Genomic DNA, 115,343 nt, shown 5'->3' with positions numbered 1-115,343 from the left:
CCTTTAGCAATAATGACCCACGCTATTTCAAAAGCATTAAGGTTCGCTTCGCTAAAAGTGTCTACCCAGGCGAAACATTAATTACCAAAATGTGGCGAGAGTCAGACACTCGTATCGTGTTTGAAACCTCGGTTAAAGAACGCAATGAAGTTGTTATTAAAAACGCTGTCATAGAGCTATATACCGAAATTCCAGCACCTAAAAAAGCAGCACACACATCAGATGCAGCATCTGTAGAAGCAGTAAATTCTGTGATTGTGGATGATTACTTCGCCGCTATTGCAGACTTTGTTGCCAGCAAACCCGAGCTTGTAGCTGAAGTGAAAACTACGTTCCAATTTACCTTCCATAATCCTGAATCGAGTTGGTTTATCGATCTGAAAAATGGCCAGGGTGAAGTCGGAGCGGGTGAAATCGCTAAACCCGATGTCACCATTGAGCTGGATAATGAACACGTCAACACGCTGTTTGGCGGCGACCAAGGAGAGGTACAAAAACTCTACTTCGGTGGCAAGATGAAAGTGCATGGCAATGTTATGGCATCAAATAAACTATCGGCGCTAGCTGGCATGGACCCGGCCGCTATAGATGCCGCAAAAACAGCGCGAGTTAGCGCAGAAGTCACAACGCCTGCTGCTGCCGTCGTCGAAGCAGAAAATGCTTTTGTCTTAGCCGATGTATTTGCAGGCATTAAAGCTTTTGTTTCCTCGAAACCACAACTCTCAGAGCAAGTGAAAACTAGCTTCCAATTTAGCTTTCATGCCCCTGAATCAAATTGGTTCTTGGACTTGAAAAGTGCCAAGCCAATTGCTGGTGAAGGGGTGCTACCTAAGCCAGATGTCACTATTGAGATGGATGCAGAATATGCGCCAGTCTTATTTTCTGGCGATCAAGCAGAAGTTCAAAAGTTATTCTTCGGTGGCAAAATGAAAGTTCATGGCAATGTCATGGCGTCAAATAAGTTGTCTGTACTATCGGAGATGGATCCTGCTCTGATCACACAAGCCAAAGCTGATCGTTTAGCTAAAAATACAACAGGCGCTAATCCAGCAGCATCCGCACCAGCAACTAAATCATCAGAAGCTCCCGCTATTTTTGAGCAAATCGCCGCGCACTTAAGTGCCAAGCCTGCGACTGCAGCAAAAGGAGTTGTCCAGTTTTCGCTCAGTGATATAGACAGCACATGGTGCATCGATTTCAGTGCCAGTCCTGCACAAGTAACAGTTGGCTCTGCTGCGCATCCTGATGCTGAAATCACATTATCCGATGCGACGCTACAAGCGCTCTGCTCTGGCGAGCAAGGCTTACAAGACGCGTATCAGCGCGGGGACGTTCGCGTCGATGGCGATGCACTCTTGGCTCGCGAAATGAAATTCTTAAACGCTTTAGGAGCATAAGTTATGAAACAACGAGTCAATGTCATCGGAGTTGGTATGACCCAATTTACCAAGCCCGGCTCTAGCCCTGAATATTATGAAATGGCCGCCGAAGCAGGCAGAAAAGCCCTAGCCGACGCCGGCATTCCCTATGAGTCTGTAGAACAAGCCTTCGTTGGCTATGTCTATGGCGACTCTACTTGCGGTCAGCGCTCGGTGTATGAGCTAGGCCTCACCGGCATTCCTGTGGTGAACGTGAATAACAACTGCTCTACCGGCTCAAGCGCACTGTATTTAGCACGCCAAGCTATCGAGGGTGGTTTAGCCGAATGCGTGTTGGCTCTAGGTTTTGAGAAAATGAGCAAAGGCGCTTTAGGCACCATGTTTAACGATCGCGAAAACCCTATGGGATTGCATGTTCCAGTCATGCTTGACCTGCAAGGGTTTAGCTCGGCACCACCCGCCGCGCAGATGTTTGGCGGTGCCGGTCGTGAATATCGCTGGCAGCACGGCACGAAAAAAGAGACTTTCGGCAAGATCGCTGAAAAGGCACGTAAACACGCAAGCAACAACCCTTATGCACTATTTGGACAAGTACTCTCTCTAGAAGAGATTATGGCTTCACCTGAAGTCTTCGATCCGTTAACCCGCTTTCAATGTTGCCCACCCACATGTGGTGCTGGTGCCGCAATTCTTTGCAGTGAGGCTTTTGCCAAAAAGCATGGCATCAAAAATCCGGTCTACATTGCCGCACAGTCGATGACAACTGACTATGCCTCCAGCTTTGAGCCGCGTTCGATGATCAAAATGGTCGGATACGACATGACTCAAGCTGCTGCTAAACAGGTCTATGAGGAGTCAGGCATTGGCCCAGATGATATCGACGTTGTGGAGCTACATGACTGCTTCACGGCGAATGAACTACTAACTTATGAGGCGCTTGGGCTCTGCCCAGAAGGTGGTGCAGAAAAGTTTATTTGGGACGAAGACAACACCTATGGCGGCAAAGTAGTGACGAATCCATCAGGCGGCTTACTTTCAAAAGGTCATCCACTCGGTGCAACCGGCTTAGCGCAATGTACAGAGCTAGTTTGGCAGTTGCGTGGCACGGCAGAAAAGCGTCAGGTCAGTGGCGCGCAAGTTGCCCTGCAACACAACCTTGGCTTGGGTGGTGCCTGTGTCGTCACCATGTATCGACGTGATTAAAAATTAATTTTTATGATGAATGCTTATGACGATACTAACAAGTAACTTGTCAGCTCTGAGCTCGTGCCACTTTCAGTCAATTAGTCAAACTAAGCGGTACTGATATGTTAACTTCTAGACTCAGCAATAGTTAAACCTTTCACCTCTACGCACCTAACGCCCTCCAAGTTTAGAGCGCGGCTGTCCTAGTAAGTCAATAATGACTTGCTGGGACAAGGTGTCTTCCAAGGTTGAGAAAGTTTGAGACTGCCGCATCGTTCGTTAGGAATAGTTGTACCTGACTCGGGAACTTAAACCGCCCATTCCCCGCTCCCTGAATCGCGTCGACTCATGCAACTGCTCGGCTCTATTGTTCACGTGCTTGGCTGTATTGTGATGAACTTTTGGCATTAGCTCGCGTTGAGCAACCCTATAACTTGCCAACTTATCAGTGACTATCGTTCTTGGTTGGTCGTCGTGGTTACGTAACAAGCGCTTAAAGAACTGCCTAGCCGCAGCACTCTTACGGCGACTCTCAACATAGACATCGACCACTTCGCCGTCCTGATCAACTGCTCGCCACAAGTAGAGTTGTTTTACGTTTTATCTTGATAAATACCCCATCAAGATAAAACATATCGCCTAATCTGCCATGATTTTGCTTCAGCTTGGGAGAATAGGCAGGTCCGAATTTGATACGCCATAAGCGGATCGATTCTTAACTGACAGAGATGCCACTCTCTGCCAGCAAGTCTTCGGTATCACGAGAGCTCAAATTGAAGCGATAGTAGATCCATACTGCATAGCTAATGATACTGGGGTGAAAACGATGTCGTGAGTGGGTACACATCAGCGAGTTAACTTGTCAGTGCTAGGATTCGAACCAACCTTACTAAACTTATAGTTATTCATGGACAAATGCTTGGCCCGCCAAAGCATCTCGACTGATGTGGAAGGCCTTAGCATTGGCGCATCCCCATGTTTATCAAAGTAATAGCTATTGGACAAAGAACAGTTGTGATTTAGGAACACCGTGCTTTGTTGGCGTCGCTGAATATCTGCAAAGTAGCGGTCATGCACATCCTGACGCACTTCCACACAGGTTGCTTGTCTCTTGAGCCCTTCTTTGATGCAGCGTACTGCATGTATTGCATTGCCTTCCGCCATCTTAAAATAAGAAGTACCGATCAGCGCATAGGGACCAAGCATGACATAAAAATTGGGGAACCCAGGCACAGTCAGCCCTTCATAAGCTTGATAGCGATTACTCTCCCAAAAGGCTCCAATCTCTTGGCTCTTGCGACCGACAACATCATACGAGGGAAGGTTTCCTTTTTCGAATACGCGGTAGCCGGTTGCCAGAATCAGCACATCAATTTTCCGCTCGACCCCGTCGCGGGTTTTTATGCCTTTCTCGGTAATTCGCTCAATAGACGTTGTGATGAGGTCAGTATTATCGCGTGCAAAAATACGAAAATACTCATTCGAGAAAGATGGGCGCTTGCAGCCGAAACCATATTTCGGCGTCAGCTTCTCCCAAAGGTCCGGCCTGCTCGGCAACTGCTCTTTCATGTTGCGAATGCCAGCCTCTTCGCATTTGCGTACCAGCCAAGGGGCCTGCCGATAATAAATCGTAGAAATAACCATCAACGACTCGCTTATAACATCAGTACCTACACGCACGAGGCGTTGCGCGGCCGGCAACAGCCGGAACGAGCTTTTCAGCCAGCCAGGAAGCGCGTGGTCTGGTTTTTTCAACAGCCATATCGGTGTGCGTTGATAGACATCAAGCCGCTTCACCAGCGGAGCAATTTCAGGCAACAACTGTACGGCCGTAGCCCCCGTGCCAATCACCGCAACACGTTTGCCCTTGAGGTCTATACTGTCATCCCAGTGCCCTGTATGGATGATCTTGCCCTTGAAGTCATTGATACCTTCGATATCCGGCATCTTCGGCGAAATCAGGCCACCGGTTGCAGACACCAGATGACGGGCTGTGATGGTATCACCACCATCTACTTCAATGCGCCAGTAGTGACGCTCTTCATCGAACTCGGCACGGCTAACACTGGTCTTGAACTGGATGTGTGGATAGAGGAAGTACTTGGCAGCTACCCGTTCGGTGTAATGCTGCAACTCTTTACCCGGTGCGAACACTCTCGACCAGTTCGGGTTCTGCTCAAAAGAGTACGAATAGGTGAACGAAGTAATGTCGACAGCGATACCCGGATAGCGATTGTCTCTCCAAGTGCCGCCGACACGGTCGGCACGCTCAAGAATGATGAAAGACTCAATGCCCTGCTCTTTCAGGCGAATGGCAATGCCAAGACCAGAAATACCCGCGCCAACAATGACAACTTCGTGATCGGGACTTATTGCTCGCGTTCGTTGCACACTTACCTGTTCAGGTTTTGTGATGGCAATATTCATTGCTAATTTCTCCAAATTTATACTGTACGTGTATTTTTACAGTCAATTTAATGCACTAACCTGCTAAGGCCTTGCTTGCACTTTCGTGCTCAGAAGACAACTGAAATTCCGCACTGCTCCGAACCAGACTTTCTCCCACATGCTTTTCAATAAACCGGATCAATACATGCATGTCTTGCCTGGCTTCAGGAAGCAAAAAATGAAAAATAGGCCACACATGCGGCATATCCAGACGCGACAGCAGCTCCACCGTCACCCCGGCCTGACGCGCGTTATGGACAACACGGTAAGCATCATCACGCAGGCACTCCTCTTCGCTCACCGTCACCAGCAAAGGCGGCAAACCAGAGAAGTTCCCCCGACAGGGAGAGGCATCGGGATGCGTGGAGTCCGCCCCGGCCAGATAAATATCGATCGCCCTATCTATCATTGACTTTGACAGCATGGAATCACTGGCACTGTTGGCCGTCAGCGCTGGCAGTGTGCCTGTTGCATCCGTACCAGGCGACAGGGTCAGCGCACACACTGGCATGGGCAGATTTTCAAGCTTGGCGCGCAATAGCGTGACCAGGGTCAGGTTACCGCCCGCAGAATCACCCGCAATCACCAGGGGCTCAGTTCCCTGCAACTCCGCCGACAATTGCCGATAGACCTGAAATGCATCGTCCGTTGCCGCCGGATAGGGATGCTCCGGAGCGAGGCGGTAATCTGCCATGAAAACCTTGGCATTCAAACGTCTGGCAACCTCGCCGCAAAACGTGTGATAGGTCGCCAGCTTGCCGCCAATAAAGGCACCACCGTGCAAATACAGGATGGTCATGCACGGCTTAGCCACCTCCAGCCACTCACCAAGAACCCCGGCAACGCTTGCCTGCCGGACCGTAATTCCAGAGGGCACAGGGCTGGGGAAGAGCTTGGTGTCCATGGCACTGCGCAAATGACGAACAAGTGCGGCATTTGATGTCAGCTCACGCTTTACCCGCATGCGCAGGAAGAGTTTCAGTAGCTTGGCCTGGCTAGATGCCATATCGATAATTCCGTCAGTGAAGTGTGGGGGTATATGCTGTGCTTGAAGATGGCTGCTACCACATCATCAAGACGGCGCAACAAGCCGGTAGGCCTCACCCAGGCTACGCGCATACAAACGTGGGGCGGCGCGCTTAAACATCCACGCAATGCGTCCGTCAATTTGCGGTAGCATGTACATCTGCCCTTTGTCGAGCGCGTCCAGCGCCTTGCGTACCACCGCGTCGCTGTCGGTCAGGGCAAACTTTGTCATCGCCGTTTTGGCAAACTCGGAGCGATAAGCAGGCAGATGACCATCGTTGACAATATTGGTTGGTACCACCGTCGGACACAGCACTGTCACTTTCACCCCCGTTCCCGTCAGCTCAGCCGACAAGGTCTCTGACAAGGCCATCACGCCCGCCTTGGTCACGTTGTAAGCACTCATTTCTGGTGCTGCGGCAAACCCTGCAGCCGACGCCACATTGATGATCCCGCCATAGCCCAGCGCCTTCAGTTTTGGCGCAAAAAAATGACAGCCGTGAATCACGCCCCAGAGGTTGACGTTGACGCACCAATGCCATTTTTCCAGCGATACTTCACCAATCTGGCCACCGAGGCCAACCCCCGCATTATTCACAACCAGAGTTACAGGGCGACCAAGCAAGCCCTCCGCCTCGTCTGCCAGCACTGCCATCTGTTCAGCATTGCCCACGTCACATGCATAGGCTACCGCGTGCGTATTCAGGCTGCGCAGCATGGCCGCTGTTTCTTCGGCACGTTCAATACGAATGTCTACACACACAACGGCACCACCTCGACGCCCAATTTCATAGGCAAAGCTGCGACCAATACCACTGCCAGCTCCAGTCACAATCGCCGCCGCACACTGTGACAACTTTTGGGCTTTCTTACTCATGAGACATTCCTTTAAAAAGAGCCGGGTGGCTCGAAAAAATACCGCTCTTTATTTACCACCCGCTAAAACCACGGCACCCGCATAGTCCCCCACGGCGTCAGCTAATGATCAACTCGTCCTGATCGATTAACGAAACGGCATTGTCGCAACAAATGACAACAATGCCGTGATGACCGGGAAACGTCACACTTAGACCGAAGGCATCAGCGGAAATCAGTGCGCTTTACTGGCTGCTCAGGCCGCCTGTACAACAGCCTTCAGCTTCAGCTTGCCTGGCGCATTCTTTTTCAGCTTCCAATCCAGTAAAGCTTGATAGGCCTTATGCGGGTCGCCGGTTTTTTCGTAACTGCGCTTCCAGACATGGATGACTTCACGATTGTCATCATCCCAGGGATGAAAATCAGGCATGAAGTAAGGCAGATAATGGGATTGGAAAATGCGCGCAAGAATGCCGGGATTGCCGAACAGGATATTGCTCATCCTCATGGCTGAGCGCCAGTTGGTCAGCTGCTTGTCCTTGTGCAGCAGATAGGCCTGGTTGCCGACCATGAGCGGCAGACCAAGTACCGTCCCCATCGCCATTCCCCCGACGCGCCTCAGGTAGCCCTTGATGCCGCCACCACTGGCAGCGACATACACATCAAAGCTGACACCCTTGTGCTCCGTTTCTTCAACAAAATGCCAGTACAGCATTGCCCTGAGCTCAGGATCAGACTCGTTGAAAAGCTCAGGGTTCTCCAGCATGACCGAAGAGATGACAGCGGTAAAATGCTCGAATGCTGCTGCCATGGAGCTCTGCATATCAAGACTCAGCCGCTCCTGCATGGTGACCCTGATTTTGGTAAAAACCGCCTCCACTTTGTCAATCGGCACGCCTTGAGCAACGCATGCCTTGTTCATTTCATCATGCTCACGTGCATGAATGCGCTCCTGGCGACAAAAATCGATCGCAGCCTTACGCACTTCAGGGTCGATCAATTTGTCGAGTTGTGCTCTGGCTGAATTCATTACCCAGCGTTCGCCATCAGGAACCGCCGCCAGAATGGAGTTCATCCAGTGCGTGGTCCATGGATCACCGTTGAACCAGTGGCGCGCCACCGTGTCCGTATTCATCTTGAAGTGAATGTCACGGGGAACAACTTCTTCATATCCAATTTCTTTGCTGATTACGCTCATGTCATTACTCCCAGCATCCTCGTAAGGGCACACTATCTAAGCCACATAACTTATTCATGATTTTGGTTGTCCAACCAACCAATAATGTATAAATTGATATATCAGCCGTGTCAACAAGTTTTGTATAACAGGTGGCAGTCTCAAGCTCCAAGTGCAAACACATTACAAGTGTAATCCCCCCGTCCATCCCTAACGGTTATTCGTAGAAGATTCCCTTACACTGAGGCAAAGGAGTTTTCTATGCGTACATCACGCTACACAGACAGCCAAATCTTGGCAATTTTGAAGCAGAACGAGAACGGCATAGCCGTTCCAGAGCTATGTCGTGAACACGGTATGAGCACCGCTATGTTTTACAAGTGGCGAGCCAAATTTGGCGGCATGGATGCGTCCATGATGAAGCGCTTGAAAGAGCTGGAAGACGAAAATCGGCGACTGAAGAAAATGTATGCCGAAGAGCGACTCAAAGCCGAGATTCGGCAGGAGGCGCTTGAGGGAAAGCTTTAACGCCATCTCAGCGTCGCGAGATGGCTGTTAGCGCAAAGCAGCGTTACGGCATCAGCGTGAGGATGGCTTGCCATTGTTTGGACATCAGCGTGTCGAGCTATTACTACCAGCCTCAGCTGTCTTCGGACAATCAGCTGATAGCAGACTGGCTATTGCGGCTCACCACGGCCAACCGGCGATGGGGTTTTGGGCTATGCTATTTGTATCTGCGCAATGTGAAGGGCTATGCCTGGAATCACAAGCGCGTGTACCGAATTTACCGTGAGCTGGAGCTGAACTTACGGATTAAACCTAGGCGACGCATCAAGCGCGATAAGCCGGATGCGCTGTCTGTGCCTATGGCACCCAACCAAGTGTGGTCGATTGATTTTATGAGCGACTCGTTGGTGGATGGCCGGACATTGCGCACGTTCAACGTGCTGGACGACTACAACCGAGAAGGGCTTGGGATCGAGGTGGATCTGTCATTGCCAAGCCTGCGCGTTATTCGCAGTCTGGAACAGGTGATTGAGTGGCGTGGTAAGCCGAATGCGATACGTTTGGATAACGGGCCAGAATACATAGCGCAAGCGCTCATAGACTGGGCTAACAGTCAGCGCATTACGTTGATGTATATTCAACCGGGAAAGCCGACACAGAATGCGTATATCGAGCGCTTTAACCGAACGGTGCGACACGAGTGGCTGGATTTACATCTGTTTGAGTCGGTGGAGCAGGCACAAGAACTTGCCACTCAGTGGCTATGGCTGTACAACAATGAGCGGCCCAACACGGCCATAGGAGGCATTCCACCAAGGCAACTACTGAAAGCAGCTTAAGTTCTACGAATAGCTGTTTCGGAGAATGGGGGGATTACAATACCACCAGCCCTAGCAAAACTCGAAAATATTACGACTATATAACAACTACATATCAACAGGAGTCTCATGTTAACTCTCTTTTTAATATTTTGGTTGGTCACTCAACCAAAATATTAGCCTGCACTCTGTATGTCAATAGACAAATGCATTCTTACAAGAAAAACCTCCTATCTAGCAGAAACTCATTTACTTCTTGCCAACAACTTAGACTGATTGGCTGTCAAAGTTCTGCAAAACTGTACTGCGCAACCATCTCAAACCTGTCGACTCTACAAATCATCGATGTTTAATTGGGACTTCGCCCAAGCCAAGCGTATTGATTAATCACAAGTCCGGTGACTACTTGTGCTCCGCACAAATGCTGCATGTAAAGCCACACAAACACATAAGCAAAGAAGCGTGCCATCAGCCATTAGGTCGCCAGCTGTAGCAAATCATATGTGGCTCATGAATGGCTTTTTTATCTCATAACCGAGGTCGGGGTCATAAAAGCCTCACCTCGTTGATAATGCAACAAATGCAGCCTTACCATACAGGAGAGGTAGGTCGGTGCTCAGCTACTCACTTGAGTCCTTGATCTCATATCGCCACAACGCGGCCATCGCTGAGATATCGGCAAGTCGCTGATCTAAGAGCTTGAACGAGGCGTCAAGTTGCTTCTTGTCGTGCTAAAGAACCCTAATCAGAATGCCTATATTAAGCAATTAAATGGGCGCTTCCGGAATGAGCATTGATTAACGACCGTGACCCACGTCCAAGGTCCAAGGTCCAAGGTCCAAGGTCGCTATCGAAGCTTGGCAGCGGGAACACAACGCTAAGCAACCTAAGAAAACACTAGCGGCATATCGCCTTAGCATATGCCTCGGACCTGAAGAAAGCTTGCCTATTCAATTCGGACTATGAAGCAGGGGTTACTGTGCACGAAGAGAAGTCGGCGTAGCGATAATATTATAACAACAGCCCGACTACATCGAACACTATACTGACTATTTTCAGGCAGCTATGAGTTTATTTTTTAGTTATTGCGCCTGAGAAAGGACTTTTAAAAAATCACTGCACTTTAACTACCAGTAAGCATCAGGCACAATAACTTACTCAAAATATTATTAATGCAAATACCACCCAAGGTGGCGTATGATTAAATCAGCAAGATGGAGATATGACGCTTATTGCCAGAAAGTACTTTGATTTCAGTCGACTAGTGGGGAAGCACAGCCCAGTCAATATGCCGCATGACAGACATCGTAAAGTATAAACATGTGGCATCGTGCTCGAGAAACGAGGCCAACCCACAAACGGAATGGATGCCAACGTAACGTACATGATAATAATAAAAGCCATGACATTTTCTGACCTAATGCTTTTACGAGCCTTAGTTCCGCTAACGCTAGTATAGAATCATCGCAAAGACACCGCCTCTAGGTACGCTAGCGCATTACACTCCCAGCCTGCTCCGTTGCGAATGGCGACGAAAACAAGCTATCCTGAAAAAATCACTACTTATCTACTTTAACAGCGTGATAGAAGCTTATTGGTCAAAGTTACTATATCAAGAAGAAGGGGCAAACGCTAAGCTAGCACAGCGGCGAATTGAGCAACCCCTTAATTGATAGGTAAAGTTAAACAATGGAACGCCTGCAACAGTGCAGAGCCTCTTTGCTCATACGAACGAGTTAATTATATTATATAGATTTAGAGCACTCATTTTATACTAGTTTCGCTTGGCACCACGAACGCACTATTAATAACCAGCCAGACAAAGTCACCGATATCCTCTAACGAATAACGTCCATTTTCATTAAACCAAGTGGCAACCCAATTTAATGCACCAAGGCCAATGAGACGCAATAAGTTCAAGTCTACATCTTTGCGAATAGCGCCGTGCTGTGCTAGTAACGATAACATTGCAGCCCAAAGGGCCTCGTAACGATCGCGCAACTCAATCATTTCTTTACGTGCATCTCCTCGAAGCGCGCGCCATTCAAAAAGCAGCACATAAACCATATCGGAACCAGTGACCAACATTTTCAGATGAGCATTGATACCTCTGCGCAATTGCTCTACAGGATCACTAACGTTTACACAAGCCTCTGTTACTGCCAGGGCAGCACGCTCTAAACCCAAGCGCATAAGGTCGACTAAAATAGCTTCTTTTGTATGATAGCGGTAATGCAAACTACCTGGAAGCATATTACAAGCCTTCGCAACCTCTTTAACAGTCGTTCGCTCATATCCTTGATCTCTGAAAAGACGAGCAGCAGAGGTTAGCACTGCCTCTCGGCCTAACTGATCAATAATTTTAGTAGGTCGCCTTTTATTCACGTAATCCCCTTATTTTAGCTTTTTGAACTTTATCAGATATCTATCAAGCAAGGATAGTCACTCACCATAACCCTTGCCTCAACTGACATCTTTTTCCTCAGTCGGCGCACATTATGACAGAGGCTTTCACGAATAAACTAAGCCGAAATCACTGCAAGCCCTCAGTGGGCAGTCATACAGTGACCAAAATGTCGATAGCTGCAACTGCCTATATAACCTTATATAAATATTTCACGGAAAAGTCTCCGCCTTTACAGGCGCCGGACCGAGTATCGATCTGTAGTGGTCAACTAATCTCGGACACAGTTTTAAGTTTTCTTCCGCCACTGCCGGTGCCAAACCAGCATTAAACTGGTGCGGCCTGACCCAGTTGTAACGCTCCATCAAGCAACTCACATCTTGCATCGCTTCTCGCCGAGTCATGTAGCCAACACTCGGCACTCATTCAGTTTTCAAACTTCTAAACAGCCGCTCCATTGGCGCATTATCCCAGCAATTTCCACGACGACCCATGCTTTGCTGAATTTGATAGCGCCATAGGCGCTGACGGAACCGGCGACTGCAATATTGGCTGCCTTGATCCGAGTGAAGCATCACACCCTCACTGCTCAACGGCCATGTCCAGCGCCTTAATCAATAAGTCAGCATCGGGGTGCTCAGAGAGCGCACAGCCAACAACGCGGCGAGTATATAAGTCCAATACAACAGCCAAATAGCACCTGCGACCCTGAGCCCACAAGTAAGTGATGTCGCCGCACCAGACTTAGTTCGGCGACAAGACGGCGAACTCACGATTCAGCATATTCGGTATATCTGATCGCTTAATCGTTGCCTGTATCTTAATCGTTGCCTGTATATAGGCATGCTTGCCAGGCTGTTTACTAATTATGTAATTCCCCCAGAAATTAATCAGATTCAGAAGTAGAATTTCTCCCAATGCTTTGAGGAAGTTCTACATGCGCACATCTCGATACTCCGATAGCCAAATCATGGCGATTTTGAAGCAAGCTGAGGCCGGCACGCCGGTTCCGGACTTATGCCGTGAACATGGCATGAGCTCTGCGTCGTTTTATAAGTGGCGCGCTAAGTTTGGCGGCATGGATGCGTCGCTGATGTCTCGACTCAATGAGCTTGAGGATGAAAATAGACGACTCAAAAAGATGTATGCCGATGTGCAGCTGCAAGCGGATGTTCTTAAGGAAGCCATCACAAAAAATAGTGAGGCCGTCTCGCAGACGCGAGATGGCCCAACGTGCGGCGGCGACCAAAGGCTTGAGTATCCGGCAGGCCTGCGCTGCCTTTGCCATCAGCCAGGCCTGCTACCGCTACCAACCGCTGTGCCGACCAGTCTCAACGACATGTGGTCTATGGATTTCATGCATGATCAGCTGAGCGATAAGCGAACCGCAAGGCATGAATGGCTGGGCCAATACATGCTTACTGATTTAGCAGAAATGCAGGATCACGCAACGCGCTAGCTCTGGACATATAACCATGATCACCAGAATATGGGCCTGGGTGGCATCACCCCGAAAGTTGGTCCAAATGGCCTAGCCTCTGCTTCTGAGTCCCGTTAAAAATGGGGGGATTACCTCATCACAGGATACTGCCATCAAACGCAAGCGACAATTCATTTTCTTAGGAGTTTCGATTCAAGAGCAAAGCTTGTGAAAACTGGTCGCCAATACTCTTTATTCGACCGAATTACCTAAGCTAGCATAGCACCCCAAACGTAGCAGCAATGCTGAAGCAGTACGTCCGGCCCGCAATAGCAATCCTTACATCAACATGGATAGCTACCTAAAGAAACTCCAAATATACCACCTTAGGCAATAGTGCAAATCGAGATGATCTGGAGTCAATTTGGTTGAATGACCAAATATTGGTATAGTATGGTCGAACCCTTAGTGCTGTATGCGGAGGAGGACTCGCTCTGTCCCCTCACAATCTGATCACGTGGCACAAATCATGACTACATACGACTTCATAATTGTTGGCGTAGGTTCGGCAGGTTGCGTACTCGCCAATCGACGTAACAAAAGTGCCGCGTACAAGGTACGCCTTATTGGGGCAGGGTCGCCCGATAAGAGCATGCTCATCCTCTTTTACCATTCAGAAGCCAATCATGAATTTATTTACCCCATCAGATAGCGACTCCTATCAAATCCTGCCCTCTGCTATCAAAGCAGCGAAACAATTCTCAGATAACGTACCCCACAACCGTGATCTCGGCATGTTGGTAGAGTCACTGGGAGACTCATCTGCCATCATGCGACTTCCCTACCGTGACTTGCTGATTGGGGATTCTGAAAGAGGTTGGGTTTACAGTAGCGTTCTCTACAGCCTGGCAGATGCCACATCCGGCATGGCTGTGTTTTGCGCACTGAATGAACTCACATCAATTGCGACACTGGATTTGCGCATCGACTATCTGCGCCCAACACTGGCTGGGCACGACCTAATTGCCCATGCCATTTGCTATCGCTTAGCTCGCCAGGTCGCCTTCACCCGTTGCACATTACGACTAGAAGGTAGCAATGAGGTCTGCGCCATTGCTACCGGCACTTTTTATTGCGGTAAACGCACCGGCACCCACACTATCAGCACAATCGAGGATTAATCATGCAGGAAAAGCATATCACAGCGATGATTGAGGCCGTTATTGCCGGTCAGTATCAGTCCTTGCTGGACTCTATTCCCTATATCAACCATCTTGGCATCCGCGTGGAAAGTCCCACAGATAATACATCCGCGCCCCTGCACTTTCACCTGCCCTTTCGCGCGGAAATCATCGGCAACCCCATGCTGCCTGCTCTGCATGGCGGTGTTGTAGGCGCCCTTATGGAAACAGCTGGACTCATTCAAGTTATTGTATCCGAGCGTCAGCCACGCCTCCCTAAGGTTATTGACTTTTCAGTGGACTACTTGCGCTCAGCACGGACAAAGGATTGCTGGGCTACTTGTGATGTAGCTCGCATGGGCAGCCGCGTCGCCGCCATCAGTGTGCGTTGCTGGCAGGAGAGTGAATCCCGCCCGATTGCAACCGCACGCGCGCACTTACTACTGGTTGATGATAAGACGGCATGAGCGCGCAGTTAAGTGGCCGCTCAGTGCTGCCATGGACCGTGCGCGAATCAACAAAGAAGACCTGCACGCCCGCGTACCTAGTGAGCGCGACATGAAACTCATCTCTTTACCTCCAGTCACAAGTCAGTGTAATGCGGGCTCCCTTATACGATTAACCACTTTCATCAATGCCGCTGGCAGAAGACATGTAAGTCAATATAAGGTAGTGCATGTTGCGCTCCAGCAGCACCACAGATGATTTGTTGCCTGCACCTTTAATCAGACAGCATCCTAATGAACCGGCACTAAACGACTCTATACTCTCGATGGGCGCTCGTGAATCATCAGCATGTTGAGGATTTGTCACGCCAATCTTCGCCTGCTAAGCGCAGCTTATAGCCCATGATCTCACGCAGTAATTCGCCCTTGGGCATGGTGTAGCCGCAGAATAAATGACGTCGTGGATACTGTCTGATCAGGATACAACGCCCTAAGCTTGCTATTGATTTGCTATGACGATCAGCGAAGTAGCAACATCTTCTCACCTATGCCACAGAATTAGGAGTAGAGAGCGAGCTTACGCTCTCGTCGTCATTCGTACTTGCTTACCCGCCTGAATCACCTCGTAGCAAAACTAAGCATTGCGGGCAATCTCACAAATAATCGTACTGAGCAAGTGGCTTAGAAATAATACAACGTGTGTCAGGTATGGTGCCGAGCATGATGAAGGCATGTCCTTCAGATAAACATCATTAACAAGCTACTGCGTCGCCACCATCAAATATTCATTTGCTGCAAATGTCGTGATCAAGCTCCATGAGCTCCTAGAACGGGACTTATCACACTCGCTAATTTCTCAATTCGGCAAAACCTTTAACAAGATGCGCTCGATCGCCGTGTGTCAGAGACCCGTGTGTAATTAGCCGGAAGTAGTGGCCGACATCAAGCTCCTCGGTAACACCAATGCCGCCGTGAATCTGAATCGCCTGTTGCGCGATACGTACTGCCTTATCTGCATAATAGGCCTTAGCCGCAAGGCTAGCGCGTTGACGCTGAAAATCATCAGTAGACTCTGCCTTAATAGCCACCATCAGCAGCATCGACTCGAGCTGCTGAAGATCGATGAACATATCCACCAGATAGTGTTGAATAACTTGAAAGCTACCTATCGTTACGCCAAACTGCTTACGTATTTTGGCATACTCCAATGTGCGCTGATACAGAGCGCTGGCAGCGCCATACATGCGAGCGCAATCCAGCGCTCTCAAATAGGCCAGCAAACGGCCGAGTGCCTCTTCAACCACTTCACCACGGGCAATTATCATCTCATCCGTGATGACGACGTCTTCGAACAATACGTTGACCATGCGACTACCATCCAGCGCCCGATACCGCTGCGTCTCGCAAAGTTTGAGCGGCACAGCACATAATACCAGTTCACTTCCATTTAGTGCCGTCACCAGCAAGATGTCGGCATGTCCTCCATCAGGAACAAAGTGCTTCTGCCCTGACAGCCGCACGCCGTTGAAGTTCAGCGAAGGCGTCAGCACTTGATAACCGGCTTGGAAATCATATAGCGCGCAGGCAAGCCTCGCCTGCCCGTTAATCAGCTGTGTCAGCATGGTTGATGCAGCATCGGAGCCGATGAATTCAAGCAATTTACCGGGCGCGACTACCACATCGACATAGGGGTCGAGGCAGAGTGCTGCACCCAACTCCCTCACAATCATTGCCACATCCAACAAATCACCACCGTAGCCACCGGAAGACTCAGCAAAAGGCAAACCGAACCAGCCAAGCTCTTGCATCAGCGACCAGCGTGGGCTCTGAAGGTGGTCAGCCTGTTCGAGTTGTTGTCTGTAGGCATCAAAACTGTAGTTATTCTTAAGATACCGACGGGCAGTATCCGCGATAAGGGTCGTATTTTCCGGAAGAGTAAATTCCATCGTCGTGCCTCAAAGACCAAGTAACATTTTTGCCAGCACATTCTTCTGAATCTCGTTAGATCCTCCGTAAATTGTACAGGCTCGCAGAAAGTTGTAACGACGCGTGGCGCGATTGAAAATATCGCTGCCCACTGTTTTCTGGTTATCCCAAGTAAGTGACATCATGCCACCCAGCTCGACCATCGCCTGCGACACCTTCTGTTGAAACTCGGTGCCTTTGATTTTCAAGCCCGAAGACTCTGGGCCAAAGGGTTGACCTTCGTCGGTCGCTGCAACGGTACGAAAATTGGTGTACTCCAGTGCCATCAATTCGATTTCCAACTCGGCGATACGTTGCCATGCTTGACTTTTATCATAGCTGCATGGCGATTCGGCAACAGCCCTCTTCAATCGTGCAATTTCGTGACGGCTGTCCGCTACACCGGCGATGGTTGTACGCTCGTGGGTAAGCAAGTACTTGGCGATGGTCCAACCCATCCCTTCCTGCCCTACTAGATTATTAAGCGGCACCCGAACGTCTGTGAAATAGACTTCGTTAAGGTGGTGATGGCCATCGATCGAGTAGATCGGTCTTACTTCGATGCCGGGAGTTTTCATATCAATCAGCAGAAATGAAATTCCTTGCTGCTGTTTGACTGCCGGATCGGTTCTGACCAAACAGAACATCATGTCCGCCCAGTGCGCCTGAGTAGTCCAAACTTTCTGGCCATTGACCAAATAATGATCGTCTTTGCGTTCGGCGCGAGTCTTCAGGGAGGCCAGATCCGAGCCGGCATTGGGCTCGGAGTAGCCCTGGCACCATAGGAGCTCCCCACTGACAATACCGGGCAACCAGCGATCCTTCTGTTCCTGAGAGCCGAAGGTATACAACACAGGCCCCACCATCGCTACGCCAAACGGACTGGTTGGAGGAGCGCCAACCATGGCTCGCTCTAGATCAAAAATATACCTTTGTGTCGCCGTCCAACCTGGCCCGCCATACTGTTTTGGCCAAGTCAGTGCCAGCCAGCCTTGTTTGCCGAGCAGCTGCTCCCACTTTTGCTGCTGCTCCTTGGCAGGCATTTCACCAAGCGCGGAACATCGTCTGATGTCTTCCGTGACATGGGCACCCATCCAGTCACGAATGGATTGCTGAAACTCCAACTCTTCCCGAGTAAATTCAAGATTCACGGTATACCCCCCACCGATTATTCATTTTCACGGTGTACAATCGCTCAGTTGACTGCACGATCCCTACCTTCCCAGTAGGGCTGCCGCAGTTCGTTTTTGAGAATTTTGCCCGCGCCGCTCACCGGCAAAGGTTCTGCGCGAAACTCGATGCTGCGCGGCAGTTTGTATCCGGCAATCCGAGCTCGGCAATGAGCGACTAGTTCTTCCTCATTGAGCGAATACCCTTGCTTCAAAAGGATAATCGCATGAACCAGCTCACCCCATTCATGATGAGGAATGCCGACTACAGCGCACTCCTGAACCGCTGGGTGGCTGTAGATAGCACCTTCGACTTCCACCGAAAAAATATTCTCTCCTCCACTAATGATCATGTCTTTGGCACGGTCGACAATGAAGACAAAACCATCGTCATCCATGTAGCCGAGATCACCTGTATGCAACCAGCCATTACGAAGCGTTTCCTCGGTCTCCCGTATCATGCCCCAATAACCCAGCATGACATTTTGCCCCCTAGCACAGACCTCTCCGACTTCACCACGTAGCAACTCCACATCATCCTTGTCCATCACCGCAACCTCGACGCCTAAAGCCGCCCTGCCAGCACTACGCAGTTTATCCCCACCCAGCACGTGGTATTCGGGCGGTAAGGCGGTGATAATCGGCGACGCCTCGGTCTGCCCGTAACCCTGAGCAAAAGAGGCACCGGGCATCTGCGCCATGGCAGCGTCAAGTACAGCACCGGGCATCGGCGACGCACCGTAGAGCATGCGCCTGAGGCTGCTGACATCGAAAGCCTTTATGCGACCGGACGATACCAAAAGATTGATCATTGTCGGCACCAGCAGGGTATGAGTAACTTTCTCCTGCTGGATGAAACCCAGAACCTGCTCGACATCGAAGCGAGGAACAATCCCATGGGTACCCGCGGCCAGCGTCACGGCAAAGGTACTAGCCATATCGGCGAGGTGAAACATGGGGGCTGCATGCATATAGATGGAGTCTTGCGTATAGCCCAACTCCGGCACTACGTTCAGTGCATTGAATACAAGGTTATCATGACTAAGCATCACGCCTTTTGACCGTCCGGTCGTACCGCCGGTATAGAAAAGGCCTGCCAGTTGCGCGCCGCCCTTGCTCACATCCGCTATGGGCTGATGCCGCTCCATCAGAGTTTCATAGGCGATGCAACCTTGCGGCAACTGCCCTTCCCCCATGAACACCACATGCCTCACGCTTTCAAGCAACGTGCGAAGACTAGGTAGCATTGTGCTGAACACATCATCGATGAACAGAACTGACGACCCTGAGTCATTTAGGGTATAGGCAATCTCCGGCAACGCGAGGCGGTGATTGACCGGGTTCAGCACTGCCCCCGCCCAGGGGACTGCGTAAAAATACTCCAGATAGCGGTCAGAATTGAGCGAAAGGATAGCGACACGATCGCCCTCAACAACACCTAATGAACAAACGCCTGCTGCCAAACGCGCCACCCTATTCTCAAATTCGCGCCAAGTCTGCCTCCTGCACGCGTAAATCGTGGCCACACCGTTCGGATTCAGCTGAACCGCCCGACGTAATGTCTGGGTAATAAACATAAAGACGTCCTTATTAATCTACAAATAGTTAATATTTAGCGCGTACAGTAAACAATCCAGTCGAGACATATATTTCATATAGGAAAACACCAACAGAGGCCGCAATAAGGAGCTACACACTAATTAAGCTAGGCACAATTCGCCGCAATGGATTACCTTTTCCTGGTGACTTCTACAGTAAAATCCGAACTAAAATCTGCTTATTACCTGATGCACATACTGCGTTTCATGCAACTTGACGCGAATAATTGCAGCCTCAATTTCTCGAATTGGAAATACATCCGACTCCGACGCCATTTTCAGCAACGCTGCAAGCTCAGACCACGCCGTTGCAGAGCACTGCATCAGCCCCACAAGATTCGCAGTATGCACTGCCGGCAGCATCACGCCGGCCTCTAGTAGAAAATCAACATACATAGCCCTGAAGCCAGCGCCGCCGGTGCCACGCTTCTCAATAACCTGATAGGCAAAGCGCAATAGCCAGCGCCAATTTTCCTCCGCTCGCCAGCGAGGCAACAACTCAATCCAAGTATCTAGTGCCGAAAGACCACTATTGCGGTTACCCTCAGCGAGCGCGCGAGCATTGGCGATAATAGCTGCCCTCACCTGCTCAGCACTGACTGTCACCTTCAACGAACGCGGAGCAAACAGGTTGCCATAATGAACGAATGGTGGAGACGTTGAAAAACGAGCATCGGCAAGACTGGCTGCTGGAACAGATATTAACTCGGGGCGCTCGGTATCACTGACCAGCACTTCATCGCGCGCCTCATTCAGCTGCCAAGCAACTATGGCATGGCCTGGGAAATGAGTGCTGCTCCCGAAGTAAGGCAAGTGGTAAATGTCAGTGAGCAGCAGCGCCGGCACCCCATCACGCAGAGCCTCATGCAGGTCTGCGGTGGCCGCCTGCTTGTCCGTATAGCTCGACCAAGCAAATGGCACTCCCAGAGTGCTAAAGACACTTTCCTCAAAACCCATTGAGCGCACATGGACAATGAAGGGCGTGGCCGAGTCCGGAATCTCCACATAGGTAATGCCCAAGCCGGCACCCAGCCCGAAGCAGAAGGCCTCTGTGAGATCAAGACCATGAAACTCCAGCAGGTCACGAATTGCCGAGCTGCCACAGTGCCAACCCGGTCTGTGGCAGTGTTGTATCTGGCGGGTAGAACCGGTAGCGCCCAACATTTCCCCCGCTCCGACAAACTGCATCAGGCCACCCGCTCCAAGTACGCAGTCTCGTAAACTGCAGCCGATGCCTGCATGGGATCACCATGACGAGCATACTCCCCCAGCCAAGCAGCAACTTTCTCGGGCATACCGGAGTCCCAAGGATGAAAACCGGGTCGGAACCAGGCCATAAACTCCGGCAACATGCGGGTAAGAATACCTTGGCGACCGTACAGGCGATTCAGTCCACGCAAAATCACCATAGGCTGACGGGTTACACCATCCAGCTTGAGCATATTCCAGAATACTGGAGCCACCACAAGATGAACCATCAGGGTCGCGACCACCAAAGCCGATGCTCGGGTTACATAACCACCGCCTGCCGCAACCTGATAAAGATCGTAAGCTACAGCTTTGTGCTCAACTTCCTCAACACCATGCCAGAGAAACAGGGCTCGCATTACTGGATCCGCCTCCCGAAACATATCGGTCTCCTCCTTGAGCATGGCTTCACCTAAGGTCGCAGTGAAATGCTCAAACGCGGCTGTCATGGCCAGCTGGTATTTCTTTGGCAGATACTTTTGCGTGACTTTAATAAAGCGTCGCAAATTAACCGTGACCTCCTGTACATCTACTCCTTGCCCAGCCATGACCTGATTGAAACGATCATGGACGATACCATGCTGGCCCTCCTGCCGGATAAAATGGCGAATATCCTCGCGCAAGCGCTCACTGCCAGCCTGATCCTGAAAGTGGCGAACTGACTCAATAAAAAATCGCTCCCCCTCAGGAAAGTGCACGGATAGCGCATCAAAAAAACGTGTCAGAACTGGGTCTCCGCCATTCCAGTGTCGGGGCACGTTAGTTACATCAAAGACAACTTTCCGCGGCTGAATAGTTATCGCACTCATGTGACTCTCCATAACAAGCTTGAGAAGGCGGCAGAACCTCAAGTCGCCCGTATTCTCATATAGTATTGGTCGACCAACCAAATGTCAATTTTTTAGATCACGCTTATATCGCAATCTTTATAACAGGGTATTTTCGTACCTAACTTCATATAGATCCTATCTGCTAGGTACTAACAAGTTAACTTTTAGACTCAGCAATAGTTTTCCTTCAAACCTCTGCGCGACTACAGCTCTACAAGTTGCGCTGTAGTCCTAGTCGATAATAATCTACTGGGATCAGATGCCTTCCAAGCTTCAATAAGCTCGATACTGCAGCATGAGTTTATATAAATTGCTGAGCCTGACTCAGCGACTTGAATCGCTGCATGCCTCACATCCGAAATCGAGTCGATTCATGTGATCGCTCAGCTCTATTGTTCACATACTTAGTCGTGCCGTGATGAAAAATGGGCATTAACTTTTGTGGGGCAACCTTATAGCCGGCCAACTTATCAGTAACTATAATTAGTGGTGAGCAAGCATAACTACTTAACAGACGCTTGAAGAATTGCTTAGCAGCTGCACCATTGCGCCTACCCTGAACATAGACACTATCTACTACTCCGTCCTAATCAACGGCTCGCCACAATTAGTACTGCTCGCCTTTTGTCTTGATAAATACCTCATCAAGACAAAAGGCATCGCCGAACCCACAGCGCCTTCGCTCGGGTTACGGGTGAAGGCGGGTTTGAATTTTATGCACCACAAACGATAGCCTCGTAACTGGCAGAGGCTCCCTTCTTTGCCAGCAAGTCGTCAATATCACGAAAGCTCAAATTAAAGCGGTAGTAGACTCAGACTACATAGTTGATGAATAGACGAAAGCGATGCCGCTTTTAGGTGCTCACCCACAAGCTATCTCAACCGGTGAGTAAGCTTGTCACTAGCAGTAGCTTAACAGCGGTCAATGACCCGCACATGCCACTCAGCCGCCAGTATTTTTGGCATCTTCGAGAATCATGACCGCTCCCTTCTCACCGATCATCGTGGCAGGTTGATTGGTGTTGCCCCCAACCAAGGTTGGCATGATGGAAGCGTCGACCACTCGCAAGCCCTGTAGTCCATGGACTCGCAAACGCGGGTCTACCACCGCCATTGCATCCACCCCCATCTTGCAAGTACCCACAGGGTGATAGGCCGACTCACCGCTAGTCCTCACCCATTCAGCCAGATCATCATCACTCCTCAACGCAGACCCAGGCGAAATCTCGACATCATGGTGCGACTCGAGCGCTTGCTGAGCTAAGATCTTGCGCACCAGATGAACGCCACGAACCAACTGCTCAACGTCGGCAGTCTCAGCCATATAGTTAGGGTCGATCAGCGGTGCCTGGAGCGGGTCTGCGCTGTGTAAACCAACGCGACCACGCGATAATGGCCTAAGCCCGTAAATCATGACGATATAGCCATAACCACTCATCGCCGTCTTAAAGTCCCGGCCATGATCAGCGTACAACATAGGGCCGAAGTGCAATTGCAGGTCGGGTATGGACTCCTCAGGGCGAGAGCGGATAAACCCGCCGGCCTCGGCACCGTTGCTTGTCAGTACACCGCGCCGCCCGGTCAAATATTGCAGTAGCGCCCGCATTCCCTTGAGCCAGTAGCTGGGATGCATGGAGATACCAAGGCGGCTGAGGGCTCTAACACGCATGAATACATCAATATGATCTTGCAGGTTCTGTCCAACACCCTCTAGCGCATGCCGTATTTCGATGCCGTGCCGAGACAACTCGTCGCGCGGGCCGATTCCAGATAGCATAAGTAGTTGCGGAGAGTTAAAGGCACCTCCGCAAAGAATCACCTCGCGGCCGGCACGAACCTGTACCATCCCTGTCGAACACTGATACTCAACACCGGCTGCTCGGGAACACTCAAGCAACACACGCGTAACATGCGCCTCACTACGAATAGTTAAATTACTACGAGCTGCGGCAGGCTCGAGATAAGCTCGCGCATTACTGCATCGCTCGCCATCCTTCTGATAGGTATAGTAAAAGCCTACGCCCTCCTGCTCTCTGCCGTTGAAATCCTCATTATGCCGATACCCCGCCTGCTTCGCAGCCTCAACAAACACCCTACTAAGCGGGTTTGTATAGCGACGCTCTGCAACATTAAGCGGACCAGCTCTACCATGATATGCAACATTGCTCGAGTTCGACTTCGGCTCGAAATGCTCAGATCTGCGAAAATATGGCAGTACATCAGCATACGACCATCCATCGCATCCTAGCCTAGCCCACTCATCATAGTCCCATGCATGTCCGCGAATATAAACCTGAGCATTGATAGCACTGGAACCTCCGAGCATCTTACCTCGAGGTTGAAACAACGCTCGGCCATACATGTGTCTCTGCGGCTCAGTGTTAAACTGCCAATTGAAACGACGACTGAACATTAGCTGCAGAAAGCCCAGCGGCATGCTTACAAAAGGATTTTTTCTGCTCTCGGGTCCAGCCTCCAGTAATAACACTGAATAACGACCACACTCAGAGAGTCGATTAGCAAGGACGCACCCAGCTGAGCCAGCGCCTACAACCACATAGTCGAATTGTTCAGGCGTCATCTTGATCTGACTGATCATTAACTTTTTGCCGTCAGTTTAACCATCAACGTGGAGTAGCCGCGCACAAAGTTAGACTGCACACGCTCCGGCTCACCGACAACCTCAATATTATCAAAACGCTTGAGCAGCTCCTCCCACAGAATACGCAGCTGCAATTCGGCTAGACGGTTACCCATGCAACGATGAATACCGTAACCAAAAGAAATATGATTGCGCGCGTCCTTTCGATCAATAATAAGTTGTTCAGGATTTTCAAATTTACGTTCGTCCCGATTCCCTGATGCATACCACATCACCACGCGATCGCCCTTCTTGATAGTTTGACCACGCAGCTCCACATCCTTCGTAGCAACCCGGCGCATATTTGCAAGTGGAGTTTGCCAGCGAATTATTTCAGAGACCATATTTGGTATCAGCTCTGGATTCGCCTTTAATTTAGCGAACTCTTCAGGGAACTGATTTAAGGCCAGCACACCGCCACTCATGGAATTACGAGTAGTGTCATTACCACCAACAATAAGTAAGGCTAAATTCCCAATAAACTCCATTGGACGATTAATTAAATCCTTTGTTTCTTCGTTACTCTGCAGCATGCTAATTAAATCAAAGCTGGGTTTTTCGCCGGCAGCACGGCGCACTTCTTTGTCGCGCCAAAGCCTAGAAAAAGACCACGCCATTTCAGCAGCAGCATCAAACATGTTATCTTCATCGGTATATTCACCACCGGTCGCCGATGATGCGCCAGACAATCGATCCGACCAGTCTACTAACTTGTGACGCTCCTCATAAGGGAAGTCAAGCAGCGTAGCAAGCATACGCCCCGTCAGCTCTTTCGATACGGTAGGAACCCAATTGAAAGGCTCGCCTAGAGGCAAACTGTCGAGCACCTCGCCGGCGCGACTGCGGATCAACCCTTCCATTTCCTTCAAGTTCTGCGGCGCTACCACACCTTGAACTACCCGACGTTGCACATCATGCTTGGGCGGATCCATGGCGATAAACATTTCTACCGATAGCCCTTCTGGGGGATCACCCAAAACAATTTGTGGCTCGGAAGAAAAAAGCTCGTAACTTTTGTCTACGAACAAAATATCTTCATAGCGCGTCACCGACCAAAATGGACCGAACTGACTATTTTTCTGATAGTGCACTGGAGCTTCATCACGAAGTCGCTTGAAATAAGCATCCGACTGACCTTGTCGATACAAGAAAGGGTTGCTGGTGTCGATGTCCTCGATCGCCAAGCTGTCAACGTCAGGCAAAGTCGCTTCGACAAAATTTACTTGAGGGCGCGACGAACCTAGGGCCTTCTTCTTAACCTTCATTAATATCTTCAGAGCCTTAATCTGCAGATGCATAGGCACTAATTTGGATGTGACATTTATCACTTTTGTTTGAATTGCATCTTGTGTACTTGAGTTCGATGACATGGTGACCTCCGCGCTCACATTTGAAATTCTGGCAACTTAATAATTAAACCGTCCATATCCTCAGAGGTTTTGACCTGGCAACCCAGCCGCGATGTCCTAGCTCGCTCTGGAGTCATCGAAAGCATCTGCTCCTCAGCATCGTTGACAGCCCCTGTCTTTCCGAACCACTCATCTGCAATAACCATGTGACAGGTACCGCAAGCGCACTCCCCACCACAATCTCCATCAATACCGGGAACAGCATTATCTAAGGCAATTTGCATCAGCGTTGTTCCAGCCTCAAACTCTGCGACATGTCTGGTGTTGTCACGCTCAATAAAGATTATTTTGCTCACTGCTACTCTCTTAACCATATGTTGTTTGAGGCTTAGCTTGTCGGTAACCCGATGTGCAAGCGAGGACATTTCTTGACATAACAGGGACATTTCAAGACAATTTAGGGAATTTTCTGAGAAGAGCTTATGGCTATAAAGCCACCGCAGAGAGGAAATCAAACCTCCGAAGCCGACATTCAATCAAGTTACTCGCGACTGATCGCTCGTGAACTTGGCTTATCAGCACGGCAATTGCCAAAGCTGCTATGCGGAACAGGTCTCAACGTTAAACAGTTTCTAATTGAGGACAGCCTCCTCTCCGTACATCAGCAGATCCTAATTCTACGAAATGCACTAACGCTATCTGAAAGATCTGGATTTGGACTCCGACTTGGTTCGCGACTAACCCCTGCAACGCACGGTGTAGTCGGCGTGGTCGCTTACAGCAGCCCAGACCTTCTCTCCGCACTACAAGCGTTTCAAGCATTCCTTCCCACGCGAGCAAGCTTTATTGAATTACACTTACATCAGATTGACGATCGTCTTGAGTGCATAGCTAGCTTTCAGGTACAGCTTGATGAAGATATTGAAAGGTGCCTAGCGGAGGCAGTCATCAAATCATTTTTCGAAATTGGCGAGTTCATCGTAGGTAGCCCTTTATATGAGACAGATGTCTATTTTCGCCATCCCCCACCCCCGTATCAGGATTTCTACTCGGACTATTTGCCGGGATCGATTCATTTTGGTTGCGCTCAATTAAAGCTTACTTTCCCAATGGCATTGTGCAGAGTAGCAAACGCCTCAGCCAATAATGAAAACTATCGCCTAGCATTTAAGCAGTGCGAGCTCATGCTTGCGCGACTTCAAAACCATAAACCGAACTATCAGACACTAGTCAAAAAATTAATGCTTTCACACCCTACTGGAGCTCTATGCGAAGAAGAAGCCGCTGCAGCCTTATTCATGGGAAAACGCACTCTTTCGCGTAAACTTAAAGAGGAAAATAGTAGTTTTCGGCAAGTACGAGACGAAATTTTATCCCGACGGGCAGCTACCTATTTACGTGATACTCAACTGTCCGTAGAGGCTATCGCTTTGCTGCTTGGCTATCACGATACTGCAAGTTTCAGACGAGCCTTCAAACGCTGGTTTGTTATGCCTCCCGTCCAATACAGAAAATGCAACGGTACTGACAAGTTAACTTCTTAGCTCAGCAATAGTTGACCTTTACGCCTTTAAGCAACCACTGCTCTCCACACTGCGAACGTAGCTGTGCTACTGCGTCGATAATGACTAGCTGAAGTTAGGTGTCTTCCAAGATTGAATAGGTTAGATACTGCAGCATGATTCGTTAAAAATGGGGGGATTACCGCATCAGTTCTATCAATGTTGAAAAGCCATAGCGAGCTTTGAGACTCTTTATTTCCTCAGGCACAGTTTTGTTCAGAAAATTTGCTGCTTTACCCAGTTTTAGCCACCCAACTTGTCCTGCCTCTGTTGTGGAGAAACCTATTAGTTGTTGTACTAAGGGACTAGACAGTATCCATGATTGCTCAAATGCATAACGAAAAGCATCACTCGCTAAAGTCTCAGCGACTGCACTCCTAGTTTCAAATAAATGGCGAGCGTTTATCTTCAAATCATTTAGCTCAACGACGAGCAACTCGCGCTGAGCATCTAGCTGGCACCCTAACGCAAGACAACTATCCATTGATTCTAAGTCAACCTGATCAATCAAGTGATGAGTTAGTGCATTACGATCAGCTACCATCTGCGTCAATGTGCTTTCCTTGCGCATAAATGTATTTGAGTCGACCTTTATTTCAAACTGTACGGAAAACTTGTCTGGCGAATTATTTTCGGGATATTTATAGCCAGGATCGATTAAGCATAAGTACTGGGTAGCTAGTCCTCCCATAGTCTGCAAGGCAAACCGATCCAGCTGCCGCTGCTGAGGATCACCGGCTTCACTCATAGAGCCACAAATACTGCTATGAGACAGATAGGCTTTTAACATCATTTCAACTTGCTGAATGATGTATAGGTTTCTGCCAACCTTTCTGAACATCTCATCAACAGCTGTTTTTAACTCCATGAGACCAAACTCCAGAGTCCTTCCTCAGAACAAGCTTCTAGACCACGTTGAAACGCCAGCAATCGGTAAGAGCGATGATATCGGCTTTGATAGTGGCTAATCCTCGTTGAATAGTTACAAATTTGTAACGACTACCATTCTGGCACTCGATAATTGCCAGTCTCAACTATCTCATACGCTCATGTTTGCCAAGTCTCCTGCATCAACTGCAGGAGCTTAATCAAACAAACTACGAGCAAAGTCGGCCAACGAACCCTCTTATTACCGAATGTTTGAGTACCTCCTATACACACTAGGAGATACTCATGGACAAACTAGAGGCGGAATTACTGAATTGGCTAGAGCATGAGGTTGAGCGACCACGCTGTGCTGAGCGGTGCCAGCAGATCAAACAATCTGTCACGGACCTTAGGCAAAGTCAGTTGAGCGCTAGGCTCGACTTGCAGACAGAGCATTGTGAGATCCGTTTGCAGCAAGATTTCTGGAACCTTACGATTATCCTCAAGGTCAACGGAAAGCTGCTCACGCTGTCAGAGCAGTCTTTAAAGGATTTAAAGACTGCTCTGCAACAGGACTACCAAGTACATTGGATACTGTAGCGAAGCCTCTAGACCGCTAGCGGTCTAGAGGCTTATTTTTCGTTGAATATAGATCCTCAATGCGATGGTGACCCAAGTAATCCCACGATGCGGAAATCTGCTATCACCTCGCCGGAGCGATAGACGATAGCGAGCGCCATCGACTGGGACTACCTGATGCGCATTACTAGTTTCAATTTCATACTCTGTGACAAATTTCTTCCCTTGCTTCTTCTCTGCAATTACGCGGAAGCGTATGGGGTATTGATCGAACAACGCCTCAAGCAGATGAATACCGCGCTGTAGCTGTAAATGCTCTTCGAATCTATATGTGACATAAGGTGCGCATCGGTGCTCGGCCAGCCAACACAACTCTTCGGATAAATGCAGTAAATCCTGTTGAGAAGCTGACGCCAAGGAAGCAAGCAGTGCTTGCTGGCAGGAAATAGCGCCTTCGTCACTCAGTCGTGCGTAAGGCTTTGGCAAGTCTTTGGCCATTGAGCCTGTTTGAAAAACGCGCTCAACCCAATCCATTGCCTCAATAATTGATTGTTCAATTTGGGCATCGATGCTTGATGGTACAGCTGGCTGAGTAGACCGTTGTTGACTAATCTTTTGCGCCAGCTCCATACCCTCTTCAAATGCCTTCAAAAGCCCAAATGACTGCTCAAATTGTTCAACAGTGGCTGCGACTGCACTCGCCTGCTTTTCAGGCAAAGCATGACTAGCGCTTGCTAAGCGTCTCGAGATTGTCTCTGCCGCATTGGCTATTTTGGCTCCTCGTCCACGACTATTTTGCTTTAAACCAGCAGCGCCGCACCTAGCCTGAAGCGATAAATGAATAGATGCTTCTGGCCTTGAAAACCCAGCGAATCGAATGAGATCCAACCAATGAAAATAATGAAGTAGTGTTGTCGATTCAGAGAGATGTCCCATCATGCAGCGAACAGTTGATAGCTCAAATCGCCCGACAGTACCTGATCCTAAAGCCACTCCTTGAATAGTCGGCAGCAGGTCTTCAACTGTCTCGAAAAATGGGAACTGTGCCTTGAGTGCCTGCAGGTTTGATTGCTTGTAGAGAAGAGCCAACAACAGCAAGCCACAAAACGAGTGCCTTAGGCTGTGATATTTAACTTTCTTCTCACCACAGACTTCTTGGAGCGCCTTGGTAATCTCATTGAACAACGTATCGCCAAGCGTCAAACATTGATGGCCATGCTGATTAAAGATCAATGACTCTGAGGAGCCTGCAGAGTCCATTAGTTCCTGTATGTGGCCGATAAGCCCCTCACTTAGTGAGTCTGCTATCTCAAGCGGAATAATGCGTTTAGCGTTGGTAGTTTTTAATAAGCGCAGCAAATGCTTAATCACGCGAATGACTGGAACGTTGCCAAGCTCTAAATCTTGCACTCTTAATCCATCGGCTTCTGAGCGTCGAAGCCCAGCGCCATAACCTAGGTCTGTCAAAGCGCGCGCTACTTTAAATAGCGCAGGATCTAAGCGTCGCTCCAGCAACACAAGCGCTGATTTCAACTCATCAGATGTGACGAATTGCGCGTTAATACCCGAGTGCGCAGTTCTACCGGCTGACTCAAATTCTTCGCAGAATGTTTTTGATAAGTAACTCGCAAATGAGGACATGACTGATAACGCTTTATCTCGCTGCTCGAGAGAGCCCGTAACTTCCTCAACAAGGGCTGACCATTGATCAGGATCATCAATTTGCTGAAAGTCAGGAACAACGGGCAGAAGGCGCGCATGCAAATGATCAAGTGACAGCTTTACAGTGCGAGGCGCATTTTTTTGAAGACGATCCTGCGCCCACTCAAGTATTTGCTCAATTAAGGGGGGCTGCTCATTCATCAATGCGCTGCTGATAAAGGCCTGGGCTTGCTTTTTGGCATCAGCGCTAGAGCTCGACAGTATTTTGGACAACTCCGTCAGTGGCGGTTTGCCAGAGCGTTCGCTAGCACTTAAGCCCTGCTTCTTTTCAAGCGAATCTTGGGGAGGATCAAAGCGCTTATCGTCAAAAAGGTGCTCACCCGTCGAGGATCCTTCCTGGGAGCTGTCGATAGGCAAACTTGATCGCCCTAGAATTCTCGCCAGAGACTTTTCATCAAGTGAGCTGGAGCTAATCTCTCCGCGCATATACTCAATAGCAAATGCTGGAAGCTTGGCCAACATAAAGCCTCGGGCTAAGCCTGAGCCAAATAGTGCCCTTTGATTGAGTCGACTGAATGACTGAGTTAACTTTTTCAAACTAATTAACGCGTCACGAATTGCTTGAAAATTCACTGATAAATCACATCGAGAATCAGCCCAGTCAATACTTTGCGCCAGGAGCACCGTATCCTCTGTTAGCCATTGACGTCGCCGCTCTCCTCGGCGCTTCTCATAACACCCAGACGTCCAATACAAACTTTGATAAGTGCGCACACGTTTAGCCGCTAGCTCTCTCAGCGTAATAACCACCTCACCCTTACTGCTGATTCCACAAGCTAGTGTCAGCCAAAGGCACAGCAAACCTAAGCGATGTTGGTTATCAAGAGAGATGCCGCCTGAGTAAGCGCTTCTCAGAAGACACTCAGATTCCGCTATCCAAACATCAGACAGACCAATTGATGCAGAAAACTCCGCCAGATTGAGCTGCTTCGCCGACTTTTGTTTGACCAGGGGAAACTGATCAACATCATCTCTGCCCAGAAGCTCAAGAACATCCCTAATCCGCTCATATTGACCTTCTAAGGCTTCTTGATCATGGGGAGACTGAATGAGCTTAAAGCACGCACTGACCAACTGCCCGGTGTCGTAGTTATGCGCGTCGAACCATACGGAGCCCTTCTTAAATACAGCCGCTAAAATGGCACTCAGCAAGTCTGCAGTCGGCCTCTCAAAACTAAAAACCGCATTATCAATAGCTTTCTTATCAACTCCAAAAATATCGGCTAGAGCAGAACTAGCCTCTATGTGATGAGCTGAGTTGCTAATCACAGTCATGACAGAACTCGCCAGCCAGTCGCTTCAAGAACACGATCCATTTCATCAGCAGCTGCTATAAATGAATCAAAGTTGGTAGAGCTAAACGTCGTTAGCGGCTCTCGCCCCATGACACCATGCCCGCCGTAAAAGTCTGTTTGAATGCCCCTCACACCTTCATTGAACAATGCAGAAAACATCCATCGCCGCATTGAGTTCAGCTCAAGCTCGAATTCAAGCCCATACGCCTTTAACTCTTTAGAAAACCCACCTGGTTTAAACGGTCGTACCAAGCACTTGGGGCTAATCAAGAAAAAGCTGAGCTTGTTGCCCACTACTTTGGGGGCACCATGGGCAATCGGTGTTATGCGCATTTCCCTATAAACAGCCAACTGCTTCTGGACCAACTTTGGCAAAACTAACTGCCTTAACGCGTCTTTTTCTTGATAGCTTAATATCATCCTATCTCGAAACGGATGCAGCTCAATTTTCGGTGAAATGGCATGGCGAAAGCCGAACCCTGCAGTCATTACCATGAGTGTGTATAAGGTCAATAAGTTGGCATGCTGCACAATGTCATATCGGTCTAAGAGCGCATTTTCAAACTGATCAATTAGCACCTTAAGCTTCTTAGCAGAGATACAGTTTGGCGAACCAACAAAATACTTTTGCGCAGGTAGATGCTTTTCACATACCCAGTATTTAGTGTCGTAATGAAGCAAGGCATCCATACTAGCCCTGTAGCGGCTCGCCAACTTTTGAGCCTCAACGCAGTGATAATGAAGATCCACCACGCTATTCGATGTTTGCCAGTCGGTCAGTAAGGCCATGGCTGTATTCATGCCCGACTCACTTTGCAAAAGTCTAGGCAGCGTTTGCCAAAGCCGCGTAGCAGAAACGCCATACGTTTTCAGTGAAAGCCCCACACGCATTGCAGCACTCACAATATGATCTTTTTTCACGTTAACTAGCAGCTCAGGCTCTATATCTTGGCCAGCAAGCTGACTCAACATTAGCTGCGAAACACTCAGATAGTCGGGAACCAACACAAACTCAGACCGAGGAATAACACCATTCCAATCTCTCACTTTGACCACATTTGGCTGGTTTACTCGAAGCGCTAAGCAGCCCATCGCAGGCAGCAACACAACGTTTATTTTTGATGGATCATCACTTAGAGCACTCAGGGATGACTCATCAAACTTTGTCGCGCTTGGATCGATCCAGATCGCACCTGGCAAGTTCACAAGTGAGCGACCAGTCACCAGACTCACTAATAAAAATGATGATGCTATGCCTAGATCATTTTTAACTGCAGACATCTTAATGAGCAGCTCTAAGCAGCCTTGAATTTGATGATGCGTTAAATTAACCACGTCCCACCGCAGTAACTCATTTCTATTTGCTAGTTGCTTGGCCTGATACCGGCCCACTGCAATTGAAGAATGACGTGAATGGTCCTGCGGAATTTTTGGCGAGATAATCGCTTGCTCAGTCATGAGCTCTAAAGGAGAGCAATCATTTTCCTGCGCTTTCTTTGAGATTTTAGGGGGTATAGCAACATGAATAAACTCAACCTGCTCCTCAACATGCAGATCCTGACGCATCACCTGTATCTGTGCTGGTGCCGATAAATTCAGCAAGGACTTCGAGTCTCGGTGTGGTGTTTTTTTTGACTGCCCCTTTCGTTTCGAGCCAGAGGTAGCTTTCCTACCGATTCTCGTTTTCTCAGGATTTTTAATGAAGCTCTTAGCCTGCCTATTGAATTGCTCACAAAGTGGCAAAACCTCATCAATAGGCCGCCCCTGAGAAGCCGCATCAACAAAAGTACGTAGCGCTAAACACACCTTGATCAACGCATCAGATGACGGTTGTCTTTGCTCATCCTCAAGCCGCGCACCCATTAGCTGCATACGGGTTGCCTTAGCTAGCGTCTCTGAGTACTCATCTAACGTTTTAGACAGATTTAATTTAACCGTTTGCGTCAGTAACTTTGCCGTTAACTCATCACAGTCAACTTTCAATGGATGATTATTCGGCAACGATGTCAGTAAAATCACATACCCCGCGTGCTGCTGCCTATATCCATGAAATGGGTGCGTATTCGTCGTTTCATCTAAAAGCGGAGCATTAATCACCGCTAGCTCAGGTGAGCGGCTGGGATTGTTCAACGCCTCCGCTTGAATAAGCTGAGAAAATTCAGATAGCTCTGCCTTGGAAATACCAATTTCTATTGCTAACTCGGGAGTGACGGTGACCAAGTCATGAAGCCGACTTATCGCAACAGATAAATAGTGTTTATCTGCTGGAGCCCACAGTGCGTGGGCTACTCGTGTAGAGATAACGTCAAAGCTATTCATCTAAGGAGTTATCCGTCGATGCTGAGCTTTTAGACAACGCTTTAGAAATACTAGATCGATCTTTTCCAGTCAGCTTGGCTAACTTAACTTGTGACAACTCGACTCCCGAAAGCATCATCACCAAGTCATTAATTACTGATATTTGATCTATGAGATCGATCGAAGGGAAAAGCACATGCAGAGGTAGACGAACTTGAGAAAATGGATTGCTCGCATCTATATAGCGAACAGCAACCTCTGTCGCTGGATCAAGCTCTGATAAAAGAGCGCAAAAAATCTCAGTCTGGCCAATAAGCGCTCGCTCATCACCATTAATGCAGACACAAGGAATAAAGATCTCTAATAGGTAAGCTGCGGCCTCAGGGCTTAATGCAATTGGGAGTTTTGAATCAGCATATGAGCCCGCATACGTTAATAATATTTTGGCGGGGAGCCTTTCAATCTGTGCAGTGGAGTGCTTGACGCTATGAACTCTCAAAGACTCAGGTATATAGGCAGATTGCTTCTTGGTGGAGCGCCTTCGCTGCTTGAGGCTCAATGGCAATGTATTTTGGTCAGGCGCCCCGCTCTTGAGCCTTCGTGATGCCATCTGTCTTCCTCACAAAAAGTAGGTAGGGGTCACTTATAGCCTGCTGATTATTCACATAACCAACTGTGCATAATGACCATCTTGCCAAACATAAAGCACCAAAATGACACCAAAAGCCACATGCCAATTACAGCAAAAATACCAGTAAATGACTGTAAATCAAGCTTTATATGGTGCTTTATGTACCTTATCGTGCTTTAGCACAACTCGTGGGAAAACTTTGACATGGTCTGCTAGTGTCTACCACATATCGAAACCCGCGAAGCCTTGTGCCTAGCGGGTTTTGTCGTTTTAGAGCTCGATAATTTGAGCCGCTAGAGCCCCCACTGAAAAAATTACCAAACACTAGTTTTTTCATCCGCCAAGCTATGGTGAACTGCGTATTCGCTATTACCCATGAGCCATCCATGAGCATGCTCGACCCCATCATCTTGTTTTTCCTGCTCGGCCTGATCTCGGGGCTGCTGCGCGCTGAGCTGCGTTTGCCGGCGGCGATTTATGAGTTCGTCAGCATTCTGCTGCTCTTGGCGATTGGCCTCAAAGGCGGCGTGGAGCTGGCCAAGCAACCACTGACTAACCTGCTGCCCGATATGCTGGCGGTGATTGTCATGGGCGTGGCACTTGCCCTGCTGGCTTTTCCGGTATTGCGCCTGCTCGGGCGTTTCTCGCGCGCCGATGCCGCCGCCATTGCCGCGCACTATGGCTCGGTGAGTGTTGGTACCTATGCGGTGGCGGTGGCGTATTTGGGCTCACGCCAGATCGCCTTTGAAGAGCATATGCCGTTGCTGCTGGTGCTGCTTGAGGTGCCGGCTATTTTGGTGGGCATTGTGCTGGCGCGCGGCATTTCCCGGCAAACGCGCTGGGGCGACGTGGCACATGAGGTGTTTTTGGGCAAAAGCATTGTGCTGTTGGTCGGCGGCTTGCTCATTGGCTGGGCGGCTGGTCCCGAGGGATTAATTGGCATCAAGCCGTTATTTTTCGACTTATTTAAGGGCATGCTCGCGCTATTTTTACTCGAAATGGGCTTAATCACCGCCACACAAGTGGGCAGCCTGCGCCAATACGGCCTATTTATTGTGGTCTTTGGTGTGGCGATGCCGCTGCTGTCATCGGTGATTGGTACGGGCTTGGCGCTCGCACTTGGCCTGTCGATTGGCGGCACGGCCATGCTCGCCACACTCGCCGCCAGCGCCTCCTACATCGCCGTACCGGCGGTCATGCGCATCTCGGTACCGGAGGCCAATCCCACCCTGTCATTGACTGCCTCGCTGGGCGTGACATTCCCCTTCAATGTCATCTTCGGTATTCCACTGTATTACGCGATGGCCGAATGGGCCCACGCCACTTGGGGAGGCTTAACGCCATGACACAGGCAACCCGCACACTGCTCACGGTGATTACCGAGGCGGCATTAGAAACCGTGCTGATTCGCGAGATTGAGCGCTTGGGCGCCAACGGCTACACCATCACCGATGCGCGCGGCAAAGGTGGCCGCGGTGTGCGCCATGCCGGCTGGGAGGCCAATGGCAATATCCGCATTGAGGTGGTGTGCAATGCCGCCACAGCAGAGGCTATTAGCGCGTACTTGCAAGCCCACTACTACGATAATTACGCGATGATTTTGTTCACGCATGATATTGCGGTTTTGCGCCCAGAGAAGTTTTAGCCACGCCAAAATAGTTAGCATTAGGCGGCAATCAGCGCACACGGTTGGCACAGCGCTTATGCTAATATCTTGCGCGAAATTAATGTAGCCCGCACCGTTCACCCTCGCGGGCTTCATGGTTTCACTGGCGCCTCGCCAACACTTTCTGTTTATAAAACGAGATCATTATGCGCAACACCTCACTCCTTTGCTTGTCCTTAGGTGCGTTAGTTTTATCTGGTTGTGCCACCACACCAGAACCCACATTTGCCGATATTTTGGGTACCCGCGTGAGCGAATACGCCGCGGTGAAGAAAGACTGGCAGGCCGGTGCGATCTTAAAAGCCGAGGGCGAAAAAGAAATGGCTCGCGGCCAAGCCGATATTGAGAAAGGCGAAAAGCTGATTAATCGTGGTAAAGAGCAGCTCGAACGTGGTCAGGTTAACGTCGACAAAGGCGCTGAGCAAATCAGCAAAGCCGAAACCGACTACCGCGATTTAGTGGCCAATCCGGCGGCATTACCCACGCCCGCCCAGTAAGGCGTCGATGTGCTATGCCGATGCGATTTACGCGCGGCATGGCACGCAAGGTAATTGTCAGACAATTTCTGCTTGCCGAATACGCAATGACACGGTAGCGTGACTTTCCGGTCAACCTAGCCTGAGAGTTACGTGTCATGTCTGCCATTGTTAATCGTTTGAAATCATTACCAAAACTGAGCGCACTGCGCCTCATCATCACTATTTTACCGATGCCACGGCCACTGGTGCTGCTTGGCGAGGGCTCGGCACAACGACTGTGCCGCAGCATGGCCGATCAAGGCCTACGCCGCGTCATGGTCATCACCGATGATGTATTAGCAAAGCTTGGCACCATTGACCCGCTGATTACTGAGCTACACAGCCACGGCGTTGAGACCACACTCTTTACCGGTGTGCGCCCTGACCCTACATTCGATATTGTCGAGGCTGGCTTAGCCGCTTGCCAGGCCGCACGTGCCGATGCCATTTTGGTGGTCGGCGGTGGCTCGGCGATTGATGCGGGCAAGGTGATTGCTCTCTCAGCCGCTACCGGTAAAACGCCTCAACAACTCGTCGGCGTACTCAAAGGTCGCCAACCCGCACTGCCCTTTTTTGTCGTCACCTCGACCTCAGGCACTGGATCAGAGGCCAGCGTCGCGGCCGTCATTTCCGATAGCGCCACGCACATCAAAGCGCTGATCGTTGATCCCGCCATGGTGCCGCAAGCGACGGCACTTGATCCGCTCATTACTCAGGGCATGCCCGCTTCAGTGACCGCGGAGACCGGTATCGATGCCCTCACCCACGCGCTAGAGGGCTGGGTCAGTGGCTTTGCCAATGTCGAGACTGACAACTACAATCGCACGGCCATTCGCATGATATTCAAGCACCTTGAAACCGCCTGCACGGAGCCGAAAAATCTCGCGGCGCGCGAGGCCATGGCGTTGGCATCGCACTATGCCGGCATTTGTTTGAATACCACGGCGGTGGGTTATGTGCATGCGATTGCGCACCAGCTCGGTGCCAATTATGGCGTGCCGCATGGCCGCGCCAATGCCATGGTACTGCCCCATGTGCTGCGCTTTAATGCCAGCAGCTGCCGGAAAAAATTTGCCCAACTCGCCCGTGAGCTCGATGTCGCCAGCACACACGATAGCGACTCGGTCGCCACCTCGGCCTTGTTAAACGCTGTCGATGACCTGCTCGCGCGCCTGCCGTTGAAGCATCAAGGCGACTTAATCAAGCGCACTGATTATCAGCGCATTGCCCATGATGCCCTCACCGAGGCGCACGGGATGTACCATGTACCGCGCTACATGGTCGCGACTGACGTACATCAGGTGCTCGATGGCGTGGTGGCGGCGGCCTAAGCACCGCTGGATATAAAAGCACCGCTAGATACAAAAACGCCGCCTCATCTGGGCGGCGTTTTGCTTTACGGGTGATGCTTATTGCGCGTTTGTTTGCTGAAGCGATCAAAGCGTTGCAAGCCGCGCACCACCAGCAAGGCCGCGACCGGTCCGGCGAGCGGATAAACAATGCCGGTGAGCACGGGCGATAGCAAAATCAAATTGCGCAGGCCACGGCCATACAGCACGCCAGCGCGGCGCACATACAAACCACCCGTGGCCGACCAGCGCTCACGCGAGGCCGAACCCACGGGCATGGCGCCAATAAAGCCAGCATGCGTGTAATAGCGCACCGCCATGGCCGAGGAAATCAGCGATGACAAGAGCAGCACCAAGAGCACCAGCTCCAACGCTAAGCGCGGCGTGAACAATGGCATGCTGCCGTCCATGAGGCTCTCGCGAAATAACGGCGCCGATAGCGTCACCGCGCCCATCAGGCCGAGCACTGCGGTGGAAGCCGTGACACTGGCGGACATTAAGGAGTTGCGCAGGGTTTGCACGGCTAAGACTTCGGTGCCTGGTGTGGTGCTGACGGTCGCGAACCATTCCTCGCGTAATGTTTCGTGGGCTTGGCGCGCCACGCGCTCCGTGGGTCGGCGCGAGCGAATGGCAAAACGAAACTCATAGAGCGTGAGTAAGGCAATCGTTGCCGCCACGGCCAACCAGCTCAGCGCTTCCAACATGGCTAACGACATGAACGACTCTCCTGCATGCGGGGCTAGCCAGAAGTCGTACTAGCCGAAAATGATGCATCGAGTGTAGCCTGAGTTGCATTCGTAGTGGAGGTGATGGCGATGTTACTGAGCGCAAAAACCAGTGTGGTGGTGGCTGTTGATTTGCAGGGTCGCCTCGTGCCGGCCATCTATGATGGCGCCGCGGTTTTAGCACAGGCGCAGCGCTTACTGCGCATGGCCGAACTGCTCGATGTGCCACGCTTGAGCACCGTGCATCGTCCCGAAAAACTCGGCCCGACCGATGCCACCGTGCGCGCACTGGTGACCGGCGAAATTGAGAAAGTTCATTTCGATGCCTGTCACGCAGGCCTACTCGATGCCCTACCCGCCGGCGCCACACAGGTGGTGATGTTTGGCTGCGAGGCGCATGTCTGCCTGCTACAAACGGCACTCGGCGTGCTGATGAGCGGGCGCGAGGTCTGGGTGGTGGCTGAGGCTTGTGGCTCACGCCACGCCAGCGATAAAGCCGCGGCCATGGCGCGCTTGCGGGATGCCGGCGCGCGCATCATTAGCGTAGAAATGGCTGGCTTTGAATGGATTCACGATAGCCTAGACCCGCGCTTTCGCGCGTTCCAGGCCTTGGTCAAAAGCGTTTAGTCGCTGGTCATGCGCTGATTGATCCAGCGACTCATCCACGCTGGCGATAACTTCACCGCCAAACTCAGCACCTTGGTTTGCAAACCCACGGGGTAATGCACGGGGCTGGTTGCGCCACGATCATTGGCGGCATACCAGACGGCGCGCGCGACATCATCGGAATTGAGCTTAATGCCCAATGACTTCACGCTCGGCATATTGCCTAAGCCGGTGACCATATTGGTTTGCACAAATAGCGGCCAAATGCTTTTCACGCGAATGCCTTGCACCGCCCATTCGCTGTCGAGTGCTTCAGTCAATCCACGCACAGCAAATTTGCTGGTCGAGTAGCTCGCCAAGCCGGGCTGGCCATAAATCGCCGAAGCCGAGGCCATGTTAATGACCACGGACTTTGGCGTTTTCACCAAATAAGGATAGGCCGCGTGGCAGCCCGCCAACACGCCATTGACGTTGATGTCGATGATCTGCTGGTGGCGCGTCAAGGGGATCTCATGGAATGCACCGGCGCTCAGAATACCGGCGTTATTGACCAATACATCGAGGCGGCCGCCGGAGACTTTAGTGAATGCGGCCAAGGCCTTATTCCACTGTTTGGCATCAGTGACATTGAGTGCTGTGGTGAAGCAGCGCGCCTCGCCAATCTCGGCTTTTAGCGAGGCCAAGCCCACTTCATCGAGATCGCCAGCACCAACAAACCAACCCTGATGGGCAAACTCAAGCGCCACAGCGCGACCAATGCCGGCAGCGGCACCCGTAATAAACACAGCTGAAGTCATGGCAGCAATCTCATCCTTAGAGGCAATAATTTTAGCTCATGCGCCGGCGTCTCGCTAGCCAGAGCCCAAGACAGGCCATGACCAAAACGCCTAGCGCCTGCAATCCCAATACCGCATCCCGCGTGCCTTTACCTAAAAAATCCAGCCACGTGGCTTTGTGCAAATAGGCAAAGCTGAAGCCCTCGGCACGCGATAAATCGTTGACCACCGAGCTCACCACGGCATCGATGGGGTCAATATAAATCGTCGTGTGATCAGGTGTATCGAGGCTCAATTGGTAGACCGGCAAGCGCTTTTGCACAAAGCCATACTCCGGCATAAAGCGCGTAATCGCCTGTGTACTGATGATGCGCGCACCGGGGTATTGCGCCAACACATCGGCGGCCAGTTCGCCGAGATAGCGCTCCAGTGTTAACGCTTGTGCGGTATCGGCGCGCTGCACCTGCATCAATAACTCGGCCTTGGCATGACCACTAGCGTGCTCGGCATGCTCGGCGGCGACAGTCGAGGCTACTGCTACGGCAGGCAATTTGGCATAGCTTAACCACAGTGGCCCATCGTTGCTGGCAACCACTAGCCTGCGCTCGCCGATCAGGCCCAACGCTGGCGGCACGGTGCGCACTTGTGCGGCGCTAAAAGCCACTCGGGCAGGTTGCGCGGTAAAGCCCGGCTGAGACTTATTGATCGCTAGGACATGGAAAACGCCACTGCTCATGGAGGCAATAGCACCAAGCGCGACAAGCCAAGCGAGTCGACGATGCCAGCGCCGCGAGGTTGGCATGGCATGCAGACGACGCGCGGGCAATGAGCCACGCAGTAGGCGCACAAGACCAGTGAGCACGACCATCAAGCCCACACTCAACACCAGCGCCATCGCGATATCTCGCGAGGGCTCATGCGGCCAAAATCGCCAGTTGTGCAGCTGCGAAAATAGCCCACTAAAACACGTTTTCCAGGAGTCGCTCAATGCCGCCAAGCGCAGACCACGGGGCTCGATAAACGCCACCGTATCGTGACCCGAAAACGCCACGCGCCAGACCGGCAGGTAGCGATTCACAAACGGGTATTCATCGCTAAATGTGTTGACCAGCGTAAGCCTTGGCTCGCCCGAACTGATGCCTGTGAAGTGCCGTGCTAAGGCCGTCATCAGCGTTGGCTCGATGGCACTGGGCTGGCCATCACGGGCACGGAAATAGCGGCGTTGGTCATCGGCGGTGAGCGCGGCCCAATAGGCCTCACCCTGCCAAGTCAGTGGCCGCAGCTCGTGCAAGGCCAGTGCGGCAGGCAAGACCTGCGCTGGAGCCGGCACGCCCTGCCAGCTTACCGTTGAGATGATCTCGCTCGGTGGCATCATGGCCGCCGCTGAGGGCTGCCAGCGCGCCATGATCGGGTGCAATAGCCCGGTCAGCGACCAGGCCATCAATGGCACAACCACCAACAGCGCCAACAAGCGATGCCAGCGCATGAGCGCCGCCATTAGTAAGCCTTGCTCACGCCAACATACACCGCACGGCCATCGCCGGGGCTAAATTGCGCAGCATCCGCGCCATTGGCATCAAAAATCACGCCGGTGGTGTTGGCGTAGCGCTTATCACCGAGGTTACGGCCCTCGACAAACCACGCCACACCATTGCTCAAGGATTGGTTGAGCTTGAGGCCAAAGACGCTATAGCCCGGTGCCGCCAGGGTATTGCTGTGATCGACCCAGGCACGCGAAGCCGACTGCAACGTGGGGCCAAACCAGACATCGCCGGGGAGTTTTACCGCGGCTTCGGCATTCAATACGTGATCGGGCACACCGGCAATGCGGTTATTGCCAACGCTGGCATCGCGGACAAAGCGGAAATCGTTGTAGAGATAGCTGGCCTGCGCGCGCCAAGCATTCGCTCGTGCACTTAAGCCCAGCTCGATGCCTTGGTGCAGCGTCTCGCCAGCGTTAATGGTGGCGGAGCGATTATTGCCGACGTCTAAGGCTAGCAACTCGTTGCGAATCTTGGCGCGATAGACTGAGGCATCCCAGCCGAGTTTAGCATTGGCTACTTGCACATGACCGCGCGCACCGACTTCAGTGGTCATCGCGCGTTGGGCTTTTAAGGGCAGATTGTTGAAGGTCTCGGAAAAGCTTGGTGGCTCAAAACTACCGCTGAGATTGGCATATAAGTCAATTTCTGCAGTGAGGTGATGGAGCACGCCAAGCTTGGGCGAGAAACGCTGATAATCCTGATCGTAGCGTGGTGGTGCCGGCACATCACCGGGCGCGACTTTGCGCTGCGCATCGGTCCATTGACCGCCTAGTGTGAGATCGGTTTTCGGCGTGAGGCTCCAGCGCGTCTGCGCATAGGCTTCGAGGTTATGGGCCGTGAGTTTGTTGGACTTCGTCAGTGTGGCGCAGGGATGGGTGCCGGCAGGCGCTGAGACTGCCGGCGGTGTGCCGCCAGGACCTGCTGGCGTGATGACATAGCTGCACTGCTCATCGACAGTAAGACCGCGCCGCCAGTTCACACCGACGGTGTGCTCTTGCTGAGCACCAAGCCATTGCGTGGGTTGTGTGTGGCGCAGGCCGATGCCGCCATCGCGACTATTTTGCACAAGGCGCGCAAAGCTTAACGGATGAAACAACATCTTTTTCGCGGCAAACGCGGTGAACTCAGTCACGCCGCCATCGGCATGCGTCAACGCGGTACGGTTAGCGAGGCGATAGAGCTGAAAGTCGCGCTTGGCATCGCGATTAAGACTGCCAGCCTCGGCTTGACGCGGATTGGCTTTGAGGGCGGCGTAAGTCAAATTGCCCGGCAGCTCCGAGTCGGTATCAACCACCGTCACATAGGTGCGATTTTCCAGTTGCGGGCTCAGTTGCACGCCGACATTGCCGACAAAGCGCGTGTTGCGCTGATTGGCATGATCACGAAAGCCGTCTTGCTCTTGGAAGTTTAGTGAGGCAAAGCCATCGAGCGCGCCCTTTGCAGCACCAACACTGAGGTTATAGCGCTGATAATCAAACGAACCGGCCTCGGCGCGTAATGACAGCGCCGGCGCACTACGACCGGTCTCGCTGATGTAATTGATGGCGCCGCCGAGCGTGCTGCCGCCAAAGCGCAGGGCATTGGCGCCGCGCTCAACTTCGATATAACGCGTGGCTTGCGGCTCAATGGCCTGCATATCAAAGCCACCATCGGCGAGATTGATCGGCACGCCATCTTGCAACAGCAGCAGACCACGGCCGTGGAAAGTGCGCTGCAAGCCAGAGCCGCGAATGCTGATACGCGCCTCATCAGAGCCAAAACGCGAGGCAATAAACACACCTGGCGCGAGTTTCAGCGTGTCTTCCATGGTGCCAGCACGGCCGGTCAAATAATCTTGGGCATCGACCACGGTGACGCCACCGGGCGTTTTTTGTAGCTCAGTTAAAGCGCGCGCCGGGCTCACCGAAAAGACTGAGGCTTGGGCATCGGCACTAATCATCAGCTCAGGCATGACATGCTCGGCAGCGACCGGCGCACTCAGACAGAGCATGGCAAGCGCCAGCGGGCATCGCGTGAATCGGTTTTCTAGTTGTTTTATCGGACGCATCGTTAATCTCCGTTAAGATGCGGCGATTGTAGGTGAGTCTTTGCTCGCCGAACTGCGACATAGTGTCGCACCCCCACGCGTATCTGCCGGGCGAACCGCCCATTCGCGGGACTACTGATTGGCTGACTGTCCGCACCTCATCGCGGCGCTGAAATTTGGAATGCTTGTGTTATGACCGTTGCACTATCGACCGCTGTGCTCAACCTTCCCGCCCTGCCCATTCGCGCCGATGATAAACGCCACTGGGCCGGCATTCGCGGTGGCGCGCAGGCGCTAAGCATTGCCGAGATTGTGCAAACTCATCCGGGTCTGGTCGTGGTCATCACCCATAACAGCCAAACCGCCGCGCGCCTAGAAGACGAGCTGCGGTTTTTTCTGCCCGATGCCACGAGCTGGCCGATCGCGCATTTCCCAGATTGGGAAACCCTGCCTTACGACCAGTTCTCGCCGCATCAAGACATTATTTCGCAGCGCTTGCAGGTGCTCTCCACGCTGGGCAAGCTCACGCGCGGCGTGTTGGTTATTTCCGCCAGCACATCTGCACACCGGCTAGCACCGAAAGACTGGCTGCTCGGTCAGGCTGTGAGCCTGCGCATTGGTCAAAAACTCACGCTCGATAACACGCGCACGCAGCTCGATGCCGCCGGTTACCGACTCGTTGATACGGTCTATGAGCATGGCGAATTTGCCGTACGCGGTAGCCTCATTGACCTCTACCCCATGGGTGCTGAGCATCCGGTGCGCATCGAGCTATTTGACGATGAAATTGAGACATTGCGCCTGTTTGATGGCGAAACGCAGCGCACGGTGGAGGCCATTGACCAGCTCACGCTGATGCCCGCCCACGAGTTCCCGCTCGACAAGGCCGGCATTCGCCGTTTTCGTGATCAATGGGCCGACACCTTCAGCGGCGACCCGAAGCGCTGCAGCCTCTATACCGACGTCATCAACCGCATCGCCGGCAATGGCATTGAGTATTATCTGCCGCTGTTTTTTGAGCAGTGCGGCAGCATTTTTGATTACCTGCCGAGCACCACCTTGATGGTCATGGAGGCCAATGCCCATGAGCAGCTCGGCCAATTTCGCCTCGAGGTCAGCAATCGCTACGAACAATACCGCGGCGATTTAAGCCGGCCATTGCTGCCACCCGAGCGGCTTTTTCTCGCCGACAATGACTGGTTTGGTGCGCTCAGCGCCTATCCACGCATCACCTTAGCGGCCGATGATCTGGTCGACGAGGCCCGAGCCGGCCAACATCAACTGCGCTTTTTGCCAGCGCCTCTGCTGCCCATCGACAGCAAAGCCGAGCAGCCATTAGCCGAGCTCAAACGCTACCTGAGCGCCACCGATACGCCGCGCGTCTTGATATGTGCGGAAACCGCGGGCCGCCGCGAGAGCCTCAGCGAGCTGTTTGCGCGCCATGATCTGAACCCCGAACCGGTGGCGAGCTGGGCTGATTTTTTACTCAGTGATGCGCGTGTTTGCCTCACCGTTGGCGCACTTGAGCAAGGCATACTCAGCGAGCAATTTGCGCTGGTTGCCGAGTCGCAATTGTTTGGCCAGCGCGTGGCGCAACGGCGCCGTCGCAAAGCCACCTCCGCCGATGGTCAAGCGGAAATGGCCATCCGCTCGCTCAGCGAATTGCAAACCGGCGCACCGGTGGTGCACAACGACCACGGCGTGGGCCGCTATCAAGGTCTGGTCACGCTCGATATGGATGGCACCGTGCAGGAGTTTTTGCTGCTCGAATACGCCGACTCCGCCAAGCTTTATGTGCCGGTCTCGCAGCTGCAAGTCATCTCGCGCTATGCCGGCGCCGATGATGCCATGGCGCCATTACACCGCCTCGGTACCGAGCAATGGACCAAGGCGCGCCGCAAAGCCGCCGAGCAAGTCCGCGATACTGCCGCCGAGTTGCTCAATCTCTATGCTCGCCGCGCGGCCCGCCAAGGCTTTAGCTGTGGCTTCGATGAGCTTGAGTATCGCCGCTTCGCTGATGGCTTTTTATTCGAAGAAACCGCCGACCAGGCCGCGGCCATTCTCAGCACGCTCGCCGATATGCGCTCGCCACGGCCCATGGATCGCCTGGTCTGCGGCGATGTTGGCTTTGGCAAAACCGAAGTCGCCATGCGCGCCGCCTTTGTCGCGGTGCAAGCGGGCAAGCAAGTCGCGGTCTTGGTGCCGACCACCCTACTCGCGCAACAGCATGTGGAAAATTTCCGCGATCGCTTTGCCGACTGGCCCATTCGCATAGAAGGTCTGTCGCGCTTTCAGTCGGCAAAAGAGCAAAAAGCCACCATGGCCGATTGCGAAGCCGGCCTAGTCGACATTGTTGTTGGCACCCACAAACTCTTGCAGCCGGATATGCACTTTAAGCAGCTCGGCCTAATCATTGTCGATGAAGAACACCGCTTTGGTGTGCGCCACAAAGAGGCGCTGAAACAGCGCCGCGCCGAAGTCGACTTGCTCACGCTGACCGCCACGCCGATCCCGCGCACGCTCAATATGGCCTTCTCAGGTCTGCGCGACTTGTCGATTATCGCCACGCCGCCAGCGCGCCGACTGGCGGTGAAAACCTTTGTCCGTGAGAGCAATGAGGCGGTCATTAAAGAGGCCATCTTGCGCGAATTGCTGCGCGGTGGTCAGTGCTATTACTTGCACAATGAAGTCGAGAGTATCGAGAAAACCGCCGACTCATTGCGCGCGCTGGTGCCGGAGGCGCGAATCGGTGTGGCGCATGGACAGATGCGCGAGCGCGAGCTTGAGCAGGTCATGAGCCAGTTCTATCACAAGCAATTTAATATCTTGGTGTGCTCAACGATTATTGAGACCGGCATCGATGTGCCGAGCGCCAACACCATCATCATGGATCGTGCCGATAAGCTTGGCCTCGCCCAGCTCCATCAGCTGCGGGGTCGGGTTGGCCGCTCACACCATCAGGCCTATGCCTACTTACTCACGCCGCCGCAGAAATCGCTTACCGGCGATGCCGAAAAACGCTTAGAGGCCATTGCCGCCGCCGGCGATTTGGGCGCCGGCTTCGCGCTCGCATCACATGATTTAGAAATCCGCGGGGCTGGCGAGCTCTTAGGTGAGGGTCAAAGTGGTGACATCCACAGCGTTGGTTTCACGCTCTATATGGAGATGCTTGAGCGCGCGGTAAAGGCCATCCGCAGCGGCCATACGCCGAATCTCGATCAGCCCTTTGAGCTCGCCGCCGACATCAATTTGCGCATCTCGGCCTTGATTCCCGATGACTATTTGCCCGATGTCCACAACCGCCTGCTGATGTATAAGCGCATCAGCAGTGCCGACAGCGCAGACGCCCTCGATGAGCTACAAGTCGAGATGATTGATCGCTTTGGCCTACTGCCCGAGCCGGTGAAAAATCTTTTTGCGGTGAGCGCGCTGCGCCTGCGTGCCAATGCCTCAGGCATCCGCAAAATAGACGCAGGCCCGAGCAGCGGGCGCATCGATTTTGCGCCGGAGACCAGCATCGATCCGCGCCGTTTGATTACGCTGATTCAACAGCAGCCGAAAAAATACAAATTGGAAGGCGGCGATAAGCTGCGCTTTAGCGAGGCCATGAGCGATGGCGCCAGCCGCTTACGCGCGGTCAATGGCCTGCTCGATGCGCTGACGCAATAAGCAGCGCTAAGACAACAGCGCGCTAATACCGGCCTGTAATGGCCAGACGCTATTAATCAGCGCACCGATCAATAAGCTTGGCGCAAACGCCATCTCCGCGGCGGGTACAGATGCCTGTTCGGATGCCGGCCTAGCGGTGGGCGATGGAGCGGACACAACAACTGCCCGCGCCATAGCCCAGAGAGCCAACGCCACGCTGCCATACACAAAACTGCCGAGCACCACACCCGGTGCGGAGCCCAACCCCAAGGCCACTAGCAACTTCACATCACCACCGCCCAAGCGCCCTAAGACAAAGCCCGGCAAGGTCAGTGCCAGCGCTAGGCCGGCGGCGATAAAGCCCGCGCTCGCCGGCGCGCCGCTGAGTGTGAGCTGATACACCGCCAACTGCAGCAGCGCCAAACCGATCAGTGGCAAGGTCAAGGCATTGGGCACGCGCTGCTCACGCGCATCGACCCATGCACAGGCTGCTAACCAGAGAAAAATCATTAACATGCCGGCCTCCATTGGGCTGATTACCACATCGATACTGCGCCTTAAACAAACACGCGCTATAGTGACAGCCTTGCAACACGCCCAACACAGGCCATACGTTTAATGACTCTACGCCGACACACTCACGCGCGCGAACGCGGCACCACTGCCATCGAATTCTCCTTCGTGTTCGCGCTGCTGTTTGGCATATTTTGGGCCATTGTGAGTTACGCCATGCCTTTTTTCTTGTACCAAGTCATGAGTCAGGCAGTCTCCGAGTCGGCACGTTATGCGCTGCGCATCGACCCGTCGCTCAACGATAGCGCCATTGAAACGCTGATCAATAACTACATCAAAGCCGAGCCTTTAGCCGTGCTTCCCACGCGCTTTCAAGCAATCATCAACAACGCCAATGCTGACCCGAGCACCATCAGCGACAGCCTCAATGACGGCATTAGTTATCGCACGCTCAACGTCACCCTCACCTACCCTGGCTGCAGCACAACCGCGCAAGCGAGCTGCATTGTGCCAGCACTGAATTTATTTGGTGTGAGCATACCTAAGCTTGGCGCTTTCGACGCCACCGCCACTGTGCATTTGGGGAGAAGATAATGACTTCCCGCCATCAACGTGGCGTCGCCGTGCTCGAATTCGCGCTGGTGTTTACGGTGATTTGGGCGGTGTTTTGGTCGATGGTGTGCTACGTGGTGCCGCTGCTCGTGCAACAAGCCATGCATCGCGCCACGGCCGAAGGTGCGCAAGTCGCGGCCATGACCATCAGCCCAAGTTTGCGTGTCTCACAAGCAAAGCAAGCGGCTCTCGGCGCGATGGACTGGCTGCCAACGAGCTGGCTGAACTCCCTGAGCGCCGATCAAACCACCATCAAAACCGATGCCAACTGCCCGCTCGACAACAATGGCGACGCGACAAGCTGCTTGCTCGAAGTGGTGTTGACCATGAACTACGCCGATAACGCCCCGCTGAAACCTATCCTCGGTTTTCCCGGCTTCGGTACCATTCCAAAATTGCCCGCCACGCTGGGTTCAACTTCCGCTATTTTGTTGCAATAACCCGCTAGTTGACCAAGCGCACGCCTTCACTGGAATTACACGTCAGATTGGCGCCAACATCGGCCTGCGCCACGTTAGCGCCTAAGCTATTGAGTAAGGTGTTGACCAAAGGATCGAGTACGGAGCCGAGCGTCGCTAACACCGGATCGAGCGCCGAAATTAGCCCATTAAGCAGACCAAATGAGGTGTTGAGCAGGCCACCGAGTAAGCCTGCAAAGTTGCTGTAGGCCTTCACCTCTAAGCTGCTTAAGGTATTGCTCAAGCTGCCAACAAAATCCTCACCAGATATTCCCTGATAGGCTGGCGTCTCACCCAAATCCGGCGGCTCCACATAGCTCAACAGCTTACTGGTATTGCCAATGGGCAAATCGGACTTCACGCCTAAACCCGCAACAACGGTTAGTTGCGCGGTTTTTTTCGCGTTATTGCTACTGGTCTCGGTCAGCCAGCTGCCGTTGGGCTGCTGCCACTGCAAGTCCTCGCATTGACCTAAAAATAGAATCTTAAAGCAACGCTTCGGTCTGACTTTTTTGAAGCCAAGCTCCAGCAATGGCGCTGGCGCGACATCAACCACGGGATTTTTAACAGCAGAAAACAAATCTCCTTCGTCGATTTTGCCAATATATAAATGACCGATTTCGGTACTGGCCTGTGCCGCAATGGCTTTCGCTGAACCGCAGTTATAGTCACTCACATAGGCCTTCGCACCACCCACATCTAAACCGATTTGGATAGCACCTCCACGGGCGTCGAGGACATTTTGCGGCGCGCAATTATTGTTGCAGATGGTCAGCACGAGGCTGAATACATCCGACAATAAATTACCTAACCCGGTAATCAAACCGAGCCCAGAAATATTCGTGTTTAAGAAATTTACCAATGGCGAAATCGCACCACTCACGGCGCCGAGCAAGCCACTGGTGACATTGACCACACCGCCGAGGTCTAGATTAATAAGCGTGCGAATCTGCGCGGTGCGCACAAAAATAGCATTCGGGTCATTGGCGCCTAGCAGCGGGTTGATCTCGGTGGGGTCACCAATGGCCGAAAGCTGGGCCGGCTCAATCACTTTCACTCGGATGCCGGCTTGGGCCAGGCCAAAGGCATTGACCGGCAAATTGATATTAGCCACCGAGCCTTGGCTAGCAAGCTGAACACTGCCTTGCACCAAATCAAACAAACTCGTCTCAATATTTGCCGCAGCTTGTTCGGTCGTGGTCTGCACGCTGAGCAGATCGCCGAGCGTGATTAGCGTCGAGTTTGTGGTCAGTGCAAAAATATTAAGTGCTGATAACACATTGGAAATATTGGGAATCGTGCCGGCAAATAAATCACTGCCCACACTGCCCACCGCGCCAATCACCGCCGTCAATAACTGACCCACGGTGAGCTGCGTAGACAACACCTCTTCCGTGCCTCCCGCGGTGATGTTGAGCTCAGTCGCGAGTGCATCGATGAGCGTTAGCGTATTGACTTTCGACTCAATGAGCGCGTTATAACCGAGGGCACTGACATTCAGGCTGGTGCCTAGCAAGCCGCCAAGCACGGCATTAAGCAGGCGACTGTCATCCGTATTCACATTCACGGTTGTGCTGCGAATGGTTAGCCCAGCCAAGGGGTTGCCGCCTTTGGTCGCCACCGCCACTGCCGTTAAATCCACGGCATCTGTAAACAAGCCGCCCACAATTAAACTCGCTGGCACCGAGCGAGACACGACCACACGAACCGCGCTGCCATCAGCTTCATTGAGGGAAAAACCACGCACATCACCGCCAACCAAGGTGCCGCAACTGGCCGCCAGCGTGCCGTCGAAGCCATTACGGTTAGCGGCGGCTTGAGCATCTTCTTGGCGCCATTTTTTTTCTATGCCATTGCGCACTTCCAAAAAGCAGCTTTTCCGCGAAGCCGCCTCAATGGCAGAGATATCGGCAATGCGTTGTAGGTCACGCTTCTCGAGAAATAGCCGGCCAGTATCGATAACCAGAGCCAAGCACAGCACCGCTAGCAACATAAAGCCGACCGTCATAATCAACACCGCCCCACGCTCGCGCCTGCTCGGGGCAAGCGCGCGCGGTAGCAGGTGTGTGACGGTCATGGCGATTATTGACCCGGCGTGAAGTTATCGCCGTAATAACTCTCTTTAATCGGAAAGTCATACGTTTTCATCAGGCGCTCAGCGGCTTTATCGCGCTGAATGGTTTTCGCCGCTTGCGGGTTGCTAGACGCTAGCGCACCGCTGGCTTGCACATTTAGCCATGCCTCGGCTTGATCACCGGGCTTTGTTGGGGCACTCGCCTCCATCGCCAGCGCCGAGGTGCTGATCATGGCAACACCAATCACCATCACACTGTGCAAAATTTTCATCGCGTCACCTCACGAGATCGTCGCGGCGCCTGTGCGCTACGACAACGGATTAATAGGACAGGTATCACTCACAGCCGCGCTGTCAGCTTTGGCAGCACGGCGCTGACGCAGCAACTCGCGACAGCTTTTTAATAAATCCAAACGCTCAGCTTCTGTCGGCGCTAAACGATCACGCCATCCCCACCACGCGGCACGATCGCCGCGCAGCAGCGATAACACCATCAGGTTAAAGCCGGGTCGACGGTCATTTGGGCTCAGCTCAAAAGCCGTGCGCAACTCAAACTCGGCCTGCTGATCATTACCAATCAGCATGGCACTAAAGCCCAGGTCATTACGAAACTTTGACTCACTGGGGCGGGCTTTGGCGGCGAGCTGCAAATAGCGATGCGCCAGCACCGGCTCACCCGCCTCGGCGGCGAGCAGGCCCAAGCCATGATCGGCATCTGCCGACACACAGCGCTCGCGCATAGCCAAAAACCATTGCCGTGACTCCGGTGATTTTAAGCGCCGCAAAATATCTGCACGTAACACGGCGACTTCCGGCACCTGCGCCGGCAGGCTCTGAATTTGTGCCAATGCCGCGTAGTAATTACCCTCACGCACGCGCTCGGCGACAAGGCTGCGCGTTAGCTCATCGGCTTGAGAGAGCTTGGCATCGCAGTCTATACGCGCAATGCTTGCTGGCGTTGCGCCACGTGAACTGGCATCGATACGCGCCGTCGGTGGCGCGCTTTGGCAAGCTGTTAGCGCCGCCACCAGCAGCAGCAGACAATAAACGGTTTGGCCGCGACGCATCACATATTCCCCATGGCATCGCCAATCGAAATAAAGCCGGGGCCGGTGAGCAAAATGATCAGCGCAGGGAAGAAAAATACGATCATTACCACGGTCATTTTCGCCGTGAGTTTGCTGACTTTTTCCTGCATATCGGTGAGGCGGCGACTTTCCATTACCTCAATGAGCTTGCTTAATGAAGCACGCGCGCTGCCACCTTGCTTGAGCATCTGCCGGACAATCACCATAACGTCGGTATAGCCCATATGGTCTAGCGCCGTTGCTGAATTACCGAGCTCGCTTTCCAGATCAAGGCCCTGCTCGGCGCGGCGTAAAATCGGTGTGAGTTCATAGACCATTTCCGGCAAAATCGCGCCTGACTCTTTCGCCATCACGCGCAATGCTTGCTCTACTGCCAGACCCGCATCAAACAAAATACGCAGCATTTGCACAAACAATGACAGCTCATCATCGATGCGTTTGAGGCGCTCTTCAGCCTTGCTGTTAATGACGCGTTTGGGTACCAACACGCTAATGATCACCACCGACACACCGGCTAACAGCGAGTTCAGCGAATAGCCTTGGATCAAAATCCACAAACCCGTGAGCACTAACGTCGCCAAGGGCAGCAACACCTGAATGCCATATAGCATGGCGCGTTGTGAGGCAGCGCGATAGCCTGCACGGTGCATGGCCAAAGCCAGCTCGCCATCTTTATTGATGTGTTTACGAATGCGCTCTTGGTCATCAAATAGCTCGGCGAAGCGCAAGCTCAGCAAGCGCGCATCTTCACGAGCGTTGCCGCGCACCGTTAGCCGACGCTCGACCAAACGGCGCTCCGCCGCTACACGCACCAAGACCCAGATGGCAAAGCCAACAGCCGAGACAATGAAGAGAAAAAGCAGCGCGCCGTAGTAGGCATTCATGGCTACACGCTCCTCAACATTTTCCAGATCACACCCATACCGGCGACCTGCATGCCGGCGGCTACCATCAAGATGATTTTGCCGGTTGGGTCGTCGACCATTTGGAATAGGTAATCTGGATTGCTGACAATCATAAAGCCGCCCACCATCAATGGCAGGGCTGAGAGCACCGCGGCGCTGGTACGGGTCTCGCCGGTAAATGCCCGCAGCTGACGCTGCAACTGTTCGCGCTGCTGAATCAAGGTAATGATGTTGTTGAGCAGATCAATCAAGCTGCCACCAAAGCGCGAATTGACACTCACGCCCAAGGCCAGCACCTGTAACTCTTTCAAGTCGTAGGTATCGGCTAAGTCATTAAATGCCTCAGGAATCGACATACCCAAGGTGATGTTGCGCTGCAGCTTTAGCATCACTGTCCTTAAAGGCTCATCGGCCTCTTTGGTGGCAATAAAAAAACTATCGGCAAGCGTCTTACCCGTACGCATCATGCGCACGACTTGGTCGAGCAAGCGCGGTAATTGCGTGATGATTTGGTTCATGCGGCGCTGGTAAATGGTGTTGATCGCCGCCCACGCAAAAAAGCTCAGCGTGGCGCCCAAAATCAACGCGGGCACGATGCCAAATTGCGCACCCACCAGCAGCAAAAACACGGCCAATGCCAAAGCGATGATACGTCGCTGTGTTGGCAATAAGGTGATGCCAGCACGCTCCAGCTGAATGGTCAGCCAATCCTTCTCAGGAAACTCTAGGGCCTTCACCCCGGCAATCGCCAAGCGCTTTGACACCGCCTCTTCTTGTGCTTGCTTTTGCCCGAGCCACACCAGATACAGCGCACCCAGCCCCATCAGCAGGCCGGCGAAGACGTAGACCAAAAGGATCATTAGCGCGCCGCCTCGGCTTGGCGCATCAGCTCAATGACGCGTGGCTTCGAGGGCGCGCTGCTGGCACGATGGTGCTCGCCCGTCACGCGATCGAGCTTAAACAGCGGATTGGTGACGTATTGATCATCGCGCAGATCAACCACTTCGGTGATCTCGGCGACACAGCGCCGGCCATTGGGCAACCGCGTCAGCTGCACGACAATATCGACCGCCGAGACAATAATAGCTCGCAGCGTGGCCTCGGAGATTTTCTGCCCCGACAAGCCCACCAGTGTCTCCATCCGCAGCAGCGCGTCGGCGGCGGAGTTGGCGTGCAATGTCGACATTGAACCTTCGTGGCCGGTGTTCATGGCCTGCAACATATCCATGACCTCGTAGCTACGCACCTCGCCGACAATGATGCGGTCGGGACGCATCCGCAGCGCGTTACGAATGAGATCACGGGCGCTGACTTCGCCAAAACCTTCGGCATTGGGTGGCCGCGTCTCGAGGCGCACCACGTGGTCGTTGTTGAGCTGCAGCTCAGCGGTGTCTTCAATGGTGACAATGCGCTCGTGATGATTAATGAAGCCCGAGAGCACATTGAGAAATGTGGTTTTACCCGTGCCAGTACCGCCGCTCACTAAAATATTGGCGCGATAACTCACCGCTTTTTTAATAAACTGCAGCATCTCATCGCTGACCGAACGGTAAGTCACCAGGTCATTGGCCTGTAGCAGGTCATGGCGAAATTTACGGATCGAGATGCTCGGGCCATCGAGCGCAATCGGCGGAATGATGGCGTTGACGCGGCTGCCATCGGGCATGCGCGCATCGACCATGGGGCTGGATTCATCGAGGCGGCGGCCAATAGGCGCCAAGATGCGCTGAATCACGCGGGCGACGTGGTTGTCGTCGACAAAGCTGAGCTGGCTGCGCTTAATGACGCCATCACGCTCATAGAAAATACGCTCAGCACCGTTGACCATGATTTCCGTCACCGAGCTGTCGCGCAGCAGCGACTCAAGTGGGCCAAAGCCGACCAGCTCATCAACCAGCTCCTCCGCCAAGCGATCGGCCTCGTAGCGCGACAGCGGCAAAGAGTTTTCATTCACGTAGGCGCTGAGCTTGACCTGCACGTAATCAAAAATAGCTTGGCGCGTGCTTTCTAAAATATTGAAGCTGTCGTCATCGACCCGCGCGATTAAAAAGCGATGAAATCGGAACTTGATATTGGCAATATCTTCGTCGACTTTTTTCGGCGACAACCGGCCACCGGGAATATAGCCCGCCATGGTCAGACCCCAGTCAGCGTGTGTTTCAGCTTAGCCAAAAAGCCTTCGTCGGCTTTATTGGCACGCGCAATCGCGGGCTGATGAATCATTGCTGCCAAGTCACGGTAGCGCTTCGCAAGCGCCTCTTGTGGCGCTAACTCAAACAGCAACTGGCCAATGTTCATGGCCCGCAGACGCACTTCCGCTGCGTTGGGCAGCTCAATGTGTTTTTCACTACCAAATGACTTAGTAATTGCCGCCGCATCTGGCGAGATTTTCGGCAAGTAATGATCGACCAAAATGATCGTATCGGCCATCGGCACGCCAATTTGCTTCAAGCGTGCTTGGAAGTCTAAACCGGCACGGCAACTGGTAATGGACTGGTCCACCGCAAAAATCACGTGGTTGGCATTGCCAATCAAAAGTTCCGTCATATCGACCGTGGGCAGGCCGCAGGTGTTAAACACCACATGCGTGAATAAGCTGCGCAGTGTGCCGACCAGCAAAAACATCTCCGAGGTCGTGATCTCAGGAATATGCAGCCCTTCTGGCGGCGCCGATAACACGCGCACACCCGACTTATGGCGCGGAAACGCAGTCTCCACCAAGGTCTGATCCAAGCGCCGTAAATTGCGCAAGGTATCGATAAAACTAAACTGGCCCTCGAGCCCAAATAACAGCTGCGCCTCAGCAAATGGCACGCCCAGATCAACAAACAATACGCGCGCTTCCGGTGATGCTTTTTGAATAGCCGCCGCTAAGTGCAAACCATGAAATGACGACTGCAATACAGGGCGTTCGCTGGCCAACACCACCAAGCTGCCTTGGCGCATGGGATTTTCAATGACATCCGGCACGCGCTCGCCTAGGCGCCTTACTAGCCCAGCAACTTCGCTGGGCCGCGCATCAAAGGTAATAAAGTCTTTCGCGCCAGCACGCATGGCACCAAGCAACTGCTCTTGATCAATGGCCTGCCCCACCGCCACACAGGCCAGTGTTGGGCTAGCCGCCACCAAGCCTTCAATAAACTGAATATCGGCAACCCATTCTTTGCGGCGAATGGGCATAAAAACGATCGATGCCGTGGCCATGGTAATCAGCTGCATGACATCGTTGAGTTCACTTTGTTGCGACATCACCACCGTGGCAGAGCCTTCTAGCGCAGCTTCAAGCCACTGAAAATGCTCACGATCTTGCGTGATGATGACAACGGAGAGATCTTTAGCTGCCATACGAATCTACCTTGAAAAACCAATGGGCGCGTCACCATAAGGCGATTTCGCGCCTTGCAGAAACAGCGGAATGGTGTCGGGCTCATAACGACGCCAGTCATCGCCAGGCAACTTGGGCGTGGCGGCGCCTACCGCGAGTGGACTAACTAAATGCGGCGTGACGATCATCAGCAGCTCGCTGTCATCGGTGCGGAAACTGGTGGAGCGAAAGAGCGCCCCGAGCACCGGAATATCGCCTAAACCCGGGAACTTTTGCGCGTTATCGCGCATGGTGCGGGACACCAAACCGCTGATCACAAAGCTTTCGCCATCGGCTAAGGCAATGCTGGTATCGGTGCGGCGCACACGCAGCGCCGGCACCGTGGTGCCATTGACCGTCACGGCATTGGCGAAGTCCAGCTCACTCACCTCAGGGGCAACCTTCAAATGCACCTGCGTCCGGCTCAGTACCGTTGGCGTCACCGACAAACGCACACCAAACTCTTTGTATTCAATGGTATTGGATGTGTTGGTGCCGGTAGATGGCACCGGAATCGGCACCTCGCCGCCCGCTAAAAAAGTCGCGGACTGGCCACTCAGCGCCGTCAATGACGGCTGGCTTAGCGTGTAGGCATAGCCGGTTTGCTCGAGCATATCGATCGCAGCGGTGAGCTTGCCGTTGGATTTGCTCAAAAACACACTAAATGGATTATTTTGACCCGCCGCGGACGTGAGGCTGAAGTTGCTGGTCAAACGATTAAGCTGCACGCCTAACTCACGCAACCGGCTTTTGCTGAGCTCAACAAAGCGAATATCAACTTGCACTTGCGAGGGCAGCTCTTCCAATGCTTCCGGCGTGATGGGCGCTAGCACATCGGCCACACTCGCTGGCGCTTGCACGGCTACTTGCGTACGCAAGGGGTCAGTTTGGCATTTGGTCCAGACAAATAAGCTCGTGCTACCGGCCTTTCGGCCTTGCAGCAAAATCGTTTTGCTGTCGATCAACGCAATATCGGCAGTGGCCGGCTCGCCAATCGACACGCGCGTAATTTGCCCTGGCAACGAAATCGTCTCTTGCGCCCCCTCCATCACACTAAATAACGGGGCAAGCTCTGCCGATGGGTTATCGCAACTCGCCGCCTGCAACGCAGCACTCTGACCCAACAAAAAAATGCTCAGTGCCAGTGATGACCATGACTTCCCACACATAAAACGTCCTTGCGTCGTTGCTCGACGCCACAGCGAGTCAGTTACGAATTTCATGGCGTGGCCTGCTGGGCATTTAAGCCACGGTAAATGAGCACAGGCGGCGCCTTAGCAGGTGCTGGGCGCGCTGCGCGCCTCGGTGAAGAGGCTGACTTGCTTGTCGAACCCTGCGGCTGTAATTCACTCTCGAGAGCAAACTCGCGCTGCTTCGGCACCGCGGTTTGCTTAGCCACCGAACTACCCACCACGCGCTCCGTGGCCTCAGTGCTGGACTTAGCGGCTTCATTAGCCATCGCCTCCTGTGCCGCCGCGAGATTTTCAGCGGTTGGACGAATGGCCAAACGTAGCGTCCCCAAGCTGCTCGCTAGTAATAGCCGCGGCGCATCTTTTTCAGTGACCGCCAATACCGCTGTACGAGCGCGCGCCTTAGCCGCACGACGCCCGGACTTGGCCTCCGCTGTTTCCACGGCACCCGTGGCGCTGATGATCTCGGCACCAAAGCCGATCACGCGCAATGACTGCATGGCGATCTGCGCAGAGTCTTTGGCACCCTGCTGGCCACGTAAAAACAGCAGCACATCAACCAGGTCGCCGGGCTGCACAAAGCCGCCGCCACCCACGACTTCATCAATCGGAATCGCCACGGCGCGCTCACCCACGCGCAACAACCGCGCCACATCGCTGCCGGGCTGCAAATGCCCCAGCTCCAAAATAGCGCCAGCTTGCAGCTCAGCATGCACCAGCTGACCGACCACTTCATCAATTTTGCGGAAACTGCGCGGCGGCGCCACCTTTAGGTAATCAATGGTCAGGTCATCGGCGGAGAGCGTGTCAAACAGCGACACATCTTGCTTGAGCACCACCACCGGCTCTTTTCCCGTGACGGTCACCGCAGCCTGCTTCTTCGCGGCCACCACTTCCTGCTCCGCCGCTAACGCCGCCTGCTTCGCATCCTCAGTGGTTTTGTAGCCTAAATAGCCCGCTACACCGGCCCCGATCACAAGCAAAAGCGCTAACAACAACATTACTCGGCTATTCATAGACATCCCTGGAGCAAACAGATGCAAGTTACATGTACGTTGATGCTACCAACTTACAGCAAGTTGTGGATATAGTTGGTGTTGTTCGGCACAAAACATTACAGACGAACAACAGAACTTGGTGCGCAGGTATAGCCAAATTACCGTTATGAGTTACACTATTGTCCAATCCGGGCAATGACACCGGAGTTATTTCCTCCAGGAGAGTCACATGAAAAAATTACAAGAGCTACTGACTAAGCTCCGTCGTGATGAAAAAGGCGCAACCGTCATCGAGTACGCTCTCATTGCCGCATTGATTTCTGTTGCCGCGATCGCTGCGTTTAGCTTTGTTGGTGGTTCAGTGAAAAACACCATGAATGGCATTGGTGGGGCGATGGAAAATGCCTCACCTCCTTAATTTTTATTAGAATTTAGGAAGCGGCGGCTTACAACAAGCCGCCGTTTTTATATGAGCAGCATAATGAGTTACAGCAAACAATCTGGCGCAACCATGATTGAGTACGCTCTTATAATTACATTAATTGCAGTAATTGTAATTGCAGTAGAGCGAAGCATTGGTGAGCTTACATTTAACTCATTACAGGCAACTGCAAATAGCGTTGAAGAAGCTGGAGAGCCACTTTAGCCCCTCTTACATGTTTTTGTAGAGACGCCAATCCCCAACGGTTTCTTTTTCTGGCAACCAGTCAATTTGCTCTCCTGCAGCTATGCGCTGCGCCAACGTCTTATCATGCCCCTCTCCTGTCAAGGTACTGTAAATTTTCGCGCATGATAAAATGTAATCGATATGCCGAGTCGAGATCAGCGACCTAGCCTCAATATCTGGCGAGACGCTACGAAGCAGGCGAAAGCTATCTAGTAAACCATTAATATTATGATGATAATTTCCCGCAATGACTTGATGCTGAGTTTTGAATAATATCTCTGGCCCCAAATTAGGATTGGCTAGCACTGTCCCTGGAGGCAAGCGTTTTAATAACGGCAGCACTATATCGAGCTGGCAACGACTTTTGTCAGCCACGCTCTCTATTGATCCCGCAACCTCGTCAAAGTATGCCAAAGCTATACTACCAAGAATTTGCAAGGGTACTGATAAGATAAAAAGCGCAACCAGCAACTGCTCACGCATTGGCACCGAACTATCTTGCATGTGCACAAATGCTCGCAGTTTACTAAGACCAATGCTAAACGTCATGGTTGAAATTAGGGTCATAGCAGCTGCCATACGAATATGAGAAGCTCCTAACACGGCATAAATAAGGGTCGAAGCAGCGAGTACCAACATCCATAAGCTGCTCTCTCGCCAGGCTATATAGCCAAGTAAAGCCGTACCAATTATAGGAACTAGCAAATAACCAAGCCATTGTGATGGCAAAGTTATTGGTTGTAGCTCCATAATTTGGCTGTACCACACCATCTTCAGCTCATCTGGAATCAAGCCCTCTGGGCCTGCCAAAGCTCCAGGAACCAAGATAAGCCAGCAGATAGCAACTAGGACTAGTGCTAATACTAATATGCAAACAGATACCGGCACCGATAAGTGACGAGCAACACACCAATCTGTGAGCAACAGCAATACAGCTAGCAAGCCGCCAAAAAGCAGCCACGCAAAGCTGATGTGATCCAAAGCCCATAATGAAAATGTTGGCGGTGGCGAATCAATTACCCATCCTGTAATTAGGGCCAACATCAGGCCAAGAGCGGCCGGTGATAAAGTACCCGACGATGGTACTTGTAATCGAATAGCTGCACGCATTGCCGCAAATACAAGCACTAACGGCATTGTTTCTGGCGAAATCCATATCCCTACACCCAAAAACAGGCCGCCCAAAAAGTCCTGTGCTAGGCTAGCTTTGAATTCACGGCGCAGAAAAAAAACAGCGGCGGCTGCCAGTGGCAATAGCATAAAAACATGATGAGTAATTTGTACTAATTGCCCATAGCCAAATAATGGTGTGCTAGAGACTAGTACAATGGCTGAGACAAAAGCGGCTATTGGGCTGCCAACATTGGCCACAACAAGTGCTACAAAAATTGCCAATAGCAGCATACTAAGTAAGGTTAATCCGCCCCCAGCCCACAACAATGCTGCGTTTTTGTCTACACCGAAAAACATAAGGCCATGATGCAGCTGCCAAACGACCCATGTGTGAGGCAACGACCAGTGCGACCAACTGCCATACGGAGCATTATCGCGGGCGATGTACTGGAACCCCGTTTCTGCCTTATAATCCTTCAAAATCACAAGCTTGTAGTAACTATCAGGATTCGGCAGGTTAGCCCTGCTAAGATCAGATGCTTGAGATACCACATTACGACCAAGCACTATCAGCATGATGAGAAAAACTGCAAATAGTGCTTTGTTGCGGGACCAATCGATCTGCATAAGCTATATTTCATCCCGCCAATAAAAAAACCTAAAATACAGTATAAGCCGTAATTTACCAGATCACAGCAAGAGCTTAAAATATATTATAGTAATTAAATAGAAAAATGGTGTGCATTTTGAGCAAAAATAATATCTACCACTTTTTAGTAAGGCTGAGCCTCACCATATTCCCTGTTATTTTAGTATTTGCATGCATAGATCAGTGGCGCTTCTTGTATGAAACCTATGATCGCGGGCAAGTAATTGGTCGCGATGCCTACAACCTTTGGACTGCAGGAAGAATATTGATACAAACTGGAAGTGCTCAAAGTATATATAACAATGAACTTTTTACTTTATTTCAGATAAATAATCTTGATCAAGGCATTGGGTGGAACTCTTACTTTTATCCACCCACAGCATTTCTTACAGCAAGCCTTATGGGGCTTACGTACTATAGTGCAGCACTATTCATATACACCTTAATTGGCATTGCTGCTTTTACTATCGCTGTCAGCACGAAAGATAATATTACTTTAGCTTTTATTTTCACTATAGCAGCCCCCATGACTATTTTTAATATAATAATGGGGCAAAACGGACTTATCAGTGCAACGCTACTAATTGGTGGCCTACGACTGCTTAATATACGCCCAATCTTTGCAGGTATTCTTTTTGGCTTACTAGGCTTCAAACCTATATTAGGACTTCTAATTCCAATACTATTAATTATTCGAAAAGACTGGACTGTATTTATAAGTGCAACCATCACATTAATTATTACCGCAACACTTCCCATAATCTTGTGGGGAGCTGATGTCTGGTGGTTGTTTTTATCTGAAGCGATAGAAATACAAAAAAATACCTTACACCATGCAACAGGCATAGGAATGCTGATGATAACATCAGCATTCAATAGCGCCAGGATATTTGGTTTTGACACGCTATCATCTTACGTGTCTCAACTCATTGTGACCGCTATTGCTCTGTTTTTCTTTATATATCATTTTACAAAAAAGAAAAATAAATCCAGACTTACCCCTCATGATATTTTGTTTTTCACATTATCAACATCGCTAATATCACCTTACATTCACAATTACGATTTAAGCATTCTAGAAGGCTCTATAATATTTTATTGCTTAAGCTCAAAAGAACTAACGCCGAAAATAAGTATGAAAGTTTTTTTTACAATATGCTGGTGCACAGGGATTATGGCAGTAGCACTAAACTCACTAAGCATACCGATAGTACCAGCACTATTGGTTATTGCACTTTATTTCATGCGTCGCACAGAGAAGCAGAAAATATGAGCTCATGCGAACCAACATTATAAACTCTTATACGTACTTAATATCTCATCTAAAAATCCAATAAAAATAAGCTGGACGCCAATTACAACTGCAGTTCCAGATATAATCATCGGTCGCAATAAGCTAGCGTAGTCAAGATTACCAAATGAATGGCTTGCCCATTGCCACACACACATAAATAAGCCAAGTAAGCCAGCTAACAGCATTAAAAATGCGAATATTAGTAGCCTTTCAAGGCTAAACCACGCCAAATATCTGCTTATCCTTTCCGATGTTGGCAGCAAACCCGAGTAAGCACCTTGTCGCCGAGCAATTAATGCAAATCCTGCGCTCATACTACCAACCATCAACAATACGCAGCCCATGACTAAGCTATGAATATCCAGATGGACACTATCTGAAATAATTAGTGGCCCAGATGCAAGGCATAGCACTAAAATAAAACCCAAAAAAAGACAACTCAAACTTGGATAAAGAAATAACCAACGGGGACTGTGAAGAAGCAAAAATTTTAAATGTCGCCAACCGTCTGTCCATGTATTAAGATGAGGTGAGCGTGTACGCCCATCTGCAACAAGGGTAGTTGGCACTTCACAAATAATTAGTTTACGCAAATGTGCTTTAACCACCATCTCACTGGCAAACTCCATACCTGAAGATTGTAAATCAAGCTCAAGTATTTTCTTCCGATTGAAACCTCGTAAGCCACAATGAAAATCACCAATAGGTACTCTAAAGAAAAGCCTTCCCAAAAAGCTCAAAACAGGATTACCAAGATAACGATGCAAAAATGGCATGGCACCGGGCGCTATACCTCCCTGAAAGCGATTACCCATCACTAAATCGACACCTTTTCTAAGCATATGAACAAAAGGCATCAAATTTGAAAAATCGTAACTGTCATCAGCATCGCCCATAATAACAAATTGGCTTATTGAAGACTGAATACCTGATATTAAAGCAGCACCATAGCCTCGCTGAGCTACATCAATAACACGAGCGCCTGCATTTCTCGCAATAGCCTGCGAGCCGTCCGTGCTGCCGTTATCAGCAACTAAAACCTCACCAATAATGCCAGAGCGAGTTAAAAAATCTTTCGCCTTGGCAATGCATACTTCTAGTGTTTCTGCCTCATTGAGACATGGCATAAGAATCGTCAACTCAGTCACGGTTGCTCTCCATGTCTTTTGTTTCAATCCACCAGAAATTATGTAAACGTCCGCCGAAAAGCCATGCTAACGCGACAGGATATAAAGGTAAAATATCAATTTTTTTAACAATCTTTGCACCGCTAAGAAGCATTGCGTTTTGCCACTGCTGGTTTGACCAATAATTATTTGGAAGAGCAACCTTATGTGCTCTATTGCCAATCCAGTCCATGAACGCCAGCACACAATGTTGCCAACGGCTCTCAGACACATGGTCTTTAATTAAAACGCCCTTCCGCGCCACACGAATGCACTCCTGAAGAACAAGTAAAGGCTCTTCACAATGATGCAGAACATCTATCAGCATTACCGCGTCGATACTCTTATCTGAAAATGGCAGGTGAAGACCATCATAACTTTCAATAGGTATTAAAGTTTTTTCCCGAACTAACACATCTACGCCACTAAAAACTAATTCTTTTCGTAGATGCTGAAGAGCTGACGCCAACTCACCAGTGCCAGCACCCACATCTAAAATGTTTCTCACATTTATTGGAATAAGCTTTGCTGCCGCACTTGCTAATACCTTGACGCGTCTAGCCATCACAAAGCGTCGATGGACTCTTATCGCAGCTGATTCGCTCATCAGTTCAACACTCGCAGCACTTCATCGCGGCGATTACAGATCAGCGCCACGTCGCAACCGGCGGCGAGTGCTACATCGACGCGCTCGCTAATGCTGCCAACGCCGACCGCGCCTTCCATGCACAGGTCATCGGAAAATACCAAGCCACGAAAGCCGAGCTGCTCGCGCAATACGGTTTTTAGCCAGAAGGGCGAGAAGCCGGCCGGTAATGCATCGACCTGCGGATACACCACATGTGCAGGCATAATGCCATCGAGCTCGGTGGCTAGCGCAGCAAACGGCTTTAAGTCGTAGGCTTCAATTTCGCGCCATGACCGGTCGTCGACCGGCAGCGCCACATGCGAATCGGCGGCCACTGAACCATGGCCAGGGAAGTGTTTGCCAATGGTCATCATGCCGGTCGATTTCATGCCGCGCATAAACGCGCGAATCAGCGCAATCGCTGGCTCTGGCTGGCGGTGGAAAGCACGATCGCCAATGACACCGCTAATACCCGCATCTAAATCGAGCACCGGGGCAAAACTAAAATCAACGCCCACCGCGCGCACTTCGCGGGCCATCAGCGCGCCACAGTCAAATGCTGCGGTGGTCGCCACGTGCGGGTTTAGATCGTATTGATCGCCAAACGTGCGCATGGCAGGCAAGCGCGTAAAACCTTCGCGAAAGCGCTGCACCCGACCACCCTCTTGGTCTACAGCAATTTGCAGCGCGGGCTTAACGGCGCGCATAGCATCGGTCAGCGCGCGAACTTGTGCCGGCGTATCAACATTGCGACTGAATAAAATCACGCTACCCACCGCGGGGTGCGCCAACACCTCGCGATCCTCCGCGCTCAGCGCCAAACCGCCCACATCCACCATCAGTGGGCCGCACATTTCTGCCATTGCCTCTCTCCTAAGCTCGCGCCCGCAGGCACCCTCAACATGTTAGCCGCTCACCATACCGCAGCACTCGAAAATCAGCCATGACTTGATGAGGCGCTGAAGAAAATCATTAGCGGTGCTACTATCAGCGCTAATCACGCCGACCGATCGGCCCACACACCACACAGTGCCAAAAGCTTATGTTTACGCTGCCAGACTCTCGCTTCGCTATGTTCTCTACTCGTCATCTTATGAGTGCCTGTAGTGCGCTCGTGTTGTGTCTTGCCATGCCAAGCGCCTGGGCTGCTGACACCGTGGTGGCTGAAAAAGCCGCACCAAAAACGGCCGCTGTGGCCGTGCGTAAAAATCTGACGCCAACCGCCGAGCAGGCCAAGGCGTCGCGCTTGGTGGCACGCCAGCTAAGCGTGTTGCATTACAACAAAACCCCGCTCAATGACGAGCTCTCAGCTGATATTTGGACGCGTTATTTGAGCGATCTCGATGGCCAACATGTGTATTTCTTGGCCAGCGATATTGAGCAATTTAAAGCACAGCGCTTACGCCTTGACGACGAACTGAAAGCCGGCGATTTGGACCCCGCCTTTGCCATGTTTAATCGTTACCAAAAGCGCGCCCATGAGCGCTTTCAATTTGTCCTCACAAAGCTCGATAAACAGCGCAAAGACGTACTCAATTTCTCCGGCAATGAACGCTTATTAAACGACCGTAAAGATGCGCCGTGGGTCGCTACAGCAGCCGAGATGGATACGCTGTGGCTAAACCGCCTACGTTCGGCCGCGCTCGCGCTCAAGCTCGACGGCAAAAGCGACGACGACATCATTGCCACACTCACCCGGCGCTACCGCTCGCAGCTCAAGGCATTGAGCCAAAACCGTGATGAAGATGCGTTCTCAATTTTTATGAACGCGCTGACAGAGACTTACGATCCGCACACCAGCTATTTTTCGCCGCGCAGCTCTGAAAACTTCAACATCAATATGAGTTTGCAGCTCGAAGGCATTGGCGCGGTGCTGCAAACCGATGACGAATACACCAAGGTTGTGCGTTTAGTACCGGCCGGCCCTGCCGACAAGTCGCGTCAACTGAAACCAAATGACAAAATCGTGGCGGTTGGCGAAGGTGAAAAAGAGCTGGTCGATGTCATTGGCTGGCGCATCGATGAAGTCGTTGAGCTTATTCGTGGACCGAAAGGCACCACCGTGCGTCTGCAAATTATTCCGAGCGATGGCGGCGCGCGCAAAACCATCAGCCTCGTGCGCAATACCGTGGCGCTCGAAGATCAGGCGGCTAGCAAAAAAGTCATCGAGCTCACCCGCAATGGCGACACCAAACGCATTGGCGTGATTAAGCTGCCGGCGTTTTATGCCGATTTCCAAGGCCAGCAAAATGGTGACCCCAACTATCGCAGCACCACGCGTGATGTGCGCAAACTAATCGATGAGCTCAAAAAGGCCAATGTGCAGGGGCTGATTTTAGATCTGCGCAATAACGGCGGCGGCTCACTGTCTGAAGTCAATGACTTGATCGGCGAGTTTATTTCAACCGGCCCAACGGTGCAGGTGCGCGATGCGCGTGGCCGCATCGAGACGCTTGGCGATGGCAACCCAGACGTGGGCTACAAAGGCCCCTTAGTCGTGATGATCAATCGCCTCTCGGCCTCGGCGGCGGAGATTTTTGCGGGCGCTATTCAAGATTATGGTCGCGGCTTAGTGGTTGGCAGCACCAGTTTTGGTAAAGGCAGCGTGCAATCGATTCGTGATTTGGGACATGGCCAATTGAAAATCACTGAAGCGAAATTTTATCGTATCTCGGGCGCCAGCACGCAAAACAAGGGCGTTGAGCCAGACCTATTTTTACCTGAAGTGTTTGATCCGAAAGACATTGGCGAATCGGCACTGCCGCATGCCATGCCCTGGGATACCATTCGCCCATCACGCTTTCAGCAGCTCAACGAATGGAAAGACAAGCTCAGCGTGTTGGCGCAAACATCGAAAACGCGTCAGAACAAAGACCCCGATATTCGCTTTCTCAATGACCAAATCAAGCTGCTTGCTGACTTGAAGGCACAAAACACCAGCTCATTAAATGAGAAAGTGCGTTTGAGCGAAAAGCAGGCGCTGGATGAGCGCCGCTTGAGTATCGAAAACCGTCGCCGCGTGGCGAAAAAGCAAGCGCCACTAAAGACGTGGGAAGAGGCTGAAAAACAGCTTGAAGCACAAAACCCCGATAATGATCCAAATTTTGAGCGTCCTGAAGAGCAAGCGCTATTGCGTGAAGCGGCGGAGATTTTGCTTGATAGCGAACAAATCACCGAGTCCGCCGCGAGCTTACCCAGTTATTTAAAGCGCAACGCCGACTCGCCCTTTGTGAAGCGCTAATCGAGCCGGCGCATGCGTGAGTCCCGCTCTGCTCCGGCACTCACTGACCCGCGCCTCGCCGCGCTCTTTCAGCGCACCACGGGTAGCGCCTTGCAAGGCGGTCATCGTCTACAACTGCTGCGCGATAGCGATGACCACGAGGCCGCAACCTTGGCGCTGATTGCGCGTGCGCAGCGCCACATCATCATTGAAAATTACCGCCTCTGCGACGACGATTGGGGTCGCTGTCTGCTCGCTGCGCTTTGTCAGCGCGCCACTGAAGGCGTGCAAGTGCTGGTACTAGCCGACTGGCTCGGCAGCCTGAATCAAATCAGTCGGCGCTGGGTGCGCCAGCTCAGCGTCTCGGGCGGCGAATTCCGACGCTTCAACACACCCGGCCTCGGCGAGCCTTTAGCTTGGATGATCCGCAACCATCGCAAACTTGTCAGTGTTGATGGCTGCGAGGCGATCATCACCGGCTGGTGTCAAAGTGCACAATGGCGGGGATTGCCCAGTGCCGGGCATGATCCCTGGCGCGATACCGGCGTGCGTGTGGCCGGCAGCGTAGTCGCCGATATGGAGGCCGCTTTCGCGCACACCTGGGCACTGGCGGGCGCCGCGTGGCAGCCGCAGCTATTACCCCACTGCCCCGCCAGCCCGCTACCACTGACCGTCGATAACGCCCACGTGCGACTGATCGTGGGCCGCCCGCAAAGCAGCCCGCTATTTCGCCTCGATCAGCTGGTCATCAACCTCGCGCAAACGCGGGTCTGGCTCACCGACGCCTACCCAGTGGGCACACCCGCCTATTTAGATAGTCTGCGCCAAGCCGCGCAACAAGGCGTGGATGTGCGCTTGCTGGTACCCGGCAGCTCGGATCTGCCGCTGATTGGTTTGCTGGCACGCTCGAGCTATCGCCCATTGCTGCTCGCCGGCGTGCGTGTCTTTGAGTGGAATGGCGCCATGCTGCATGCAAAAACGGCGGTCGTCGACGGCTGCTGGTCGCGCATTGGCTCGAGCAACTTAAACCCGGCCTCGTGGCTGGGTAATTATGAGCTCGACTTGGCCATCGAAAATGAAGACTTTGCCGCAGTCATGGAAGGTCAGTTTTTAGATGATTTAGACAACGCCACCGAGATCGTGCTCAGCGATGCCGAGCGCGTCAGGTTGGTCGCTCCGCGCCGGCCCACCAAGCGCTCATTGCGCCACCATCAAGGCTCAGCCACCACGCTGCGGGTATCACGCGCGATGGCGCTGGCCGTGCGCGAATCACGGCGCTTGGGCCCCACCGATGCCAGCTTATTGGCCGGCCTCGGCGGTCTTGGTCTGGTGGTGATGGGCATTGCCCTATGGCAGCCCGAGGCCATCGCATGGCCCGTGGGATTGCTGGCTGCACTTGTTAGCATCAATTTGCTGCGCATTGCGCGCCGGCGTTTTGCAAAATACCGAAAATATCAAGACCCTGAGGCTTGAGGCTACCGCAGCAAATGCGTATCATCGCTGCCGTTAGATACCACACTGGAAGCGTGGCAGAGTGGTTGAATGCACCGGTCTTGAAAACCGGCGACCCGAAAGGGTTCGTGAGTTCGAATCTCACCGCTTCCGCCAATTTCGGTCTGCTAAAGACCATAAAAAAAGCGCCTAAATGGCGCTTTTTTTTGCCCACGTTCATCATCTAGCGATGCTTATATTGCGTAGCGCTATAGCCGCGAGATACGGCCGGATCGCGGCGTTGCAGGTGCTTAGTGGCACGACCTGAGACGCGCTTGCGCCATAGCCTAAAACTGCTGGGCTTGAGAGACCGGCGCATGAAGCTAATGACCTCAGGCTCGCTCAAACCAAATTGCTGCTCTATCGCCTCAAATGGCGTGCGGTCTTCCCACGCCATCTCAATAATGCGCGATGTATCTTCTGCAGAAAATGTCATGGCTTGCTAATCCAGATCAATAAATCACAATCGCATTCTTAGAAAAAGTAGGCCACGGAGGCACTCTACAAAACCTAAATCTCGGCAATGACCACTGCCCAAACGCAGCGCCATCTGTTTTACTCGTGAATCAAAATATTCACTATAGGAACTCGATATGGCAATGGTCACTCTGCATGGCAACCCCGTCGCGGTCAGCGGCAACTTACCCAGCGTCGGCCAAACGGCACCCGCTTTCTCACTGGTCAAAGGCGACCTGTCAGATGTCACGCTGGCGAACTTTGCCGGCCAACGCAAAGTCCTCAACATTTTCCCCAGCGTAGATACACCCACCTGCGCCATCTCAGTGCGTCAGTTCAACGCCAAGGTCGCGGCACTCAGCAACACGGTGGTGCTGTGTATTTCTGCCGACCTGCCCTTTGCCCAAGCGCGCTTTTGCGGCGCTGAAGGTCTCGATGCCGTGGTGAATTTGTCGACCCTGCGTGGCGCTGAGTTTCTCGCCGACTACGGCGTGCTAATTGCCGATGGCCCCTTGAAAGGTCTGGCGGCGCGCGCGGTTGTGGTGCTCGACGAAAATAATGCCGTGTTGCATAGCGAATTGGTTGCTGAAATTGGTGATGAACCCAACTACGCAGCGGCCTTAGCGGTGTTGGCATAAGCGTGCCAGTCCTCGCGGCGCGCTTATCGGCAGCACGATGAAATCGCTGCCCTTTATTCTGCGCGCCGGAACGCTGGCGCGCGCGCACATCGAGGCTCATGGCTTCGATGCCAATAGCGTCGCCGCGCTCGGCCTGCCTGCGGGTGGGCCGAAGTTTCTCATTCTCAAACACCTCGATGACTATGTGTTCGGCCCATGGCTGGCGCAACGCCAGACGCCGTTGCCGGCCTTTGGTTCATCGATCGGTGCTTTTCGCTTGGTCGCCGCCGCGCATCAAGACCCAGCCGCGGCGCTCGATCGCCTTGTAGCGGCCTATAGCGCCCAGCATTACGCCAGCAAACCCAGCGCCGCTGAAGTCACCGAGCAGGTGCGCAACATCGTCAATGAGTTAGTGCGCTTCGATGAGCTGAGCACGCTCATCGATCACCCCAAGCTGCACTTGCACTTGATCACGGCGCGCTGCAAAGGCTTGAGTGCACACCGGCGGCCCTGGTTGCAGCTTTTGGGCCTAGGACAGGCGTATCTGGCAAATTATCGTGGCCGCGAGCGCTTGGCGCGACACATGGAGCGCTGCGTATTTCATAGCGGCCCTGCGCCCTCGCCGCTGCTCGATAGCGATGCCTTCACCACGCATCAAATTGCGCTGAGTCGAGAGAATTTGACTGAGGCCACACTCGCCAGCGGCACCATTCCGTGGCTGATGCATGCGGTGCGCGACATCACCGGTGCACCGCCGGGCGCGCACATCGATGGCGGCATCGTGGACTACCACATGGATATGCCCTTAAAGCCAGCGCGCCCAGAAGCCTCACCGATTTTATTCGTCCCGCATTATGAATCGCGCTTGGTGCCGGGCTGGTTCGATAAACGCTTACCCAAACGCACGCCAACGCAAGCCGAGCGCTTGCTGCTGCTCTCGCCGTCGCCCGAGCTGGTGGCCTCGCTGCCGGGTGGGGTTATTCCCAGTCGTGAAGATTTTAAGACCTATCATGGCCGCGATGCCGAGCGCCTAAAGGCCTGGCGCGCCGCCATTGAGGCCAGCCGCGCCATCGCCGAAAGCTTTGCTGAACTAGGCGACCGGGGTCGCCTGCTCGAGGCCGTCCGGTAAAAACCGGCTGCGCAAACACGCGGCAATACCACACACCGCAATAACGCCGCCGAGAACGGCGGCATTTTGCCCCTGCAGCGCACTCACCACACTCGCGGCGATCGCCCCCGAGACACTACCGATGGTGCCGTACAGCGCTGAGGCGGTGCCGGCCTGCTGCTTAAACGGCTGCAAGGCCAAAATGGTGGCATTGGGCAGCACAAAACCCAAGCACGCGGTGTAAATGACTAATGGCGCAATCAGCGCCCAAAAGCCGCCCCAGCCAGTCATCGCCAGCAGGCCAAAACAACTGCCCGCGATCATTTGCAGGATGAGACTGCGCTGCAACACCGTGCGCGGCGTCCAGCGATCGAGGATGCGGCTATTGACCTGTGTAGCCATGATAAGACAGAACGCATTGGCGCCGAAGAGGAAGCCATACTGCTGCGCATCGAGGCCAAAATAAACCATAAATACAAATGGCGAGGCGGCAATAAACGCATACAAACCGGCCATGCTAACGCTGCTGGTGAGCGCAAAACCGCGGAATTGATGCGACTTCAGCAATGACCCATAGGCCTTCAAGCTGTGGCCTAAACGCAGCGGTTGGCGATCGGCCACAGCCAGCGTTTCGGGCAGTTTGTTATGCAGCAGCCAGAGCACCAAGCTGCCGTACAGCGCAAGCATGCCAAAGATGCTATGCCAGCCGAACCAGACCAAAAGCTGGCCACCGAGCATGGGCGCGACCATCGGCGCCACGCCCATAACCAACATCATGGCGGCATACATGCGTGAGGCCTCAGCACCATCGAAACTATCACGCACTACCGCGCGGGCAATCACCACCCCCGCGCAAGCGCCGAGTGCCTGCACAAAACGCAGCGCAATCAGCGTTTCCACCGTACTCACCCACATACAGGCCAACGAGGTGATGGCAAACAGCCCGATGCCAAAATACAGCGGTGGCTTACGGCCAAAGCGATCAGCCAGCGGGCCATAAAACAACTGGCCAATGGCAAAGGCGGCGAAAAATGACGCCAGCGTGAGCTGCAAATGCGCCGGATCAGTGAGCAGTGCGCGCTGCAATTCGGGCAGCGCTGGTAGGTACATGTCGATGGACATTGGCGCGAAAGCCGTGAGACTGCCGAGCATAAACACCAGCAGCGGCGTGCGCGCTAAGGCGGTCATGTCAGTGGCTCACTGTCGCGATCGGCATCGTCAATATCGGCGTCATCGAGAAGCGCTTGGCTGAGGCGTTTTTTCGGCGTAGTGATGCCGAGCTTACGGAGCTTCTCAGCCTGGCCAACGAGATTGCCACTGCCGCTTTTCAGCTGCTTAAACGCCGAGTCGTAAGCCGTTTGTGCTTGCGTGATGCGCTCACCGACTTTTGCCAAATTCTCGCTAAAGCCGACGAATTTGTCATACAGCTCACGGCCACGATTGGCAATTTCTTGGGCATTGCGCGTCTGGTTTTCCTGCTGCCACACATGCGCGACCATGCGCATAACAAACAGCAAGGTATTTGGGCTGACCAGCAAGATATTGCGCGCCCATGCATCTTGCCAGAGCTGCGCATCACTGGTGGTGGCGAGTAAAAATGCCGGCTCCACGGGGACAAACATCAGCACAAAATCCGGCGAACTATTGGGGAAAATATCCTGATAATTGCGCTCAGAAAGCCCCTTAATGTGCGACCGAATCGAGTCCAAATGACGCTTCAAGGCCGCCGCACGCGTGGCGTCATCGCTGGCGTTGGCGTAGTCCATATAAGCGTTTAACGACATTTTCGCATCGATGATTAAGTGCTTGTTATCAGGCAAGTTAATGATGACATCGGGCTGCGCACGGGTGCCATCCTCGCGGGTGTGACTGATCTGCACCTCGTACTGCTGGCCCTTGCTCAGGCCCGAACTTTGCAGCACTTGCTCAAGCACCATCTCGCCCCAATTGCCTTGAGCTTTGTTTTGGCTAGTCAGCGCATTAGTCAGCTCATTGGCGCGCTGGCTGAGCTCTTGATTGAGTTGCATGAGGCTGCCGACTTTCTCCGTGAGCTCGGAGCGCTGCTTAATGTCTTCGCCATGCACGGCATCAACGCGCGCTTGAAACTCACTGATGCGCGTTTTCAGCGGCTCTAATAGTTGCCCCAAAGTCTGCTGGTTTTGCTCACTAAAGCGCTTGGATTTCTCTTCCAAGATTTGCTGCGCCAACAACTCAAACTGCTGTCGTAATGACACTTTAGCTTCTTCCAGCAGCGCTAATTTTTCCTGACTGGCTTGACGCTCAGCATTCAAACGCTCTTGGCTTTGGCGGCGCTCGGCGGCCACTTCTGCAGCTCGCGCCTCGCGCTCGTTAGCGAGCTGCTGCGCCTTGCTTTCGCGCTCAACACTCAGTTGCTGCGCCTGCGCCTGGCGCTCAGAGCTCAGCGTTTGCGTGAGCGTGGCGACTTGTTCGCGCAGCGTCATCAGTTGTGTGTGTTGGGCTGTTTCAGCCGCCAGTAACGCCGCATGCGCCGCATCACTGGCCTCAAGCCGTGCCTGTAATTCCTGCTCGCGCTGCGCCGCATAGGCTTTTTGCACCGCCCATTCGCTCCGATGGCCACGGCCTAGCAACCACCACAGCACACTCACCAACAACGCCGATGCCAGCGCGCTCATCCACACAGTTTCCATAACTTCCTCAATGCCTCGTGCAGGTTAAATCGCGCTCATGCGCGCTCCTGAGTCTGGCTGCTAGCCGATGATTTAGCGATAGCGCCCGCCACTTGTAAAGCCAGCCCGCGAGCTATTTGCACAATCGATCACGCCGGCGTGCCAATCGGGTATGCTAGCACTCTGCAAAATGATGCGATGCGAGCCCGATGCGCCTAAGCTTACTCATTACTGCCGCTCCCGATAGCGAAACCGCCCATCACGCCTGCGGTTTTGCTGAGGCTGCCCTGCGCGGCGGCCATGATATAGTGCGCGTGTTTTTTGCCGATGCCGGCGTTCTCCATGGCCAAGGTCTAAGCACACCAGGGCGCGACTTTCCAAGCCTCTGCCAGCGTTGGCAAGCGCTGCATAAAAGCCATGATCTTGAGCTCGTGCTTTGTGTCTCGGCGGCGTTGCATTACGGCGTGCTCGATGATGCGAACGCTGCCAGCTGGGAACAGCCGCACAGCAGTGTCGCTGAGGGGTTTATCATTAGTGGGCTTGGCCAGCTCGCCGAAGCACAGCTTGCTAGCCAGCAGCTTGTGACCTTCCCAGGAGCACTCTGATGCGCCTGTTATACATCGCCGCCAGCGACCCCTACGCCAATCAGCACGCTCAAACCTTGCTCGATGCCCTGCTAGTCGCTGCCAGTTTTGGCGCGCAAGTCAGCGTTCTTTTTCAAGGCCATGGCTTATTGCAACTGATGCCTGAACAAGATGGCGCGCTACTGAGCCGCCGCAGCCTTGGCGCGCAGCTCGACGCATTGCCGCTATTTGATATCGACGCCATTTACGTCGATCACGCCGATGCCCAGCGCTTCGGACTGGCTGATACTGGATTTGAGGCCTTACATGCCGATGCCATCGCCGCCTTAATTGCCGCTCATGACCAAGTGATTCGCCTATGAGTACCTTGCATGTGGTGTTTAGCGCCGAGCTACCCGAGGCCCTAAGTCGCTGCTGGGCTGATGGTGATGCGCTCTTGCTCGCCGGACCGTGTGTGCTGTTGGCCATGCACTCAGCGACCCTACCCTCGCCGTGCTTTGCGCTCAGCGATAGCGTACAAAGCCGCGGTCTGACTGCGCACTGGCCCGAGCACATCGCCTGCATCACGCATCATCAATGGCTAGAGTTACTCGCCACACACCGGCGCAGCCTGAGCTGGTCATGAGTGCATTTTGGCAAATACAGGCGCTCGACTTAGCCCTAGCAAGCGCCGAACAATTCGATGGCGAGGGTTTTTTACGCCAGCCCAGTGACTGGACGCCGGCCTTGGGCGAGGCCATTGCCGCGTGCATTCCGGCGCTGGCGGCCTTGAGCGCAGAGCATCTCGCCGTACTCAACGCCGCCCGCGACTTTTATCAGCGCTATCAACGCATGCCGACCACGCGCGTATTTGTTAAATACTTAAGCACCGAGGTGCCAAGCGTGGCCAATAGCCTCGCACTGATGCGGCTGTTTCCCGACACGCCCATGCGCTGGGTGGCCATTTGCGCCGGCCTACCAAAACCACCGAACTGCTTTTAATTATGCGAAATCAATATCTTATAGCCGAACATCCATTCGCCCAATACGTGCGTATCTTGGGCAAGGGCAAAACCTCGAGTCGCTCACTCAGTCTCGATGAGGCCCGCGATGCCATGGCGATGATCATCGCGGGCGAAGTTGAGCCGGTGCAGATTGGCGCGTTTCTGATGCTCTTGCGCGTGAAGGAAGAGAGCCCTGAGGAGCTCGCCGGTTTTGTCATGGCGGCGAAAACGGCGATTGCACATCAGCGCGATAGCGACTTAAACGCCGCTGGCCTGCCGGCGCTTAAGGCCGATTTGGATTGGTCATCCTATGCCGGCAAGCGCAAACATTATCCGTGGTTTTTGCTGGCCGTGAAGCTGCTCTGCCAGCGCGGCGTGCGCATCTTTATGCATGGCGCCAGCGGCCACACCAGCAATCGTCTCTACACCGAAGCCGTGCTGCCGAGCGTCGGCCTGCCGGTTTGCGCAAGCTGGGCGGAGGCGCAAATGGCCATTGGCGAGACTAATTTTGCCTACCTGCCGCTGAGCGTACTCACGCCAGTGCTCGATGACATGATCAGCCTGCGCGGCCTACTCGGCCTGCGCTCGCCGGTGCACACGCTGACGCGACTGCTGAACCCAACCGATGCGCCGGCGGTCATGCAGGCCATCTTTCATCCGGCCTACCGCGAGTCGCACCAACGCGCGGCGCTGCTACTCGGTTACGCCAATAGCTGCGTGATTAAGGGCGATGGCGGCGAAATTGAGCGCAATCCCGATGGCAGCTGTCTGGCCAAGCGCGTGGTCAACGGCGAGCCGGTCGATGAAGACTGGCCGATGATATTTACCCAACGCCATGCGCCCGAGGAAAGTTTCGACGACCAACTCTTGATGCGTGTCTGGCGCGGCGAGCAGGCCCACGAGTACGGCGAAATGGCAGTAATTGGCACGCTGGCATTGACCTTGCGGACGCTCGGCTTAAGCCCGAACCCAGAGGCCGCCATGCTGATGGCCGAGCGACTTTGGCAGCAGCGCCTTGACGCCTCTGCGCCGCCGCTGATGCGCGCGTGAAGCCTCAGCATGAACCCTGGCTAGCGTTTCGCACGCCGGCCGTGCGCGACCTGGCTTGGCTAATCGGCACGCCGCCCTTGCTGACGCCATCCATTGCTGGCGAGACTGGCGCATCACCTACCGCTAGCACAAAAGATCTGAGCGCTTTTCGCGATGTGCATTGGCCATCTTCCGCATTTTTTAGCGAGCTGCTGCACGACACCACGCCGTTGCTGCACGCCCTCGATGCCGATCCCGCAGCGCTCATCGCGCACAGTGAAAACAGCCGTGACTTCCGCCTCGGCGTCTATGTTGAGCGGCTCTTGGGCTTTTGGCTGGCGCACCCCGACAACCCGCGCTACGCCTCAGTGGCCGCCAATATCCCGGTGCGCGATCAGGGCGTCACACTTGGCGAAATGGACTATTTGGTGCGCTCAAAGGCCGATGGCACGCTGCTGCATCTAGAGCTTGCCGTGAAGTTTTATTTGGGTCGCCCCGAGCCGCATCCCAACCAGCAATGGCTGGGCCCTGGCCTGCACGATCGGCTCGATATCAAGCGCGATCATCTGTGCCGGCATCAGCTAGCGTTGAGCCAACAGCCCGTGGCGCGTGCGGCCATTGCGCAGCGGCTCAACGAGCTCGGCGAGCTGCCGCTGGCCGATGCGCCCATCGCGCGGGCCTGCTGGCTCAAAGGTCGGCTCTTTCACGCCGCCGATGCACAATGGCATGCCGCTGATCCGGCGCACGGCAACCCAGATGCTCTGCGCGGCCAATGGCGCATCAGCGCGGCGCAAACCAGCAACGCCTACAGCGCCATCGCCAGCAAAAATAGTGCAGAACATGATCATCCGCGCCTGCGTGGCGAGCGTTTGTACCAGACTCAGTGGACAGTCACCCCCGACTGGCCACAGACGGCGTATAGTCCGCGGCGCTGACATTTTGCTACTGAAAACCTGCACAGTTACCTAATTTATAGTTTAGTATTATATAAATTGTTATATTGAGGCATGACGCATGACCGATCCCGCCCTACTCGACGCCGTGATGCTCTCGCGCATCCAATTCGCCGCCAACATCAGCTTTCATATTCTTTTCCCGACCATCAGCATGGGCTTAGCTTGGCTGATGGTGTTTTTCAAAGTCCGCTATCACCTCACCGGCGATGCTGCCTGGCTGCGCGTCTATCAGTTCTGGCTAAAAATATTCGCGCTCACCTTCGCAGTTGGCGTGGTCACCGGCATCACCATGTCCTTCCAGTTTGGCACCAACTGGCCGGGCTATATGAACACCGTCGGCAATATTGCCGGGCCGCTATTGGCCTACGAAGTGATGACCGCGTTCTTTTTGGAAGCCACCTTTCTCGGCATCATGCTCTTTGGTCGCGGCCGCGTCTCCGAAACCGTGCACACCCTGGCCTGCTTCTTGGTGGCCTTTGGCACCAGCATGTCGGCGTTTTGGATTCTGGCACTAAACTCGTGGATGCAAACGCCGGCCGGCTTTGAAATGATCGACGGCAAAGCCCATGTGACCAGCTGGATGGCGGTGATTTTTAACCCATCCATGCCCTATCGACTAGCACATATGTTGCTCGCCAGTGGTCTCACTGCAGCATTTTTGGTGGCCGGCATTTCCGCCTACCGTTGGCTGCGCGGCGACCAAACCGATGAAGTTCGCAAAGCCCTGCGTACTGGCGTGTTTTTAGCGGCGGCGCTGATTCCCGCGCAAATCATGCTCGGCGATGCCCACGGCCTCAATACGCTGGCGCATCAGCCTGCCAAAGTCGCCGCCATTGAAGGCGTATGGACGCGCGAAGCCTCGGTGCCGCTGCTGCTCTTTGCCCTACCCAATGCGCAAGAAAAACGCAACGATTACGCCATCGGCGTGCCTTACGGCGCCAGCTTAATTTTGACGCACTCGCTGCATGGCGAACTGCCCGGCCTCGATGAATTTCCGCAAGGCCACGCACCGGTGGCGCCCGTATTTTGGTCATTCCGTGTGATGGTCGGCATGGGCATGCTGATGCTTGCCGTGGCCTGGGGCTTTGCCTTCCTGCTTTGGCGGCGCGGCAATAATCTCCCACGCTGGCCATTGCGCGGGTTGGTCGCGATGACCTTCTCCGGCTGGGTGGCGACACTCGCGGGTTGGTATGTCACCGAAATCGGCCGCCAGCCCTGGCTAGTCACCAACGTCTTGCTGACCAAAGACGCCATCGGCGCCGTGCCTGCTGCCACCATTTTCGGCTCATTAACTATGTATGTATTGATGTACGCGTTCTTGCTGGTGGCCTATGTGTCGGTGGTGTTCTACCTTGCGCAAAAAGCCCCGCACAGCATCGATCATGACGCCCTCGGAGGTCATTGATATGTTGCCTTGGATTCCCGATGCCTATTTGCCGCTGATTTTTGCCGGCCTAATGGGCTTTACGCTGCTGCTTTATGGTCTGCTCGATGGCCTCGATCTGGGCGTGGGCGTGCTGCTGCGGCGCGCGACTATCGACGATAAACACATGATGATCGCCAGCATTGGCCCATTTTGGGACGCTAACGAGACCTGGCTGGTGCTCGGTGTTGGTTTGCTGCTGGTGGCCTTCCCGGTCGCGCATGGCATCATTTTGGGCGCGCTCTATGTACCGGTGTTGGTGCTGCTACTCGGCCTGATTTTGCGTGGCGTGGCCTTCGATTTCCGCGTCAAAGCGCGCGCTAACCATCAGCCATTATGGAATTTCGCGTTTTACTTTGGCTCACTGATGGCCTGCTTGTCGCAGGGCTATATGCTCGGCCACTTCCTCACCAATTTCGCCAACTCGTGGATGGCCTACGGCTTCGCGGCGTTCATCGGTTTGTGCTTTATTGCTGGCTACGCGCTGCTTGGCGCCTGCTGGCTGATTTTGAAAACCGAGGGTCTCTTGCGTCAGCGCGCGGTGCATTGGGCGCGCGGCGCGCTGTGGCTCACCGCCGCCGGCATCGCCGCCATTTCATTAGCCACCCCGCTGGTCAGCGCGCGTATGGCCGAACGCTGGTTTAGCCTGCCGAACTTGTATTATTTGCTGCCCGTGCCGGTGATTACCACCGCGCTGGTGCTAATGCTCGATCGTGTGCTCGCCAGCCTCATCGGCAACGATAACGAGCGCTACAGCTGGGTGCCATTTGCCGGCGTGGTGACGCTATTTTGCATCGCCTCGGGCGGCTTGGCCTACAGCCTGTTTCCCTACATCATCATTGATCAGATGACCATTGCCGAGGCCGCTGCCGACCCCGAGGCCCTACGTGTGGTGCTGATGGGCGTGATGGTGGTGCTGCCGGTGATCTTGCTCTACACCGCGTATTCGTATCGCGTGTTTTGGGGCAAGGCGCAGCCGCTGCTGTATCGCTAAAGCCGCGACCATCACCCGGTATAAAGCCCTAGGTGGTGGAACGGCTGCGCCGCCTCCAGCTCAAACGCCAGCGCCAGCAAGCGGCGCTCCTCGCCCCTAGCACCGGAGAGCTGCACGGCAATCGGCAAGCCCTCTGGCGTACGGCCCATGGGCATCGATAGCGCCGGCGTGCCGGCGGCATTGTTGAGTGGCGTGAAACTGACGTAGTCACGTAGGCGCTCAAACAGCGACTCAAATGATTGGGTCGGCGATAAATGCCCAAGCTTAGGCGTGGTGTGCGCGAGCACCGGCGACAGCACCACATCGCAGCCACGGAATATTTTCGCGTAATCCGCCGCCACACGTTTCATACCCCAGAGCATCATCGGCGTGCGCCAGATATGCTCGCGATAAAACTGTGCCAGCCCTTTACTCAGATTGTCGGTCAGTGATTTATCGAAATCCGGGCCCATGAGCTTGGTGCCAAAAGTGCTCAGCAAAAACGACAACAGGCCCCAGTACTGACTGAAGTCATCGGCAAAGCTGTCGCGAATTGGCAGCTCAATGACATCGACACGATGGCCAAGGCTCTCGAGCAGCCGCGCGGTGGCCTCAACGGTTTCGCGCGTGGCGGCATCGGTGGCCTGGCCAGTGATGGAATCGAGCACGAGACCAATGCGCTGGCGTTTGTCATCGGGGCCGCTGACCTGCCCCACTGGGCGCATTTTTTTGCCACGATAATGCTGCTCCATGGCGTAGAAAAACTCTGCCGTATCACGCACGCTGCGCGTCACCACGCCCTCACCGATGATATTGACCGGCAATGCCGCCGCCGACTCACCATCAATAAAACGCCCGCGTGTGGGTTTCAGGCCAATCAGCCCGCAGGCCGCCGCCGGAATGCGAATCGAGCCACCGCCATCGTTCGCATGGGCAATTGGCACCACACCCGCGGCCACCAGTGCCGCCGAGCCGCCCGATGACGCACCCGCCGAATACGCGGTGTGCCACGGATTGACCGTAGCTGGGCGGCTCATGAACTCAGTGGAGGCATTGAAGCCAAACTCTGGCAAGCTCGATTTGCCCAACACATTGAGGCCCGTGCTTAAGTAGTGCTCGGCAAAGGCGCTGGTGTGCTTGGCCGGTATGGAGCCCACCGCCAATGAGCCGTGGCGCGTGGGTAGGCCCTGCAAGTCGGTATTGTCTTTGATAAACGTGGGGATACCGGCAAATGCGCCGCCGTGCTGGCGCTGCGCGCCAAGACGTGCGGTTTCATAAGTCGGCAACACGATGGCATTGAGTTGACCGTTGACCTGTTCGGCACGGGCAATGGCCGCCTCTGTGAGCTCGAGTGGCGAGACTTCACCGCGCTGCAAGCGCACGCGCATGGCCACGGCATCATCGAGGCCAAGGGCATCATCGGAGGAAAAGGCATGACAGCGCATGTCTGTGTGAGTCGTTTTGGTGGCCATGGTGTAGGCACTCCTGTTGTTATTTTTCTAGCGTATTGAGTGGCTTGCAGGCTATTCGCTTGGCTGCGCCGAGGCAAGCAAAAGTCCATTTTGCCATTGTAAAAAACTATCGAAAAATAATACTTAATAAACTATTAAAAGATAAACCGTCTATCTACTATGACCGAGTTGAGTATTGATTTGGCTCCACAGAGCACTCAATACTCGCTATGCCATTATCGTATTCGGAGAATAAAAATGCGCAAACCTTTTGCCAACTCATCCATGAAATCGCTCGCTGTCGCCATCGCATTGGCGGCCATGCCCATGCTTTCAAGCTCCGCTGTCGCGGCCCCGGAAATGCGCGGCCATCAGTTCTACTGGCCTGAAGTCATCGACCTCTCGGCACTACGCCAGCACGACGTGGCCTCCAACCCCTATGGCGCCAACTTTGACTACGCGGAAGCCTTCGCCAAACTCGATCTCAATGCCGTGAAAGCCGACATCGAAAAGGTGTTGACCACCTCGCAACCTTGGTGGCCAGCCGACTATGGCAACTACGGCCCATTTTTCATTCGTATGGCCTGGCACAGTGCCGGCACCTATCGTGTTAGCGATGGTCGTGGTGGCGCCGGTGGCGGCCAACAGCGCTTCGAGCCGCTCAATAGCTGGCCCGATAACGCCAACCTCGATAAAGCCCGCCGTCTACTCTGGCCAATCAAACAAAAATACGGCGCGAGCTTATCGTGGGCTGATCTGATGGTGCTCACCGGCAACGTCTCGCTCGAATCCATGGGCTTCAAAACCTTTGGTTTCGCCGGCGGTCGTACAGACGATTGGGAACCCGACATGATCTATTGGGGTCCCGAAAATAAATTCCTCGACGACAGCCGCTACAGTGGCGATCGCAAACTCGAAAAACCCCTGGCCGCTGTGCAAATGGGCTTGATCTACGTCAATCCCGAAGGCCCTAATGGCAATCACGACCCCCTCGCCGCCGCTCAGGATATCCGCGAGACATTTGGTCGCATGGCCATGAACGATGAAGAAACCGCCGCCTTGATCGCGGGTGGCCACACCTTCGGTAAAGCGCACGGTGCGCACAAACCCGAAGAGTGCTTAGGTGCCGAGCCCGCTGCCGCTGGCCTTGAAGAGCAAGGTTTTGGCTGGAAAAATAAATGCGGCAAAGGCAATGCCGAAGACACCATCACCAGTGGTTTGGAGGGTGCTTGGTCGGTGAGCCCAACACAATGGACCATGCAATACCTCGACAACCTCTACGGGTTTGAATGGGTAAAAACCAAGAGCCCTGCCGGCGCCACACAATGGATTCCCGCCAATGGTCAGGCTGCCAACCTCGTGCCAGACGCCCACATAGCCGGTAAGCGTCATGCGCCGATCATGTTCACCACGGATTTGTCGCTGAAAGAAGACCCGATTTATCGTGAAATCACTCAGCGCTTTCATAAAGACCCGAAGGCCTTTGAGCTGGCTTTTGCCAAAGCCTGGTTCAAGCTGACTCACCGCGACATGGGCCCACAAGCACGCTACATCGTCAGCACCGACGCGCCACAAGACACACTGATCTGGCAGGACCCATTGCCCAAGGCAGACTACAAAACCATTAGCAGTGGTGATGTGAAAGCCCTAAAGGCCAAGATTCTTGATGCCGGCATTCCCGGCCCAGCACTCGTGCGTACTGCGTGGGCATCGGCAGCGAGCTATCGCGACACCGACAAACGTGGTGGTGCCAATGGCGCGCGCCTGCGTTTAGCGCCAGCGAAAGATTGGGCGATCAACAACCCTGCTGAGCTCAGCGACGTATTAGCCAAGCTCACCACGGTTCAAGAAAGCTTCAATAAGTCACTCGGCGGCGGTAAAAAAGTCTCCATGGCCGATGTCATTGTGCTCGGCGGTAACGCGGCCATCGAACAAGCCGCACTGAAAGCAGGCTTTACGGTGTCGGTGCCCTTTACGCCAGGCCGTGTTGATGCCACACAAGCGCAAACCGATGTCGCCGGCTATGAGGTGCTCGAACCAAAAGCCGATGGCTTCCGCAACTACTACAGCGCCGAGAGCTTCTATAAGCCCACCGACGCACTCGTCGATCGCGCGAACTTGCTGAGCCTCACCGTGCCCGAAATGACGGTATTAGTTGGCGGTCTGCGCGCCCTTGATGCCAACGTGGGTGGCGCTCGCGAAGGCGTCTTCACCAGCCGTCCGGGCACACTGAGTAATGACTTCTTTGTGAACTTGCTCGATATGTCGACGAAATGGACGCCATCGGCCAAGTCCGAGGGCATCTACGAAGGTCGCGACCGCGCCACTGGCCAGTACAAATGGTCGGCCACACCCGTGGACTTAGCCTTTGGCTCAAGCTCCGAGCTGCGCGCGGTGTCTGAGGTCTATGCCAGCAATGATGGCCAAGGCAAGTTTGTCGCAGACTTTGTTAAAGCGTGGCACAAAGTCATGACATTAGATCGCTTTGATGTGAAGAAGTAAGACCGCGGGGGCCGCACGGCCCCTGCACCCGCGTTTCGCTGAATGTGTTGCCTTAGCCCGCCTTGTGCGGGCTTTTTTTCGAGCGCAGTTTCATCAGACGAAAAAAAACGCCCCAGCATAAGCTGAGGCGTTTTTATGTCATATGGCGCAGCGGACGGGACTCGAACCCGCGACCCCCGGCGTGACAGGCCGGTATTCTAACCAACTGAACTACCGCTGCGCGTTGGTTACACTGTGCAATTGGTGGGTGTTGACGGGATCGAACCGCCGACCCGCTCCTTGTAAGGGAGCTGCTCTCCCAGCTGAGCTAAACACCCATCACACATCGTGTGGAGCGCATTATAGGGATTCTCAGGGCGCTGTCAAAAGGAAATTGCAGTCCGATACACTGACTGGCGCTTTTCTGAGCACGGGCACCCGTTCTAGCCCCTCTTGGCGGCAAAAATACGCGTCACAACACCACTAAGGCGCCATGCCCTGCGCCAAGTCACGCGCTTGAGCCAAGGCCATCTCACGATCGGCGCACAGCTCGCCAACCGCCTCACCGTGTCGATTAGTGATCTGATAGCCCTGCACGCGAAGCGATAGCGAAGCACGATCAAGCTCACCGACCTCCAGCACGCTCCAGCCCGTGTCATCGACCGAAAAACTATTGCCGATCATTAGGCCATCTCACTGATGAACACCGGCGTGCCAACCGCTGTGCGCTCAAACAAGGCCACGATGTCGGCATTGCGCATGCGGATGCAGCCATGCGAGCGCGGCGTACCCATAGGCTCGCTGTCGGGCGTGCCATGAAAATAAATGTAGCGACGCTGGCTGTCGACATCGCCGCCGCGATTACGCCCCGTTTCATTGCCACAGAGCCAGAGAATACGGCTGAGAACCCAATCACGGTTCGGAAATTGCGCGTGCAGCTCCGGGCTCCAAACCTCACCCGTGGGGCGCCGACCACGCAGCACGGCACCGCGTGCGAGACCTTCGCCAATCCGAGCCCGCACGCGATGCCAGCCGCGCGGTGTGCATTCGCTGCCACTGCGCTCGCCTGGGCCATTTGTTGCAGTGGAGATGACGTAATGGCTTAAGACATTCGCGCCGCTGAGCTGCCATAGCTGCTGACTGCTGATACCCACAAGCAGCCATTGGCCCGATGGTATGGCAGCTTCGCCACCCAGCCATTGAGCCAGACGCGCGGGGCTGAGCGTGTGCTCAGTGCAAGGTGCTGTGGTCGTCATCGTGGCCATCGGGATTGGCCATGTGATGGCTAGCGAGCTGCACGCCGGCACCGATCATGGCGCGGGCAATTTCTTGGGCACGATCGCCGAGCATGGCGCGCGCCTCGTCGGAAAATTTCACACTCACCAAGGGCTCCGATGACACGCCCTCGCCGCTGCGCCGCAGCTGCATTTCACCGTGTTCATTTTCCAATAATTCTAGGTAAGCAAAGTCGCTCATGATGTCCTCAACACGCCGTGACTAGCGGCATTAAAATTCGACCAGCTCGGCGCGAAAATAGCGAATGATCGCGGTTAATTCGCGATGGATTTCCTGCAAGCCATCAAGGTCAATTGTCGACAGGGGCTGATCCTGCTCGGTCATCACCAACGGAATGGCGATGCGCGCGGGTGATTCGTCATCGAACTGCATCTCGGGCAGCTCAACGGGCTCGTAGCAGGCGGCAATGAGCGCTTTTAAACGACTCACCCAGCTAAACGGATCTTCACCTAGACCCAAGATAATCTCCGCCTCGGGCGAGCGTTGCTGGCGCAGCGCCATGGCCTCTTGCAAGGCTTTGGCCGAGCGCACCGCGGGCTGCACTTTATAGAATTTTGAAAGCTCTTGAAACAGCGCACCAAGGCCGGCGTGTAAATGCCAAATGGCGGCTTCGCGCGCACCCAAGGCGCGCGGCTCGCTATCGAAGTCATCGGGCGAGGCCAGCGCGCTGCTTATAAGATCGAGCTGCAGGCGCGCGAAATAAAGCTTTTGGTTGGTGCGCGACGGATACGGGTTACGGTGCTTGCTCATACTTTTTTGGTCACTGCTTTCTTGGCCGTGGCTTTTTTCGCCGGCGCCTTCTTCGCCGCTGGCGCTTTTTTCGCGGCAGTTTCAGCTTTCTTAGCCGGCTCGGTCACGCGCCATGTGCCATTGTCAAAAAATGCTTGCCAGCCGGTGGCCTTACCCTCTTCCTCGGTCATCACATACTGCTCTTTGGTTTTGCGGCTATAGCGCAAAATCGCCGGCCGGCCCTCGCCATCGTGCGCGGGGGCATCGAGCAAATACACGTGTTTGGGGTCGAGTTTATCGCCGACTAACTGCAACTCAGCGACAGTTGGCGCGCGCGTTTCGCGATTTTTCGGAAACTTGCTGGCCGCCAAAAATAAGCCACTGGCACCATCGCGCAATAAAAAGTGGTCATCGACTTTGCTGCACGCGAGCATGGGCATGCTGATGGGATCGGCTTTCGGCGGCGCCGCCTCGCCACTGCGCAAAAGCTTGCGCGTGTTCGTGCAGGCACTGCTATTGCAGGCGAAATACTTACCAAATCGGCCGGTTTTCAGCTGCATGCTGTCGCCACATTTATCGCACTCAATGACCGGGCCATCATAGCCTTTAATGCGAAACTGGCCTTGCTCGACTTCAAAGCCGGCGCAATCGGGGTTATTGCCGCACACATGCAGCTTGCGATCGGCATCAATCAGATAGCTTTCCATGGCCGTGGCGCAAATTGGGCAACGATGTTTAGCGCGCAGCTGATTAGTTTCGGCGTCATCGGCACCATCAAGATCAACGGCTTCATCACCGCGCGTCAGATTAACTGTGTGTTTGCAGCGCTCTTTCGGTGGCAAGGCATAGCCGGAGCAACCCAAAAATACGCCGGTGGAGGCGGTGCGAATTTGCATCGGGCGCGCGCATTCGGTGCAGGGAATATCAGTCGCTACCGGCTGGTTTGGACGCATGCCATCGGCGGCCTGTGCGGCGGCGAGTTTGGCCTTGAAGTCGGCGTAAAAACGATCGAGCACGCGCGTCCAATTTTCGCTGCCCTCAGCGACTTGGTCGAGCTGCGCTTCGAGGTCAGCGGTGAAGGCGTAGTCCATCAGCGCAGTGAAGTTTTCGGTGAGACGATCGGTGACGATGTCGCCCATTTTCTCCGCGTATAAGCGGCGGCTTTCCAAGCGCACATAGCCACGGTCTTGGATGGTCGAGATGATCGCCGCATAGGTCGATGGTCGGCCAATACCGCGTTTTTCCAACTCGCGCACGAGGCTCGCCTCAGTAAAGCGCGCGATCGGCTTGGTGAAGTGCTGAGTGGGATCGAGCGCGCTTAAGCTCAAGGTTTCGCCGACAGCAACATCGGGCAACACCACGTCTTCTTTATCTTTGCTGAGCGCGCTCATCACACGGGTAAAGCCATCGAAGCGCAAAATACGGCCACGGGTACGCAGCTCAAAATCGGCGGCGGCCACGGCCAAGCTGGTGCTGGTGTATTCGGCTTCGGTCATTTGGCAGGCGAGAAATTGCCGCCAAATTAAGTCATAAAGGCGCTCGGCATCTTTCTCTAAGCCCGCCAACGTGCCCGGTTTCGCATTCGCATCGGATGGCCGAATGGCTTCGTGAGCCTCTTGCGCACCATCTTTACTGCTGTAGCGAATGGGATTTTCCGGCACATAGCGCTCGCCATAATTCGCCACAATAAACGCGCGCGCACTGGCCACAGCGTCTTGGCTTAAATTGGTCGAGTCGGTACGCATATAGGTAATATGGCCAGCTTCATATAAACGCTGCGCCAAGGTCATGGTTTTCTTCACCGAGAAGCCGAGACGCGTACTCGCCGCCTGCTGCAAGGTCGAGGTAATAAACGGTGCTGATGGCTTGCTGCGCGTGGGTTTATCGTCGCGTTTGGCGACTTTATAGACGGCTTGTTGCAATACCGCCAAAGCAGCATCGGTCTGCGCTTTATTGGTGGGCTTGAAGGCCTCACCGGCGTGCCGCGTGACCTCTAGGCGCAGCGCCACATCGCTAGGTGTGAGGGTATCGGCGTGGATCTCCCAAAACTCTTCCGGCACAAAGGCGCGGATTTCACGCTCGCGCTCGACCACCAAACGCAGAGCCACCGACTGCACACGCCCGGCTGATAAGCCGCGAGCAATTTTCTCCCACAATAGCGGCGAGACCATAAAGCCCACCACGCGATCGAGAAAACGCCGCGCTTGCTGGGCGTTAACACGTGCAATATTAAGCTCGCCGGGCGCCTTAAACGCCTCGGTGATGGCCGACTTAGTAATCTCGTTAAACACCACGCGCTTATAGCGGCTGTCATCGCCACCAATGACTTCGCGTAAATGCCAGGCGATGGCCTCTCCCTCGCGATCCAAGTCGGTCGCGAGATAGATGGTGTCGGCATTTTTCGCGAGCGCTTGCAGCTCGCTAACCACCTTTTCTTTGCCAGGCAAAATCTCGTATTTGGCGACCCACTGCTTTTCAGGGTCCACGCCCATGCGCCCAACCAAGGCGGCACGTTGCTTCGACTCTTTTTGCGCGGCCTTTTGCTCGGGCGTCAGTTTACGCGTCTCTGCCGCCGCCTTGGCGCGCTCAGCCGGCGTGCTGCCGCCACCGCTCACGGGCAAATCGCGCACATGACCTACGCTCGACTTCACAATGAAATCATTGCCAAGGTACTTATTGATGGTCTTAGCTTTTGCAGGAGACTCAACGATGACCAGCGATCTACCCATAGTGGGAGGTTTCCTCAAAAAATGATGGGGCCGCGCGCGACCGACCCAATAAGCCGGCTATCTTCAAGGGCTTGCGCAAACGGGTCAAGCGCCAGCAGCGGCTAAAACACGGCGCATGGTGTCTATCGCGTCCGCGCGCGTCGACTCGCGCCAATAAACAATGGTGGCATTACTCAGCACTTCAATGCCTAACCAGCCAGCCGGCGCGGGTGTAGGCCAGGGTATTTCAGTGAGCCAGGCCTCGCTATTATTGACCGGCTGCCAATTGCCTAAGCCCGCGTGCCAGCGCCATTTGCCAATCAATGACTTAGCTAGAGGCTGCGTCCATTGATACTGAGCAACCATTCGCTGACCTTCTGGGATATTGAGCCACTCCGGTGCTGGGCGAAGGTGCACAGTAAAACCAGCGGCTTTGGCATCGGCGCGCAGCTTAATCAAGGCGCGATCATGCGGGCTGGGGCGCAGCCACATAATATTGCCGACAATAAACGCCAGCACGACAAGTGAAATAACAAGAAAGGTCATCGCGTAAATCTCATCTGCTGATGGGTCGAATGGCGGCAGTCTAGCCTGATTCACCGCTCGTCACACAACTACTGTACATAATGACAGTCTCGGTGTATGGTTTGTCAATCACTCATTGGGGTAGACATCATGCACGCACTGACCACGCGTCAAGCCGAGATTTTAGACTTTATTCGCGACTGCTTAGACCGCAATGGCATGGCGCCGACACGCGCGGAAGTGGCGCTGAAGTTTGGCTTTCGCTCAAAAACCGCGGCTGCCGATCACCTGCGCGCACTCGAAAATAAAGGCTATATCCGTATTCACGCCGAACTGTCGCGCGGCATTCAGCTGCTTATTGATCCCGATGAAGACAGCGATTTGCTGCCGATTATTGGCTCCGTGGCCGCTGGTCTGCCGCTCGAGGCCGTGGAAAATCACGACAACAGCCTGCCGGTACCGCGCGGCTTATTTAGCAAGCGACCAACGTATTTGCTGCGCGTGCGCGGCGAGTCCATGAAAGATGCCGGCATTCTCGATGGCGATTTGATCGCAGTCTACAAAACCCACATCGCGCGGGCTGGGCAAATTGTCATTGCCCGCATCGATAACGAGGTCACTGTGAAGTACCTCGATTATGAAAAGAAAATGATCAAGCTGGTGCCGGCCAACACCACCTTTGAGCCGCAACTCATCACGCCCGATAAAGTCGTGATTGAAGGCGTGTTTGTTGGCCTAATTCGCGACAGCTTTATGAACTGAGTTTGACCTCAATGAGCTCGATTTTGTAGCCATCGGGGTCTTCGACAAAAGCGATCACGGTTGTTCCATGCATCATTGGGCCAGCAGGTCGTGTGACTTTGCCGCCTTTGGCGCTTACTGCCTCGCAGGCGGCGTAAGCATCGGGCACAGCGAGCGCCACATGACCGTAACCAGTGCCCAGTTCATAGTGGCTGGTGTCCCAGTTGTGGGTGAGCTCAAGCTCAGCGCCGCCATCGCCAAAACCTAAAAAGGCTAAGGTGAAGCGCCCGCCTTCGTAGTCTTGGCGACGAATCAGCTGCATGCCCAGCACATCGGTATAAAACGCGATGGATTTATCCAAGTCGCCGACGCGCAGCATGGTGTGCAATAGTTTCATATCATGTTCTCCGCAATAACTAGCGTGTAGTGAATCGCACGCCCACGTAGTAGTCACCGCCTCTCAGCGGCTAAGGCAGCAAAAAGCCGCAAAATTGCGGCTTTTTGGCTATCAACAACAGGGCCGACCTATTTCATCGGCCCAATAAACGCTTATACGCGCTCAATCACCGTGGCAATGCCTTGGCCCAAGCCAATGCACATGGTGGCCAAGCCAATTTGCGTGTCTTTTTGCTCCATCACATTGAGCAAGGTCGTGGTGATACGCGAACCCGAGCAACCCAATGGGTGACCCAAAGCAATAGCGCCACCGTTGTGGTTGACCTTAGCATCGGCTTGATCGAGCAAGTTCAGGCCTTTCAATACCGACAAACCTTGTGCGGCAAAGGCTTCATTGAGCTCAACGGTTTGGATATCGTTGATGCTCAAGCCAGCGCGCTTCAAGGCTTTCTCAGTGGCCGGCACCGGACCCCAACCCATGATCGCGGCATCGCAACCGGCCACAGCCATTGAACGAATTTTTGCGCGCGGTGTTAGGCCGAGGGCTTTGGCACGCTCAGCGCTCATGATGAGCATGGCTGATGCGCCGTCGGACAGAGCCGACGAAGTACCCGCAGTTACAGTACCGCCTTTCGGATTAAATGCCGGGCGCAGCGAGGCGAGTTGCTCTAGAGAAGCATCTTGGCGAATCACTTCGTCAATCTCGCAAAGTTGCTTAAAGCCATTGGCGTCGTGACCTTCAATGCCGATGATTTCGTTGGCAAAGCGACCGGCTTGCGTGGCAGCCCAGGCTTTTTGGTGCGAGGCCAGACCAAACTGGTCTTGCATCTCGCGCGAAATGCCATTCATGGTGCCGAGCATCTCTGCCGTTAAGCCCATCATATTCGACGCTTTCGCGTAGTGTTTTGACGCCGCTGGGTTCAGGTCGATGCCGTGCATCATGCCGACGTGGCCCATATGCTCCACACCACCAATGACGAAAACATCGCCTTGGCCGGTCATGATTTGCGCGGCTGCTGTGTGCAAGGCTTGCATGGACGAGCCACACAGACGGTTGACGGTCTGGCCTGGCACCGAGCGTGGCAGTTCAGCGAGCATGGCGATATTACGCGCCACGTTCATGCCCTGCTCTAGCGTTTGGTTGACACAGCCCCAAATCACGTCTTCGACTTCTTCGGGATTGGCATTGGGGTTGCGGGCAAATAGCGCCTTCACCAGCTCAGCCGAAATGGTATCGGCACGCACGTGGCGGAACATGCCATTTTTAGTACGGCCCATGGCGCTACGCACGCCATCGACAATCACCACATCACGCGGATTTAACGTTGTCATAGTAGGCTCCTGTCTCAGCCGAAAAAGGTTTGGTTATTGGCGGCCATGGTTTTAATCAAGGCAGGGGCTTCATAGGCTTTGCCCAGATGCGCGTATTTCTCGCACAGCGCTAGGTAGTTGCCGATGCCCATCTGGTCGACATAACGGCAGGCGCCGCCACGGAACGGTGGGAAACCGATGCCCATGATCAACGCCATGTCGGCTTCAGCAGCAGACGCGACGATGTTTTCTTCCAAGCAACGAGCGATTTCATTCACCAACGGCAACATCAAGCGCGCGATGATTTCGTCGGCCTCGAACGCTTTGCGTTCACTAACCACAGGCGCGATCAGCTCATAGGTAGTGGGGTCGACGACTTTCTTTGGCTTGCCCTTTTTGTCTTGTTCATAGACATAGAAGCCTTTGCCGTTTTTCTGGCCATAACGCGTGTTGTCAAACATGATTTGCGTGGCCGAGGTGTAGTCAGGCTTCATGCGATCGGGGAAGCCTTCGGCCATCACCGCGGCGGCGTGCACGCCAGTGTCGATACCCACCACGTCGAGCAAGTAAGCCGGACCCATGGGCCAGCCGAACTTCTCCATGACTTTGTCGATGGCTTGGAAATCGGCGCCATCGCGCACGAGCATGTCGAAGCCACCAAAGTAGGGGAACAATACGCGGTTGACCAAGAAGCCCGGGCAGTCATTGACCACGATCGGTGTTTTGCCCATTTGCTGCGCCAATTTCACGGTCGCAGCCACGGCTTCATCGGATGTTTTTTCGCCACGAATAACTTCCACCAAGGGCATCATGTGCACTGGGTTGAAGAAATGCATGCCGATAAAGTTTTCCGGGCGCTTCAACGATTTCGCCAAATGCGTGATGGAAATGGTCGAGGTGTTCGACGCCAAAATGGTGTCATCGGTCACCAAGCCTTCCACTTCGCTTAGCACCGCCGCTTTTACCTTGGCATTTTCCACCACAGCTTCAATGATGATATCGACGCTGCCGAAATCACCGTAGTTCAGCGTGGGGCGAATGCTGGAAAGCACCTGACCCATTTTCGGCGCTGTTAAGCGGCCTTTAGCAACCTGAGCAGACAGCAGCTTGGTGGCCTCGCCCATGCCCAAATCGAGGGCTTCCGAGCGAATATCTTTCATGATGATCGGCGTGCCCTTGCTCGCCGCTTGGTAAGCAATACCGCCACCCATGATGCCAGCACCCAACACGGCCGCTTGCTTGATGGCCTTCGCGGATTTCGCCGAATGCTTTTTCGAGGCTTTCTTCACGGCCTGATCAGCCATGAACAGACCGATTAATGCATTCGCTTGTGGCGTCACGGCGGCTTTAGCAAAACCGGCGGCTTCAGCTTTCATGGCGTCATCGCGAGTCATCGACGCATGCTTTTGCATGGTCTTCACGGCCAACACTGGCGCTGGGTAGTTGCTGCCGGCTTTGCCAGCGACAACGGCCATCGATGTGTTGAAAGCCATCATCTGTTCCATCATATTGAGCTTGACGGGCTCGAGCTTCTCAGACTTTTTGGCCTTCCAATCGAGCTTGCCGGCAATGGCTAGGTTCAACAGATCAATCGCCGCGTCACGCAGCTTTTCGGGGGCGACCACGGCATCAACAGCGCCATCTTTCAATGCCGCGTCGGGGCGTTTTTCGCTGCCGCCGGCGATCCATTCCACGGCGTTATCGATACCGATGACACGGCTCAAACGCACGGTGCCGCCGAAGCCGGGGAATAGGCCCAGCTTCACTTCTGGCAGGCCAACTTTGGCGCTGGATGACATCACGCGGTAATCGCAAGACAGGCACATTTCGAAGCCGCCACCAAACGCGATGCCATTGATGGCGACCACGCTAGGCACGTTAATATCTTCGAATGCACTAAAAACTGAAGCGGCTTTGGCGGTCCACTCGATCACGCCCGCTTCGCCATTGGCAAACAACGAGCCGAATTCTGTGATGTCTGCACCAACGATAAACACACCTTTGCCGGACGTGACCAGCACGCCTTTGATGCTGCTATCGGCTTTGATGGCGTCGGTGGCGGCGGCTAATTCATTGACCGTGACCGCGTTAAATTTATTTACCGACTCGTTGGCGAGATCGAAAGTGAGCTCTGCGAGGCCATTGTCTAGCGCTTGCACGCGAATGGCCGATCCCGAATAAATCATGCAATGATCTCCAATGTCATGGGATAGCACGCCACCATCGCAACAAGCGACAGTATTACGGCGAGTAACCCGAGTTTACTTATTCTGAAAGGTTTTAGCAGGCCGATGCGCCGCCTTTGCCCGTCTATTTGTGACCCTTAGGTCAGTTTTTGTCGATTCAGCAGGCTTTACCGCCTCGGCCTCATCGACTTTCTCTTCCTCTTTATCGTCTTCTTTTTCAGCATCATGCCAGACCGCAAAGCGCTCACTGACCGCCGCAAACACGCTACCGTCGGGATATTCGCCCTCGGCATCGGCAACGCCAGCCGGAAGCCCAAGCAATAGCTCAATGGCCTCTTCAACACGACTCACGGCATAAATCCTAAACTGCCCCTTTGCTACTGCCGCGCGCACATCATCGCGCAACATTAAATGGCGAACATTTTGCACCGGAATAATCACGGCCTGCTCGCCGGTCAAGCCTTTGAGTTGGCAGGCGGCAAAATAGCCTTCGATTTTTTCATTAACACCACCAATCGGCTGCACATCGCCAAATTGATTCACCGAGCCGGTTATACCAAATGACTGTTTCACCGGCAGCCGCGCAATCGCCGACAGCAAGCCGCAAAGCTCGCCCAATGACGCGCTATCGCCATCAACACCCGAATACGACTGCTCAAAGGCAATATTAGCGGCAAAGCGCAGCGGGTGTTCGGCACCAAAGCGCGCCTTTAAATAGCTGGTAAGAATCATCACGCCTTTCGAGTGGATGGCGCCACCAAGCTCAACATCGCGCTCAATATCCGTGATCTCGCCATTGCCATAATGCGCGGTCACCGAGATGCGCGAGGGCAAGCCAAAACTGGCATCGCCATAGCTCACCACGGTCAGGCCATTGACCTGGCCGATCACCGAACCATCGCAACTAAAGAGCTGACTGCCCTTTTCAATATCTTCCAAGTACAAGCGGCGAATGCGATCGTGACGGCGCTCGCGGCCCTGTAAAGCCTGGGTAATGTGCGCGCTGGCAATGACCTCGGCCTGCGCTTGCACCGCCCAATAGTTCGATTCGCGCAGCAAATCCGCCACGCCGCGCGCATGCAGCGACAGCAGCGCTTGATCATCGGCGGTACGGGCACTTTCCTCAATAAGTCGCGCCACGCCGGAACGGTCGAGCGCCAGCAAGCCCTCGCGATTGGCAATATCGGCCAGGAAGTGCGCGTAAGTCAGCTCGCTCTCGGCTGTGCGTGGCATATCCGACTCAAAATCGGCGCGCATTTTAAAGACGGTCTCGAGCTCAGGATCAAACTCTTGCAAGAGATAAAATGTCTCACGATCGCCCAGCAGCACAAGCTTCAAGCCCAAGGCAATGGGGTCTGGCTCCAACGATACCGTGCCGGTCAGCGTGAGCATTTGCTCCAATGAAGAGAGCTTTAAATTTTTCGCCCGCAAGGCGCGTTTCAAGCTCTGCCAGGCATACGGATGCTCGAGCACCTGCTCGGCCTCGATCAGCAAAAACCCGCCATTGGCCAGATGCAGCGCGCCCGGGCGAATCAGCGTGAAGTCGGTGGCCACGGTGCCCATATAGGTCACCTGCTCAACATGGCCAAGCAAGTTGTAGTGCGTGGGCAAGTCTTCATAAATTACCGGCGCGCCAGCTTTCGGGTCATGGCTAACCACCGCGTTGACCTGATAGCGCACCGGCGGCAATTGCTCACCGGCCTGCCCCACCGACACCGTCGCATCTTGATTTTCTTCGGCATTGAGCACGAGCTCTAAATGACTCAGCAAATCCGCTTTATAGGTTTTCAAATAACTCAGCAGGCGTGGATGCTCTGCATAGCGCTGCTGTAATTTCGCAAGCAACGGCTCCAACACCGCCCGCGCGACCTCATCATTGAGCTTATCGATATGCTCGCGATGACTCTCTTCAGCGGCATCAAGCTTACGCGCCACCTTACCCAAGCGCTTGTCCATTTCGGCGATGGCAAGCTTGATACGCGCACGCTGCTCGCTGTCGAGCTTCGCCGCCGCCTCTTCGGTCATGGCTTCGCCGCTGGCATCCATGGGTGAAAATCCGTAACCGCCGGGGGTGCGCAACACCAACTTTAGGCCCTGCTTTTCGGCGATGCGCGAGAGCTGCGCCAGCGCTTCTTGCTGCACCGTGGTAATTTTCACCTTCAAACTATCGCGACGCTCCTGATAGCGCTCGCTCTCAAAAGCACTCACGATGCGATGCGCTAATTGCCGCCACAGCTTATGCACATCGGCGCGAAAACTACTGCCCAAGCCTGCCGGCAACTCAATGGCTTGCGGGTAGCGCGGATCGCGAAAGTTATTCACGTAAATCCAATCGCTAGGCGCCGGCATGGCCTTCGCAACGCCCTCTAAATAGCGACGAATCATGGTGCGTTTGCCGAGGCCATTATTGCCGATGGCAAATAGGTTATAGCCATCATGCGGCATGGCGACAGCCATCTCGACCGACTCGCGAGCACGCTCTTGGCCGAGGAAATCGGTCATCGGCTTCAGGCGCTTGGTGGTGCGAAATGGCAGGTTTTTCAGCGGTGTGGCGCTGTAGAGCTGCTTCGGCAGCAGCGGCTTCATGCGCTGGCTCCGGCGAGGTCGGCCCTAGGTGCGCCTGATGGGATGGCGTAAGTCCCCGTGGCTTGTGCCACCAAGCTGGCGTCGGCGGCCGAGCGAATCTGCACGTCAATGACAGCCGCTCGACGGCCTAGACGCAAAAATCTCGCCTCAGCCAGCAAGTCCGCCGGTTTGGGCTTTTGCAAAAAATTGATATTGAGATTTTGCGTCACCGCCAAGCCAATCGGACCTAGGGTGGCCAAAATAATCGCATACATGGCGGTATCGGCGAGCGCCATCATGGTCGGCCCCGACAAGCTGCCGCCCGGGCGCAATTGGTCATCGCGATAGCGCATGCGCACGGTGGTCGTCTCAGGCGTGACGGTCTCGACCATGCAGCCGGACTCTGCGTAGGCTGGCAGGCCATCGCAAATAAATTGATCGACCTCAGCTGCCGTCATCTTCATCTCATGCGTACTCAAAAAAATCCCTGCGCAGTGTGCCATAAGCGGCGGCGTTTCTCCCATCGACTCAGCGCGTATTCCTGACAATGGCCATAGCCAGTGACGCGCGCAATTCGTAAACTACGCCACCTAGCCATTGAGCACGCCACGCGCGAAAGCTCAACAATTTGCCTATTTGAGACTGAAACCCATGCGCGCCAGCCAGACCCTGCTTGCCACCCTCCGCGAAACCCCAGCCGATGCCGAGGTGATTTCCCATCAGCTCATGCTGCGCGCTGGCATGATCCGCAAGCTCGCCAGCGGCCTCTATAACTGGCTGCCGCTGGGCAACCGCGTGCTGAAAAAAGTCGAGCGCATCATTCGCGAGGAAATGGATAACGCCGGCGCCCTAGAAGTACTGATGCCCGTGACTCAGCCTATTGAGCTGTGGGAAGAAACCGGCCGCGCGGTGCAATACGGCCCTGAGCTGCTGCGCTTTAGCGACCGTCATGGCCGACCTTTTGTGCTTGGCCCTACGCACGAAGAAGTCATCACCGACCTCGCGCGCCATGAGCTGCAAAGCTACAAACAACTGCCAGTGAATTTCTACCAAGTGCAAACCAAGTTTCGCGATGAAATTCGCCCGCGCTTTGGCGTCATGCGCTCGCGCGAATTCATCATGAAAGATGCCTATTCGTTTCATATCGATCACGCCTCGCTGGAGCAGACCTATCAGGTCATGTTCGATACCTATTGCCGTATCTTCACGCGCTTGGGCCTGAACTTTCGCCCCGTGCAAGCGGACACCGGCTCCATTGGTGGCACCGGCTCGCATGAGTTCCATGTGCTTGCCGACAGCGGCGAAGATGACATCGCCTTTTCTGATGCCTCCGATTACGCCGCCAACGTGGAAATGGCCGAGGCGCTGGCGCCTAATACGCCACGTGCGAACGCCACACAGGCGCTAGAAACCGTCGCCACGCCCACGCAAACGCTGTGTGAGGAAGTCGCTGAGCTGCTCGGTGTGGCACTGACTCAGATAATGAAATCGGTCGCCGTGGTCGCGCCCGTGCCAGTCGATGCCGACACGCTGAAAGCCAATCCAACAGCCCAACCCGGCCAGCGCTTTTTCCTGCTGCTGCTGCGCGCCGACCATGAGCTCAACGAGATCAAAGCTGCCAAACTCGATGGCCTAAAAGACATGCGCCTTGCCACTGGCGAAGAAATTCAAGCGGCGCTCGGCTGCGTGCCCGGCTTCATTGGCCCGGTGGGCGTCAATGTCACGGTAATTGCCGACCGCAGCGTGGCGACCATGAGCGACTTTATTTGTGGCGCTAACCGCGCGGGCGAACACCTAAGCGGCGTGAATTTTGGCCGTGATTTGCCCGAGCCCATCGTGGCTGATATTCGCAATGTCGTGGCTGGCGATGCCTCGCCGTGCGGTCACGGCAGCTTGAACATCAAACGCGGCATTGAAGTGGGGCATATTTTCCAGCTCGGTCAAAAATACTCGGCAGCATTGGGTGCGAGTGTGCTCGGCGAAGGCGGCAAACCAGTGGTGATGACCATGGGCTGCTATGGCATTGGCGTGACGCGTGTGGTGGCCTCAGCCATTGAGCAAAACTACGACGATAAAGGCATTATTTGGCCGGATGCGATTGCGCCCTATCAAATCGCCTTGGTGCCAATGAATTGGCAAAAATCGCAACGCATTCAGACCGAGGCCACCGCGCTCTACGAGCAACTCAAAACGGCGGGTTTTGACGTACTGATGGACGATCGCAATGAGCGCCCCGGTGTGAAGTTTTCCGATATGGAGCTGATTGGCATTCCGCATCGCTTGGTCATGGGTGAGAAAGGTTTGGATGCTGGCACCATCGAGTACAAAGGCCGTCGCGACAATGAGTCGCGCGACATCCCATTAGCTGATTTGATGGCATTTTTGCAAGAGACGGTGCAGGCCTAAAACGGCCACCACACCGTGGGTAAGCCACGCGTTTGCAAGAGCGCGGCAATATCCATGCTCAAGGCAATCGCCACATGCACCGCCACCCCGCCCCATATCGAGCGTGAGCGCAGTGCCAACACGCCCAAAAATAAGCCAAAGAAAATAGCCCCAGTGGCTTCAAGCCACAGCTTGGGGAAGTGAATCATCAAGTACGGAATACACATGACCGCGATGGCGTTGGCGCCGAAAGCTGGGCGCAGGCTATTGAGTAAAAACCCGCGAAAGAAAAACTCTAAAAACACAAACTGGCTGATGTAAATCAGCTCCCAGGCAATCAGGTCAAACCAGCTGCGGCTGGCGAGCCGGTAAAATGGATAATGCGTGCTGAAGTCGCCGCGAAAACTCACCAAAAACACAAACAGCAAAATTGGGCTGGCGAGCAACACATAGCCAAACCAATGCGCGCGCGTTTGCCCCAAGCCAATACCGTAGTCGGCGAGTCGTTCGCGCCATAGGCCTCGAATCAGCAGCACCGGCAGCAACACATAGCCAATGACATGCCAAAGCCCCCACCAGAGCTGGCTGGCGAGCTCGCCAAAGCCCGAGTTGGCAAGCTTGGCCCACAGTGCATAGGGCGCGAGACCTAAGAGCTGCGACGCATACACCGTGGCTTGCTGAAAGCTGCTGTCGTATTTCAGGTAATGAATCAGTAGCAATGATACCGCGGTGAGGATCAGCGCTTGCGTGGCGCGGCGCTGCACGAGCTCGCGCGGCAGGCTGGCCGCATCACGCTGGGCATCTGCGTCAATGGCACGCCAGGCGTGAAAAAACTGGCGCGGATCGAGGCGCGCAAGCCGTTTTGAATCAGTCGGAGCCATGACGCATAGCTGACTTAAGCGCAATTAAAGGCAAGGCAAATAGCAGTGCAAACACGGTGTTGAGTACCGCGTTTTGCCAAAAGCCTGACAACAACGAATAAGCCGTGTCGGGGATAAACCATGCCAGCAGTGCCGCGACAAACATCGTCCAAGCCTCACGACTACCCCGCCGCAGCGGCCCTAGCGTCAGCCAAAGCATCAGACTGCCCCAGCCGACCATGACCGCGCCAAGTACCGCATGCACTAAGCTGATATATGCCACGGCATCGGCTGCAAAAGCGTCGAGATGGGCCGGCGAACCATAGATCATCCAGCTGAAGCCTTGACGAGTGAGCCCCGGCAAGAGCACCAAGATCAAACCAAACGCAATAAGACCTGAGGTGACTGCAACCAACATCTGCCACCAAGCGTGCGATGCTTTATTCATACCCGACTCCGATTACTGCCCTGTCAGTGGCTTGAGTATGCCTGAGCTTGTCATTTAAAAGCTCGTCTCAGCCATTAGCCAGACTTTTTGCGTATCACGGGCAAATGCCTGAGCGCGATAATCGGCAAACTTGGCGGTGAACGTGTAGCGCTGTAAGAACTTTTTACTGACTTGCAGGTTCCACTCCTGACCTAGCGATGCCCCGCCGACATCCGCAGCATAGCCATGCCACGCTGCTTTTAAACCTAGGCCAAAACGCGCTGTACTGAGATCGACATAGTGATCTTTTACGCCACTGGCTGGCGTCGTGAGAAACTTATCGGCCCAGCCTTGAAAGGCATGAACAGTAGCCAGTGGCGTTTGCAGAGCAACACCGGCGCTAGCATCGCCGCCGAGCAGTTCCTCACCAACGCCCAGCCTCACGCCAGCGACGCGCGCACCGAGAACCAGATGATGATAATTCGCAGCAAATGCTACTGGATTATTGCCATAGTCGCTTTGCCGTGCCGCCTCGATACGATAGTCGAAAGTCACGCGTGGGCGTTTAATGTCGCCCGTCAATGATGCACCTAGCGTGCGCGATGACAACGCCGGGGCATCGCTAAAGTCCAACCAATAACCATACGCGGTGACATTCAGCTCAGGGCGCGCTGCCCAATTGATCAGTAGTGCGTGATGATCACTGTCAAGCCTTGCCGCCGGTTTGCCGGTATCAGGGCCAAAGATGCGCTGAGTATTATCAATATAACTGTAATCCACCGAGAGATTTTTCAGCGGCGTGAACTGCCCGCGAATGGCATCGAAGGTTTGCTCATTTTGCCGCCAACCAACACCACCGATGAAGCGCTGATTGGCCAGATTTAGGCGTTGACGGCCTACGCTGAGGTTCGCGCTAGGGCGTGCATAGCGCAAAAAAGCTTGGTTCAGATCAGCCCCATCAGGATCTGGCACCACGGGGAATGCCGCCTGACCATTGCGCGTGTCATTGAAGCGATCCGTGCCAAAAGCGGTGACATAATCGAACTCTAGACCAGCACTGAGACGATGCCACGCCGCACTGGCGTAACTTAAGCGCGTGCGCAAGGTGCTGGCGTTAGCATTTTTTGGCTGAGCGTTGTCATCGACTAGCTCATGGCGTAGGCGCAAATTCAGCGAAGTTTTACCTGCAGTGAGTGCATCGATAAATGTTGGTTCAGTAGGCAGATTAGTGGCGTCTGCTGCATGTGACACACTAACAACCACTACACATAGCAACAGCGAATGGCGCGATGGATAGTTCATAGCACAGCCTCTGGGTGAAAAAACTTAACCGCTGGCCGCCTTAGCTAGCAAACCCTTCAACTCAGGAATGCATGAGCCGCAATTAGTCCCTGCCCGCGTGCAGGCGCCTAGGGCCTCAACACTGCGACTGCCATCGGCAATGGCCATCAATAAGCGCTGCTCACGGACTTGGTGGCAGCTGCATACCAACGCACTGGTATCACTGCCTCCAGGCGGGCGACCAGTCGCTAGCACGCGGGCCGTCACACTGTTTTGCGTTAATGCATCGAGTAACCAAGGCTCATCGATCTGTGGGCGTTCAGACTGGGCGAGAAACCACAGCACCGGCCGACCATGGTCATAGGCAATGACATGATGGCGCTGCACGAGTGGCTCATCGAGACTGGCCCATGAGCGGCCGGGTGATTGCCAAAGCTGCATCAGCTCCTCAATGCTGGGGAGGCTCGCGCCCATCAGCGTGGTGAGTTGCCAGTCAGCTTGCTCGCGACGGCACCAATACTGGTGTTCTGGCACGCTCAGCGGCACCCGACTGACCAACAAACCTTGCCACTGGCTTTTCAGCGGGGAGATCGCCACGGGCGTTTGCTTAAAGGCAGGCTGGCCTGAGATCGGATCACATTGTGGCGCAACCAAACTGCTCACCAGCGCTTGAGAGGCGTTGCTGGCACTCCAATGAATCGGCATAAATACCTGTCCGCGCGTCATGCCAGCATCACTCAGCGCGCGCACTTGGCAACGGCCAAAACGGTTGTGAATGCGCATGAGCTGAGCATCTTGTGCGCCCAGCTCGGCGAGATCATCGGGGTGGATGGCGACAAAGGGCTCAGCGATGTGATTGAGCAAGCGCGGACTGCGACCGGTGCGCGTCATGGTGTGCCATTGATCGCGAATACGGCCGCTATTGAGCAGAAAGGGGTAAGTCGCCGAGCCAGCCTTGGCCGCGCTGGGATGCGCATCGATAAAGCGTGCACGGCCTGTGGGCGTGAAGAAATGGCCATCACTAAAGAGTCGCTTGCTACCCTCAGGACGCTCAATGGGCACTGGCCATTGCACAGGCTCTAGCGCGTCGTAGTCGGCATCAGTGAGTGCAGCTAATGCGCCCAAATCGAAGTCGCGACGACCTTGGTTTTCAAACGCAGAGAGTGCCGCGTGCTCGCGGAAAATCGCGGCCGCACCGGAGTAGTCGAAGGCCTTGCTGTAGCCCAAACGTTTCGCGACTTCGCACAGCGCCCACCAATCGGGCTTGGCTTCGCTGGGCATCGTTAAAAATGCGCGTTGCCGTGAAATACGCCGCTCCGAATTGGTCACTGTGCCGTCTTTTTCACCCCAGCCGCTGGCAGGCAAACGGATATCGGCAAGCCGCAAGGTATCGGTGTCATCGACACAGTCAGAGACCACCACGCAGTCACATGCGGCTAATGCCTCATGTACGCGATTGGCGTCGGGCAGTGAAACTAAGGGGTTGGTCGCCATAATCCAGACAAAGCGAATCTTGCCGCTGGCCATGGCCTCAAACATATCTACGGCTTTCAGGCCGGCGCGCGGCGCGAGTGTATCGGTCTGCCAGAAGCGCGACACCAGATCGCGATGCTCAGCATTGCCAATGTCCATGTGTGCGGCAAGTTGATTAGCCAAACCACCCACTTCTCGACCGCCCATGGCATTAGGCTGACCGGTCATGGAAAACGCGCCAGCACCCACTTGGCCAATATGCCCAAGGGCTAAGTGACATTGCAAAATCGCGCTGGCGTTATCAACACCGGCGGCCGACTGGTTAATGCCCTGTGAAAACACCGTGACAGTTTTCGGCGCAGCGCAGACCATCGCGTAGAAATCGCTTAAAACCGACTCATCCATGCCGGTAGCAGCAGCGGCCACCGCAAGCGAGGCGTTACGTGCTGTGCAGGCGCTGGCGAGCGCGGCAAAGCCCTCGGTGTGTGCGGCAATAAAATCATGCGCTAGATGATCATGCTTGATGGCATAAGCCAACAGGCCATCGAAGAGAAAACCATCGCTGCCGGGGGTAATGGCCAAATGACTATCAGCGCTTTCTGCAGTGGCTGTGCGACGCGGATCGATGACCACGATGTGCAGGTGTGGGCGCGCTTTTTTCGCAGCAATAATGCGCTGATAGATCACCGGATGCGTCCACGCCATATTCGAGCCCACCAGAATGATGAGGTCCGCCAACTCCAAGTCTTCATAGCAACCCGGCACGCTATCGCTGCCAAAAATTTGCTTATGTGCGGCCACCGCCGTGGACATGCAGAGCCGGCTATTGGTGTCGATATTGGCGCTACCGATAAAGCCTTTCATGAGTTTGTTGGCGACGTAATAGTCTTCGGTGAGCAGCTGACCGGAGACATAAAACGCCACAGAATCCGGGCCGTAGTTATCGATGGTGTCTTGTAGACGCTGGGCGACTTGGCTCAGCGCATGAGCCCAGCTTGCGCGTAGGCCATCGACCTGTGGGTAAAGCAGACGCCGTTCAAGACCGGTAGTGTCGGCGAGCGCACTGCCTTTCACGCACAGGCGGCCGTAATTGGCGGGATGCTTATCGTCGCCATGCACAGTGACGGCCGCGTGCTGACTTATGCTATCGCTCTCTAATGGTGGCAGCACGGCCAGCAGTTCGCTCACAGCCGCTGGTTCGCCAAGACTCACCGCTACCCCGCAGCCAACGCCGCAATAAGGGCATGTGGTCAGCATGTCCGCCATCAGGCTGCACATCCCGTGAGCATCAACGCCACGGGATCAGCCACCGGCATGCCCTGCTCAATGACATCAAAAAATGCATTGCCATCATCGACATCGCCATACAGCACCGCCGCAATAAGCTGGCGATGACGAAACCATAAGCGCCGATAATGCCCACGCTCGGCATCACGCCACGCCACACTCTGGCAATCACTTAGGTCATGCAGCTCACCGGCCGAAAACAGGTCAATGCCGCTGACTTTTAAGCGCGTCGGTGAGGCGATGCGGCGATAGCCGACATGACGAGTCCCGACAAGCGTGTCGGCGAGAATGTTGGCTTGCTGATAAATCGGCGCCACCAAGCCAAACGACTCGCCATCAATTTCGCAACATTCGCCAAGGGCAAACACATCTGGCGCTGAACTGCGCAACCAGCCATCGACTCGAATGGCGCGCGCACAAAGCAAGCCAGCCGCCGCCGCGACACGAATTTCGGGGGTAATACCGAGTGACATAATGGCCAGATCGCAGGGCAGCACTTTGTGTACGCCCTCATGTCCTGCCTGACTCAGACGCAAACCACCGAGCGCGTTACCGGAGATACTATCGGCCAAAAATGCATCGCTACGGGCGTTCAGATGCACCTGTATGCCCCGCGCGCTGAGTGCAGCGGCAAGCAGCACACCGGCCTCGGCATCGAGCTGACGATTCATCAGCCACTCGCCATTGTGCACAACACTCACGCGCAGGCCGCGCTGGCATAAGCCCCATGCTGCCTCAAGACCTAATAAGCCACCACCAATCACGACTGCACGCTGCCCGGCTAAGGCTCGCTCAGCAATCATTTCGGCATCGACTAAGTTACGAAACACGTGCACACCCGCGAGATCATGGCCAGGGATGCTCAAGCGTGTAGCCCGTGAGCCCGTCGCAAATACCAGCTGCTGATAGCCCAAGACCTGCCCCGATGCCAACACGGCTTCGCGCGCCGCCAGCCTGACCTCAGCGACTGAGTCGCCGCTATAGAGCGCAATACCCTGCTCGGCATACCACGCCGCTTCATGGGTAATGAGCTGCGCTAACGACTTCTCACCGGCTAACCACGGTGACAAGTTGATGCGGTTATAGCCCGGTGCCGACTCCTCACCGACCACAGCCATGTCGCTTCCCGGCACGCCACGCACAAGCAACTCATCGAGCAGACGCGTCGCCGCCATACCATTACCAATGATCAGCAGCCGACGCATGATTAACGCTCGCCTTCGCTGACGCAGATACGGCCATCGCGCACGCTGACGCGCCAGACTGGCACGCTCACGCTCATATCCTCTAAGCAAATGCCGGTGCGCAAACAAAAATGCTGCTTATACACGGGCGATGCGACGACAAGTTTGCCGCTGATATCACCGATAATGCCGCGCGCTAATACATTGGCCCCGCTAAACGGGTCGCCATTGCCAAGCGCAAAATAACCCTCATTGGTGCTGAAAATAGCAAGCTGACGGCCCAGCACGCGTGCCGCCATGCCAGTGCCCGCGACAATATCATCGCTGCCGCAGATATCGTGCCACGCGTCGAAAATGGCATGTGTCATGACAGTGTCTCCATCACAGGGATTTTTAGTGCTTGGGCTTTTTCATCAGAACGCATGGGGCGTTTTTGTCCGCGTTCACGCACATAGACCATCGACTCATCCGGACCGTAGTCATTGACGAAGGGACGAAAACGCTTGAGCGCGGCCGGGTCTTCAATGGTGCGCTTCCACTCACAGGCATAGGTATCGATCACCGCCTGCATCTGCGCTTCTAGTTCAGCGCCTAGACCCAAGGAGTCATGAATCACCACATCTTGCAGATAGCTCAGGCCGCCTTCGAGATTGTCGCGCCACACCGAGGTGCGTTGCAGGCGATCAGCGGTTTGGATGTAGAACATCAAAAAACGATCGATATAGCGCAATAGCGTGGCGTCATCTAAATCACTGGCAAACAGCTCAGCATGGCGCGGGCGCATGCCGCCATTGCCGCAGAGGTAGAGGTTCCAGCCTTTTTCGGTAGCAATCACGCCAACATCTTTGCTTTGTGCCTCAGCGCACTCACGCGTGCAGCCCGAGACCGCCATTTTCAATTTATGCGGTGAGCGCAAACCGCGATAACGTTCCTCCAACAGAATGGCCATGGCGACCGAGTCCTGAACGCCATAGCGGCACCACGTGGATCCCACACAGGATTTCACCGTACGTAAGGACTTGCCATAGGCGTGCCCTGACTCAAACCCTTCATCGACTAAGTCACGCCAAATCAGCGGCAATTGCTCAACGCGCGCACCAAATAAATCGATACGTTGGCCGCCGGTTATTTTCGTGTAGAGATCATATTTCTTTGCTACCTCACCAATGACGATGAGCTTTTCTGGCGTGATTTCACCGCCGGGAATACGCGGCACCACGGAGTAACTGCCGTCTTTTTGCAAGTTAGCGAGGAAGTTATCGTTGGTGTCTTGCAAGCCCACATGAGGCTTGTCGAGCACAAAGTCATTCCAGCATGAGGCAAAAATTGATGCCGCCGCGGGTTTGCAAATGTCACAGCCATGGCCACAACCGTGGTCGCGAATCAGCACATCGAACTGACGAATATTATGAATGCGAACTACGTGGTAGAGCTCTTGGCGGCTATAGGCAAAGTGCTCACACAGATGGTTATTGACCGCCACGCCTTGACGTTTGAGCTCAGCATCGAGCACTTGTTTGACTAGGGCCGTGCAGCCACCGCAGGTGGCTGTCGCGCGCGTTTCAGACTTCAAGGCCGCCATGGTGCTGCAGCCTTGGCTGACAGCTGAGCACAACGCACCTTTGCTGACGTTATTGCAGGAGCAAATTTGCGCGCTGTCGGGCAAGGCATCAACGCCGAGCGCGGGTTTGCCATCGCCGGCGGGCAAAATCAGCGACAGTGGCGAGCTTGGCAACGCCATATCGTTCAGATGGTATTGCAGCAGCGCGCCGTAATCGCTGGTGTCACCGACTAACACGGCACCGAGCAAGCGATTGCCCTCGGCATTAAGCACCAATTTTTTGTACGTGCCGGCTACACTATCGTCGATTTGGCAAGTGCGTGCACCGGCTGTGCGGCCATGCGCATCGCCAATCGAGCCGACTTCCACACCGAGCAATTTGAGCTTGGTGCTCATGTCTGCACCGCAAAATGCCGCTGCCTCATCACCGGCTAAATGGGCTGCGAGCTGGCGCGCCATGTCATAGCCGGGCGCCACTAAGCCATAGATGCGACCCGACCACAGGGCCACCTCACCGATGGCATAAATCGCCGGATCAGAGGTCGCGCACTGATCATTAATAATCACACCACCGCGCTCGCCGACCAGCAAACCTGCTTCACGCGCGAGCTGATCACGCGGGCGAATGCCGGCGGAAAACAACACCAGATCGGTTTCCAGCTCACCATCAGCAAACACCAAGCGATGGCGCTGCGCGTCACCTGCCTCAATTCGCTGCGTGGCTTTGCCGGTATGCACACTGACACCGAGCGCTTCAATTTTATCGCGCAATACCACGCCGCCTTGAACATCTAGCTGTACCGCCATGAGCTGCGGCGCAAACTCCACCACGTGCGTCTCTAGGCCTAAATCTTTGAGCGCCTTCGCGGCCTCAAGCCCGAGCAAACCACCACCAATGACCACACCACTACGGCTGGTTTTGGCACTCGCGGCAATGGCATCTAAATCATCGAGGGTACGATAGACATGACAGGCCTCGCGGTCATTGCCCTCAATGGGCGGCACAAACGGGAAAGAACCGGTGGCCAACACCAAGGTGTCGTAGGGCACTTCGCTGCCGTTCGAACCGATGACCAATTGGCGCTCACGATCGATTCGCAACGCTGACTCATTGAGCATTAAACGAATGCCGTGTGCGCTGAAAAAGTCCGGTGCTACCAGGCTCAAATCATCGGCACTGGCACCAGAAAAATAGCTGCTCAGCTGCACGCGGTCATAGGCGGCTCGTGGCTCCTCGCAAAACACCGTAATGTCGGCACTGAGCTCGCGCGCAACCAGCTCCTCCAAGAAGCGCTGACCAACCATGCCATTACCAATAACAACGACGCGTGTGGACTTCATGGTTTAGGCTCCTGCTTCAATATGCGATTGTTTTTCATAGAGAAATTGCAAAACGCTATGACGTAGTTGGGTGTAGTGCGGGTCATCGGCGAGATCCAGACGATGACGGGGGCGCGCCAAATCAATGGCTAAAATTTCGCCGATGGTGGCCGACGGTCCATTAGTCATCATGACAATGCGATCCGACAGCAACACGGCCTCATCAACATCGTGAGTGATCATGATGACGGTGCTGTTGAGGTCGCGCTGAATCTCCATCAGCGTGTCTTGCAAGTGAGCACGCGTGAGCGCGTCGAGCGCGCCAAAGGGCTCATCCATGAGTAAAACGCGCGGCTGCATGGCCAAGGCACGCGCAATACCAACGCGTTGCTTCATGCCACCGGAAATCTCGGACGGACGCTTATGCAAGGCATGGCCCATGTGTACGAGATCTAAATTATGAGCAATCCACTCACTCATCTCAGCGCGAGATTTTTTACCGCGAAACACCGTGCGCACGGCCAGCTCGACGTTTTCCCACACCGTCAACCAAGGCAACAAGGAGTGATTTTGAAAGACAATGGCGCGCTCAGGGCCCGGCTCGCTCACCTCTTTGCCCTCTAAAATTATGCCGCCACTACTAGCCTGTAATAGGCCACCGACGAGATTGAGCACCGTCGATTTACCGCAGCCAGAATGGCCAATTAAGGAAACAAACTCACCCTCGGCAATTTTCAGACTGACCTCTTTCAAGGCGGTGAAGGAGCCACTGGCGGTGTTGAACGTCATGCCGACATTGGAGATTTCAAGTAGTGTTTTCATGTCAGGCTCCGGCTTGCCAATCGACTTTACGTTGCAGCAACAGCATCACGCGATCCAGCGCAAAGCCAATCAGGCCAATGACAATGACGGCGGTCATGATGCGACTGAGCGATTGCGAACTGCCATTTTGAAACTCATCCCAGACGAATTTGCCGAGGCCAGGGTTCTGCGCCAGCATCTCGGCGGCAATCAGCACCATCCAGGCAATGCCTAGGGACACGCGCAGGCCAGCGAACATCATGGGAATGGCTGAGGGCAAAACGATCTTCACCACATGAGTGAACCAATTCAGGCGCAACACACGACTGACGTTATTGAGGTCACTGCTCACCGTTTGCACGCCAACGGCGGTATTGAGCAGCGTTGGCCATAAACAGCACAGCGTGACGGTAATCATCGACACCACAAATGAGCGGGTCATCAGTGGGTCGGTGCTGGTATAGACCGACGCCACCACCAGCGTCACCAAGGGCAACCACGCCAACGGTGAGACGGGCCGAAACAGCTGCACAATCGGGTTCATGGCTTGATGCGCAAAGCGACTTAAGCCCATCACAATACCGAGCGGAATAGCGACTATCGAAGCCACCACAAAGCCGGCCAAGACCGTGACTAAACTGGTTAGGATTTGGTCAAAAAAAGTCGGGGCACCCGTGTATTGGCGACGTACCGGCTGCCAGTCTGGCTCGTGGACCAAGCGCTCGCTAATAAAACGCTCTTGACGCTCAGCAAAGGCATCGGCCTTAACACGTTGGTCACGATGCTCGGCGACTAAGTTTTGTGTCTGCTCAACGACATCCATTGGACCAGGAAATTTGCCGAGCATGGTGTCGATATGGTTGGCCGCGGCTTGCCAGATCATCAGAAACACCAGCAGACCCAGTACCGGTGCAATGATTTGGCGCAAACAACGGCGTGTAATCGTCAGATATGGCTTCATTAACTTGCGCTCCACTTACGGGGTTTGTTTGCCTTTCAGGCCAATGCGAAAACTGTCGATATAGGCGTTGGGCTTGCGACCATCAAAACGAATACCATCGATAAAAGTGGTGGCGTTGACCGGGCGAAAACCGCTCTCACTGACAAAGTTAGGGAAGTCGCTGGTTTTCAGCTTGCCTTCGCTAATGAGCTCAGCGGCGGCTTGGCGATAGATGTCTGGGCGAAATACACGCTTGGCCATTTCGACATACCAGCCATCGGATTTGGCCTCAGGGATTTGCCCCCAACGGCGCATTTGCGTGAGATACCAAACCGCATCGGAGTAATAGGGATACGTAGCGTGATAGCGAAAAAACACATTGAAGTCAGGCAGCGCGCGGCGATCGCCTTTTTCGAACTCAAACTGACCGGTCATGCTATTGGCAATGATCGGATAATCGGCGCCGACATAAATCGACTTGCTGATGAGCTTGGCGGCCGCTGGACGATTAGCGTTGTTGTTAGCATCTAACCAATAGCCGGCGCGAATTAAGGCTTTCACCAAGCGTATATGCGTGTTCGGATACTTTTCGGCCCAGCCGCGACTGACGCCAAAGACTTTTTCAGCAACGTTATTGCGAATGGCTAAGTCCGCTACTACCGGCACGCCAATGCCGCGAAACACGGCTTGCTGATTCCACGGCTCGCCCACGCAATAGCCATTAATGGTACCGGCTTCGAGTGTGGCCGGCATCTGCGGTGGCGGTGTCACGGAGATCTGCACGTCAGCCTGTAAATTACCGGCGGTATTGCCTCGTTGAGGCGCATAAAAACCGGGATTAATGCCACCGGCCGCGAGCCAGTAGCGCAGCTCATAATTGTGCGTGGAAACTGGAAACACCATGCCAAACTTCAGTGGCTTGCCTTGCTTGAGGGCACGCTCGACCACTGGCTTTAAGGTCGTGGCGGCAATTGGATGTACGGGCTTACCGGCGCTCATCGGCACCTGTTTTTTCATATTGGCCCAAAGCGTATTCGACACCGTGCAGGCATTACCATTTAAGTCCATGGTGAATGCGGTGATGATGTCGGCCTTGGTGCCATAGCCCAAAGTCGCGGCCAAGGGTTGGCCGGCTAACATATGTGCGCCATCAAGTTCGCCAGATATCACCCGATCAAGAAGCACCTTCCAATTCGCTTGCGCCTCAAGTGTGACAAACAGGCCTTCATCCTCGAAATAGCCGCGGTCATAGGCCACGGCCAACGGTGCCATATCGGTCAGTTTGATAAAGCCGAACTTGAGCTCATCTTTCTCGGCATAACCCACTTTCGCCTGTGCCAGTAGCGGTAGCGCGAGTAGCGCGCCTGCTGCGATGACACTCAGTCTGCGTTTAGCCATCGAGGTCTACTCCAGAAATAAAAAGCGCCCACTGCCGCAGCCCAAGCTATTGGGATGTGCAGTGAGCGCCATTGCTCACGATTTAAGGCCGCCATTGGCCTTGCTTGAGAGGATTACTGCAACCGCCATGCCATGTGCTGAAAAATTATATTTTCAATGACTTAGCTAGTTTTTGTCGGACAATTTATGCATAAACATGGGCAACTCTGCACCACGACGGCTCGCACCCAATGCCTGTTGCACCATCATGGGTTGAGCACGCTGGGGTAACAGGCCGCGTCAATAAAGCCATCAGGCAGCACGTTCATGAGACCGCGCATACTTGCTACCTCAACGCTCAGACCATGTGCGCCTTCGACTTTGGCATCGGCTAATGGTGCATCACTCAGGTCATGCAAAAACTCCCGATAGCAGTCGGGACGCCAGCAGCTAGCAATGAGTGCTTCCGGTAGACGCTCAGGTAACTGCTGGCTAAGATGCATTTGCGCGAGTAGCCAGCGCGCCTGCGACTGCCACGGAAAATTAGCATCATGACCACCGAATTGATGAAAATGCTCAGTCGATACCGCGCGCTGTGCTAAGCCCAGTGGTACTTGCCCTTGAAAAGGTAGCGCCAAACACTCGTGTGGCACCGCCATGATGTGCTGCTCGGTGAGCAGGTTTAAGGCCGCTAGTGGCGCTTGCGCCAAGCGCTCACCCGCTCGAAACAAGGCACGCACGAGCCCCGCGTGCTGCTCCGGATGCTGCTCGGCCCATCGCACACTCACGCCCAAAACTTTTTCCGGAGCGTTTTGCCAAACCTGATGACCACTGAGTAAGACTTTGCCGGCACCACTCATCAGTGCCCAGCTATTCCACGGTTCACCCGAGCAAAAGCCGTCAATATGACCCAACCGGAGATGCTCAGCCATTTGCGCAGGCGGCAGCACCACCAGCTTGATGTCATGATCGATATCAATACCGGCGGCAGCCAGCCAATAACGCAGCAAATAGGCATGACTGGAAAAAGGAAACACCACGCCAAACACTAAACGCTTGCTCCCACGCCGCTGCACGCAGTCAGCGAGCGCATACGCGCAGGCCAGTGGTCTGTCATTAATGGCATTGTCGCGCAGCTCGCTAAACAAAGCAGTCGAGACGGTAATCGCATTGCCATTGCGACCTAGGCCATAAGCCGTCATCAACGGCACCTGTAAGCCCGCCAAGCCCAGTGTCGTCGATAACACCATGGGCGCCAGCAAAGGTGCGGCATCAATCTGGCCCACCGTGAGGCGATCACGCAGCGTCGCCCAAGAGCTTTCGCACTGCAACGCAACCGGCACCCGCTCATCGGCAAAAAAGCCCCACGCCTCGGCCGCCAGCAGCGGCAGACTATCGGTCAATGGCATATAGCCGATGCGCACCACGGCAGATTTAGTCACCCGACTTCCCCTCTAAAAGCTGCAATACCGCCAGCACATTGGCGGCGACTTCGCCGAGACGCTGACCACGGTCCATGGCTAGCTTACGCAAAGCCTTATAGGCCTCTTCTTCGCTAAGGCCGCGGCTTTTCATGAGCATGAGTTTGGCCTGATCGATACGCTTGCGGTCGGCGAGCTGGTGGCGTGTCGCCTCTAGCTCCGAGCGCAATGCGTGGTATTCGCGAAAGCGAGCAATGGCAACATCGACGATGGGCCGCACGCGCTTGGCATTGACGCCGCCAGCCACATAAGCACTGACGCCGGCCTGCACGGCACGCTCGATGGTGCTGCTATCACCGTCGGCGGTAAACATCACCACCGGGCGTGGCGCATCACGATGCAGGCTCGCCATGGTGTCGAGGGTGTCGCGGTCTGGCGAGTCAATATCAATAATGATGACATCGGGCTCATGCTCCCGCACGGCAGCAATCAGCCCGTTGGCGCTCAGCAGCTTCGCTACTACGCGGCAGCCTTGGTCGCTGAGCGCCTGCTCTAACAAGGCCATACGCGGCGCTTGGTCATCAACCAACATCACGCTGAGAGCAGCAATAGATGAACTCACGGGGACAAATACTCATTGACGCATTAGCGGGCCTGCTGCAAAGCCTATGCCAGCACCTAAGGCTGATTGGCCTTGGCGATCTAATAACGGCATGGCCATTGCATAAAGCCCACCATGATGACGCTCACGCCTGCCCTACCACCTTGCTCTGTACTGCTGCTCTGCGGTGGTCGTGGCCAGCGCATGGGCGGCCACGATAAAGGTTTACTGCACTGGCATGGCCAGCCCTTGGTAGCTTGGCTCGCCAACCATGCCGCACCGATGAGCGATGACCTGCTGATCTCCTGCAATCGCAACGCCAGCCGCTACGCACACTTCACTTCGCGGCTAATCAGCGATGGCAATGATGACTTTGCCGGGCCACTCGCCGGTATCCGCGCGGGGCTTGCGCAATGCCATCACGAACGGCTGCTGGTGCTGTCTTGTGATGCACCGAAAGTGAGCGCGGAAATCCTTAATGCGCTACGAGCGTGCAGTGCGGCGCACCAAAATCAGGCTGCACTAGTAAAGCATGGGTCGCAGTGGCAGCCCTTGATTAGCCTCTGGCCGCGCACGCTCCTGGCGGCACTGGAAGCGGCCTGGCAGGCTGGCGAGCGCAGCCCTTTACGGTTCTTGCTGGCGCATCAGGCACAGCCCTTGCAGTACCCCAGTCATGACGAGCGCTTCGTCAACCTCAATACCCCGGAGCAGCTGCATGCCATCGTCCCTTGAATTCACTCACTTAACGGCGCAAGGCCACGCGCAAATGGTCGATGTCAGTGACAAACCCGAGACCGTGCGTGAGGCTCGCGCCGAAGCCGTGGTGCGTATGCTACCCACTACCCTTGCCCGGCTAATGGCCGGTGATCTGCCCAAAGGCGATGTCTTTGCGGTCGCCCGCATTGCCGGTATTAGTGCTGCCAAGCGCGCACACGAGCTCATTCCGCTCTGCCATGCCCTCGCGTTAAGTGCAGTGGAAGTCGAGCTAAACGCTCGTGGCGATGACGCCGTGTGCATTCGCACACGCTGCAAGCTCAACGGCCGCACAGGCGTGGAAATGGAAGCGCTGACTGCCGCCAGTGTCGCCGCGCTTACGCTCTATGACATGTGCAAGGCCGTTGATCGCGGCATGTGCATTGAACACATCCGCCTGCTCGAAAAATCCGGTGGCGCCAGTGGTCACTTTCAAGCAGCCCCTGATGCCCTGAAGGAAGGTTGCGCATGAATATCGAGTTACGGCTATTTGCTCGCTACCGTGAGGCGACTGGCGTCGATCATGAACGTATATGCAGCGCTGCTGAGACCATCTCCGAACTTCGCGAGGTGCTGCTGGCGCGCGGCGATCACTGGCTGGTCCTCGCCGATGAGCGTCTCTGTTGTGCACGCAACCAGACACTGTGCTCACTCGACAGCGCCTTATGCGACGGTGATGAGGTCGCACTTTTCCCACCCATGACCGGTGGTTAGCCATGGCGACCTACATCACCAACGAAGCGATTGCCGCCGGCCAACGTCTCGATGCATTAGCACCAAGTCATGCCGCCGGAGCGGTGGTTAGCTTCACCGGCTATGTGCGTGATCACAATCTCGGTGAGGCCGTGAGCACACTGTATTTAGAACACTATCCGGGCATGACCGAGCGCGCATTGGCAGCACTCGAGATCGACGCCTACGCACGCTGGCCATTGCTTGCGGTCGATATTATTCATCGCGTGGGCGAGCTCACGCTGGGCGATGTCATCGTTTTTGTGGCCGTCGCCAGTGCGCATCGGCAGGCCGCTTTTGAGGCTGCCAGCTACCTCATGGACCAGTTAAAAACGCACATCCCACTGTGGAAACGCGAATGTCATACGGCCAGCACCACGCCCGTGTGGCTGATTCCTCACTAAGTCGAGATCCTCATGCCTACGCACACGCCCACGACCGCCGAATCACTGCGTATCGCGGTACTGACCATCAGCGATACCCGCACACTCGCCACCGACAGCTCAGGGCAAACTCTCGTGGATTTGCTAAGTGCCGATGGTCATGTGCTCGCCGATCGATGCATTGTCCACGATGACGTGTGGCAAATTCGCGCGCAACTATGCCACTGGATCAATGACGCATCTGTGCAAGTTGTGCTGATGACTGGCGGCACTGGCTTTACCCCACGCGACATCACGCCGCAAGCGGTAATGCCTTTACTCGAACGCGTGGTCGATGGCTTTGGTGAGCGCTTTCGGCAAGTCTCATTCGCCGACATCGGCAATAGCACCATGCAGTCGCGTGCACTCGCCGGTATCAGCAATGGCACGCTGATTTGCTGCCTGCCTGGCTCCACCAATGCCTGCCGCACCGCCTGGCAAGCGCTGCTCAGCGAGCAGCTCGA

At 54.0% G+C, this 115,343-nt stretch carries 101 protein-coding genes, 3 tRNA genes and 4 pseudogenes (2 of these 108 only partly in view); 40 read left to right on the top strand and 68 right to left on the bottom strand.

The genetic code is table 11. The features are described 5' to 3' along the window. Together DFR26_RS06205 and DFR26_RS06200 are read left to right on the top strand one after the other, a co-directional pair. Positions 1–1,397 carry the 3' portion of an SDR family NAD(P)-dependent oxidoreductase gene (locus DFR26_RS06205; protein WP_245953024.1) on the top strand. 1,648 nt of this gene lie to the left of the window's left edge, so the window shows 1,397 of its 3,045 coding nt (coding positions 1,649–3,045); its start codon lies beyond the left edge, outside the window; the stop codon is at positions 1,395–1,397. Positions 1,398–1,400: 3 nt separating this feature from the next. After that, on the top strand, positions 1,401–2,582 hold the full coding sequence (locus tag DFR26_RS06200; RefSeq protein WP_116208076.1) for a lipid-transfer protein: 1,182 nt from the start codon (positions 1,401–1,403) through the stop codon (positions 2,580–2,582). 261 nt (positions 2,583–2,843) lie between these two features. Here DFR26_RS06200 and DFR26_RS11335 read toward each other — a convergent pair whose 3' ends face one another. The 5 genes from DFR26_RS11335 to DFR26_RS06175 all read right to left on the bottom strand — a co-directional run bounded on the left by DFR26_RS11335 (position 2,844) and on the right by DFR26_RS06175 (position 8,091). Further along, positions 2,844–3,146 carry a DDE-type integrase/transposase/recombinase gene (locus DFR26_RS11335; RefSeq protein ID WP_379068471.1) on the bottom strand — a complete coding sequence of 101 codons (303 nt, stop codon included), beginning with the start codon at positions 3,144–3,146 and terminating at the stop codon, positions 2,844–2,846. Positions 3,147–3,410: 264 nt separating this feature from the next. Beyond that, positions 3,411–4,991 (bottom strand): flavin-containing monooxygenase, encoded by a 1,581-nt coding sequence (locus DFR26_RS06190; RefSeq protein ID WP_116208075.1) that lies wholly within the window; start codon positions 4,989–4,991, stop codon positions 3,411–3,413. A 55-nt stretch (positions 4,992–5,046) separates the two neighbouring features. Next, positions 5,047–6,018, bottom strand: coding sequence for an alpha/beta hydrolase (locus DFR26_RS06185; RefSeq protein WP_116208074.1), 972 nt, complete (start codon positions 6,016–6,018; stop codon positions 5,047–5,049). A 66-nt stretch (positions 6,019–6,084) separates the two neighbouring features. Continuing rightward, complete coding sequence (locus DFR26_RS06180) at positions 6,085–6,915, bottom strand: SDR family NAD(P)-dependent oxidoreductase (RefSeq protein WP_116208073.1); 831 nt, start codon at positions 6,913–6,915, stop codon at positions 6,085–6,087. 234 nt (positions 6,916–7,149) lie between these two features. After that, positions 7,150–8,091 (bottom strand): metal-dependent hydrolase, encoded by a 942-nt coding sequence (locus tag DFR26_RS06175; RefSeq protein WP_116208072.1) that lies wholly within the window; start codon positions 8,089–8,091, stop codon positions 7,150–7,152. Between the two features lie 240 nt (positions 8,092–8,331). Here DFR26_RS06175 and DFR26_RS06170 point away from each other — a divergent pair. Next, positions 8,332–9,416, top strand: a protein-coding gene (locus DFR26_RS06170; RefSeq protein ID WP_116208071.1) for an IS3 family transposase whose coding sequence is annotated in 2 segments (ribosomal slippage) — positions 8,332–8,593 and positions 8,593–9,416 — 1,086 coding nt in all. Because the reading frame shifts where the segments join, the coding sequence is not laid out codon by codon here. 1,743 nt (positions 9,417–11,159) lie between these two features. On the opposite strand, the gene DFR26_RS06165 is transcribed toward DFR26_RS06170, so the two are convergent. Both DFR26_RS06165 and DFR26_RS06160 read right to left on the bottom strand, forming a co-directional pair. Continuing rightward, entirely contained in the window at positions 11,160–11,780 is a 621-nt protein-coding gene (locus DFR26_RS06165; protein WP_220375720.1) for a TetR/AcrR family transcriptional regulator, read from the bottom strand. A gap of 231 nt (positions 11,781–12,011) precedes the next feature. Then, positions 12,012–12,669, bottom strand: a pseudogene (locus tag DFR26_RS06160) (IS3 family transposase); the annotation flags it as partial. 67 nt (positions 12,670–12,736) lie between these two features. Here DFR26_RS06160 and DFR26_RS11330 point away from each other — a divergent pair. The 3 genes and pseudogenes from DFR26_RS11330 to DFR26_RS06140 form a co-directional block, all read left to right on the top strand. Further along, a pseudogene (locus DFR26_RS11330) lies at positions 12,737–13,112 on the top strand (transposase); the annotation flags it as partial. Positions 13,113–13,905: 793 nt separating this feature from the next. Next, positions 13,906–14,400, top strand: a complete 495-nt coding sequence (locus tag DFR26_RS06145) for a PaaI family thioesterase (protein WP_116208069.1) — start codon at positions 13,906–13,908, stop codon at positions 14,398–14,400. Between the two features lie 2 nt (positions 14,401–14,402). Further along, positions 14,403–14,867: a PaaI family thioesterase gene (locus DFR26_RS06140; RefSeq protein ID WP_116208068.1), complete on the top strand. Its 465-nt coding sequence runs from the start codon at positions 14,403–14,405 to the stop codon at positions 14,865–14,867. A gap of 151 nt (positions 14,868–15,018) precedes the next feature. Here DFR26_RS06140 and DFR26_RS11030 read toward each other — a convergent pair whose 3' ends face one another. The 10 genes and pseudogenes from DFR26_RS11030 to DFR26_RS06095 form a co-directional block, all read right to left on the bottom strand. Then, on the bottom strand, positions 15,019–15,213 hold the full coding sequence (locus tag DFR26_RS11030) for a hypothetical protein (protein WP_147300269.1): 195 nt from the start codon (positions 15,211–15,213) through the stop codon (positions 15,019–15,021). 481 nt (positions 15,214–15,694) lie between these two features. Beyond that, complete coding sequence (locus tag DFR26_RS06135; RefSeq protein WP_116208067.1) at positions 15,695–16,792, bottom strand: acyl-CoA dehydrogenase family protein; 1,098 nt, start codon at positions 16,790–16,792, stop codon at positions 15,695–15,697. Between the two features lie 9 nt (positions 16,793–16,801). Next, complete coding sequence (locus tag DFR26_RS06130) at positions 16,802–17,962, bottom strand: acyl-CoA dehydrogenase family protein (RefSeq protein WP_116208066.1); 1,161 nt, start codon at positions 17,960–17,962, stop codon at positions 16,802–16,804. A 44-nt stretch (positions 17,963–18,006) separates the two neighbouring features. Then, on the bottom strand, positions 18,007–19,557 hold the full coding sequence (locus DFR26_RS06125; protein WP_116208065.1) for a long-chain-fatty-acid--CoA ligase: 1,551 nt from the start codon (positions 19,555–19,557) through the stop codon (positions 18,007–18,009). Positions 19,558–19,746: 189 nt separating this feature from the next. Further along, entirely contained in the window at positions 19,747–20,766 is a 1,020-nt protein-coding gene (locus tag DFR26_RS06120; RefSeq protein ID WP_245953022.1) for a BtrH N-terminal domain-containing protein, read from the bottom strand. After that, positions 20,766–21,635, bottom strand: coding sequence for a metal-dependent hydrolase (locus DFR26_RS06115; RefSeq protein ID WP_116208064.1), 870 nt, complete (start codon positions 21,633–21,635; stop codon positions 20,766–20,768). Before DFR26_RS06115 ends, DFR26_RS06120 begins: the two co-directional genes overlap by 1 nt. A 370-nt stretch (positions 21,636–22,005) precedes the next feature. After that, positions 22,006–22,215, bottom strand: a pseudogene (locus DFR26_RS11325) (DDE-type integrase/transposase/recombinase); the annotation flags it as partial. Positions 22,216–22,599: 384 nt separating this feature from the next. Then, positions 22,600–24,237 carry a GMC family oxidoreductase gene (locus DFR26_RS06105; RefSeq protein ID WP_116208175.1) on the bottom strand — a complete coding sequence of 546 codons (1,638 nt, stop codon included), beginning with the start codon at positions 24,235–24,237 and terminating at the stop codon, positions 22,600–22,602. 17 nt (positions 24,238–24,254) lie between these two features. Beyond that, positions 24,255–25,667, bottom strand: coding sequence for a cytochrome P450 (locus tag DFR26_RS06100; RefSeq protein ID WP_116208174.1), 1,413 nt, complete (start codon positions 25,665–25,667; stop codon positions 24,255–24,257). 14 nt (positions 25,668–25,681) lie between these two features. Beyond that, complete coding sequence (locus tag DFR26_RS06095; protein WP_116208173.1) at positions 25,682–26,002, bottom strand: 2Fe-2S iron-sulfur cluster-binding protein; 321 nt, start codon at positions 26,000–26,002, stop codon at positions 25,682–25,684. Positions 26,003–26,128: 126 nt separating this feature from the next. Between DFR26_RS06095 and cypR the strand changes: the two genes are divergently transcribed. Next, the gene (gene cypR, locus DFR26_RS06090; RefSeq protein ID WP_116208063.1) at positions 26,129–27,190 is read left to right on the top strand and encodes a transcriptional regulator CypR; all 1,062 of its coding nucleotides are present in this window, start codon (positions 26,129–26,131) and stop codon (positions 27,188–27,190) included. A 157-nt stretch (positions 27,191–27,347) separates the two neighbouring features. Here cypR and DFR26_RS06080 read toward each other — a convergent pair whose 3' ends face one another. After that, entirely contained in the window at positions 27,348–28,076 is a 729-nt protein-coding gene (locus DFR26_RS06080) for a hypothetical protein (RefSeq protein WP_116208062.1), read from the bottom strand. Positions 28,077–28,381: 305 nt separating this feature from the next. Between DFR26_RS06080 and DFR26_RS06075 the strand changes: the two genes are divergently transcribed. Next, positions 28,382–28,675 (top strand): hypothetical protein, encoded by a 294-nt coding sequence (locus DFR26_RS06075; RefSeq protein WP_116208061.1) that lies wholly within the window; start codon positions 28,382–28,384, stop codon positions 28,673–28,675. Positions 28,676–28,699: 24 nt separating this feature from the next. On the opposite strand, the gene DFR26_RS06070 is transcribed toward DFR26_RS06075, so the two are convergent. From DFR26_RS06070 to DFR26_RS06060, 3 genes are read right to left on the bottom strand one after another with little or no spacing between them, the layout of a single operon-like run. Further along, positions 28,700–31,651, bottom strand: coding sequence for a tyrosine-type recombinase/integrase (locus DFR26_RS06070; RefSeq protein ID WP_116208060.1), 2,952 nt, complete (start codon positions 31,649–31,651; stop codon positions 28,700–28,702). After that, complete coding sequence (locus DFR26_RS06065; protein WP_116208059.1) at positions 31,648–33,990, bottom strand: hypothetical protein; 2,343 nt, start codon at positions 33,988–33,990, stop codon at positions 31,648–31,650. The genes DFR26_RS06070 and DFR26_RS06065 overlap by 4 nt, the downstream gene beginning before the upstream one ends. Further along, the gene (locus DFR26_RS06060; RefSeq protein WP_116208058.1) at positions 33,983–34,579 is read right to left on the bottom strand and encodes a hypothetical protein; all 597 of its coding nucleotides are present in this window, start codon (positions 34,577–34,579) and stop codon (positions 33,983–33,985) included. The genes DFR26_RS06065 and DFR26_RS06060 overlap by 8 nt, the downstream gene beginning before the upstream one ends. 407 nt (positions 34,580–34,986) lie before the next feature. Between DFR26_RS06060 and DFR26_RS06055 the strand changes: the two genes are divergently transcribed. From DFR26_RS06055 to DFR26_RS06040, 4 genes are all read left to right on the top strand, one after another. Next, entirely contained in the window at positions 34,987–35,946 is a 960-nt protein-coding gene (locus DFR26_RS06055) for a sodium-dependent bicarbonate transport family permease (RefSeq protein WP_245953021.1), read from the top strand. Then, positions 35,943–36,245: a P-II family nitrogen regulator gene (locus DFR26_RS06050; RefSeq protein WP_116208057.1), complete on the top strand. Its 303-nt coding sequence runs from the start codon at positions 35,943–35,945 to the stop codon at positions 36,243–36,245. Before DFR26_RS06055 ends, DFR26_RS06050 begins: the two co-directional genes overlap by 4 nt. A 167-nt stretch (positions 36,246–36,412) precedes the next feature. After that, a complete protein-coding gene (locus tag DFR26_RS06045) occupies positions 36,413–36,763 on the top strand; it encodes a hypothetical protein (protein WP_116208056.1) in 351 nt (116 codons plus the stop codon). 137 nt (positions 36,764–36,900) lie between these two features. Next, positions 36,901–38,115: an iron-containing alcohol dehydrogenase gene (locus DFR26_RS06040; protein ID WP_116208055.1), complete on the top strand. Its 1,215-nt coding sequence runs from the start codon at positions 36,901–36,903 to the stop codon at positions 38,113–38,115. 65 nt (positions 38,116–38,180) lie between these two features. Here DFR26_RS06040 and DFR26_RS06035 read toward each other — a convergent pair whose 3' ends face one another. Beyond that, positions 38,181–38,849, bottom strand: a complete 669-nt coding sequence (locus tag DFR26_RS06035) for a DUF599 domain-containing protein (protein ID WP_220375718.1) — start codon at positions 38,847–38,849, stop codon at positions 38,181–38,183. Positions 38,850–38,948: 99 nt separating this feature from the next. Here DFR26_RS06035 and DFR26_RS06030 point away from each other — a divergent pair, with 99 nt between their 5' ends. Beyond that, entirely contained in the window at positions 38,949–39,485 is a 537-nt protein-coding gene (locus DFR26_RS06030; protein WP_116208054.1) for an isochorismatase family protein, read from the top strand. Here the strand turns inward: DFR26_RS06030 and DFR26_RS06025 are convergent. Genes DFR26_RS06025 through DFR26_RS06015 form a run of 3 tightly spaced genes read right to left on the bottom strand, consistent with a single transcriptional unit; the run spans position 39,482 to position 43,831 of the window. Then, the gene (locus tag DFR26_RS06025; RefSeq protein WP_116208053.1) at positions 39,482–40,261 is read right to left on the bottom strand and encodes an SDR family oxidoreductase; all 780 of its coding nucleotides are present in this window, start codon (positions 40,259–40,261) and stop codon (positions 39,482–39,484) included. The two genes, DFR26_RS06030 and DFR26_RS06025, sit on opposite strands and share 4 nt — an antisense overlap. A gap of 31 nt (positions 40,262–40,292) precedes the next feature. Next, positions 40,293–41,726 carry a hypothetical protein gene (locus DFR26_RS06020; protein WP_181898998.1) on the bottom strand — a complete coding sequence of 478 codons (1,434 nt, stop codon included), beginning with the start codon at positions 41,724–41,726 and terminating at the stop codon, positions 40,293–40,295. 11 nt (positions 41,727–41,737) lie between these two features. Then, positions 41,738–43,831 (bottom strand): TonB-dependent receptor family protein, encoded by a 2,094-nt coding sequence (locus DFR26_RS06015; protein ID WP_116208051.1) that lies wholly within the window; start codon positions 43,829–43,831, stop codon positions 41,738–41,740. A 171-nt stretch (positions 43,832–44,002) separates the two neighbouring features. On the opposite strand from DFR26_RS06015, the gene mfd reads away from it, so the two are divergent. Then, positions 44,003–47,479 (top strand): transcription-repair coupling factor, encoded by a 3,477-nt coding sequence (gene mfd, locus DFR26_RS06010; RefSeq protein ID WP_116208050.1) that lies wholly within the window; start codon positions 44,003–44,005, stop codon positions 47,477–47,479. A 6-nt stretch (positions 47,480–47,485) separates the two neighbouring features. Here mfd and DFR26_RS06005 read toward each other — a convergent pair whose 3' ends face one another. Beyond that, positions 47,486–47,974 carry a prepilin peptidase gene (locus tag DFR26_RS06005; RefSeq protein ID WP_181898997.1) on the bottom strand — a complete coding sequence of 163 codons (489 nt, stop codon included), beginning with the start codon at positions 47,972–47,974 and terminating at the stop codon, positions 47,486–47,488. Positions 47,975–48,076: 102 nt separating this feature from the next. On the opposite strand from DFR26_RS06005, the gene DFR26_RS06000 reads away from it, so the two are divergent. Then, positions 48,077–48,565 carry a TadE/TadG family type IV pilus assembly protein gene (locus DFR26_RS06000; protein ID WP_116208048.1) on the top strand — a complete coding sequence of 163 codons (489 nt, stop codon included), beginning with the start codon at positions 48,077–48,079 and terminating at the stop codon, positions 48,563–48,565. Then, positions 48,565–49,023, top strand: coding sequence for a TadE/TadG family type IV pilus assembly protein (locus DFR26_RS05995; RefSeq protein ID WP_116208047.1), 459 nt, complete (start codon positions 48,565–48,567; stop codon positions 49,021–49,023). The genes DFR26_RS06000 and DFR26_RS05995 overlap by 1 nt, the downstream gene beginning before the upstream one ends. 4 nt (positions 49,024–49,027) lie before the next feature. On the opposite strand, the gene DFR26_RS05990 is transcribed toward DFR26_RS05995, so the two are convergent. From DFR26_RS05990 to cpaB, 9 genes are read right to left on the bottom strand one after another with little or no spacing between them, the layout of a single operon-like run. Beyond that, complete coding sequence (locus DFR26_RS05990; protein ID WP_116208046.1) at positions 49,028–51,118, bottom strand: pilus assembly protein TadG-related protein; 2,091 nt, start codon at positions 51,116–51,118, stop codon at positions 49,028–49,030. Positions 51,119–51,123: 5 nt separating this feature from the next. After that, positions 51,124–51,387 (bottom strand): DUF3613 domain-containing protein, encoded by a 264-nt coding sequence (locus DFR26_RS05985; protein ID WP_116208045.1) that lies wholly within the window; start codon positions 51,385–51,387, stop codon positions 51,124–51,126. Between the two features lie 36 nt (positions 51,388–51,423). After that, a complete protein-coding gene (locus tag DFR26_RS05980; protein WP_116208044.1) occupies positions 51,424–52,182 on the bottom strand; it encodes a tetratricopeptide repeat protein in 759 nt (252 codons plus the stop codon). Continuing rightward, positions 52,182–53,087: a type II secretion system F family protein gene (locus tag DFR26_RS05975; RefSeq protein WP_116208043.1), complete on the bottom strand. Its 906-nt coding sequence runs from the start codon at positions 53,085–53,087 to the stop codon at positions 52,182–52,184. Before DFR26_RS05975 ends, DFR26_RS05980 begins: the two co-directional genes overlap by 1 nt. A 2-nt stretch (positions 53,088–53,089) precedes the next feature. Further along, entirely contained in the window at positions 53,090–53,968 is an 879-nt protein-coding gene (locus DFR26_RS05970) for a type II secretion system F family protein (RefSeq protein WP_116208042.1), read from the bottom strand. Next, positions 53,968–55,242, bottom strand: a complete 1,275-nt coding sequence (locus tag DFR26_RS05965) for a TadA family conjugal transfer-associated ATPase (protein WP_116208041.1) — start codon at positions 55,240–55,242, stop codon at positions 53,968–53,970. The genes DFR26_RS05970 and DFR26_RS05965 overlap by 1 nt, the downstream gene beginning before the upstream one ends. A 2-nt stretch (positions 55,243–55,244) precedes the next feature. Next, on the bottom strand, positions 55,245–56,453 hold the full coding sequence (locus tag DFR26_RS05960) for a CpaE/TadZ family protein (protein WP_116208040.1): 1,209 nt from the start codon (positions 56,451–56,453) through the stop codon (positions 55,245–55,247). A 6-nt stretch (positions 56,454–56,459) separates the two neighbouring features. Next, positions 56,460–57,695 (bottom strand): type II and III secretion system protein family protein, encoded by a 1,236-nt coding sequence (locus DFR26_RS05955; protein ID WP_245953019.1) that lies wholly within the window; start codon positions 57,693–57,695, stop codon positions 56,460–56,462. Next, a complete protein-coding gene (gene cpaB / locus DFR26_RS05950; protein ID WP_181898996.1) occupies positions 57,692–58,678 on the bottom strand; it encodes a Flp pilus assembly protein CpaB in 987 nt (328 codons plus the stop codon). Before cpaB ends, DFR26_RS05955 begins: the two co-directional genes overlap by 4 nt. A 211-nt stretch (positions 58,679–58,889) precedes the next feature. Here cpaB and DFR26_RS05945 point away from each other — a divergent pair, with 211 nt between their 5' ends. Together DFR26_RS05945 and DFR26_RS05940 are read left to right on the top strand one after the other, a co-directional pair. Further along, positions 58,890–59,078: a Flp family type IVb pilin gene (locus DFR26_RS05945; RefSeq protein WP_116208037.1), complete on the top strand. Its 189-nt coding sequence runs from the start codon at positions 58,890–58,892 to the stop codon at positions 59,076–59,078. A 63-nt stretch (positions 59,079–59,141) separates the two neighbouring features. Continuing rightward, positions 59,142–59,306 (top strand): Flp family type IVb pilin, encoded by a 165-nt coding sequence (locus DFR26_RS05940; RefSeq protein WP_220375717.1) that lies wholly within the window; start codon positions 59,142–59,144, stop codon positions 59,304–59,306. Between the two features lie 6 nt (positions 59,307–59,312). Here the strand turns inward: DFR26_RS05940 and DFR26_RS05935 are convergent, their stop codons facing one another. Further along, on the bottom strand, positions 59,313–61,067 hold the full coding sequence (locus DFR26_RS05935) for a hypothetical protein (protein WP_116208035.1): 1,755 nt from the start codon (positions 61,065–61,067) through the stop codon (positions 59,313–59,315). A 119-nt stretch (positions 61,068–61,186) separates the two neighbouring features. Here DFR26_RS05935 and DFR26_RS05930 point away from each other — a divergent pair, with 119 nt between their 5' ends. Next, on the top strand, positions 61,187–62,362 hold the full coding sequence (locus DFR26_RS05930; protein WP_181898995.1) for a glycosyltransferase family 87 protein: 1,176 nt from the start codon (positions 61,187–61,189) through the stop codon (positions 62,360–62,362). 17 nt (positions 62,363–62,379) lie between these two features. On the opposite strand, the gene DFR26_RS05925 is transcribed toward DFR26_RS05930, so the two are convergent. From DFR26_RS05925 to nagZ, 3 genes are read right to left on the bottom strand one after another with little or no spacing between them, the layout of a single operon-like run. Next, positions 62,380–63,531 (bottom strand): glycosyltransferase family 2 protein, encoded by a 1,152-nt coding sequence (locus DFR26_RS05925; RefSeq protein WP_220375716.1) that lies wholly within the window; start codon positions 63,529–63,531, stop codon positions 62,380–62,382. Further along, positions 63,524–64,156: a class I SAM-dependent methyltransferase gene (locus DFR26_RS05920; protein ID WP_116208033.1), complete on the bottom strand. Its 633-nt coding sequence runs from the start codon at positions 64,154–64,156 to the stop codon at positions 63,524–63,526. The genes DFR26_RS05925 and DFR26_RS05920 overlap by 8 nt, the downstream gene beginning before the upstream one ends. Beyond that, positions 64,156–65,040 carry a beta-N-acetylhexosaminidase gene (gene nagZ / locus DFR26_RS05915; RefSeq protein WP_220375715.1) on the bottom strand — a complete coding sequence of 295 codons (885 nt, stop codon included), beginning with the start codon at positions 65,038–65,040 and terminating at the stop codon, positions 64,156–64,158. The genes DFR26_RS05920 and nagZ overlap by 1 nt, the downstream gene beginning before the upstream one ends. Positions 65,041–65,306: 266 nt before the next feature. On the opposite strand from nagZ, the gene DFR26_RS05910 reads away from it, so the two are divergent. The 3 genes from DFR26_RS05910 to DFR26_RS05900 all read left to right on the top strand — a co-directional run bounded on the left by DFR26_RS05910 (position 65,307) and on the right by DFR26_RS05900 (position 69,005). Beyond that, positions 65,307–67,418 (top strand): carboxy terminal-processing peptidase, encoded by a 2,112-nt coding sequence (locus DFR26_RS05910; protein ID WP_245953018.1) that lies wholly within the window; start codon positions 65,307–65,309, stop codon positions 67,416–67,418. Positions 67,419–67,430: 12 nt separating this feature from the next. Further along, positions 67,431–68,870: a phospholipase D-like domain-containing protein gene (locus DFR26_RS05905; protein ID WP_116208032.1), complete on the top strand. Its 1,440-nt coding sequence runs from the start codon at positions 67,431–67,433 to the stop codon at positions 68,868–68,870. A gap of 47 nt (positions 68,871–68,917) precedes the next feature. After that, positions 68,918–69,005, top strand: a tRNA-Ser gene (locus tag DFR26_RS05900). 67 nt (positions 69,006–69,072) lie between these two features. Here the strand turns inward: DFR26_RS05900 and DFR26_RS05895 are convergent. Continuing rightward, positions 69,073–69,324: a TIGR03643 family protein gene (locus tag DFR26_RS05895; RefSeq protein ID WP_116208031.1), complete on the bottom strand. Its 252-nt coding sequence runs from the start codon at positions 69,322–69,324 to the stop codon at positions 69,073–69,075. Between the two features lie 157 nt (positions 69,325–69,481). On the opposite strand from DFR26_RS05895, the gene tpx reads away from it, so the two are divergent. Together tpx and DFR26_RS05885 are read left to right on the top strand one after the other, a co-directional pair. Then, positions 69,482–69,982: a thiol peroxidase gene (gene tpx / locus DFR26_RS05890; protein WP_116208030.1), complete on the top strand. Its 501-nt coding sequence runs from the start codon at positions 69,482–69,484 to the stop codon at positions 69,980–69,982. 37 nt (positions 69,983–70,019) lie between these two features. Then, on the top strand, positions 70,020–71,090 hold the full coding sequence (locus DFR26_RS05885) for a patatin-like phospholipase domain-containing protein (RefSeq protein WP_116208029.1): 1,071 nt from the start codon (positions 70,020–70,022) through the stop codon (positions 71,088–71,090). Here DFR26_RS05885 and DFR26_RS05880 read toward each other — a convergent pair. Both DFR26_RS05880 and DFR26_RS05875 read right to left on the bottom strand, forming a co-directional pair. Further along, positions 71,052–72,257 (bottom strand): Bcr/CflA family multidrug efflux MFS transporter, encoded by a 1,206-nt coding sequence (locus DFR26_RS05880; RefSeq protein ID WP_116208028.1) that lies wholly within the window; start codon positions 72,255–72,257, stop codon positions 71,052–71,054. The genes DFR26_RS05885 and DFR26_RS05880 overlap by 39 nt on opposite strands. Beyond that, positions 72,254–73,738, bottom strand: a complete 1,485-nt coding sequence (locus tag DFR26_RS05875) for a DNA recombination protein RmuC (protein WP_116208027.1) — start codon at positions 73,736–73,738, stop codon at positions 72,254–72,256. Before DFR26_RS05875 ends, DFR26_RS05880 begins: the two co-directional genes overlap by 4 nt. 188 nt (positions 73,739–73,926) lie before the next feature. On the opposite strand from DFR26_RS05875, the gene tusD reads away from it, so the two are divergent. The 8 genes from tusD (at position 73,927) to DFR26_RS05835 (ending at position 79,686) form a co-directional block, all read left to right on the top strand. Continuing rightward, positions 73,927–74,322, top strand: coding sequence for a sulfurtransferase complex subunit TusD (tusD, locus tag DFR26_RS05870; protein WP_116208026.1), 396 nt, complete (start codon positions 73,927–73,929; stop codon positions 74,320–74,322). Then, positions 74,322–74,663 carry a DsrE family protein gene (locus DFR26_RS05865; protein WP_116208025.1) on the top strand — a complete coding sequence of 114 codons (342 nt, stop codon included), beginning with the start codon at positions 74,322–74,324 and terminating at the stop codon, positions 74,661–74,663. The genes tusD and DFR26_RS05865 overlap by 1 nt, the downstream gene beginning before the upstream one ends. Next, on the top strand, positions 74,660–74,926 hold the full coding sequence (locus DFR26_RS05860; protein ID WP_116208024.1) for a DsrH/TusB family sulfur metabolism protein: 267 nt from the start codon (positions 74,660–74,662) through the stop codon (positions 74,924–74,926). Before DFR26_RS05865 ends, DFR26_RS05860 begins: the two co-directional genes overlap by 4 nt. After that, entirely contained in the window at positions 74,923–75,282 is a 360-nt protein-coding gene (locus DFR26_RS05855; RefSeq protein ID WP_116208023.1) for a TusE/DsrC/DsvC family sulfur relay protein, read from the top strand. Before DFR26_RS05860 ends, DFR26_RS05855 begins: the two co-directional genes overlap by 4 nt. A gap of 2 nt (positions 75,283–75,284) precedes the next feature. Further along, positions 75,285–76,334, top strand: a complete 1,050-nt coding sequence (locus DFR26_RS05850) for a glycosyl transferase family protein (protein WP_116208022.1) — start codon at positions 75,285–75,287, stop codon at positions 76,332–76,334. Then, positions 76,331–77,248, top strand: coding sequence for a DUF1853 family protein (locus DFR26_RS05845; RefSeq protein WP_116208021.1), 918 nt, complete (start codon positions 76,331–76,333; stop codon positions 77,246–77,248). The genes DFR26_RS05850 and DFR26_RS05845 overlap by 4 nt, the downstream gene beginning before the upstream one ends. 79 nt (positions 77,249–77,327) lie before the next feature. Beyond that, positions 77,328–78,674 (top strand): cytochrome ubiquinol oxidase subunit I, encoded by a 1,347-nt coding sequence (locus DFR26_RS05840; protein ID WP_116208020.1) that lies wholly within the window; start codon positions 77,328–77,330, stop codon positions 78,672–78,674. A gap of 1 nt (position 78,675) precedes the next feature. Further along, a complete protein-coding gene (locus DFR26_RS05835; protein ID WP_220375714.1) occupies positions 78,676–79,686 on the top strand; it encodes a cytochrome d ubiquinol oxidase subunit II in 1,011 nt (336 codons plus the stop codon). An 11-nt stretch (positions 79,687–79,697) separates the two neighbouring features. On the opposite strand, the gene DFR26_RS05830 is transcribed toward DFR26_RS05835, so the two are convergent. Next, the gene (locus DFR26_RS05830; protein WP_116208018.1) at positions 79,698–81,137 is read right to left on the bottom strand and encodes an amidase; all 1,440 of its coding nucleotides are present in this window, start codon (positions 81,135–81,137) and stop codon (positions 79,698–79,700) included. 237 nt (positions 81,138–81,374) lie between these two features. On the opposite strand from DFR26_RS05830, the gene katG reads away from it, so the two are divergent. Further along, complete coding sequence (gene katG / locus DFR26_RS05825; protein ID WP_281269878.1) at positions 81,375–83,618, top strand: catalase/peroxidase HPI; 2,244 nt, start codon at positions 81,375–81,377, stop codon at positions 83,616–83,618. Between the two features lie 143 nt (positions 83,619–83,761). On the opposite strand, the gene DFR26_RS05820 is transcribed toward katG, so the two are convergent. The 8 genes and pseudogenes from DFR26_RS05820 to DFR26_RS05785 form a co-directional block, all read right to left on the bottom strand. Then, positions 83,762–83,838: transfer RNA gene (locus DFR26_RS05820), tRNA-Asp, on the bottom strand. Positions 83,839–83,859: 21 nt separating this feature from the next. After that, positions 83,860–83,935: transfer RNA gene (locus tag DFR26_RS05815), tRNA-Val, on the bottom strand. Between the two features lie 145 nt (positions 83,936–84,080). Then, positions 84,081–84,281: a hypothetical protein gene (locus DFR26_RS05810; protein WP_116208017.1), complete on the bottom strand. Its 201-nt coding sequence runs from the start codon at positions 84,279–84,281 to the stop codon at positions 84,081–84,083. Beyond that, positions 84,281–84,853, bottom strand: coding sequence for a L,D-transpeptidase (locus DFR26_RS05805; RefSeq protein WP_116208166.1), 573 nt, complete (start codon positions 84,851–84,853; stop codon positions 84,281–84,283). The genes DFR26_RS05810 and DFR26_RS05805 overlap by 1 nt, the downstream gene beginning before the upstream one ends. Continuing rightward, positions 84,828–85,073, bottom strand: a complete 246-nt coding sequence (locus DFR26_RS05800; protein ID WP_116208016.1) for a hypothetical protein — start codon at positions 85,071–85,073, stop codon at positions 84,828–84,830. The genes DFR26_RS05805 and DFR26_RS05800 overlap by 26 nt, the downstream gene beginning before the upstream one ends. A gap of 30 nt (positions 85,074–85,103) precedes the next feature. Beyond that, the gene (locus DFR26_RS05795; protein ID WP_116208015.1) at positions 85,104–85,643 is read right to left on the bottom strand and encodes a DUF6586 family protein; all 540 of its coding nucleotides are present in this window, start codon (positions 85,641–85,643) and stop codon (positions 85,104–85,106) included. A 110-nt stretch (positions 85,644–85,753) separates the two neighbouring features. Continuing rightward, positions 85,754–88,345 (bottom strand): annotated as a pseudogene (topA, locus tag DFR26_RS05790) (type I DNA topoisomerase); the annotation flags it as partial. 90 nt (positions 88,346–88,435) lie between these two features. Continuing rightward, positions 88,436–88,876, bottom strand: a complete 441-nt coding sequence (locus DFR26_RS05785) for a hypothetical protein (protein ID WP_116208013.1) — start codon at positions 88,874–88,876, stop codon at positions 88,436–88,438. A 129-nt stretch (positions 88,877–89,005) separates the two neighbouring features. On the opposite strand from DFR26_RS05785, the gene lexA reads away from it, so the two are divergent. Beyond that, positions 89,006–89,617 (top strand): transcriptional repressor LexA, encoded by a 612-nt coding sequence (lexA, locus tag DFR26_RS05780; protein ID WP_220375713.1) that lies wholly within the window; start codon positions 89,006–89,008, stop codon positions 89,615–89,617. Here lexA and gloA read toward each other — a convergent pair. The 5 genes from gloA to DFR26_RS05755 form a co-directional block, all read right to left on the bottom strand. After that, the gene (gloA, locus tag DFR26_RS05775; protein ID WP_116208012.1) at positions 89,607–89,993 is read right to left on the bottom strand and encodes a lactoylglutathione lyase; all 387 of its coding nucleotides are present in this window, start codon (positions 89,991–89,993) and stop codon (positions 89,607–89,609) included. The genes lexA and gloA overlap by 11 nt on opposite strands. Positions 89,994–90,145: 152 nt before the next feature. After that, a complete protein-coding gene (gene fadA / locus DFR26_RS05770) occupies positions 90,146–91,324 on the bottom strand; it encodes an acetyl-CoA C-acyltransferase FadA (RefSeq protein ID WP_116208011.1) in 1,179 nt (392 codons plus the stop codon). Between the two features lie 14 nt (positions 91,325–91,338). Beyond that, complete coding sequence (fadB, locus tag DFR26_RS05765; protein ID WP_116208010.1) at positions 91,339–93,489, bottom strand: fatty acid oxidation complex subunit alpha FadB; 2,151 nt, start codon at positions 93,487–93,489, stop codon at positions 91,339–91,341. Positions 93,490–93,564: 75 nt separating this feature from the next. After that, complete coding sequence (locus tag DFR26_RS05760; protein WP_116208009.1) at positions 93,565–96,075, bottom strand: ATP-binding protein; 2,511 nt, start codon at positions 96,073–96,075, stop codon at positions 93,565–93,567. Continuing rightward, positions 96,072–96,512 carry a PaaI family thioesterase gene (locus DFR26_RS05755; RefSeq protein WP_245953017.1) on the bottom strand — a complete coding sequence of 147 codons (441 nt, stop codon included), beginning with the start codon at positions 96,510–96,512 and terminating at the stop codon, positions 96,072–96,074. Before DFR26_RS05755 ends, DFR26_RS05760 begins: the two co-directional genes overlap by 4 nt. A 193-nt stretch (positions 96,513–96,705) precedes the next feature. On the opposite strand from DFR26_RS05755, the gene DFR26_RS05750 reads away from it, so the two are divergent. Beyond that, positions 96,706–98,460: a proline--tRNA ligase gene (locus DFR26_RS05750; protein ID WP_116208007.1), complete on the top strand. Its 1,755-nt coding sequence runs from the start codon at positions 96,706–96,708 to the stop codon at positions 98,458–98,460. Here the strand turns inward: DFR26_RS05750 and DFR26_RS05745 are convergent. The 12 genes from DFR26_RS05745 to DFR26_RS05690 all read right to left on the bottom strand — a co-directional run bounded on the left by DFR26_RS05745 (position 98,457) and on the right by DFR26_RS05690 (position 112,993). Then, positions 98,457–99,320: a CPBP family intramembrane glutamic endopeptidase gene (locus tag DFR26_RS05745; protein ID WP_116208006.1), complete on the bottom strand. Its 864-nt coding sequence runs from the start codon at positions 99,318–99,320 to the stop codon at positions 98,457–98,459. The genes DFR26_RS05750 and DFR26_RS05745 overlap by 4 nt on opposite strands. Further along, positions 99,307–99,747 carry a hypothetical protein gene (locus DFR26_RS05740; RefSeq protein ID WP_116208005.1) on the bottom strand — a complete coding sequence of 147 codons (441 nt, stop codon included), beginning with the start codon at positions 99,745–99,747 and terminating at the stop codon, positions 99,307–99,309. Before DFR26_RS05740 ends, DFR26_RS05745 begins: the two co-directional genes overlap by 14 nt. A 54-nt stretch (positions 99,748–99,801) precedes the next feature. Next, positions 99,802–101,028, bottom strand: a complete 1,227-nt coding sequence (locus tag DFR26_RS05735) for an alginate export family protein (RefSeq protein WP_116208004.1) — start codon at positions 101,026–101,028, stop codon at positions 99,802–99,804. Between the two features lie 24 nt (positions 101,029–101,052). Continuing rightward, on the bottom strand, positions 101,053–103,746 hold the full coding sequence (locus tag DFR26_RS05730) for a nitrate reductase (RefSeq protein ID WP_220375712.1): 2,694 nt from the start codon (positions 103,744–103,746) through the stop codon (positions 101,053–101,055). Continuing rightward, complete coding sequence (locus tag DFR26_RS05725) at positions 103,746–104,972, bottom strand: NAD(P)/FAD-dependent oxidoreductase (protein WP_116208002.1); 1,227 nt, start codon at positions 104,970–104,972, stop codon at positions 103,746–103,748. The genes DFR26_RS05730 and DFR26_RS05725 overlap by 1 nt, the downstream gene beginning before the upstream one ends. Before the next feature lie 2 nt (positions 104,973–104,974). Next, positions 104,975–105,319, bottom strand: coding sequence for a nitrite reductase small subunit NirD (gene nirD, locus DFR26_RS05720; RefSeq protein ID WP_116208001.1), 345 nt, complete (start codon positions 105,317–105,319; stop codon positions 104,975–104,977). Then, a complete protein-coding gene (gene nirB / locus DFR26_RS05715) occupies positions 105,316–107,853 on the bottom strand; it encodes a nitrite reductase large subunit NirB (RefSeq protein WP_116208000.1) in 2,538 nt (845 codons plus the stop codon). The genes nirD and nirB overlap by 4 nt, the downstream gene beginning before the upstream one ends. Before the next feature lie 3 nt (positions 107,854–107,856). Continuing rightward, positions 107,857–108,654 (bottom strand): ABC transporter ATP-binding protein, encoded by a 798-nt coding sequence (locus DFR26_RS05710; protein ID WP_116207999.1) that lies wholly within the window; start codon positions 108,652–108,654, stop codon positions 107,857–107,859. Position 108,655: 1 nt separating this feature from the next. Beyond that, positions 108,656–109,594 carry an ABC transporter permease gene (locus tag DFR26_RS05705; RefSeq protein ID WP_116207998.1) on the bottom strand — a complete coding sequence of 313 codons (939 nt, stop codon included), beginning with the start codon at positions 109,592–109,594 and terminating at the stop codon, positions 108,656–108,658. A gap of 15 nt (positions 109,595–109,609) precedes the next feature. Then, entirely contained in the window at positions 109,610–110,971 is a 1,362-nt protein-coding gene (locus DFR26_RS05700) for a CmpA/NrtA family ABC transporter substrate-binding protein (RefSeq protein ID WP_116207997.1), read from the bottom strand. A 245-nt stretch (positions 110,972–111,216) separates the two neighbouring features. Then, positions 111,217–112,392 (bottom strand): CmpA/NrtA family ABC transporter substrate-binding protein, encoded by a 1,176-nt coding sequence (locus DFR26_RS05695; protein WP_116207996.1) that lies wholly within the window; start codon positions 112,390–112,392, stop codon positions 111,217–111,219. After that, positions 112,385–112,993 (bottom strand): ANTAR domain-containing response regulator, encoded by a 609-nt coding sequence (locus tag DFR26_RS05690; protein ID WP_220375711.1) that lies wholly within the window; start codon positions 112,991–112,993, stop codon positions 112,385–112,387. The genes DFR26_RS05695 and DFR26_RS05690 overlap by 8 nt, the downstream gene beginning before the upstream one ends. Positions 112,994–113,107: 114 nt before the next feature. Here DFR26_RS05690 and mobA point away from each other — a divergent pair, with 114 nt between their 5' ends. The 5 genes in view from mobA to moaB are tightly spaced (at most 12 nt apart) and all read left to right on the top strand, a layout consistent with a single transcriptional unit that may run on beyond the window. Further along, positions 113,108–113,704, top strand: coding sequence for a molybdenum cofactor guanylyltransferase MobA (mobA, locus tag DFR26_RS05685; RefSeq protein WP_245953016.1), 597 nt, complete (start codon positions 113,108–113,110; stop codon positions 113,702–113,704). Next, on the top strand, positions 113,688–114,197 hold the full coding sequence (moaC, locus tag DFR26_RS05680; RefSeq protein ID WP_116207994.1) for a cyclic pyranopterin monophosphate synthase MoaC: 510 nt from the start codon (positions 113,688–113,690) through the stop codon (positions 114,195–114,197). The genes mobA and moaC overlap by 17 nt, the downstream gene beginning before the upstream one ends. Further along, positions 114,194–114,439, top strand: coding sequence for a MoaD/ThiS family protein (locus DFR26_RS05675; RefSeq protein WP_116207993.1), 246 nt, complete (start codon positions 114,194–114,196; stop codon positions 114,437–114,439). The genes moaC and DFR26_RS05675 overlap by 4 nt, the downstream gene beginning before the upstream one ends. Before the next feature lie 2 nt (positions 114,440–114,441). After that, the gene (locus tag DFR26_RS05670; protein ID WP_116207992.1) at positions 114,442–114,861 is read left to right on the top strand and encodes a molybdenum cofactor biosynthesis protein MoaE; all 420 of its coding nucleotides are present in this window, start codon (positions 114,442–114,444) and stop codon (positions 114,859–114,861) included. A gap of 12 nt (positions 114,862–114,873) precedes the next feature. Then, on the top strand, positions 114,874–115,343 hold the 5' portion of the coding sequence (moaB, locus tag DFR26_RS05665) for a molybdenum cofactor biosynthesis protein B (RefSeq protein WP_116207991.1). The gene runs 76 nt beyond the window's last position; 470 of the gene's 546 nt are visible here — the first part of the coding sequence; the start codon lies at positions 114,874–114,876; its stop codon lies beyond the right edge, outside the window.

Origin of the sequence: Paraperlucidibaca baekdonensis (assembly GCF_003387535.1) — a bacterium.
Classification (GTDB): Bacteria; Pseudomonadota; Gammaproteobacteria; order Pseudomonadales; family Moraxellaceae; genus Perlucidibaca; species Perlucidibaca baekdonensis.
This window is presented reverse-complemented; position numbering and strand designations above follow the sequence as displayed.

Coding starts and splice junctions, on each gene's coding strand:
- DFR26_RS05710 (WP_116207999.1), bottom strand. CDS start 108,654: ATGAAAACACTACTTGAAATCTCCAATGTCGGCATGACGTTCAACACC.
- DFR26_RS05675 (WP_116207993.1), top strand. CDS start 114,194: ATGAATATCGAGTTACGGCTATTTGCTCGCTACCGTGAGGCGACTGGC.
- lexA (WP_220375713.1), top strand. CDS start 89,006: ATGCACGCACTGACCACGCGTCAAGCCGAGATTTTAGACTTTATTCGC.
- DFR26_RS05985 (WP_116208045.1), bottom strand. CDS start 51,387: ATGAAAATTTTGCACAGTGTGATGGTGATTGGTGTTGCCATGATCAGC.
- fadA (WP_116208011.1), bottom strand. CDS start 91,324: ATGACAACGTTAAATCCGCGTGATGTGGTGATTGTCGATGGCGTGCGT.
- DFR26_RS05810 (WP_116208017.1), bottom strand. CDS start 84,281: ATGATCGGCAATAGTTTTTCGGTCGATGACACGGGCTGGAGCGTGCTG.
- nagZ (WP_220375715.1), bottom strand. CDS start 65,040: ATGGCAGAAATGTGCGGCCCACTGATGGTGGATGTGGGCGGTTTGGCG.
- DFR26_RS05965 (WP_116208041.1), bottom strand. CDS start 55,242: ATGGCGGGCTATATTCCCGGTGGCCGGTTGTCGCCGAAAAAAGTCGAC.
- DFR26_RS05970 (WP_116208042.1), bottom strand. CDS start 53,968: ATGATCCTTTTGGTCTACGTCTTCGCCGGCCTGCTGATGGGGCTGGGT.
- DFR26_RS06050 (WP_116208057.1), top strand. CDS start 35,943: ATGACACAGGCAACCCGCACACTGCTCACGGTGATTACCGAGGCGGCA.
- cypR (WP_116208063.1), top strand. CDS start 26,129: ATGGCTATAAAGCCACCGCAGAGAGGAAATCAAACCTCCGAAGCCGAC.
- DFR26_RS05835 (WP_220375714.1), top strand. CDS start 78,676: ATGTTGCCTTGGATTCCCGATGCCTATTTGCCGCTGATTTTTGCCGGC.
- DFR26_RS05840 (WP_116208020.1), top strand. CDS start 77,328: ATGACCGATCCCGCCCTACTCGACGCCGTGATGCTCTCGCGCATCCAA.
- tpx (WP_116208030.1), top strand. CDS start 69,482: ATGGCAATGGTCACTCTGCATGGCAACCCCGTCGCGGTCAGCGGCAAC.
- DFR26_RS05800 (WP_116208016.1), bottom strand. CDS start 85,073: ATGAGCGACTTTGCTTACCTAGAATTATTGGAAAATGAACACGGTGAA.
- DFR26_RS06100 (WP_116208174.1), bottom strand. CDS start 25,667: ATGTCATCGAACTCAAGTACACAAGATGCAATTCAAACAAAAGTGATA.
- DFR26_RS05865 (WP_116208025.1), top strand. CDS start 74,322: ATGCGCCTGTTATACATCGCCGCCAGCGACCCCTACGCCAATCAGCAC.
- mfd (WP_116208050.1), top strand. CDS start 44,003: ATGACCGTTGCACTATCGACCGCTGTGCTCAACCTTCCCGCCCTGCCC.
- DFR26_RS05730 (WP_220375712.1), bottom strand. CDS start 103,746: ATGGCGGACATGCTGACCACATGCCCTTATTGCGGCGTTGGCTGCGGG.
- DFR26_RS05945 (WP_116208037.1), top strand. CDS start 58,890: ATGAAAAAATTACAAGAGCTACTGACTAAGCTCCGTCGTGATGAAAAA.
- DFR26_RS06125 (WP_116208065.1), bottom strand. CDS start 19,557: ATGTTTATTACCCAGACATTACGTCGGGCGGTTCAGCTGAATCCGAAC.
- cpaB (WP_181898996.1), bottom strand. CDS start 58,678: ATGAATAGCCGAGTAATGTTGTTGTTAGCGCTTTTGCTTGTGATCGGG.
- DFR26_RS06140 (WP_116208068.1), top strand. CDS start 14,403: ATGCAGGAAAAGCATATCACAGCGATGATTGAGGCCGTTATTGCCGGT.
- tusD (WP_116208026.1), top strand. CDS start 73,927: ATGCGCCTAAGCTTACTCATTACTGCCGCTCCCGATAGCGAAACCGCC.
- DFR26_RS05920 (WP_116208033.1), bottom strand. CDS start 64,156: ATGAGCGAATCAGCTGCGATAAGAGTCCATCGACGCTTTGTGATGGCT.
- DFR26_RS05750 (WP_116208007.1), top strand. CDS start 96,706: ATGCGCGCCAGCCAGACCCTGCTTGCCACCCTCCGCGAAACCCCAGCC.
- DFR26_RS05850 (WP_116208022.1), top strand. CDS start 75,285: ATGCGAAATCAATATCTTATAGCCGAACATCCATTCGCCCAATACGTG.
- nirD (WP_116208001.1), bottom strand. CDS start 105,319: ATGACACATGCCATTTTCGACGCGTGGCACGATATCTGCGGCAGCGAT.
- DFR26_RS06190 (WP_116208075.1), bottom strand. CDS start 4,991: ATGAATATTGCCATCACAAAACCTGAACAGGTAAGTGTGCAACGAACG.
- gloA (WP_116208012.1), bottom strand. CDS start 89,993: ATGAAACTATTGCACACCATGCTGCGCGTCGGCGACTTGGATAAATCC.
- DFR26_RS06035 (WP_220375718.1), bottom strand. CDS start 38,849: ATGTCGTTAGCCATGTTGGAAGCGCTGAGCTGGTTGGCCGTGGCGGCA.
- DFR26_RS05940 (WP_220375717.1), top strand. CDS start 59,142: ATGAGTTACAGCAAACAATCTGGCGCAACCATGATTGAGTACGCTCTT.
- DFR26_RS05830 (WP_116208018.1), bottom strand. CDS start 81,137: ATGGCCACCAAAACGACTCACACAGACATGCGCTGTCATGCCTTTTCC.
- DFR26_RS05895 (WP_116208031.1), bottom strand. CDS start 69,324: ATGACATTTTCTGCAGAAGATACATCGCGCATTATTGAGATGGCGTGG.
- DFR26_RS05955 (WP_245953019.1), bottom strand. CDS start 57,695: ATGAAATTCGTAACTGACTCGCTGTGGCGTCGAGCAACGACGCAAGGA.
- DFR26_RS06045 (WP_116208056.1), top strand. CDS start 36,413: ATGCGCAACACCTCACTCCTTTGCTTGTCCTTAGGTGCGTTAGTTTTA.
- DFR26_RS05785 (WP_116208013.1), bottom strand. CDS start 88,876: ATGACCTTTCTTGTTATTTCACTTGTCGTGCTGGCGTTTATTGTCGGC.
- DFR26_RS05860 (WP_116208024.1), top strand. CDS start 74,660: ATGAGTACCTTGCATGTGGTGTTTAGCGCCGAGCTACCCGAGGCCCTA.
- DFR26_RS06105 (WP_116208175.1), bottom strand. CDS start 24,237: ATGACGCCTGAACAATTCGACTATGTGGTTGTAGGCGCTGGCTCAGCT.
- nirB (WP_116208000.1), bottom strand. CDS start 107,853: ATGAAGTCCACACGCGTCGTTGTTATTGGTAATGGCATGGTTGGTCAG.
- DFR26_RS06005 (WP_181898997.1), bottom strand. CDS start 47,974: ATGTTAATGATTTTTCTCTGGTTAGCAGCCTGTGCATGGGTCGATGCG.
- DFR26_RS05960 (WP_116208040.1), bottom strand. CDS start 56,453: ATGGCAGCTAAAGATCTCTCCGTTGTCATCATCACGCAAGATCGTGAG.
- DFR26_RS06180 (WP_116208073.1), bottom strand. CDS start 6,915: ATGAGTAAGAAAGCCCAAAAGTTGTCACAGTGTGCGGCGGCGATTGTG.
- DFR26_RS06015 (WP_116208051.1), bottom strand. CDS start 43,831: ATGCGTCCGATAAAACAACTAGAAAACCGATTCACGCGATGCCCGCTG.
- DFR26_RS06120 (WP_245953022.1), bottom strand. CDS start 20,766: ATGCAGTTTGTCGGAGCGGGGGAAATGTTGGGCGCTACCGGTTCTACC.
- DFR26_RS06020 (WP_181898998.1), bottom strand. CDS start 41,726: ATGCGCTGGCATCGCTTGTTGGCGCTGTTGGTGGTTGTGCCATTGATG.
- DFR26_RS06145 (WP_116208069.1), top strand. CDS start 13,906: ATGAATTTATTTACCCCATCAGATAGCGACTCCTATCAAATCCTGCCC.
- DFR26_RS05755 (WP_245953017.1), bottom strand. CDS start 96,512: ATGACGGCAGCTGAGGTCGATCAATTTATTTGCGATGGCCTGCCAGCC.
- DFR26_RS05995 (WP_116208047.1), top strand. CDS start 48,565: ATGACTTCCCGCCATCAACGTGGCGTCGCCGTGCTCGAATTCGCGCTG.
- DFR26_RS06065 (WP_116208059.1), bottom strand. CDS start 33,990: ATGAATAGCTTTGACGTTATCTCTACACGAGTAGCCCACGCACTGTGG.
- DFR26_RS06175 (WP_116208072.1), bottom strand. CDS start 8,091: ATGAGCGTAATCAGCAAAGAAATTGGATATGAAGAAGTTGTTCCCCGT.
- mobA (WP_245953016.1), top strand. CDS start 113,108: ATGATGACGCTCACGCCTGCCCTACCACCTTGCTCTGTACTGCTGCTC.
- DFR26_RS06135 (WP_116208067.1), bottom strand. CDS start 16,792: ATGGAATTTACTCTTCCGGAAAATACGACCCTTATCGCGGATACTGCC.
- DFR26_RS05745 (WP_116208006.1), bottom strand. CDS start 99,320: ATGGCTCCGACTGATTCAAAACGGCTTGCGCGCCTCGATCCGCGCCAG.
- DFR26_RS05760 (WP_116208009.1), bottom strand. CDS start 96,075: ATGAAGCCGCTGCTGCCGAAGCAGCTCTACAGCGCCACACCGCTGAAA.
- DFR26_RS06060 (WP_116208058.1), bottom strand. CDS start 34,579: ATGGCATCACGAAGGCTCAAGAGCGGGGCGCCTGACCAAAATACATTG.
- DFR26_RS05975 (WP_116208043.1), bottom strand. CDS start 53,087: ATGAATGCCTACTACGGCGCGCTGCTTTTTCTCTTCATTGTCTCGGCT.
- DFR26_RS05670 (WP_116207992.1), top strand. CDS start 114,442: ATGGCGACCTACATCACCAACGAAGCGATTGCCGCCGGCCAACGTCTC.
- DFR26_RS06200 (WP_116208076.1), top strand. CDS start 1,401: ATGAAACAACGAGTCAATGTCATCGGAGTTGGTATGACCCAATTTACC.
- DFR26_RS05935 (WP_116208035.1), bottom strand. CDS start 61,067: ATGCAGATCGATTGGTCCCGCAACAAAGCACTATTTGCAGTTTTTCTC.
- DFR26_RS06030 (WP_116208054.1), top strand. CDS start 38,949: ATGTTACTGAGCGCAAAAACCAGTGTGGTGGTGGCTGTTGATTTGCAG.
- fadB (WP_116208010.1), bottom strand. CDS start 93,489: ATGATTTATTCGGGATCGGCCATTCGCGTGCAAGCGCTAGACAATGGC.
- DFR26_RS06025 (WP_116208053.1), bottom strand. CDS start 40,261: ATGACTTCAGCTGTGTTTATTACGGGTGCCGCTGCCGGCATTGGTCGC.
- DFR26_RS05700 (WP_116207997.1), bottom strand. CDS start 110,971: ATGGCTAAACGCAGACTGAGTGTCATCGCAGCAGGCGCGCTACTCGCG.
- DFR26_RS06000 (WP_116208048.1), top strand. CDS start 48,077: ATGACTCTACGCCGACACACTCACGCGCGCGAACGCGGCACCACTGCC.
- DFR26_RS06040 (WP_116208055.1), top strand. CDS start 36,901: ATGTCTGCCATTGTTAATCGTTTGAAATCATTACCAAAACTGAGCGCA.
- DFR26_RS06185 (WP_116208074.1), bottom strand. CDS start 6,018: ATGGCATCTAGCCAGGCCAAGCTACTGAAACTCTTCCTGCGCATGCGG.
- moaC (WP_116207994.1), top strand. CDS start 113,688: ATGCCATCGTCCCTTGAATTCACTCACTTAACGGCGCAAGGCCACGCG.
- DFR26_RS06070 (WP_116208060.1), bottom strand. CDS start 31,651: ATGACTGTGATTAGCAACTCAGCTCATCACATAGAGGCTAGTTCTGCT.
- DFR26_RS05990 (WP_116208046.1), bottom strand. CDS start 51,118: ATGACCGTCACACACCTGCTACCGCGCGCGCTTGCCCCGAGCAGGCGC.
- DFR26_RS05705 (WP_116207998.1), bottom strand. CDS start 109,594: ATGAAGCCATATCTGACGATTACACGCCGTTGTTTGCGCCAAATCATT.
- DFR26_RS05875 (WP_116208027.1), bottom strand. CDS start 73,738: ATGGAAACTGTGTGGATGAGCGCGCTGGCATCGGCGTTGTTGGTGAGT.
- DFR26_RS06115 (WP_116208064.1), bottom strand. CDS start 21,635: ATGAGTGCGATAACTATTCAGCCGCGGAAAGTTGTCTTTGATGTAACT.
- katG (WP_281269878.1), top strand. CDS start 81,375: ATGCGCAAACCTTTTGCCAACTCATCCATGAAATCGCTCGCTGTCGCC.
- DFR26_RS05805 (WP_116208166.1), bottom strand. CDS start 84,853: ATGACGACCACAGCACCTTGCACTGAGCACACGCTCAGCCCCGCGCGT.
- DFR26_RS05980 (WP_116208044.1), bottom strand. CDS start 52,182: ATGCGTCGCGGCCAAACCGTTTATTGTCTGCTGCTGCTGGTGGCGGCG.
- DFR26_RS05725 (WP_116208002.1), bottom strand. CDS start 104,972: ATGCGTCGGCTGCTGATCATTGGTAATGGTATGGCGGCGACGCGTCTG.
- DFR26_RS05880 (WP_116208028.1), bottom strand. CDS start 72,257: ATGACCGCCTTAGCGCGCACGCCGCTGCTGGTGTTTATGCTCGGCAGT.
- DFR26_RS06055 (WP_245953021.1), top strand. CDS start 34,987: ATGAGCATGCTCGACCCCATCATCTTGTTTTTCCTGCTCGGCCTGATC.
- DFR26_RS06080 (WP_116208062.1), bottom strand. CDS start 28,076: ATGGAGTTAAAAACAGCTGTTGATGAGATGTTCAGAAAGGTTGGCAGA.
- DFR26_RS05735 (WP_116208004.1), bottom strand. CDS start 101,028: ATGAACTATCCATCGCGCCATTCGCTGTTGCTATGTGTAGTGGTTGTT.
- DFR26_RS05740 (WP_116208005.1), bottom strand. CDS start 99,747: ATGAATAAAGCATCGCACGCTTGGTGGCAGATGTTGGTTGCAGTCACC.
- DFR26_RS06075 (WP_116208061.1), top strand. CDS start 28,382: ATGGACAAACTAGAGGCGGAATTACTGAATTGGCTAGAGCATGAGGTT.
- DFR26_RS05855 (WP_116208023.1), top strand. CDS start 74,923: ATGAGTGCATTTTGGCAAATACAGGCGCTCGACTTAGCCCTAGCAAGC.
- DFR26_RS05905 (WP_116208032.1), top strand. CDS start 67,431: ATGCGTGAGTCCCGCTCTGCTCCGGCACTCACTGACCCGCGCCTCGCC.
- DFR26_RS05910 (WP_245953018.1), top strand. CDS start 65,307: ATGCCAAGCGCCTGGGCTGCTGACACCGTGGTGGCTGAAAAAGCCGCA.
- DFR26_RS05795 (WP_116208015.1), bottom strand. CDS start 85,643: ATGAGCAAGCACCGTAACCCGTATCCGTCGCGCACCAACCAAAAGCTT.
- DFR26_RS05885 (WP_116208029.1), top strand. CDS start 70,020: ATGAAATCGCTGCCCTTTATTCTGCGCGCCGGAACGCTGGCGCGCGCG.